Annotated in this window: 98 protein-coding genes and 1 tRNA gene (1 of these 99 running past the window's edge); 41 read left to right on the plus strand and 58 right to left on the minus strand. The window is 69.7% G+C overall.

Annotated features, from left to right (window positions below; all coding sequences use genetic code 11):
* The 3 genes from D451_RS28415 to D451_RS0120450 form a co-directional block, all read right to left on the minus strand.
* The coding region (locus D451_RS28415; protein WP_017535802.1) for a trbL/VirB6 plasmid conjugal transfer family protein at nucleotides 1-1,647 on the minus strand (1,647 nt) is incomplete at its 3' end.
* Between the two features lie 564 nt (nucleotides 1,648-2,211).
* The gene (locus D451_RS0120445) at nucleotides 2,212-2,895 is read right to left on the minus strand and encodes an NAD(P)H-dependent oxidoreductase (RefSeq protein WP_017535803.1); all 684 of its coding nucleotides are present in this window, start codon (nucleotides 2,893-2,895) and stop codon (nucleotides 2,212-2,214) included.
* A 34-nt stretch (nucleotides 2,896-2,929) separates the two neighbouring features.
* Nucleotides 2,930-3,262: an ArsR/SmtB family transcription factor gene (locus D451_RS0120450; protein WP_017535804.1), complete on the minus strand. Its 333-nt coding sequence runs from the start codon at nucleotides 3,260-3,262 to the stop codon at nucleotides 2,930-2,932.
* Nucleotides 3,263-3,820: 558 nt separating this feature from the next.
* Between D451_RS0120450 and D451_RS0120455 the strand changes: the two genes are divergently transcribed.
* The 3 genes from D451_RS0120455 (at nucleotide 3,821) to D451_RS27065 (ending at nucleotide 7,670) form a co-directional block, all read left to right on the plus strand.
* Entirely contained in the window at nucleotides 3,821-4,396 is a 576-nt protein-coding gene (locus tag D451_RS0120455; protein WP_237449972.1) for a TetR/AcrR family transcriptional regulator, read from the plus strand.
* 100 nt (nucleotides 4,397-4,496) lie between these two features.
* The gene (locus D451_RS0120460; protein ID WP_017535806.1) at nucleotides 4,497-5,642 is read left to right on the plus strand and encodes a hypothetical protein; all 1,146 of its coding nucleotides are present in this window, start codon (nucleotides 4,497-4,499) and stop codon (nucleotides 5,640-5,642) included.
* A 297-nt stretch (nucleotides 5,643-5,939) separates the two neighbouring features.
* Nucleotides 5,940-7,670, plus strand: coding sequence for a serine/threonine-protein kinase (locus tag D451_RS27065; protein ID WP_051067479.1), 1,731 nt, complete (start codon nucleotides 5,940-5,942; stop codon nucleotides 7,668-7,670).
* A gap of 82 nt (nucleotides 7,671-7,752) precedes the next feature.
* On the opposite strand, the gene D451_RS0120475 is transcribed toward D451_RS27065, so the two are convergent.
* The 3 genes from D451_RS0120475 to D451_RS0120485 all read right to left on the minus strand — a co-directional run bounded on the left by D451_RS0120475 (nucleotide 7,753) and on the right by D451_RS0120485 (nucleotide 12,227).
* A complete protein-coding gene (locus tag D451_RS0120475) occupies nucleotides 7,753-8,829 on the minus strand; it encodes a hypothetical protein (protein WP_017535808.1) in 1,077 nt (358 codons plus the stop codon).
* Between the two features lie 108 nt (nucleotides 8,830-8,937).
* On the minus strand, nucleotides 8,938-11,394 hold the full coding sequence (locus tag D451_RS0120480; RefSeq protein WP_014909395.1) for an ATP-binding protein: 2,457 nt from the start codon (nucleotides 11,392-11,394) through the stop codon (nucleotides 8,938-8,940).
* A 173-nt stretch (nucleotides 11,395-11,567) separates the two neighbouring features.
* Complete coding sequence (locus tag D451_RS0120485) at nucleotides 11,568-12,227, minus strand: HNH endonuclease family protein (protein ID WP_014912833.1); 660 nt, start codon at nucleotides 12,225-12,227, stop codon at nucleotides 11,568-11,570.
* Between the two features lie 523 nt (nucleotides 12,228-12,750).
* Between D451_RS0120485 and thpD the strand changes: the two genes are divergently transcribed.
* Nucleotides 12,751-13,656, plus strand: coding sequence for an ectoine hydroxylase (thpD, locus tag D451_RS0120490; RefSeq protein ID WP_237449971.1), 906 nt, complete (start codon nucleotides 12,751-12,753; stop codon nucleotides 13,654-13,656).
* A 227-nt stretch (nucleotides 13,657-13,883) separates the two neighbouring features.
* On the opposite strand, the gene D451_RS27070 is transcribed toward thpD, so the two are convergent.
* From D451_RS27070 to D451_RS0120505, 3 genes are all read right to left on the minus strand, one after another.
* Nucleotides 13,884-17,870 carry a conjugal transfer protein gene (locus D451_RS27070; RefSeq protein ID WP_026125229.1) on the minus strand — a complete coding sequence of 1,329 codons (3,987 nt, stop codon included), beginning with the start codon at nucleotides 17,868-17,870 and terminating at the stop codon, nucleotides 13,884-13,886.
* A gap of 19 nt (nucleotides 17,871-17,889) precedes the next feature.
* The gene (locus D451_RS0120500; protein ID WP_014910103.1) at nucleotides 17,890-18,219 is read right to left on the minus strand and encodes a hypothetical protein; all 330 of its coding nucleotides are present in this window, start codon (nucleotides 18,217-18,219) and stop codon (nucleotides 17,890-17,892) included.
* A gap of 72 nt (nucleotides 18,220-18,291) precedes the next feature.
* Nucleotides 18,292-19,257 carry a conjugal transfer protein gene (locus D451_RS0120505; protein ID WP_020379967.1) on the minus strand — a complete coding sequence of 322 codons (966 nt, stop codon included), beginning with the start codon at nucleotides 19,255-19,257 and terminating at the stop codon, nucleotides 18,292-18,294.
* 480 nt (nucleotides 19,258-19,737) lie between these two features.
* Between D451_RS0120505 and D451_RS0120510 the strand changes: the two genes are divergently transcribed.
* Nucleotides 19,738-20,427 (plus strand): lysoplasmalogenase, encoded by a 690-nt coding sequence (locus tag D451_RS0120510; protein ID WP_017535811.1) that lies wholly within the window; start codon nucleotides 19,738-19,740, stop codon nucleotides 20,425-20,427.
* 50 nt (nucleotides 20,428-20,477) lie between these two features.
* Here D451_RS0120510 and D451_RS0120515 read toward each other — a convergent pair whose 3' ends face one another.
* Nucleotides 20,478-20,873, minus strand: a complete 396-nt coding sequence (locus D451_RS0120515; protein ID WP_017535812.1) for a RidA family protein — start codon at nucleotides 20,871-20,873, stop codon at nucleotides 20,478-20,480.
* 81 nt (nucleotides 20,874-20,954) lie between these two features.
* On the opposite strand from D451_RS0120515, the gene D451_RS0120520 reads away from it, so the two are divergent.
* The 4 genes from D451_RS0120520 (at nucleotide 20,955) to D451_RS26735 (ending at nucleotide 24,376) form a co-directional block, all read left to right on the plus strand.
* Nucleotides 20,955-21,329: a winged helix-turn-helix transcriptional regulator gene (locus D451_RS0120520; protein ID WP_017535813.1), complete on the plus strand. Its 375-nt coding sequence runs from the start codon at nucleotides 20,955-20,957 to the stop codon at nucleotides 21,327-21,329.
* A 277-nt stretch (nucleotides 21,330-21,606) separates the two neighbouring features.
* Nucleotides 21,607-22,455, plus strand: coding sequence for a hypothetical protein (locus tag D451_RS0120525; protein WP_017535814.1), 849 nt, complete (start codon nucleotides 21,607-21,609; stop codon nucleotides 22,453-22,455).
* Nucleotides 22,456-22,487: 32 nt separating this feature from the next.
* Nucleotides 22,488-23,018 carry a carboxymuconolactone decarboxylase family protein gene (locus D451_RS0120530; RefSeq protein ID WP_017535815.1) on the plus strand — a complete coding sequence of 177 codons (531 nt, stop codon included), beginning with the start codon at nucleotides 22,488-22,490 and terminating at the stop codon, nucleotides 23,016-23,018.
* A gap of 80 nt (nucleotides 23,019-23,098) precedes the next feature.
* Entirely contained in the window at nucleotides 23,099-24,376 is a 1,278-nt protein-coding gene (locus tag D451_RS26735; protein ID WP_017535816.1) for an MFS transporter, read from the plus strand.
* 80 nt (nucleotides 24,377-24,456) lie between these two features.
* Here the strand turns inward: D451_RS26735 and D451_RS0120540 are convergent, their stop codons facing one another.
* Nucleotides 24,457-24,963 carry a DUF6506 family protein gene (locus D451_RS0120540; protein ID WP_017535817.1) on the minus strand — a complete coding sequence of 169 codons (507 nt, stop codon included), beginning with the start codon at nucleotides 24,961-24,963 and terminating at the stop codon, nucleotides 24,457-24,459.
* Nucleotides 24,964-25,323: 360 nt separating this feature from the next.
* Here D451_RS0120540 and D451_RS0120545 point away from each other — a divergent pair, with 360 nt between their 5' ends.
* Complete coding sequence (locus tag D451_RS0120545; RefSeq protein ID WP_017535818.1) at nucleotides 25,324-26,397, plus strand: hypothetical protein; 1,074 nt, start codon at nucleotides 25,324-25,326, stop codon at nucleotides 26,395-26,397.
* 99 nt (nucleotides 26,398-26,496) lie between these two features.
* On the opposite strand, the gene D451_RS0120550 is transcribed toward D451_RS0120545, so the two are convergent.
* The 4 genes from D451_RS0120550 to ychF form a co-directional block, all read right to left on the minus strand.
* The gene (locus tag D451_RS0120550; protein WP_026125230.1) at nucleotides 26,497-27,885 is read right to left on the minus strand and encodes an NAD(P)-binding domain-containing protein; all 1,389 of its coding nucleotides are present in this window, start codon (nucleotides 27,883-27,885) and stop codon (nucleotides 26,497-26,499) included.
* Nucleotides 27,886-28,291: 406 nt separating this feature from the next.
* The gene (locus D451_RS26740; RefSeq protein WP_017535820.1) at nucleotides 28,292-28,735 is read right to left on the minus strand and encodes a hypothetical protein; all 444 of its coding nucleotides are present in this window, start codon (nucleotides 28,733-28,735) and stop codon (nucleotides 28,292-28,294) included.
* Between the two features lie 169 nt (nucleotides 28,736-28,904).
* Nucleotides 28,905-29,738: a serine hydrolase domain-containing protein gene (locus tag D451_RS26745; protein ID WP_161628227.1), complete on the minus strand. Its 834-nt coding sequence runs from the start codon at nucleotides 29,736-29,738 to the stop codon at nucleotides 28,905-28,907.
* Between the two features lie 11 nt (nucleotides 29,739-29,749).
* A complete protein-coding gene (gene ychF, locus D451_RS0120570; protein ID WP_017535822.1) occupies nucleotides 29,750-30,853 on the minus strand; it encodes a redox-regulated ATPase YchF in 1,104 nt (367 codons plus the stop codon).
* A 264-nt stretch (nucleotides 30,854-31,117) separates the two neighbouring features.
* On the opposite strand from ychF, the gene D451_RS0120575 reads away from it, so the two are divergent.
* The 3 genes from D451_RS0120575 (at nucleotide 31,118) to D451_RS0120585 (ending at nucleotide 34,346) form a co-directional block, all read left to right on the plus strand.
* Entirely contained in the window at nucleotides 31,118-32,089 is a 972-nt protein-coding gene (locus tag D451_RS0120575; protein ID WP_017535823.1) for an FkbM family methyltransferase, read from the plus strand.
* A gap of 160 nt (nucleotides 32,090-32,249) precedes the next feature.
* Entirely contained in the window at nucleotides 32,250-33,485 is a 1,236-nt protein-coding gene (locus D451_RS0120580; RefSeq protein WP_017535824.1) for a DNA recombination protein RmuC, read from the plus strand.
* Between the two features lie 300 nt (nucleotides 33,486-33,785).
* Nucleotides 33,786-34,346, plus strand: coding sequence for a DUF6542 domain-containing protein (locus tag D451_RS0120585; RefSeq protein ID WP_017535825.1), 561 nt, complete (start codon nucleotides 33,786-33,788; stop codon nucleotides 34,344-34,346).
* 19 nt (nucleotides 34,347-34,365) lie between these two features.
* On the opposite strand, the gene D451_RS0120590 is transcribed toward D451_RS0120585, so the two are convergent.
* The 3 genes from D451_RS0120590 to D451_RS0120600 form a co-directional block, all read right to left on the minus strand.
* Nucleotides 34,366-34,614, minus strand: coding sequence for an exodeoxyribonuclease VII small subunit (locus tag D451_RS0120590; RefSeq protein ID WP_014909480.1), 249 nt, complete (start codon nucleotides 34,612-34,614; stop codon nucleotides 34,366-34,368).
* 2 nt (nucleotides 34,615-34,616) lie between these two features.
* A complete protein-coding gene (xseA, locus tag D451_RS0120595; protein WP_081616106.1) occupies nucleotides 34,617-36,044 on the minus strand; it encodes an exodeoxyribonuclease VII large subunit in 1,428 nt (475 codons plus the stop codon).
* 260 nt (nucleotides 36,045-36,304) lie between these two features.
* Complete coding sequence (locus D451_RS0120600; RefSeq protein WP_020379968.1) at nucleotides 36,305-36,961, minus strand: hypothetical protein; 657 nt, start codon at nucleotides 36,959-36,961, stop codon at nucleotides 36,305-36,307.
* A gap of 295 nt (nucleotides 36,962-37,256) precedes the next feature.
* Here D451_RS0120600 and D451_RS0120605 point away from each other — a divergent pair, with 295 nt between their 5' ends.
* Nucleotides 37,257-38,228 carry a 4-hydroxy-3-methylbut-2-enyl diphosphate reductase gene (locus tag D451_RS0120605; RefSeq protein ID WP_187294454.1) on the plus strand — a complete coding sequence of 324 codons (972 nt, stop codon included), beginning with the start codon at nucleotides 37,257-37,259 and terminating at the stop codon, nucleotides 38,226-38,228.
* A 72-nt stretch (nucleotides 38,229-38,300) separates the two neighbouring features.
* On the opposite strand, the gene D451_RS0120610 is transcribed toward D451_RS0120605, so the two are convergent.
* Together D451_RS0120610 and D451_RS0120615 are read right to left on the minus strand one after the other, a co-directional pair.
* Entirely contained in the window at nucleotides 38,301-38,870 is a 570-nt protein-coding gene (locus D451_RS0120610) for a DUF4245 domain-containing protein (RefSeq protein WP_036568433.1), read from the minus strand.
* Nucleotides 38,871-39,091: 221 nt separating this feature from the next.
* Complete coding sequence (locus tag D451_RS0120615; protein WP_014911597.1) at nucleotides 39,092-39,706, minus strand: TetR/AcrR family transcriptional regulator; 615 nt, start codon at nucleotides 39,704-39,706, stop codon at nucleotides 39,092-39,094.
* Between the two features lie 171 nt (nucleotides 39,707-39,877).
* Here D451_RS0120615 and glpX point away from each other — a divergent pair, with 171 nt between their 5' ends.
* The 7 genes from glpX to D451_RS0120655 all read left to right on the plus strand — a co-directional run bounded on the left by glpX (nucleotide 39,878) and on the right by D451_RS0120655 (nucleotide 49,001).
* Complete coding sequence (glpX, locus tag D451_RS0120620) at nucleotides 39,878-40,903, plus strand: class II fructose-bisphosphatase (protein ID WP_014912764.1); 1,026 nt, start codon at nucleotides 39,878-39,880, stop codon at nucleotides 40,901-40,903.
* Between the two features lie 470 nt (nucleotides 40,904-41,373).
* The gene (locus D451_RS28845) at nucleotides 41,374-42,888 is read left to right on the plus strand and encodes a hypothetical protein (RefSeq protein WP_017535828.1); all 1,515 of its coding nucleotides are present in this window, start codon (nucleotides 41,374-41,376) and stop codon (nucleotides 42,886-42,888) included.
* Between the two features lie 539 nt (nucleotides 42,889-43,427).
* Nucleotides 43,428-44,351, plus strand: a complete 924-nt coding sequence (locus tag D451_RS0120635; RefSeq protein ID WP_017535829.1) for a lytic polysaccharide monooxygenase auxiliary activity family 9 protein — start codon at nucleotides 43,428-43,430, stop codon at nucleotides 44,349-44,351.
* 320 nt (nucleotides 44,352-44,671) lie between these two features.
* Nucleotides 44,672-45,037, plus strand: coding sequence for an RNHCP domain-containing protein (locus tag D451_RS0120640; protein WP_014912565.1), 366 nt, complete (start codon nucleotides 44,672-44,674; stop codon nucleotides 45,035-45,037).
* Between the two features lie 2 nt (nucleotides 45,038-45,039).
* Nucleotides 45,040-45,471, plus strand: a complete 432-nt coding sequence (locus tag D451_RS0120645; protein WP_017535830.1) for an RNHCP domain-containing protein — start codon at nucleotides 45,040-45,042, stop codon at nucleotides 45,469-45,471.
* 222 nt (nucleotides 45,472-45,693) lie between these two features.
* Entirely contained in the window at nucleotides 45,694-47,082 is a 1,389-nt protein-coding gene (locus D451_RS0120650; protein WP_014913620.1) for a class II fumarate hydratase, read from the plus strand.
* A 164-nt stretch (nucleotides 47,083-47,246) separates the two neighbouring features.
* Entirely contained in the window at nucleotides 47,247-49,001 is a 1,755-nt protein-coding gene (locus D451_RS0120655) for a serine/threonine-protein kinase (protein ID WP_026125234.1), read from the plus strand.
* A 332-nt stretch (nucleotides 49,002-49,333) separates the two neighbouring features.
* Here the strand turns inward: D451_RS0120655 and D451_RS0120660 are convergent, their stop codons facing one another.
* Entirely contained in the window at nucleotides 49,334-50,020 is a 687-nt protein-coding gene (locus D451_RS0120660; protein ID WP_017535831.1) for an aggregation-promoting factor C-terminal-like domain-containing protein, read from the minus strand.
* 43 nt (nucleotides 50,021-50,063) lie between these two features.
* Complete coding sequence (locus tag D451_RS0120665; protein WP_017535832.1) at nucleotides 50,064-50,789, minus strand: aggregation-promoting factor C-terminal-like domain-containing protein; 726 nt, start codon at nucleotides 50,787-50,789, stop codon at nucleotides 50,064-50,066.
* A 414-nt stretch (nucleotides 50,790-51,203) separates the two neighbouring features.
* Here D451_RS0120665 and D451_RS0120670 point away from each other — a divergent pair, with 414 nt between their 5' ends.
* Complete coding sequence (locus D451_RS0120670; RefSeq protein ID WP_017535833.1) at nucleotides 51,204-54,437, plus strand: SCO7613 C-terminal domain-containing membrane protein; 3,234 nt, start codon at nucleotides 51,204-51,206, stop codon at nucleotides 54,435-54,437.
* Between the two features lie 93 nt (nucleotides 54,438-54,530).
* On the opposite strand, the gene D451_RS0120675 is transcribed toward D451_RS0120670, so the two are convergent.
* From D451_RS0120675 to D451_RS0120685, 3 genes are all read right to left on the minus strand, one after another.
* Complete coding sequence (locus tag D451_RS0120675; protein ID WP_014910017.1) at nucleotides 54,531-55,883, minus strand: PhoH family protein; 1,353 nt, start codon at nucleotides 55,881-55,883, stop codon at nucleotides 54,531-54,533.
* A 306-nt stretch (nucleotides 55,884-56,189) separates the two neighbouring features.
* Entirely contained in the window at nucleotides 56,190-56,951 is a 762-nt protein-coding gene (locus D451_RS0120680) for an isoprenyl transferase (RefSeq protein WP_014910910.1), read from the minus strand.
* A gap of 93 nt (nucleotides 56,952-57,044) precedes the next feature.
* Complete coding sequence (locus tag D451_RS0120685) at nucleotides 57,045-57,659, minus strand: RNA polymerase sigma factor (RefSeq protein WP_014908249.1); 615 nt, start codon at nucleotides 57,657-57,659, stop codon at nucleotides 57,045-57,047.
* 311 nt (nucleotides 57,660-57,970) lie between these two features.
* On the opposite strand from D451_RS0120685, the gene D451_RS0120690 reads away from it, so the two are divergent.
* Nucleotides 57,971-59,335, plus strand: a complete 1,365-nt coding sequence (locus D451_RS0120690) for a serine/threonine-protein kinase (RefSeq protein ID WP_017535834.1) — start codon at nucleotides 57,971-57,973, stop codon at nucleotides 59,333-59,335.
* A 16-nt stretch (nucleotides 59,336-59,351) separates the two neighbouring features.
* On the opposite strand, the gene aztD is transcribed toward D451_RS0120690, so the two are convergent.
* The 4 genes from aztD to aztB form a co-directional block, all read right to left on the minus strand.
* Nucleotides 59,352-60,527 (minus strand): zinc metallochaperone AztD, encoded by a 1,176-nt coding sequence (gene aztD, locus D451_RS0120695; protein WP_017535835.1) that lies wholly within the window; start codon nucleotides 60,525-60,527, stop codon nucleotides 59,352-59,354.
* Between the two features lie 73 nt (nucleotides 60,528-60,600).
* Nucleotides 60,601-61,545 carry a zinc ABC transporter substrate-binding protein AztC gene (aztC, locus tag D451_RS0120700; RefSeq protein WP_017535836.1) on the minus strand — a complete coding sequence of 315 codons (945 nt, stop codon included), beginning with the start codon at nucleotides 61,543-61,545 and terminating at the stop codon, nucleotides 60,601-60,603.
* Nucleotides 61,539-62,723 (minus strand): hypothetical protein, encoded by a 1,185-nt coding sequence (locus D451_RS0120705; RefSeq protein ID WP_017535837.1) that lies wholly within the window; start codon nucleotides 62,721-62,723, stop codon nucleotides 61,539-61,541. Before D451_RS0120705 ends, aztC begins: the two co-directional genes overlap by 7 nt.
* Nucleotides 62,720-63,604: a zinc ABC transporter permease AztB gene (gene aztB / locus D451_RS0120710; RefSeq protein ID WP_014908196.1), complete on the minus strand. Its 885-nt coding sequence runs from the start codon at nucleotides 63,602-63,604 to the stop codon at nucleotides 62,720-62,722. The genes D451_RS0120705 and aztB overlap by 4 nt, the downstream gene beginning before the upstream one ends.
* Nucleotides 63,605-63,677: 73 nt before the next feature.
* On the opposite strand from aztB, the gene aztA reads away from it, so the two are divergent.
* Entirely contained in the window at nucleotides 63,678-64,355 is a 678-nt protein-coding gene (aztA, locus tag D451_RS26750) for a zinc ABC transporter ATP-binding protein AztA (protein ID WP_051067481.1), read from the plus strand.
* A 52-nt stretch (nucleotides 64,356-64,407) separates the two neighbouring features.
* Here aztA and D451_RS0120720 read toward each other — a convergent pair whose 3' ends face one another.
* Genes D451_RS0120720 through D451_RS26760 form a run of 3 tightly spaced genes read right to left on the minus strand, consistent with a single transcriptional unit; the run spans nucleotide 64,408 to nucleotide 67,528 of the window.
* Complete coding sequence (locus D451_RS0120720) at nucleotides 64,408-66,441, minus strand: thioredoxin domain-containing protein (RefSeq protein ID WP_017535839.1); 2,034 nt, start codon at nucleotides 66,439-66,441, stop codon at nucleotides 64,408-64,410.
* Nucleotides 66,442-66,501: 60 nt separating this feature from the next.
* On the minus strand, nucleotides 66,502-66,795 hold the full coding sequence (locus D451_RS28685; RefSeq protein ID WP_017535840.1) for a zinc-binding dehydrogenase: 294 nt from the start codon (nucleotides 66,793-66,795) through the stop codon (nucleotides 66,502-66,504).
* Nucleotides 66,779-67,528, minus strand: a complete 750-nt coding sequence (locus D451_RS26760) for an NAD(P)-dependent alcohol dehydrogenase (RefSeq protein WP_017535841.1) — start codon at nucleotides 67,526-67,528, stop codon at nucleotides 66,779-66,781. The genes D451_RS28685 and D451_RS26760 overlap by 17 nt, the downstream gene beginning before the upstream one ends.
* Before the next feature lie 53 nt (nucleotides 67,529-67,581).
* On the opposite strand from D451_RS26760, the gene D451_RS0120730 reads away from it, so the two are divergent.
* A complete protein-coding gene (locus tag D451_RS0120730) occupies nucleotides 67,582-68,274 on the plus strand; it encodes a TetR/AcrR family transcriptional regulator (RefSeq protein WP_241463360.1) in 693 nt (230 codons plus the stop codon).
* A 186-nt stretch (nucleotides 68,275-68,460) separates the two neighbouring features.
* Here D451_RS0120730 and D451_RS0120735 read toward each other — a convergent pair whose 3' ends face one another.
* Nucleotides 68,461-68,727, minus strand: coding sequence for a hypothetical protein (locus tag D451_RS0120735; RefSeq protein WP_036568452.1), 267 nt, complete (start codon nucleotides 68,725-68,727; stop codon nucleotides 68,461-68,463).
* A 5-nt stretch (nucleotides 68,728-68,732) separates the two neighbouring features.
* The gene (mca, locus tag D451_RS0120740) at nucleotides 68,733-69,611 is read right to left on the minus strand and encodes a mycothiol conjugate amidase Mca (RefSeq protein ID WP_017535844.1); all 879 of its coding nucleotides are present in this window, start codon (nucleotides 69,609-69,611) and stop codon (nucleotides 68,733-68,735) included.
* A gap of 158 nt (nucleotides 69,612-69,769) precedes the next feature.
* Here mca and D451_RS0120745 point away from each other — a divergent pair, with 158 nt between their 5' ends.
* The 3 genes from D451_RS0120745 to D451_RS0120755 all read left to right on the plus strand — a co-directional run bounded on the left by D451_RS0120745 (nucleotide 69,770) and on the right by D451_RS0120755 (nucleotide 71,586).
* Nucleotides 69,770-70,186 carry a DUF4307 domain-containing protein gene (locus tag D451_RS0120745; RefSeq protein ID WP_026125238.1) on the plus strand — a complete coding sequence of 139 codons (417 nt, stop codon included), beginning with the start codon at nucleotides 69,770-69,772 and terminating at the stop codon, nucleotides 70,184-70,186.
* A 154-nt stretch (nucleotides 70,187-70,340) separates the two neighbouring features.
* Nucleotides 70,341-70,841: a transcription elongation factor GreA gene (gene greA / locus D451_RS0120750; RefSeq protein ID WP_014913051.1), complete on the plus strand. Its 501-nt coding sequence runs from the start codon at nucleotides 70,341-70,343 to the stop codon at nucleotides 70,839-70,841.
* 208 nt (nucleotides 70,842-71,049) lie between these two features.
* Nucleotides 71,050-71,586, plus strand: a complete 537-nt coding sequence (locus D451_RS0120755) for an RDD family protein (RefSeq protein WP_017535845.1) — start codon at nucleotides 71,050-71,052, stop codon at nucleotides 71,584-71,586.
* Nucleotides 71,587-72,009: 423 nt separating this feature from the next.
* On the opposite strand, the gene D451_RS0120760 is transcribed toward D451_RS0120755, so the two are convergent.
* Nucleotides 72,010-73,356, minus strand: a complete 1,347-nt coding sequence (locus D451_RS0120760; protein WP_017535846.1) for a hypothetical protein — start codon at nucleotides 73,354-73,356, stop codon at nucleotides 72,010-72,012.
* A 142-nt stretch (nucleotides 73,357-73,498) separates the two neighbouring features.
* Entirely contained in the window at nucleotides 73,499-74,653 is a 1,155-nt protein-coding gene (locus D451_RS0120765; protein ID WP_017535847.1) for an FIST signal transduction protein, read from the minus strand.
* A gap of 133 nt (nucleotides 74,654-74,786) precedes the next feature.
* Here D451_RS0120765 and D451_RS0120770 point away from each other — a divergent pair, with 133 nt between their 5' ends.
* On the plus strand, nucleotides 74,787-76,208 hold the full coding sequence (locus D451_RS0120770) for a sigma 54-interacting transcriptional regulator (RefSeq protein ID WP_014912276.1): 1,422 nt from the start codon (nucleotides 74,787-74,789) through the stop codon (nucleotides 76,206-76,208).
* An 88-nt stretch (nucleotides 76,209-76,296) separates the two neighbouring features.
* Nucleotides 76,297-77,298, plus strand: a complete 1,002-nt coding sequence (locus D451_RS26765; RefSeq protein WP_017535848.1) for a VWA domain-containing protein — start codon at nucleotides 76,297-76,299, stop codon at nucleotides 77,296-77,298.
* 1 nt (nucleotide 77,299) lies between these two features.
* On the opposite strand, the gene D451_RS0120780 is transcribed toward D451_RS26765, so the two are convergent.
* Together D451_RS0120780 and D451_RS0120785 are read right to left on the minus strand one after the other, a co-directional pair.
* A complete protein-coding gene (locus D451_RS0120780) occupies nucleotides 77,300-78,094 on the minus strand; it encodes a GntR family transcriptional regulator (protein WP_017535849.1) in 795 nt (264 codons plus the stop codon).
* Nucleotides 78,095-78,102: 8 nt separating this feature from the next.
* On the minus strand, nucleotides 78,103-78,834 hold the full coding sequence (locus tag D451_RS0120785; protein ID WP_017535850.1) for a GntR family transcriptional regulator: 732 nt from the start codon (nucleotides 78,832-78,834) through the stop codon (nucleotides 78,103-78,105).
* Between the two features lie 301 nt (nucleotides 78,835-79,135).
* On the opposite strand from D451_RS0120785, the gene D451_RS0120790 reads away from it, so the two are divergent.
* The gene (locus D451_RS0120790) at nucleotides 79,136-79,393 is read left to right on the plus strand and encodes a hypothetical protein (RefSeq protein WP_017535851.1); all 258 of its coding nucleotides are present in this window, start codon (nucleotides 79,136-79,138) and stop codon (nucleotides 79,391-79,393) included.
* Between the two features lie 132 nt (nucleotides 79,394-79,525).
* Here the strand turns inward: D451_RS0120790 and D451_RS0120795 are convergent, their stop codons facing one another.
* The 3 genes from D451_RS0120795 to D451_RS0120805 all read right to left on the minus strand — a co-directional run bounded on the left by D451_RS0120795 (nucleotide 79,526) and on the right by D451_RS0120805 (nucleotide 83,094).
* The gene (locus tag D451_RS0120795) at nucleotides 79,526-80,671 is read right to left on the minus strand and encodes a cystathionine gamma-synthase (protein ID WP_017535852.1); all 1,146 of its coding nucleotides are present in this window, start codon (nucleotides 80,669-80,671) and stop codon (nucleotides 79,526-79,528) included.
* A gap of 144 nt (nucleotides 80,672-80,815) precedes the next feature.
* The gene (locus tag D451_RS0120800) at nucleotides 80,816-81,544 is read right to left on the minus strand and encodes an acyltransferase (RefSeq protein ID WP_017535853.1); all 729 of its coding nucleotides are present in this window, start codon (nucleotides 81,542-81,544) and stop codon (nucleotides 80,816-80,818) included.
* 182 nt (nucleotides 81,545-81,726) lie between these two features.
* The gene (locus D451_RS0120805) at nucleotides 81,727-83,094 is read right to left on the minus strand and encodes a cystathionine beta-synthase (RefSeq protein ID WP_017535854.1); all 1,368 of its coding nucleotides are present in this window, start codon (nucleotides 83,092-83,094) and stop codon (nucleotides 81,727-81,729) included.
* Nucleotides 83,095-83,399: 305 nt separating this feature from the next.
* Here D451_RS0120805 and D451_RS0120810 point away from each other — a divergent pair, with 305 nt between their 5' ends.
* The 3 genes from D451_RS0120810 (at nucleotide 83,400) to D451_RS0120820 (ending at nucleotide 86,229) form a co-directional block, all read left to right on the plus strand.
* A complete protein-coding gene (locus D451_RS0120810) occupies nucleotides 83,400-84,461 on the plus strand; it encodes an SGNH/GDSL hydrolase family protein (protein ID WP_187294452.1) in 1,062 nt (353 codons plus the stop codon).
* A gap of 46 nt (nucleotides 84,462-84,507) precedes the next feature.
* Nucleotides 84,508-85,728, plus strand: coding sequence for an acetyl-CoA C-acetyltransferase (locus D451_RS0120815; RefSeq protein ID WP_017535855.1), 1,221 nt, complete (start codon nucleotides 84,508-84,510; stop codon nucleotides 85,726-85,728).
* A gap of 249 nt (nucleotides 85,729-85,977) precedes the next feature.
* Nucleotides 85,978-86,229, plus strand: coding sequence for a DUF4287 domain-containing protein (locus D451_RS0120820; protein WP_014911938.1), 252 nt, complete (start codon nucleotides 85,978-85,980; stop codon nucleotides 86,227-86,229).
* 72 nt (nucleotides 86,230-86,301) lie between these two features.
* On the opposite strand, the gene D451_RS0120825 is transcribed toward D451_RS0120820, so the two are convergent.
* From D451_RS0120825 to pruA, 3 genes are all read right to left on the minus strand, one after another.
* The gene (locus D451_RS0120825) at nucleotides 86,302-87,222 is read right to left on the minus strand and encodes a Bax inhibitor-1/YccA family protein (protein ID WP_017535856.1); all 921 of its coding nucleotides are present in this window, start codon (nucleotides 87,220-87,222) and stop codon (nucleotides 86,302-86,304) included.
* A 156-nt stretch (nucleotides 87,223-87,378) separates the two neighbouring features.
* A complete protein-coding gene (locus D451_RS0120830) occupies nucleotides 87,379-88,305 on the minus strand; it encodes a proline dehydrogenase family protein (RefSeq protein WP_017535857.1) in 927 nt (308 codons plus the stop codon).
* Between the two features lie 192 nt (nucleotides 88,306-88,497).
* Nucleotides 88,498-90,123, minus strand: coding sequence for an L-glutamate gamma-semialdehyde dehydrogenase (pruA, locus tag D451_RS0120835; RefSeq protein WP_017535858.1), 1,626 nt, complete (start codon nucleotides 90,121-90,123; stop codon nucleotides 88,498-88,500).
* Nucleotides 90,124-90,344: 221 nt separating this feature from the next.
* On the opposite strand from pruA, the gene D451_RS0120840 reads away from it, so the two are divergent.
* Nucleotides 90,345-92,126 carry a PucR family transcriptional regulator gene (locus D451_RS0120840; RefSeq protein ID WP_014912592.1) on the plus strand — a complete coding sequence of 594 codons (1,782 nt, stop codon included), beginning with the start codon at nucleotides 90,345-90,347 and terminating at the stop codon, nucleotides 92,124-92,126.
* A gap of 217 nt (nucleotides 92,127-92,343) precedes the next feature.
* On the opposite strand, the gene D451_RS0120845 is transcribed toward D451_RS0120840, so the two are convergent.
* The 7 genes from D451_RS0120845 to D451_RS0120880 all read right to left on the minus strand — a co-directional run bounded on the left by D451_RS0120845 (nucleotide 92,344) and on the right by D451_RS0120880 (nucleotide 98,482).
* A tRNA-Leu gene (locus D451_RS0120845) sits at nucleotides 92,344-92,417 on the minus strand.
* A 179-nt stretch (nucleotides 92,418-92,596) separates the two neighbouring features.
* Entirely contained in the window at nucleotides 92,597-93,973 is a 1,377-nt protein-coding gene (locus tag D451_RS0120850) for an NAD(P)/FAD-dependent oxidoreductase (RefSeq protein ID WP_014909010.1), read from the minus strand.
* Nucleotides 93,974-94,345: 372 nt separating this feature from the next.
* Nucleotides 94,346-95,350, minus strand: coding sequence for a Ppx/GppA phosphatase family protein (locus D451_RS0120855; RefSeq protein WP_014911637.1), 1,005 nt, complete (start codon nucleotides 95,348-95,350; stop codon nucleotides 94,346-94,348).
* Nucleotides 95,347-95,931, minus strand: a complete 585-nt coding sequence (locus tag D451_RS0120860) for a DUF501 domain-containing protein (protein ID WP_017535860.1) — start codon at nucleotides 95,929-95,931, stop codon at nucleotides 95,347-95,349. Before D451_RS0120860 ends, D451_RS0120855 begins: the two co-directional genes overlap by 4 nt.
* Before the next feature lie 85 nt (nucleotides 95,932-96,016).
* Nucleotides 96,017-96,391 carry an FtsB family cell division protein gene (locus D451_RS0120865; protein WP_014909423.1) on the minus strand — a complete coding sequence of 125 codons (375 nt, stop codon included), beginning with the start codon at nucleotides 96,389-96,391 and terminating at the stop codon, nucleotides 96,017-96,019.
* 153 nt (nucleotides 96,392-96,544) lie between these two features.
* On the minus strand, nucleotides 96,545-97,828 hold the full coding sequence (gene eno, locus D451_RS0120875; RefSeq protein ID WP_014909559.1) for a phosphopyruvate hydratase: 1,284 nt from the start codon (nucleotides 97,826-97,828) through the stop codon (nucleotides 96,545-96,547).
* A 102-nt stretch (nucleotides 97,829-97,930) separates the two neighbouring features.
* Entirely contained in the window at nucleotides 97,931-98,482 is a 552-nt protein-coding gene (locus D451_RS0120880; protein ID WP_026125240.1) for a TetR/AcrR family transcriptional regulator, read from the minus strand.
* 131 nt (nucleotides 98,483-98,613) lie between these two features.
* Here D451_RS0120880 and D451_RS0120885 point away from each other — a divergent pair, with 131 nt between their 5' ends.
* Complete coding sequence (locus D451_RS0120885; RefSeq protein ID WP_017535863.1) at nucleotides 98,614-99,840, plus strand: FAD-dependent monooxygenase; 1,227 nt, start codon at nucleotides 98,614-98,616, stop codon at nucleotides 99,838-99,840.
* Between the two features lie 185 nt (nucleotides 99,841-100,025).
* The gene (locus tag D451_RS0120890; RefSeq protein WP_234305817.1) at nucleotides 100,026-101,432 is read left to right on the plus strand and encodes an FtsW/RodA/SpoVE family cell cycle protein; all 1,407 of its coding nucleotides are present in this window, start codon (nucleotides 100,026-100,028) and stop codon (nucleotides 101,430-101,432) included.
* A gap of 24 nt (nucleotides 101,433-101,456) precedes the next feature.
* Here the strand turns inward: D451_RS0120890 and D451_RS0120895 are convergent, their stop codons facing one another.
* The 3 genes from D451_RS0120895 to cysC form a co-directional block, all read right to left on the minus strand.
* Nucleotides 101,457-102,827 carry a short-chain fatty acid transporter gene (locus D451_RS0120895; protein WP_026125242.1) on the minus strand — a complete coding sequence of 457 codons (1,371 nt, stop codon included), beginning with the start codon at nucleotides 102,825-102,827 and terminating at the stop codon, nucleotides 101,457-101,459.
* A 140-nt stretch (nucleotides 102,828-102,967) separates the two neighbouring features.
* Entirely contained in the window at nucleotides 102,968-103,717 is a 750-nt protein-coding gene (locus D451_RS0120900) for a MazG family protein (protein ID WP_014910474.1), read from the minus strand.
* A 10-nt stretch (nucleotides 103,718-103,727) separates the two neighbouring features.
* A complete protein-coding gene (gene cysC, locus D451_RS26770) occupies nucleotides 103,728-105,326 on the minus strand; it encodes an adenylyl-sulfate kinase (protein ID WP_017535866.1) in 1,599 nt (532 codons plus the stop codon).
* Nucleotides 105,327-105,730: 404 nt separating this feature from the next.
* Here cysC and mfd point away from each other — a divergent pair, with 404 nt between their 5' ends.
* The gene (mfd, locus tag D451_RS0120910) at nucleotides 105,731-109,339 is read left to right on the plus strand and encodes a transcription-repair coupling factor (protein WP_017535867.1); all 3,609 of its coding nucleotides are present in this window, start codon (nucleotides 105,731-105,733) and stop codon (nucleotides 109,337-109,339) included.
* A 69-nt stretch (nucleotides 109,340-109,408) separates the two neighbouring features.
* Here the strand turns inward: mfd and D451_RS0120915 are convergent, their stop codons facing one another.
* A complete protein-coding gene (locus tag D451_RS0120915; protein ID WP_017535868.1) occupies nucleotides 109,409-111,016 on the minus strand; it encodes a cell division protein PerM in 1,608 nt (535 codons plus the stop codon).
* Between the two features lie 173 nt (nucleotides 111,017-111,189).
* Here D451_RS0120915 and D451_RS0120920 point away from each other — a divergent pair, with 173 nt between their 5' ends.
* Nucleotides 111,190-111,708, plus strand: a complete 519-nt coding sequence (locus tag D451_RS0120920; protein ID WP_014911177.1) for a DUF1707 SHOCT-like domain-containing protein — start codon at nucleotides 111,190-111,192, stop codon at nucleotides 111,706-111,708.
* Between the two features lie 82 nt (nucleotides 111,709-111,790).
* On the opposite strand, the gene sucD is transcribed toward D451_RS0120920, so the two are convergent.
* The 3 genes from sucD to D451_RS0120935 form a co-directional block, all read right to left on the minus strand.
* Nucleotides 111,791-112,669, minus strand: coding sequence for a succinate--CoA ligase subunit alpha (gene sucD / locus D451_RS0120925; protein ID WP_014910114.1), 879 nt, complete (start codon nucleotides 112,667-112,669; stop codon nucleotides 111,791-111,793).
* 13 nt (nucleotides 112,670-112,682) lie between these two features.
* Nucleotides 112,683-113,864, minus strand: a complete 1,182-nt coding sequence (sucC, locus tag D451_RS0120930; protein ID WP_014910146.1) for an ADP-forming succinate--CoA ligase subunit beta — start codon at nucleotides 113,862-113,864, stop codon at nucleotides 112,683-112,685.
* A gap of 366 nt (nucleotides 113,865-114,230) precedes the next feature.
* Nucleotides 114,231-114,641 carry a cobalamin B12-binding domain-containing protein gene (locus tag D451_RS0120935; protein WP_017535869.1) on the minus strand — a complete coding sequence of 137 codons (411 nt, stop codon included), beginning with the start codon at nucleotides 114,639-114,641 and terminating at the stop codon, nucleotides 114,231-114,233.
* A 145-nt stretch (nucleotides 114,642-114,786) separates the two neighbouring features.
* Between D451_RS0120935 and D451_RS0120940 the strand changes: the two genes are divergently transcribed.
* Together D451_RS0120940 and D451_RS0120945 are read left to right on the plus strand one after the other, a co-directional pair.
* Nucleotides 114,787-115,104 (plus strand): hypothetical protein, encoded by a 318-nt coding sequence (locus D451_RS0120940; RefSeq protein WP_026125243.1) that lies wholly within the window; start codon nucleotides 114,787-114,789, stop codon nucleotides 115,102-115,104.
* Between the two features lie 65 nt (nucleotides 115,105-115,169).
* Nucleotides 115,170-115,343, plus strand: the beginning of a protein-coding gene (locus D451_RS0120945) for a DNA-3-methyladenine glycosylase 2 (RefSeq protein WP_148281695.1). It continues 1,320 nt past the right edge of the window; only the first 174 of its 1,494 coding nucleotides appear in the window; it begins with the start codon at nucleotides 115,170-115,172; its stop codon lies off the right edge, out of view.

Genomic DNA, 115,343 nt, shown 5'->3' on the forward strand with positions numbered 1-115,343 from the left:
CTCGCCCTGGGACTCCTCGGGCGTGGTCGCCCCTCCGGTCGGGGTGGTTCCGTTCGCCGGCACACCGGCGGCCGCTCCGGCGATCATCCCGCCGCGACGACGGCCCCAGTTCTGCGCCTTGAGGTAGGCGACGGGCGGGAGGACCGCCGCGCTCTTGCCCAAGGCCTGGCTCTGGGCGGCGTCGTTGACGATCCGCGAGGTGAAGCTGTTCGCGTTGACCGAGGAGAAGAGGTAGGCGAAGGTCTTGCGGTAGATGAAGAGCGCCAGGGTGAACAGGGCCAGCAGGATCATCTGTAGCCCCCACCCGATGGGTGTCGACATGACGATGCCGTAGCTCATGACCAGCAGGGCGATCAGCAGCACCACGAAGATCTGTTTGAGCAGGAAGCCCACCATCAGCTCCACCCAACGCAGCAGGACCATACGCCCATAGCCCGGGTGGATCCCGATGAGCAGGAAGATCGGGGAGAGCATGAAGAGCAGCATGAAGCCGATCTTCAAGACGATGAGGGCGACCGAACCCGCCAGGATCAGACCTCCTGCGAAGATGGACGCGAAGAGAGCGAGAGTGGCGACTCCGATCCGACTTCCTGAATCCTCACCAGAGAAAAGAGGATAGACACTCGGGTAGTTTTCCTGAATGTCAGAAGCAATACCCTCGTAAGCTTCTTGTTTTTCTGTGACCAAGGCTGCAGCATCAATGTCACCGTCTTCGATCTGCTGCTGCTCTATCCTGCTGATGGCTTGGGCCGCCATGAGATCTTCCGCATGCATCTCAGCAGCATTGATAGCCATATTATCGTTGCCGAATTGACCCGACATCCACGGTTGGCAGACCAGGCTCGACCACATCATGTCCGCGTTACGACGTACCTGGAAGTCGGCCTCCGACTCCCAGTCCGCGCGTTCGGGTGGCTCGGCCCCGGCCGGGCAGACCCCCGACCCTCCTCCGTAGGGGACCTGTCCGACCGCGCTGGTCACCAGCTGGGTCCCCGAGTTCACGAGGGTGCTGCCCAGCCCCATGACCTGGGCGGGGTTGATGAGGATCCACATGCCCAGCGCGGTGGCCGCGACCATCCACACGCTGGACTCGATGGTGAGCGTCATCCGCTTGCGGATGAGCCCGTACCAGCCGAGCCAGATGGCACCCAGGATGACGATGGTGGGGATCAGTGGCCGCCAGACGCCTTCTCGGAGGGCGACCACGACGTTCTCGACCGTCTCGGTGAAGCTGGCGAGCAGCCCGTCGGAGGTGGCGGCCTGGTAGACGGTGATGGTGGACTGGTTGATGGTCTTGGACAGGTCCCAGGCGGAGTTGGCGATCGTCGCCTGGGCACCGTTGGCCATCCCGTCCACACAGGATTCGGTGATCATGTGCCATTGGGTGCCGGCCGTGCCGTACTGGCCGTACATGCTGGCGTCGGGGGGAAGCCCGTCGGGTGAGCCCTCGATGGCGGACTGGGACTGGGGAGGCACCAGGAGCCCGTCGGAGCCGCTTCCCGCGGATTCGGGGAGGGGCGCCGGCTGCCCCGGGCACAGGGGGTTGGCGGTGGCCCCGCTCAGCGGCAGCAGGATGAAGCCGCTCAGCATCAGGAACGTCATCAGGAGGCGTCGCCATCCCCGCCGGTGGACGTGCTGATGCGTCATCTGCTGAGCTCCTGCGTCGTGTGTTCGTCCGGGGTGATGGCAGACCACGAGGCCTCACGCCGCACACGCCGGCACGCCTCCAGGCGCACGACCGCACGGCCACAAGGCCCCCGCATGTCTTTACCCCATCCTCTATGGTGCTCCATCACCGGGCTCGTGGATGGGTTCAACTCGATGAGATTTCCGATTCGTACCCTCACGGGGGCCAGACGCACAGGTACGAATGCGACCTTTCATGATGTTTCCCCAGGTAGAGACCTTGAAAGGACATCCGGAACTCCCAAAAACCGCGAGGCCACAATTTGCTGACCAGACGGGGACTATGAGGGGCGTCACACCACCTTTCGTAGTGAAAAGTGGACACAAGGCCACCAATCGGACTGGAACCCGGTTCCTTTCACGGCTTCCGAGACGGCCGCAGCCCTGATTGCCGCCGGCCCGAAACACGCCGCCCCGTAGGCGAAGGAGGCTTTCGCACCAGGGGGAGCCATGACCCCTCGAGCCCCGAGGGGCCGCTCCGCTCACGCCCCCGCGCAGAACGCCCCGGGGAGGCTCCCCATCGAGTCAGGGGCGGATCGGGGCCGTAGCGGCCCCGGCGACATCGGCGATCGCCCTTTCGACCCTCCTCAGCGCGACACCGCGCTCCTCGTCGGTCATCCGGACCGGCTTGTGGGTGACCACGGGGTCGAGGACCTCGTAGCCGACGAACTCGAGCATGCCTCGACGGATATGGAACAGGAAGTCGTCCATCGGGCCGAAGGCGCCGTCCGGCTCGAAGGCCTCGGCGGAGCCTCCGGTCGTGAGCAGCAGCATCGCGCGTCTTCCGGCGAGGGCGGCGTCTTCGAAGAACCCGTGTTCGCCGCCGAACACCCCGCCCATCACGAAGACCCGGTCCACCCAGCCCTTGAGGACGGCGGGCATCGAGAACCACCACATCGGGAACGACAGGACGAGCAGGTCGGCGGCGAGCAGGCGTTGGAGGTGGGCTTCGACCTCGCGGTCGAGGGTGCCCTCCCGGACCGCGCGCACCTGTTCGGCCTGCGGTTTGAAACGGTCCTCGGTGGACGCGAACTGTTCACGCCGGAGGACCGGCGCCCATCCTTCGGCGTAGAGGTCGAGCACGTCGACGTGGTATCCCGCGCCGTTCAGAGTTCGCGCCGCGGTGGCCATCTGAGCGGCACTGAAGGAGTGCGGCTCGGGGTGGGCGTGGACGATGAGGGCCGTGGGGACGCCACCGAAGGTCGACATGATCGAATCATATCGACATATTTCGATGCGTCAATCAGATATCGGTTCCGATCGCCCGCGCCACCTGGGCCAGCCGTTCGTCATCACGCCGGTAGTGCGTCCACTTGCCCACCCGGGTGGGATGCACGAGACCGGCGCGCTCCAAGGTGCTCATGTAGCTGGAGACGGTCGACTGGGCGAGCCCCGACTTCTCCTGGATGTGCGTGACGCACACGCCCACCGACAGACGATCCGCGATCGGCTCGTACTCGCCGAAGTGCTCCTCCGGGTCCTTCAGCCATCGCATGATCCGCAGACGCGCCGGGTTGCCGAGGGCCTTGAACACCTCGATCAGGTCGTTCGACTCCGGATCCACCGCCACGGACATACGCCACCTTTCCCACCGGCCGACTCGACGCACCACGATATCCGGACGCTCGAACCCGGCGGTGGGGTCGGGAGCCCGTCGTCGCGTGTGGTGTCGGGAGAAGGCCCGGGAGGCCGATGGGGAGGGATGCGAGGCGAGGGGAACACGGTCGGGCCCGCTCATGCGAAGGCGAGGGCGCGAAGGCCCCCGTGCGGTTCCTCGCGCCCTCGTCCCGAGGTCCGCCGACGTCTCCATGCGCCCCGGGACGGCCACCCGGCCCGGCCGTCCTGGAGGAACCGGACGACGCGCGTCCGTTCACGTTCCCCCTCCGAACCGGTGGACCGTCCCTGAGTACACATGAGAACGCCCGTTCTCACACCGCGAGACTATGCCGCGGGCACGGAGCTTTTCAAGTGGAGTACGCGAGACCCGCCACGGTCTCCGCCGCCCACTTCGGCTCCCTCTGCACCTCTCGGACAGTCGAAGGGCGGACCGCGAACCCGGCCACCCGGCCGCCCGGTCACCGAGGACTACGATGAAGAACGGACATTCTCCTGGATGGGCGAGAAGATGCCGGATATGGACACCGTCACGGACGACCGCGCGCAGGTGCTGGACGCCGCCGACTCCCTGTTCTACGACCATGGGATCCAGGCGGTGGGCATGGACCGCATACGGGATACCGCCCGGGTTCCGCTCAAACGGCTCTACAGGGTCTTCCCGTCCAAGGCCGAACTGGTCGAGGCCTACCTGCGCAGACGGGACGTCCGGGCCCGCGAGGCCTTACGCGCCCACACCGACCGGTACGCCGTCCCCGAGGAACGTGTCCTGGCGGTCTTCGACTGGCTGCACGGTTGGTACTCCCTGCCCGAGTTCCGCGGTTGCCCCTTCAGCAACGCCTTCGGGGAGCTGGGCCGTGACTCCGAGCCGGTCGCCCGGGCCGTACGCGACCACATGACCGCCGTTCGAGACCACCTGTACACGCTGGCGGCGGAGACGACGGCCCCCGACCCGGGTTCGCTGGCCCGTCAACTGCACAACCTGGTCGCCGGGGCGACGATGCTGGCGGCGATCCACGACACGCCCGAGTCCGCCCTCCACGCCCGGGAGAGCGCCCGGATCCTCCTGGACGCGCTGCCCACGCGTTCCGGCTGATCCCCCCGATCACCGCGGCCCGAGAGAACCGGAGCCTCCCGTGCCGTCATCGGACGGAGAGCACCGATCCCCCGTCTCTCCCTCGGAGGTGTCCGCGAGCATGTCCCCTTCGTCTCCCCGATCCCCCGGCCCCGCCACGAAGAGCCGCTCCCTCTCGTTCCTCGATACCTCGCCGTTCGCGGCGACGGCGATCCTGGCGTTCCTTCTCCCACCGATCGTCGTGGTCGGCGCGATCCCCCTGTTCCTCGTCTCCCTCTTCGTCGGGGTGTTCGTCTTCCAGGTCGACTCCTACGCCTCGACCGCGGTCTTCACCGTTCTGGCCGGCGTCGGCCTGGTGGGTCTCGCCTTCCCGCTCCACCGGTTCCTGCGACGGGTGGGCCTGCCACGGCCCCGGGCCCTCGTCTGCCTGCTGTACCTGGCGATGGCGCTGCCCGCGATCCAACTCCCCTTGTCGATGTTCCTCTCCGATACCGGAGCGGGGGCGTTCCTCGGCGCCATCGGCCCGGAGGCGGAGGGGGTCCCGTGGATCATCGGCGCCTACCTGCACCTGGCCGTGCTGTGCGCGGTCCTGTTCCTGTGCGAGCGCCGTCGACGTTCCCGTGACTGGCTCCCCTCCGACGCCGGGTCCGTCCCCGACGAGGACGTACGGCGTACCGACCGCCGGGTGATCCTTCGAACCTCGGCGGCGCTGGCGGCGACCTTCCTGATCACCGGGGCCGTCACCGCCGGGATCGCCGAGCGGAGCACCCTCGACCGAGTGGCCGAGGACGCGGCCGGGCTCGGTGATCACACCCGGCCACTCGTCGTCCTGGACGGCCCCGGCTGGAGGCCGTGGCATGTGCGTTCCCACGGCGACCGGGAGGAGCTCCGGATCGCCTACATGAACGACGATCGGGAGGTCGTGGAGGTCCACACCATGCCCTTCGAGACGGTCGAGGAGGGGTTCGTCGAGGAGCGATCGATCGAGGCTCCGGGGCTCTCCGAGCGGGAGGCCCGGGTCGCCTTCGACGTTCTCCCCGGCTTCGTTCCGGAAGGCGACTCCCTGTTCGTCGAACTCCCCGGGACCGACCGCGTCGTGGCCCTGTATCCGGGTATCGACGGCCGGCACGGCCTTCTTCAGGGGACGGCCCGTTTCGACGTGACCGGAGAGGAGCTGCTGGAGCTGGTCGGGCACCTGCGTCTCCTCGACCCGGGGGACACCGAGGCGGTGCGCGAGCTCGCCCTCCAGGCACGTACGGCGCGGTGACCCCGGACGGTTCCGACCCGCTCGGCGACCTCTCCGGCACCCTGAGGGCACCGGCGTTCCACGAGCTCGTGAACGCCGTCTCCGAGCGCCCGAAACACCGGTACGGAGGTCTGACCACTATCGGTCACCTGCGGTAAAGCCCCGAGGCAGGGCGACCTCCCCCGGTTTACAGTGGTGTTCCGGTTCCGACCGATCCACGAAACGGCGGTCCCCTCTCCCGCGCGTGGTGGTGCGCGTTCACTCCCGCGAAGGCAGTCCCGCGCGCCGGCCCGCACCGCCAGAAGGGAGGCCGTTCGGATGCCCCCGCCCGAACACACGACGGTCGGCCGCTACGAGCTTCGTGAACGGCTGGGCGTAGGCGGAATGGGCACGGTGTGGCGTGCCTGGGACCCCGCCCTCCAACGGGACGTCGCGGTCAAGGAGGTCCTGCTCCCCGACGGCATGAGCGAGGAGGACCGGATCGAGGCGCACGCCCGCACCATGCGCGAGGCCCGGGCGACCGCCCGGATCAGCCATACCGCGGTGGTCACCGTCCACGACGTGCTCGAGCACGAGTCGAGCCCGTGGATCGTGATGGAGCTGCTCAGCGGTTCCTCCTCGCAACAGCACATCGACGCCCACGGGACGATGCGGGTGGAACGGGTCGAGAAGGCTGCGCGGGCGTTGTTGGGCGGTCTGCACGCCGCCCACGCCGCGGGCGTGACGCACCGTGACGTCAAACCCGCCAACATCATGTTCACCGAGGACGAGCGGACGGTGCTGACCGACTTCGGCATCGCCAACGTCGACGGGAGCGCCGCGCTCACGCAGACCGGGGTGTACATCGGTTCGCCCGAGTACATGGCCCCGGAACGGTTCGAGGGGGAACGGGCCCTGCCGGCCTCGGACCTGTGGAGCCTGGGCGTGACGCTGTACTCGCTGTTGGAGGGGCGTTCCCCCTTCAAACGGGACAGCATCACGGGCATGATCAGCGCGGTGTTGACGTCGCCGGTGCCACCTCGTCTGTCCCGGAACGAGGCGGCGGGGTCCCCTCGGAGCGCGGCCCTGCGGGCGCTGATCGAGGCTCTGTTGACCCGGGATGCGGCGGCCCGGCCCACCCCGTCGGCCGCTCTGGAGCTGTTGGATCGCGTACGTCCGGAGACCCTGGAGAACGTGCCGATCCGTAGGGGCGCGCCGCCGGGTGGTGCGCCCTACGGTGGCGTGACGGCCCGGGGCACGGGGCCGCGCGGGGTTCCGGTGCCGCGTCCCCCGGCGGGCGGGGTTCCGACACGGCACGTCCCGCTTCCTGGCACGCCGCCTAGAGGCGTCCCGGTGGAGGGGGTCCCCGAGCCGCGCCGCCCCGTCTCCGGCACTCCCCCGGGCGGGGTCCCCGCGGGAGGGAGACCGATGTCCCCGCCACGTCCCGCCCCTCCGCCCGCCGGGGCGGTGACACCCGGCCGAGGTACGCCCGTTCCCGGTGGAAGCGGTCGGCCTTCCGGAGCCCCCGGCCCCGCACCCCGTCGTCCCACTCCCCCGGCGGGGACCCCCGTACCGCGCCCCTCCCCTCCGGGGGCCTCTCCCGGTGGTGTTCCTGTCGAAGGGCCCGCGTCGAAGGTCGTGAGTATGCCGACGGAGGCCGCCCGGGGGTTCCTCGACGGTGTCGGTTACAGCGTCTCCCCTTCCGAGGGTCGGTCGAAGGGGGAGAGATCGGCCTCCTCGCTCGCCGTCACGGTGATGTGGGGGATCAACGCCGTGGCGTTCTCGGTCCTCGCCGTCCTGGGTCCCTCGCTCGGTGCCGGAACCGGATGGGCCGGTGCCGTGCTCGCGGCCTCGGCCGGACTGTCGTCGGCCGGTGCCGCGATCGGGCCGGCCGTTCGCCACCGGGCCGCGTTCCCGGTGGGGCTGCTCGCTCTGCTCCTGAGCGGCGCGGCTCTGGGATGGGGCGTGTTCACCGGGGAGGGCGCCGGTCCCCTGGTGGCGCACGCGCTCTTGACGGCGCACGCCCTGGCCGCCTGCGGGCTCCTGTTCGTCTCGCGGGGGCCGCGCTAGGACCGGGCCCTCGACCGCCGGCCCGCACCCTCCGGCCCCGTCCCCGGAAGCCCGTCGACGTCGCCCGCGCCCGGGTGGAAGGTCACACCGCGGCGGGCTCGACCCGGTCGAGCCCCGTGGCGGCGGCGTGGACCCGGGCCACGCTCTCGTCACGGATCCGTCGGGCCGCTTCGGCCGTGTCCGCCAGCTCGACGACCTCCGGCGGTTCGGCGCGGAGCAGCGACGCCTCCGCCCGCAGCTCCGCGTATTCGGTGAGCGCCCCCACGGCCTCCTCGCACTGTTCCCACTCCAGATGGGCGGCGACCGCCTCCTCCACCAGCCGTCCATAGGCGACGATCCGCGCGACCCGTGACCGGATATGGCCCTCGATGGCGTCCAGATGCTCGCGTTGAGGGCGCAACGCCTCTCTGACCCGCTCCGAGGTGGCCCGTTGCCATCGCAGAAGGTGGTCGCGGCGCAGCTCTCTCCGACGGGCGAGGAGGGAGGCGATCCGCCATTCCTGGTCGCGCAGGACCACCAGGCCGCGGGCGGTGTCCAGGGGGTCCTCTCCGCCGAACTCCGCCCGGGCGTCGGCCACGAGGTCGAGGGTCCGCTGGACCTCGACCAGCGCGTCGTGGTCGACCGGGTCGATGTCCTCGGGGAACAGGACCCGGCCTCGAAGGTCGATCGTGCCCCGTCTCCCCTCCTCGCCGACGAGGACGTCCACGGAGACCGTCCCGACCAGGAGCGCGAGGAGCGCCGCGGGGGCCGCGACCAGGAGCTCCGGGTCCACCGACCCGAACAGCCACAGGGGCGTGATCGCCAAGGCCCCGAGACCGGCCAGGCCACAGATCCATCGGGCCCCGCGTGTCAGATCGGGGTGAAGGATCGGGGTGAGGGCGTACGCGGCCAGAAGGAGCACGATCCCCGGGCGGCCTCCGGCCACGACCAGGACGGTGGTCAGGATGCCCACCAGCCAGGACATGCGCTCCCATGCCTCGCGCAGACGTCGAAGCCGGTCGTGGACCTTCGCCGTTCGGGCGGGATCGTCGTCCTCGGTGGTGGTCCCGCGGTGGAAGCGGTGCGGTGCGATCGCCGCCGCCCGGAGCAGGTCCTCGCGGACGTCCTCAGGCAGGGCGGGGTCGACGACGGTACGCGGCCGGATGACGTCCTCACTCATGGGGGTCCCTTGTGAGTGGTGGGGGTCTGTCGGACGGTGTCCCGAACGCCGAGGCGCGTTCGGGACACGAAGGTCGATACCCCTCTAGATCCCCATCAGCGGCGCGCGCTACTCCCCACGGCCGTTAGTGGACACCATCTCGGCGGGCCGCTCCCGGGTGGGGTTGGTGTCCAGCCAGCGCAGCAGAGATTCGGAGACCAGGTCGACGCCGATCCTGCCGGTGCGGCCGTCCAGGTCCCGGAAGAGGCATTCGCCGTTGCCGAGGTTGCGCAGGACCGCCATGTGGTCCTCGTTCGGTTCCACGCCGAGCAGGTCCATCACGCTGCCCACCTCGTGCGCCTCGCTGGAGCGGAAGGCGAACACCGAGGACAGACAGTTGGTGACCTGCTCGTTGAGCATGTCACCCGCGTTCTGGGAGACGAGGATGAGCGCGGTGTTGCGGGAACGGCCCATGCGGGAGACCTCGGGGACGAGCTTGGCCCCCTCGGGCGTGGAGGTGACCGCCCAGGCCTCATCGAGGAAGATCGCCTTGGGCAGGCGACGGTCCAGACCGTTCATGAGGCGGCGGGCGAACTGGGAGACCAGGTAGAGCAGGGCCACGGACAGGCGCTGTTCGTAGGAGTAGTCGTCGCGGTCGACCCCGGAATCGGGCAGGGTGAGCCCGCCGAGGGTGAAGACGGTGGTCCATCCCTCGGTATCGATGCGTGCCTCGCCCTGGGGGTCGAAGCACAGGGAGGCCAGACGCATCTCCGCCATCGACCCGAGCACCGCGCCGAGGTTGCGCGAGGCGGCGTCGTCGGAGGCGGTGAGGTGGTCGACGACCTTGGCCAGGGAGGGCCGGGGCTGGTTGGCGACGGTGGCCACGGCCTGGATCATCGCGGACTCGCGCTCCTCGCTCATGCGGGGCAGGAGCAGACGCAGGGTCTCGGTGGCCATGGTCTTCTTGGCCGCCAGGTCGTCGCCGAACGCGAAGGGGTCGAGCAGGCCTGGCTGGGCCGAACCCAGCGACATGACGCGCGCCTTGCGTCCCCGGTGCTTGAGCAGTTCGACGAGGGACTCGGCGTCGCCCTTGGGGTCGATGGCGGCGACGGTGACCCCGCGCAGGGCGAGCTGATAGATCATCAGCAGCGCCAGGGTCGTCTTGCCGCCACCGGGCTCACCGGTGATGGCGATGGCGGTGGGACGGTTGCGCGCGGCGGCCACCATGGGGTCGAAGTGGACGATGGAGCGCGCCCGTCCGACGGTCTCACCGACGTAGGGGCCCACCCAGCCGCCGCCCTGCCGGTCGGTGCGGTCTCCGACCTCGACGGTGGCGGTGGGCATGCCGCCCGCGATGGTGCGCAGCGGCTGACGTTGCGCGTAGGCGTTGAGTCGGATCTTGTCTCCGGGCAGCGACTCGTTGAACAGGGAGAGCTGGTCGCCGGTGGAGTTGATGACGTCGATGCCGATGTCGCGGTAGTGCTCCATGACCGCCTCGACCTGCTGGACGAGGAGGCGTTCGGTGGGCGCGGAGACCATGAGCCGGTGCCAGCCGTAGACGAACGGCAGGCGTTCCTTGGTGATGCCGTGTTCCAGCATGCGGGCGGCGTCGATCTGCTCGGCCAGGGCGATGGGCGCCTCCACTCCGGCCTCGCGGATGTGGGCGTCCATGTCCCGCGCGTGCGCGAGTTTGCGCCCCACGTCCTTGGAGGCCTTCGCGGGCGGGATGAGCTTCATGCGCAGGGAGAGCTCGACCGGGAAGGGCAGCGCGTCGGCGTGGTGCAGCCACGGTTCCCCGTCGGGGAAGGGCATCAGGTCGGGGAATCGGGCGAAGGAGAGGAAGGAGACGTGGGTGGAGCCGGAGGGTTGTTCGAGTCTGAGCATGGAACGCCCGTTGTGGACCACCCCGTCGACGAGCGCCTCGATCTCTCCCCGCCCCCAGGTGCGGCGGCCGGCGGCCGAGGGGCGGATCTCCTCGGAGGTGCCGGTGACGGAGTGTCGGACGAGCCAGGCGATCTCATCGGAGGTGGCGTGGCGGGCGTGCAGGGAGCTGGCGGCCAGGGCCCGGCCCAGACGTTCGGACTGGTCGGTCCAGCGGGCGAGCTCCTTGTCGTCGACCGCGTCGTCGTTGATGCCGAGGACCTGTTCGGTGCGCTGGTAGGCGCCGAAGATCTGGGAGAACAGACCGAGGCCGCCACCGGCGTTGCGCATGCCCAGCCGCACCCCGAGGTAGACCTCCTTGGTCCAGAAGTCCTTGGCCCATACGTGCCGGTACATCTCGTCGAGGTAGTCGTACCAGCCGGGTCCGGAGTCGGCGGTGGCGTCCAGTTCGGTGGCCCACTGGGCGGCCGGATAGGTGCGGTGGGCGACCCTCAGGTGCACCTCGGCGTCGTTCATCCGGATGGCGGCGAGGGCGATCGTGATGTTGGTGGCGAGCGCCTGCCGTTCCTCGGGCGTGGTGAACTCGTAGGAGACGGTGGGCAGTCGGAAGTAGGCCCAGGCCTCGGTGTCGCTGAAGAGCACACGGTCGTCGAAGTAGCGGACCGCGAGGCGGGTCGCCCCACGGGTCCCCCTGGTGCCGGTCATCTCGTGTCGCCTTGCCCTTCTGGTCGCGTCGCGGCTGAGCGTGCCAGTCCATAGTGGAGCATGCGGCCCGAGGCGCAGAAGCAAACGGGGTTACGGCACGCCGGAAACCCGATCGTGGTGGGTCCGGGTGGGCACGCGACATCCGGACGCGCGCCCACCCGGACCCTCCCTCGTCAGCAGGCGGTGTCGAGGGTGCCGTTCAGGGAGGACTTCTCCGTGGAGGTGATGGTGAGGTCGTAGCGGTGCTTCACGTCGATCCAGGACTTCACGTAGTCACAGTGGACGGAGGTGTTGGTCGGCATCCACTCCGAGGGGTCCTTGTCCCCCTTGGCGCCGTTGCTGGACGGGGTGGCCAGCCACAGCTGGGAGGACTCCACGTCGTTGGCGAAGTCGGCGCGCTCGGAGGTGGACCAGTCGGCGGCCCCGGTCTTCCAGGCCTCGCTCAGCGGCACCAGGTGGTCGACGCTGATGTCGCCGGGGACGTCCTCGACCCACTCGTCGTCGAAGGCGCTCCACCAGCTTCCGGAGGTGGGCTGGCACCTGGAGTCGGTGACCACGTCGTGGCCGTCACGCTGGAGCACCACCTGTCGAGCGGTGCAGGGGCTCTCCACCACGTTCCAGTGGGGGAAGAGGCTTCGGTCGTAACCGTCCTGGGGGCCCTTGGGGGCGACGGTGAGGGAGTCCAGCTGGGTCCTGGCCTCGGACTCCGAGGGGATGTTCGGGGGCAGGGTGTGGTCGGCGGCGGCGGGGGCGGACCATCCGATGACCACGGCCATCGCGGCGGCCGAGACCGCGGCGATGCCGCGCGAGAGCGCACGGGGGAGGGTGGACACGTTATCTCTCCTCTTGAGCGGGTCGAGGAAAAGTGGACGCACCTACTGTGCGGTAATCGAGCCCTCGACACCAGACCCCGTCAGGAGAATTCCGCGTGAAATACACGGAGCGGGTGGGACTGGAGCGCAAAACGGGAGCTCGTCGGTTTGAACCATGCAGCACACCAGATTCGTGTGAAACAGGTCACATGGAAACCGGGGACTCGGGCATCTCGGGGAGAGGGTCGACGGCGACAACCGGACGACCTGGGACGATGACCCCGGGTCAGCGGATTCGTCACCCTGGGCGATTCGACGCAGGTAAGCCCTGGGACGGCCTCACCAACCTCACGCAAACCCGAGAACAACGGTCCTTTGATTTACGTTTTCCGCCCATATAGTATGTCAGTAATACCCCGAGGACCTTCCGGTAAACAAACGGACGTTCGAGCCTCGAATATGCCCTCCCGTCGGATTTGTTAGGTTCACCTGTCGTAGGAGAGAACCCGATTCGAGAGGAGCGACCCTCACCGAGGGGAACGGCATGACTCTGCAAATGGATCTTCCGACCGCGGACGAGTACCCGACCCGTAAGGCCCCGGAGCCCGCGCTGCTCTACCGTCAGGACCCCACGGTCTGGAGCGGTGACGCGACGGGCCCCTTCACCGCCGAGGAACTGAGCGACTATGGTCGCCGCGGCTACACACAGGTCGCGTCGATGGTCGACGCTCAGGAGGTCGAGCGGTACCGGGCCGAACTCAAACGCCTCAGTGACGACCGCGCGCTCCGCAAGGACGAGCGGATCGTCGTGGAACCCACCTCCGACGAGGTCCGTTCCGTCTTCGAGGTGCACAAGATCAGCGAGGTCTTCTCCGACCTCGTCAACGATCCCCGACTGGTCGACCGTGCCCGTCAGATCCTCGGATCCGACGTGTACGTGCACCAGAGCCGGGTGAACTACAAGCCCGGTTTCGGCGGAGGCTCGTTCTACTGGCACTCCGACTTCGAGACCTGGCACGCCGAGGACGGCATGCCGCGTATGCGCGCGGTCAGCTTCTCGGTGGCCCTGACCGACAACTACACCCACAACGGCGCTCTGATGATCATGCCGGGCTCGCACAAGACGTTCGTCTCGTGCGTCGGCGAGACTCCGGAGGACCACTACCGGTCCTCGCTCAAGAGCCAGCACGTGGGCACCCCGGACCAGGCGTCGCTGGCCCTGCTGGCCGAACGGCACGGCATCGACGTCCTCACCGGTTCGGCCGGCGACGTGACCGTCTTCGACTCCAACTGCATGCACGGATCCGGGGGCAACATCACGCCCTTCCCGCGATCCAACGTGTTCATCGTGTACAACAGCGTGGAGAACGCCTGCGACAAACCCTTCAGCGCGAGCTCGGCTCGCCCGGGTTTCCTCGCGTCCTCCGACACCACTCCGGCCGGTCGTTAGCATCCGGCCACAGGCACTCGTAGGGCCCCGGACGCGCGAACGTGGGAGAGACGTCCCGCGCGTACCGAAGCGGCCGACCGACCCCGGCACGGACACCACGGGTTCGACGCCTCGAGCGGGCCGGAAACGAACGCCTCGGGGCGTGTGAGAGCTCCACACGCCCCGCGACCGAGAACCACCGAGGGCCCGCCCCGATCCGGGGCGGGCCCTCGGGCCGTGTACCGACCTCAGTGCCGGGGCGTCGAGATCAACGAGTTGACCAGGACCCCGCCCAGGGCCCCGTGGGCCCTCTTGGTCGCGGGGCGCAACGCGCCCACGTCGATCTTCGTGTACGAGGAGCCCAGGTGGTCGTCCCACGGAATGCGCACGATCGCGCGGCAGCGGCCTCGGGCCACCCGCTCGGCGGCGTCGACGTCCCGCAGGCTGCGCTTGCTCACCCCGTTGACCACGAGCACCGAGTTGGCGCGAAGCGCGGAGTATCCGTTGCCGTCCAACCACTCGAAGGTCATGGACACGGCGCGCTCGGCGTCGGCGCTGGCCGGCGCGACCAGCACCAGGCCGTCCGCGACCGGCAGGGCCCGCGCCACACCGGTGGCGGCCGGGTCCAGCAACGTCAGACCGTAGAAACCGCCGAGCAGTTCGGCGAGCTGACCGTAGTCGCGGTCGTCCAGGGTCTGGACGTAGGGATCGTCGAGGGTCTGGACGACCTCCAGCCCGGTCACGGCGCGCCCCGCGTAGGAACGCATCCGCTCGTACTCGTCGATCCCGTCGGCGTTGGCCAGCAGGGCCGTGAGCGTCTCCGGCGCCTGGGCCCCGACCCGTCGGGACAGTCCGTTGGGGCCCGGGTTGACGTCGACCGCGACCACCCTGTCGTCGCGGTGCGCCGCGAGGGTGTGGCCGAGCATCAGCGCGGTCACCGACTGTCCGGCGCCACCGGTGCATCCGAGGACCACCAGGGCCCGGGGTCGGTCGAGGGGTGCGCGGAGCCGTTCGATGTCGCCCTCGGGCAGGTCCGAGCGCATCGGCGCCGCGCCGCCGGTGACGACCCTCGCCAACCGGCGCCATCCCCGGGTGGCCCCGGAGTCGCCCGCGGCCTCGGCGGCGGGTTCGGCCGGTTCGGGGTCGACCCGGCGCGCGGTGCCGCCTCCGGGGGTGTCCCCCAGGCCATCGTGTTCTCCGGTGCCGTGGTCGAGCTCCAGCTCCTGGGAGGGGGACTCCTCCCGATCGGCCGTCTCCTCGCGCGCCTCCCTCGTCTCCTGTGCGGTGCGGGGCGCGGGCGGCTCGGGCTCCTCTCCGGGCACGGTCTGTCCGAAGAGTCGGCCGATCCTGCGGGCGTTCTGGGCGACCTTGTGGAAGACCCCGTCGTGGGGATCGTGCGGGCCGAAGGACTCCCGGTCCTCCGAGGTGTCCGAGGGGTCGGGCTCCGTGCGCCGGCCGTCCTCCTCGACGGTCTCCTTCGTGATCCCCGGTTCGGAGGCGATGGCCGGCTCGGCGGCTCCGTCGGCCCGACGGCGGGCGCGCAGGGCGGCCTCCTCGGCCTCGGCCAGTTCGTCCTCGGTCGGGCGGAGGGCGGCGGCCGCGTTCTCCTTCGAACGGAGACCTTCGACCTTTCGGGGCCTCTCGGGGGCGGGTCGTTCGACGCGCTCCCGGTTCGTTCCCTCGACCGCGGCGCTGCGCTCCGTGGAGTCGGCCGCGTCCACGGTCCCGGTCGCGCCGGCCCGGACCCGGGGTTCCGGTTCCCGTCGCACCTCCACGAAGCTGACCAGCTCACCCGTACCGTGATCCAGCTGGGTCGCGGGCTTGGCCGTCTCCTCGCCCCCCTTCGTCGGTGTCCCGGTGGAAGGGGCGGTCCGCGGTTCCACGTCCGTCCGGGGTTCGGGGTCCTTCTCCAGGACCGTCTCCGGCTCCGGGGCGGGTTCGGGCGCCTCGGTGGCGACGGCCTCGACGGCCTCGGGGGCCGGTTCGGGCTTCGGGGCGGGGACGGGGGCGTCCGTCCTCTCCGGTCGACCGTTCTCCCCTTCGGTCCCCCGCTCTCTCGTCTCCGGTTCCGGAGCGGGCTCGGGTTTCGGCTCGGGCTCCCGTCGCACCTCCACGAAGCTGACCAGCTCACCCGTACCGTGATCCAGCTGGGTCGCGGGCTTGGTCTCCTCCTCGGGGTCCTCCGTCCGAGGCTCGTCGGCGGACGCCTCCCGCTCGCCGCTCTCCTCCCGCAGTTCCTCCGCCGGGATGACGGGGTTGTCGCGGTCTCCGACCTTCGGCTGGTCGGGGTGACGGCGCTTGCCGTCGTCGAACCACTCCGCGTCGTCGGTCGGTTCGTTCTCCCGCTCGTGCGCGGGAACGACGTCGGCGAACTTGGGGCGGGGCGGCGCCGGGGTGTCGGCCTGGATCAGGTGGCGATCGAGCACGGACATGTGCTCGTCCCACTCGGAGTCGTGTCCGGTCCGCCCCTCACCCTCCGGTTCCCGTCCCGTTCCGCTCCTGTCGGCGGTCTCGGTCCGGGCCTCGCCGAGGCCGTCGGTGGCGTGCGAGGCCTGCGGTCCGGCCGCGGTCCGGCCGATCCGTCCGGCTTCCGCGGGGGTAGGCTCCTCCCGCTCCGGGGTGGTGGACGCCGGTGGAAGCCATGGAGCCGGGGAGACGTCGCGGGCCGCTGAGGGCCTGCCCGTGGCCTCGGCGTAGCGCGCGGCGTAGTCGGACAGGTCGGGGTAGCCGCCCGCTTCGGAAGAGGGGTCGCTCGACGCGCCCTCCCGATCGGCGCCGTCCGGGTCGAGGGACCAGGGGGCGGCGTGCGGCCGCCCCTTCGGCCCGGCGGGCCCGTCCACGGGGTCGGTGTCCTCGGTGGCGGGCAGGGCCGTACCCCGCGCGCGTATCGGGGGTTCGGCGGGACGGACCCGTTCGCGGACCGGTTCCCGTTCGACCGTGTCGGCCACCCGTGTGTCGTCGGTGACGTCGACCGGACCGGTCTCGCGCTCCCGGCGGTCGGCCAGGTCCTTGGCGACCCGGATGCCCTGGGCGCGTCCGCGCAGACGACGGGCGGCGGTCGACTCCGAACGACTCTCGGTCGGCTCGGGCGCGGCCATGATCTCTTCGGCGCGACGCCGATCCTCGGAACGCTCGGCGGCCGATCGGACCGCCGAGGCGAGTTCATCGGTGCTCATGGCGCCGGTGTCGGATTCGGCGTAGGCGCTCTTGGAGGACAGACCGATCGGTGTCTCACCGGAGGAGGCGCGCAGTCGGGCGAGCCACTCGTCGCGGTCGCGTCGTTCGTCCTCCTCGGTGGCGTGGACGGGCTCGTCGAAGACATCTCCCTCGATGTTCGAGCCCTCCCCACCGACACGATCCCGAGCGTCGTCCTCGGGTTTCTCCCGGGCCTCGCCGTCACCACCGCCACCGGTGTTCAGGGCGAAGCCGAAGTAGTTGAGTACGCGGCGGCCGACCCCGGGACGGGCGCCGTCGTCGCTTTCGCGGGCCTCTACGGCGGCCATCGCGACGTGGGTGTCCCCGAGGCCCTCCGTGGTCTCCCGCGTACCCTCAGTGTCCTCCTTGGCCGGCGCTCCGGCGGTGACCGGAACCCGCGTGTCGGGGGCCTCGACCGTCTTCTCCGGTTCGGTGAGCCGGTCGCCGGGGTCGGGGAGCGGCTCGACCTCCCTCGCGGCGGGCTCGGGGGCGGCCACCCCGCGCAGCGGCGGCGCCGCCTCCCCGACGGCGCGCGGATCGCGTTCGACCTCGCTCGGGGCGGTGGATTCGATGGAGGCCTCTTCGGAGACCTCGATCTCCTCCGTCTCGGCGGCCTCTTGGTCGCGGCGTGCGCCCCGGGGCAGGGGAAGCGGCCCGGCGGCGGGGTCGCGGTGCCACACACGCACCGCCACACGCACCTCCGAGGGCTCGTACTCCGGGGCGAGCCTGGTGTACACGCGCGCCTCGGTGAGGAAACGCGCCTGTGAGATGAGCAGCTCCGTGAGGCGCTTGCCCTCGATCACCGGCCGGGTCGCCAGCACGGTGATCACCCCCGGTGGCACGACCCACAGCACCAGGTGCCAGCCGTTGCCGAACTCGAAGGGGGCGTTGACGATGCTCAGCAGCACCACCCAGAGCGCGAAGACCCCCAGCGCGACACCGAAGGTGCCGACCGGGAGCGGCATGGGCAGCCGGAAATCGTAGAGCTTGTAGAGCCTCTTCTCGATACGCCAGATGTTGGTGTACGTGGGCAGATCCACGGTCTCCGGCCTCCCTCGCCTATTCCGTCGGTACGCCCATCGCTCGGGCGAGCGCCACCGCGATGACCTCGATGATGCCGGGGACGTAGAAGACGATCCCGATGAAGATCGCCAGGATCAGGAACTGCGCGAACCGTGTGATCTCCCTGGTGAACAGGAAGAAGATCGCGACGATGGACACGATGACGAGGAAGAGCGGCCCGAAGAAGCCTCGCAGGAAGTCCGCGAGTCCACCGGTGTCGGGGGCGTTCTCCGTCGTTCCCGGGGTGGCGTCGGCCGCCAGGTGGAGGAGGTCCGTGCCACCGATGGCCGTCATGGCGTCGGCGGTCGAGGACAACAGGGGGAGCATGTCAGGCGCCTCCCTCCGGTGTCGTTTCTGGTGTGCGCATGGTTCTTCTCGTCTCCTTGCCTACAGGCCCCGTCACCCGCCGAACGAGTGCGGGGCTCCCTGGATGTCACGCACGTACCACTCACTGCCCGAGTCGACGACCGTGACCAGGTAGTTCTGCACCATCTGTCCCGTGTTCCCGCCGTCTCCGGCCGTGTCGCCGGAGGGGAGGGACCAGACCACGGTGGCGGCCACCTGTCGTACGTCATCATCCCCGGTCGAGGACTGGGATGGCACCGCGATATCGGACAGTTCGTGAAATTCCAGGGTGTCCGCCGGAAGTGGGGTGATCGAGACCCCCGGTTCCACGTAGCGGTCCAGGTGTCCGGCCTCCTCCGCGTAGACCTCGAAGAAGCCCGAGAGGGTGTCCCTCAACTGTTCGGCGGCCTGGGAGTCGGTGTCGTAGGAGACGCCCTCCGGCAGGCTCGCCTGCGCCGGGGCGGCGAGCAGCGCGGGAGGACCGGAGAGCACCAGGGCGTCGCCATCGCTGTAGACGGGCACCTGGAGGCTCATGGGTTCGCCGTTGACGTCGGCTCGGACCACGACGAGGGCGTTGTGGTCGTCGAGGACGTCGACGGCGACGACGGTGAGGTTCTCCCCGGTGAGACCGTCGGCCGGCACGTTGAGGGAGCCGACCTCGCCCTCGGGCACGAAGGAGACCAGCGCCGACTGCCGGGCCTCGAGGTCGGAGGTGTCGAGGTAGGTGTCGGCGAAACGCAGCGCGAACGCGGCCGCGGGGGCTTCGGGGAACGCGGGGGCCTCGGTCGTCTCGGTGTCGGCGGACGAGGAGGAGGGGAGGGAGAAACCGTTGCGGATGGGGAACCAGATGCCGTTGAAGATGACGACGATGATGAACGCCCAGAGGAGGACGCGCCCCACGCCGACCCACCAGCGTCCGCCCGCGCCCGCCTTGGGCCTGCGGGGACGCGGAGCGTCGAGATCGTGGTCGTCGTCGGCCCGGTCACGCACCGCGGTGTCGCGCCGCGACGTCTTGACCATCCCCGCCTCCTGCACATAGTGACGCGCCGGCGCTTTCGCCGGCGCCCGTACATCATCGCGCCGTCACCGACGCTTCCGCCATGCCTTGTCTACCCCATCCCTATAGTGAGGCATTGTGAGGGTTGGGAGTGGCCAGGGCGAGTCGGTGTTTCACCACCAAGGCCACATTGCACCACCGAAGGAAGCACACAAAAAGGTCAGAGCATGGCAATACACCACCGAACCTGCTCTAGTGATGTGCGCTTCAGTGCATTTCCGACCAGACCGTAAAGGGATTAGTCACCTTCTGGAGAGCCAGATCTGTCCCCACCGGCCGGAAAACCACCGTCCGGATGTCACCAAGAGCCCTTCCGGAACACCGACCTCCCTCGACACGACCGGGCGGGATACGGAGAACCCGGGCGACCCCACGTCTCCATGACGCGTCCGATCGGACGAACGCCCAGGCCAGAACGGGGGACCGCTGTCTATGATGTCCGGATGATCCCTGATCGGCCCCTTCCCCGGGCACTGCTCGCGCTGTTCGCCCTCATCTGCCTCGTCCACCTGTGGATCCAGGTGTTCGGCCCCGAGAGCTGGTCACGTCCCACTCAGGTCGCCCTCATGCCCGCCCTGGCCCTCGTCCTGGTCGCCGCCGCCGGTCGCCCGCTCGGCCGCCTGCTCGGACTCACGGTGGTCGCCCTGGTCTTCTCCTGGCTCGGGGACACCGCCCCGGGCCTCGCCTCCGGCGACACCGCGTTCCTGTTGATGGTGGGTTTCTTCCTCATCGCGCAGGTCGTGTACGTGGTGGCCTTCTGGAGGTACCGGGCCGAGAGCGTCCTGTACCGACGGCGTCTCCTCCTCGTCCCCTACGTGGGTTACGTGGCGGCGCTCGTCTGGATCTGCGCGCCGAACACCGGCCCCCTGCTCGTCCCTGTGCTGCTCTACGGACTGCTCTTGGGCCTGATGGCGATCCTGTCCACCGGGCTGGGACCGTGGGTGGCCGCCGGCGGGGCCCTCTTCCTGATCTCGGACTCGCTGATCGCTCTGAACGCCTTCGCCCCCGGCCTCGACCTGCCCCAGCGCGACCTCCTGGTGATGAGCACCTACATCGCCGCCCAGACGCTCATCGTCCTGGGACTGCTCCGGCTCGAACGCGCCCCGGAGCCCCGGATCACCTCGAACGTCTGAGCGTGCTCGTCCCCTCCGGCCGTTCCGGGCCCGGAGGGGAGGCCGACGGGTCACTCCAGGACGGCGGTGGCCTCCACTTCGACGAGGATCTCGGGGCGGTACAGGCCCTCGACCCCGATGAGCGAGGCGGGCGGCAGCGGGCGGGGCAGCCCGATCTCCTCGGCGACGCGTTCGATGCCCGCCATGAGCTCCTCGACCCTCTCGTCGTTCCGGTTCGTGACGTAGAACGTGAGGCGCACGACGTCGGCGAAGCCGGCGCCCGCGCCCGCCAGTCCGGTCGCGGTCTCCCGCAGGGCCGAGGCGACCTGCCCGGCGAAGTCCTCGCGCTCTCCCTCGCGCGCGACCTGACCGGCCACGTGCACGTGACGGGTGCCGGTCGCGACGGCGACGTGGTGGTAGAGGGTCTCCCCCATCATGCCCTCGGGGGTGAACAGCGCCACGGCCATGTGCTTCTCCTTCTCGCTTCGGTGCTCAGGTATACGATTGATACCTGCTATCCGAAGGACACTTCAACGAGACCAGGTACCGTGCGCGAAACCTCCTCCACCCCTCCCGAACACGTCGAGATCGCCAGACCCCATCGCGAGCTGCTCGACCAGGTCCTCGACAAATGGTCGCTCCAGGTACTGAACGAGCTCTGCGAACGCCCCTCGCGCTTCAACGAACTGCGCCGTGCGATCCCCGCGGTGACCCAGAAGTCCCTGACCGCGACCCTCCGCCGCCTGGAGCGCAACGGGATCGTCGAGCGCACCGTGACGAGCACGCGGCCGGTGGCGGTCGAGTACGACATCACCCCGCTCGGCAAGACGATCCGAGAGCCGATCGACGCGCTCCTCGGCTGGGCCCACGAGAACATGGCGGACATCGAACGGGCGCGCGCCCGGTTCGACGAGGAGGGGTGAACCCGCCCTCCGTCCCGCCCGGGTGACCGGGGGATCCGCGGGAACGGGTACCCCCCACCCCTATCCGACGGAAACCCCGACGAGGCACCCGCTCCCCACACGCCGCCCCTCGAAGAGCGACCCTCACCCGCACGTTCCCGGCCACTCCCCCACCACCACTCCGACTCCCCGATCATGGGGATCACCTCTTGCAAATATACCCCCCAGGGGTATATGTTCATGGTCATCGCCCCGAGAACGGGACGGCACCGACAGGACCAGAGCATCGGGAGTCACCATGCGGAACCACACCGGCCACGACACGACCGCCCACACGCACCACGCCGACCACGGCGACCACTCGACCCACGCCGCCCCCGGCGGCCTCTCCGTCTCGGAGAACGGCCACACCCTCGAGTTCGACTCCACGATTTTCGACGCCGGCACCCGGACGGTCACCTTCCGGGTGATCGGCCCCGACGGGCGGCCGGTGACCGAGTACGTCCCCGAGCACGAGAAGGAACTGCACCTCATCGCCGTCCGCCGCGACACCTCCGGGTTCCAGCATGTGCACCCGGTGATGGACGAGAAGGGCACCTGGAGCGTCGAGGTCGCCCTGGAACCCGGCGACTGGAGATTCTTCGCCGACGTCCACCCCGCCGGTCACGACGGGACCATGACCCTGGGGATCGACGTCTCCGTCGCCGGACACTACGAGCCTCGTCCGCTCCCCGCGATCGATCGGGTCGCCCGGATCGGCGACCACACCGTCACCCTCGACGGCGAACTCGTCGCAGGGCAGGCCCGCGAGCTGACGCTCACCGTCGCCCGCGACGGTGAACCCGTCACCGACCTCCAGCCCTACCTCGCCGCCTATGGACACCTGGTGGCGCTGCGCGTCGGCGACCTGGGCTACCTCCACGTCCACCCCGAAGGCGCCCCCGGCGACGGCGTCACCGCGCCGGGCCCGGAGATCACCTTCATGGCGGTCGCCCCGTCCGACGGCGTCTACCGCCTCTACCTGGACTTCCTGCACGACGGGGTCGTCCGCACCACCGAGTTCACGGTCCGGACCACCGCGACCGTTCCCGGGCCGGACGCCGCGCACTCCCACGAGGGGCACCACGACGCCCACGCCCACCACTGAGCCGACGTCCCGACATCCGAAGGGCCACGATCATGACCCGCCTGAACCGACTCACACCCGAGACGGCGGTCGGCGCCTCACGCGACCTCCTGACCGACCTGGTCTCCCGTCATGGCCGCGTCGGAGACATGGTCTCCACCATGGCGCACTCGCCGGCCGTTCTCGGCGGCTACCTCCAGCTCGGCCGCGCCATGCGACGGGCCCGGCTCGACCGCCGGATCTCCGAACGGATCTCGATCGCCGTCCAGACCCACCAGGGCTGCGCCCTCTGCCTCGACGCCCACATCGACGCCGCCCGCTCCCTGGGGCTGGACGAGGAAGAGATCGAGCGCGCCCGGGCCGGCACCTCGGCCGACCCCGCGATCGCCGCGATCATCGCCCTCGCCCTCCAGGTCCACCGCGAACCGTCCTCCATCACCGACGAACGGATCGTCGAGTTGAGGGAGCACGGCTACAGCGACCGGGAGATCGCCGACGTCGTCGGTGTCGTCTCCCTGAACGTCCTCACCGGCGCCTTCAACCTGCTCGCCGGCCTCTCACCGGCCACCACCGACGGTGTGTAGCCGTACTCCGGCCCCGTGTCGAGGGGCGCGGCCCCGCCCGCGAGACCGCGCCCCTCCACGTCGGCCTGGAAGGAAACGTCATGCGTCTGTTCACCATTCGCGACTATCGCTACCTGTTCAGCGCCCAGGTGATCGCCCTGTTCGGCACCGGGCTGACGACGGTCGCCCTCGGACTGCTCGCCTACGAGCTCGCCGGCCCGCGCGCCGGTGCCGTCCTCGGCACCGCACTGACCATCAAGATGGTCATGTACGTGGTCATCGCGCCCTTCGCGGCCGCGTACGCCGACCGGCTCCCCAGAAGAGGGTTCCTGGTCCTCCTCGATCTCCTGCGCGCCGGGGTGGTCCTGGCGTTGCCGTTCGTCACCGAGATCTGGCACATCTACGTTCTGATCGCCCTGCTGCAGGCCTCGTCGGCGGCGTTCACCCCGACGTTCCAGGCGGTCATCCCCGACATCGTCACCGACAAGGCCGCCTACACGCGGGCCCTGTCCGCCTCGCAGGTCGCCTACACCATGGAGAGTCTGCTCAGCCCGGTCCTGGCCGCGGTCGCCCTGCTCTTCATGGGCTTCGACCTGCTGTTCGTCGGCACCTCCGTCGGGTTCGCCGTCTCCGCTCTGCTCGTCCTGGCGACCCGCATCCCGAACGCCCGCCCCAGCGCCCACAGCGGGGTCCGGGAGAAGCTGGTCGCGGGGATCGGGACCTTCGTCCGAACCCCGAGGCTGCGCGGCGTCATGGCGCTCAACATGGTGGTCGCGGCGGCCGGTTCGATCGTCGTCGTCAACACCGTCAACCACGTACGTGACCGGCTCGGCGGTTCCCAGTCGGACGTCGCCTGGATGTTGGCCGTCTCCGGTCTCGGAACGCTGCTGGCCGCCCTCGTCCTGCCCCGCCTCCTCGACCGGATCGCCGAACGCACCGTCATGGTGACCGGCGCCGGGGTCCTCGTGGCCGGAACACTCGGCGCCCTGGTCCTCGTCGCCGTACCCGCGGCCGGATGGGCCGGCACCGCGATCGTCTGGGGCGTGATCGGCGTCGGAACGGCCCTGGTCGTCACCCCGACCGGCAAGGTCCTGCGGGCGTCCGTCCCGCCGAACCGGATACCCGAGGTCTTCGCCGCCCAGTTCTCTCTGTCGCACCTGGCCTGGCTGGTCACCTACCCCGTCGCCGGCCGGCTCGGAACCGCGGCCGGGCTCGCCCCCGCCTGGACCGTCCTCGCCGTCCTGGCCGCCGCCGGAGCCGTCGGAGCCCTCCTACTGTGGCCGCGCCGCGACGTGGACGGACCCGCGGACGAGATGGAGTCCGCCGAGTCCGTGTCCCCTTCGGAGACCACCGGCCGGAGGTACGGGCCCGCGGCCTGACGGTACGGAGGGCCCCTGCGATGAGAGGGGCGGACCGCGATGAGCGGACCGCCCCTCGAAACCGCTTCGGGGCGGGCGGGTCAGTCGATGAAGCCGACCGGCAGGGCGCCGTCCACGGCGTCGCGAACGTCGGCGGCCGCCGAGGCGCCGAGGCCCCCGTAGAGCTCCACGATCCCCACTCCGTGCTCCCGGGCCTCCCTGACCCGTTCGATCAGTGCCTCCCGGTCGGCGACCCCGGCGACCACGACCCCCTCGTGCCGGGCCAGGGGTGTGGAGACCGTCGACCCGTACAGGAACAGCGCTCCCCCGGCCTCCCCGGCCTCGAAGGAGGCCTTGTAGGCGGCCACCTGTTCGAGTGATTCGAATCCGTACCGGTTCACCCTCACCTCCACACCGCCACCGATCACCTCGATGACCCGCGCGGCGTCGTCGACGCCGACACCGCCGCAGAGCTCGACACGATCGGCGTCGCGTGCGGCGTTCGCCGCCCTCTTCACCAGGTCGGCGAGTTCGACCCCCTCGATGATCACGTCACCGTCGTCGACGATGACACCCGGCTCTCCTTCGAACAGAACATGTGTCGTCATGTCCGACCGAACATCCCCGGTGCCGGCGGGATTCCTCGGAGATCCGGTGCGGGAATAACCTTCGGCCCCTCACCGGACCGTCCCACGGGATCGATGGCCACAATCGGCCGCCACCGCGCGGACTCGTTCCGGCTCGGACGCTTATCCGCACGCTATGATCGCGACGACGGGTGAGGATGAACCCCTGATTCCCCATGCCTTCGGCCTCGAATACGCACGATGAGCCGACCGCCTCCCCTCTCATGAATCAGCGGAACCGGACACCCCATGTCGACAGGGTGAAACACACACGCCGTGCCACCTGTCGAGACATACCCCCGTTTCAGCACGGAAAGGAAGCGCGCCCGAGCGCGCCCCCGCATGAAGACCAGTAAGAGGATTCTCGCCCCCATAAGCCTGATCTCCGTCGCGGGGATCGTTCTGACCGGATGTTCCTCCGGCCCGGACGGTGTATACGATTTCACCCGGTCCGAATATCTCGAACCCGCCCCCTCGGTCGGAATCGACATCCCCGACGGGCTTCGTGAGGCCGCCGGGGCCGACGCCGAGGGACTGCTGGTCTCCTCCGCCATCGCCGGCTCCCGCGAACTGGAGGGATCGCAGTACTGCGCCATCGACATCGGGATCTCCTACACCGACGACAAGGCCTTCGAAACGCTCACGGCGCCCGTTTACGGCGAGGACGAGGCGGCCGCGGAGGTTCGAGAGGACATTCGATATCTGTCGAGTGCCGTAGCGCCGGAGGCGACCGAGGACCTCGACACGATCAAGGAGGACTTCCTCGAGAACACCCGGGAAGGGCTGCAGTACGAGATCGACTCCTCGCGCGATGAGGACGTCCGTGAGATGAGCATCGAGGAATACCTCGAGAGCGAGGAATACGACAGCCGAGTGGAGGAGTACTCCCTCGACGGGGTGGACTTCCCCCGTTCCGTCGAAGAGTTGGCGGCCACGGCCGTCTGGGCCCATTACCACTCGTGGATGGAATACGCCGGTCTCGATCTGCCGGACCCCGTCCCGGAGGCCCCGGCCACCACCGAAGCGGCCCTCCAAGAGGCCGTCGCGGGATTCGAGGAGTATCGAGCCGAAAAGGTGGAGGAATCCGCCCAGGTGCCCGAATGGGAGAACCTCGCCGGACCGCTCGGCTTCGATTCGCCGTATTCGATGGAGGACTTCGACGAGGCCGACCTCGAGGAGGGTTCCTACTTCTCCGATGACCTGGAGACCGTGACCGTGGTGAGCGACTGCGCCAAGTCCTCCACCGACGAGGACTCCCTCATCCCCTTCCACTTCCCCATCGAGACCGAGGACGGGATCGATACCTTCGCCTCCGTCGATCTCACCGTGATGAGGAACGGCGACGTCTCCGTCGCCGACAGTGAGGTGGACGGCTACGTGGTCGACGCCAACGGCGACTGGATCACGGCGGGTTGAGGCCACGCGGTCCGCGGGTGAACCCGTCGAGGGGACCGTGGAGAGGGCGGGCCGGGGCGACCCCGGCCCGCCCTCTCCATGCTCACGGGCTCCGGTGGGCTAGACGGCCGCGCTCGGAGCGTTCCGCGGGCTCTCTCCGGGCTTCTCGGCAAGGTAGCGCTCGAGCGAGTCGTCGAGCTCCTGGATCCACGGGGTGTGGTGCTCGGCCGAGAGGGTCCCCGTCATCACCGAGCGGTACACGCGGTCGCGATAGCCCATGATGTCGGCCTTCTTGTCCCGCTTCCAGGCGAGGAAGATCTCCACGACCCGGTCGAGGTCGAATTCGGGGTAGTCGGTCTGCTCCAGCAGGTCGCGCACGTAGTCGGCCTGGAAACGGATCTCGTCGGCGTCCGAGGCGATCTTCTCGAAGCGGGCCCGCCATTCGGCGATGGACGCCGCGCGCTCCCGCTCGTCGGGCAGATCGGCGCGGCCCATGATGAGGTCGCGCACGTACCAGGCCTGCGTGTCGAACATGTTGAAGGTGAACCACTGGTCCTGCGCGCCCAGGTAGGCCAAGCGCGGATTGCGCTGCCACACGACGCCGCGGTACAGGCCCTCGGGGTAGACGTTGTTCGGCGAGGACAGCGCGAGATCACCGGGGAGGAACGGGTACTTGTGGAGGTATCCGGTGCACAGGATGACGGCGTCGACGCGTTTCGAGCTGCCGTCGACGAAGTGGACCGTGTCGCGCTCGAAGCGTTCGACGAGAGGGCGTTCCTCGAAGCCCTCGGGCCAGTCATAGCCCATCGGCGCGGAGCGATAGCTCGCCGTCACCGAGCGCGCGCCCATCTTGTACGCCTGGCTGCCGATGTCCTCGGCCGAGTAGCTCGAACCGATGACGAGCACGTCGCGGTCCTTGAGCGCCTCCGCGCCGCGGAAGTCGTGCGCGTGCGTCACCTGCCCCTCGAAGGTCTCGATACCGGGAAGGTCGGGGACGTTGGGGAAGGAGAAGTGGCCGGTGGCCACGACCACCCGACCGAACTCCTCGGTCGTCGTCTCTCCGGTGGGTAGGTCTTCGACCGTGAGCGTGAAGATCTCTCGCGCGGCGTCGTACTCGACCCAGCGCACGATGGTCCGGAACCTGATGAACTCGCGCACGTCGGCCTTCTTCAGGCGGCCCGCGATGTAGTCCCACAGCACCGGGCGCGGCGGGTAGGAGGAGATCGGTCGGGCGAAGTGCTCGTCGAAGGAGTAGTCCGCGAACTCCAGCGCCTCCTTCGGGCCGTTCGACCACAGGTTGCGGTACATGCTGGAGTGCACGGGCTCTCCGAACTCGTCGAGCCCGGTGCGCCAGGTGTAGTTCCACTGGCCGCCCCAGTCCGCCTGCTTCTCGAAGCAGACGATCTCGGGGATCTCCGCCCCCGCGCGGGCCGCGGCCTCGAAGGCCCGCAACTGTGCCATGCCCGAGGGGCCGGCACCGATGATCGCTACTCGTTCTCCGTTCGCCACTTACGGGTCCTCCATATTCGTCATGTATCGAATGCGTCCACCATCGAGACGGCACAGGGCCCGTACGGTCACCGCGAGCGGAACGGCTCGATCGGTCCGGAGAGGCGAACGTCCTTCGACGGTGGGCGGGGGAGACGGCCGAGGCGCACCTCGGCGACGACGGAGCGTCGGCCCTACCGTTGTTCTGGGGCGGTCCGGGGCGAGTCGGGGGTCGACGCCTCCGGGGACCGCACGGTCTCTTCACGGACCTGTGGTCGAGACAGTGGTGACTTTAGAGTACAAAAGCCCAAAAAACGCCACGAAGCCGGGCATGGGTTCATCGGATGTATCCCGATGCGGCAGGAGGGGACGCGAAGCGTGACCATGGGCGGCCTTCTCACGGATCACGGAAGGCGCGCGCCACCGCTCACTCCTCGAACCGCCACTTGAGCAGCAGGTTCCCGGGACGTGGAGGGTGGACCGGCCCGGACTCGCCCCCCAGGCGGACACCGTCGAGGTTGTAGCCTCGGCGCACCACGTCATCGTGGACCTCGGCCAGGAAGACCCGCGGGCCCGGCTCCCGAAAGGCGTACACCTGCCACCGGCTTCCGGGGACGAACCTGTCGATCCAGGAATCGTGGACGAGATCCGCGAGCCCCGCCGTGTGCCGCTCCCCCGCCGGGTCGACGTACTCCACCATGACGATCTCGGTCTCGTCGGAGGTGTGGATCGACGTCACCGTCCCCGTCCTCGGACTCCGGTCCAGAGCGGGCAGAGGGGCGAAGGTGACCCGGGTCAGGCCGATGAGGGTGGTCGCCGTCGCCACGAGGACGACTCCGAGCAGGACGCAGAGAACGACCTCCCAGCCCATCGCCCCGCCTCTCTTCGAACACCCCGGTTCGGGTGGGCGACAGCCTCCCACGCCCCCGATCCCCGTTCAAGCCCCGGACGCGCCCCATAGGCACGACCCCTGACACGACGACGGGAGGGTGGGGAACGCGCCCACGCGCGCTCCCCACCCTCCCGTGGCGAAGAAGAGGTCAGACGTTGAAGCGGAACTCCACCGCGTCCCCGTCCCGGCTCTCGACATCATCGACACATGACTGGATCAGATCCAGATCCTCCCCTTGTCCCTCCGCGACCCGTCCGCGCCACCGGAGTCCGTCCGCACTCACGGCGGCAAAGAGGTTGAAGCCGGGTCCCTGCCCGCCGTGCCCAACGAGCGTCACCGGCTCGCCTTTGCTCATGACCCCGAGGCCGTATCCGGCATGAGGTGACAGTGGGTGCGTGGCTGGCACATTGACCGGGACCGGCTGCATCATCAAGCGGGGAATATCGTCGCCAAGCTCGCCGCGCATGACCGCCGCGATCCCCCGGGCCGCTTCATCAGGCTCAGCAGCGAACGTGCCCGTGAACACCCATCCCGGATCGTAGGCGCGAAGCTCTTCCCCGATCGACTCGTGCGTACATGCGAGCCAGTCGCTACGGGACGCGAAGGGAAAGGCCTCAACACCGAGCGGCTGTAGAACCTGACGGGAGATTGCGGTGAAGAAGTTTGCGGATTCGTTGTACTCGAGAGCGAGTCGCAGCACGGCGAAACCGATGTTGGAGTACCGGAACCGGCCGGCAGGTCCAACGACTGCTCCCGCGAGAACACGGTCGATCTCCCACGCATCTTCGCGCGCTTCTACTGCTGCGCGGTAATCCGCCCACCCGAAGTAATCGTTGAGGCCCGAGGTGTGGTTCAGCAAGGCCCGCACCGTAACCGAACGAAGGGACTCCGGCAGAGCGGGAACCAACTCGCCGAGCTGAACACCGACGTCGAAGGAGCGAAGCACCGCGACGGCTGTGTAAGCCTTGGCGATGCTGTACACAGGGACGACGCTCACTTCTTCCCTCCAGAGGTTAGACCGCTACGGAACTCCACCACGTCGCCGTCGGCCATCACGTACTCCTTGCCCTCCATGCGGACCTTGCCCGCGGCACGGGCGGCCTGCATGTCACCGGCCTCGACGAGGTCGTCGAAGGAGACGACCTCGGCCTTGATGAAGCCGCGCTCGAAGTCGGTGTGGATGACACCGGCCGCCTCCGGGGCGGTGGCGCCCTGCTTGATCGTCCAGGCCCGGGCCTCCTTGGGGCCCGCGGTCAGGTAGGTCTGCAAGCCGAGGGTGGCGAAGCCGACCCGCGCCAGCTGGGCCAGACCGGACTCGCTCTGACCGAGCGACTCCAGCAGCTCCTGGGCCTCGTCGTCCTCCAGCTCGGCCAGCTCCGCCTCGATCTTGGCGTCGAGGAAGATCGCCTCGGCCGGGGCGACCAGGTCCTGGAGCTTGGTGCGCAGGGCCTCGTCGGCGAGCTCGTCGCTGTCGAGGTTGAAGACGTAGATGAACGGCTTGACGGTGAGCAGGCTCAGCTCGCGCAGCCGGGCCACGTCCACGCCCTCGGCCTGGGAGAGCGAGGTGCCCTCGTTGAGAACCTCCTGCGCGGCCCTGGCCGCGGCGAGGAGCTCCTGGGCGTCCTTGTCCTTGGCGTTGCGCTTGGCGTCCTTCTCCAGGCGCGGAACGGCCTTCTCCAGGGTCTGGAGGTCGGCGAGGATCAGCTCGGTGTTGATCGTCTCAATGTCCCGGGAGGGCTCGACGTCGCCGTCGACGTGGGTGACGTCGGCGTCCTCGAAGGCCCGGATCACCTGGCAGATGGCGTCGCTCTCGCGGATGTTGGCGAGGAACTTGTTCCCCAGCCCCTCACCCGTGGAGGCGCCGCGCACGATGCCCGCGATGTCGACGAAGTCGACCGTCGCCGGAAGGATCTTCGCGGAGCCGAAGATCTCGGCCAGCTTCCCGAGCCGGGCATCGGGCACACCCACGACTCCGACATTGGGCTCGATGGTCGCGAACGGGTAGTTCGCGGCCAGAGCGTCGTTCTTGGTCAGCGCGTTGAAGAGGGTGGACTTGCCAACGTTGGGCAGGCCGACGATCCCGATAGACAGACTCACAAGCCCAGAGTCTATGCGGCCCGAGAGGGTGGGCGAGTCCTCGGCGACCGAAAGGCGGATCCTGCCATCGGGCCCGTTTCCCCAGGTCGATCCCTGAAACACGGTGCGTGAACACCATTACACAGAGTAGGTTCGACCAGTGACGCCGGTCACCCCGGGCGGGAGCGCGCGAAAGACCCGCACCAGGGGTGCACATCGGATGACCTGGCTCTTTTCCGGTCGCCGCCACCACGGCACCGTTCCTTTCCGTGGGGAGAAGACACTATGGTCCACAACCAGTTGCGCGCCCTTGTGCGCCGGTACCCGATCGTCCGTTTCGCCACCCGACGGATCCGTGTCCATCTGCCCAGAAGGCTCGGCGGCCTGGACCCCGCCCGGGTCCCTCCCCGATACCGCCGCTTCACGCTCTCCCTGCCCCGCCCGGAGGAAGAGCGACGGCGCCCTGGCCCGGACCGCCTCGCTCTGCACATGCCCGGTGACCTGACGGTGCCCCGGAGTCTCTCCGAGACCGGACTGGCCGGTCACGAACCCGACAGCGTCGCGAGCTTCATGGCCCTGCTCGACCACACCCGCCCCGGGGCGGTCCTCGACGTCGGCTCCGGCATCGGTGTGTACTCGATCCTCGCGGCCGCCCGTTCCCGCCGCCCCGTCTTCGCCTTCGAACCGACCCCCGAACTCGCCTCCGCCGCGAGGTCGGTCTCCGCCTCGGGGAACCTCGGCTTCACCGTGGTCGACCTGGCCCTGAGCAACCACAACGGGACCGCGCGACTGTCCCGGGCCCCGCACAACGACACGTGCAACCGGATAGTGCACAGCTCGCGTCCGGCTCTGTCCCGTCCGACCGTGCGGACCGCCACCCTGTCGCGGTGGAACGAGACGGCGGCGGTCTTCCCCACGGTGATCAAGATCGACACCGCCGGGAGCGAGCCGGACGTGGTGGCCGGGGGCCTGGAGGTGCTGCGCCGGTACCGTCCCTGGCTGCTGGTGAAGGTCCGGCCCGGCCGAGGGATCGAGGAGAGGTTGATGGCGCTCCTGGATCCCCTGGAGTATCTGTGGTTCCCGGTGACGGGGGATCCCCCCTTCCAGGCACGCGGGGAGATCTCCGGGCGGGCCTCCCCCGCCTCGGGGAGGATGTGGATGTTCACCCCGGAGGAGCCGCCCGAGGAACTGTGGTCCTCGGTGAAATCCTGGCGTGAGGCCCTGCGGTCCTGCGACGCGACCCCTACCGCCCCCTGAGCCGCTCTCCACCCTCTCTTCCTCCGCCTCCGCTCCGCGCGTGACCGACCGGATCCCACCGGCCCCGCAATCGCGACGTCGACGGGGTTCGGGACGCGGACGCGCCCTCGATCCCGCGAGAGGCCCCGCGGGGACCCGAACTGAGAGAACATGGGTCACCATGGACGGCCTCGTACTCGTACTCATGCTTCTCATCGGTCTGGCGATCGGTATCGCGGTGGGGTGGACCCTGGCCCGCGGGCGCGACGCCCAGGCCCGTGCCGACGCCCGGGCCGCGGAGGAACGCGCCGCCTACATGGAGGAACAGCTCGCCGACCGGTTCCGCGCCCTGTCCTCCCAGGTACTGGACCAGACCAACCGGAGCTTCCTCGACCTGGCCGAGGGGCGTCTGCGCGCGGTGGGCGCCGAGGCCGGGGGCGATCTGGACGAACGGCGTCGTGCCGTGGAGCGCATGGTCGAACCGTTGACGGAGACCCTGAACCGGGTCGAGCTCCGTCTGCGGGAGGCCGACGCCGGGCGCGCCGCCGCGCACGCCGAACTGGCCAAACAGGTGGAGCTCGTCCGTGAGGGCTCGGACCGATTGCGCGACCAGACCAGCTCCCTCGTGACGGCGCTGCGGCGTCCCGAGGCTCGGGGGCGATGGGGCGAGCTCCAGTTGCGTCGGGTCGCGGAGCTGGCGGGGATGGACGCGCACTGCGACTTCCAGGAGCAGGCGGTGGCCGGGGCGCACCGGCCGGACATGGTGGTGCGGTTGGCCGGTGGCAAGAACATCGTCGTCGACTCCAAGGTCCCGCTGGCCGCCTACCTCGACGCGGTGGAGGCCGGAGAGGGGCCGGCGGCCGAGGAGCGGCTGCGGGCCCACGCCAAGCATCTGCGCACCCACGTGGACCAGCTCGCCGCCAAGTCCTACTGGGCCTCCTTCACCCCGGCCCCGGAGTTCGTGGTGCTTTTCATCCCCGGTGAGGCCTTCCTCGCTCCGGCCTTGGAGCGCGACGCGGACCTCCTGGAATACGCGATGGGTCGTCGGGTGCACATCGCGACGCCGACGACGTTGATCTCCCTGTTGCGGACGGCCCAGTACGCCTGGCAGCAGGAGGCCCTGAGCGAGAACGCGCGCGAGGTCTTCGACCTGGGCAAACAGCTGCACTCCCGCCTGTCGACGCTGGGCGGTCACGTCGAAGGTCTGGGTCGGGCGCTGACCAGGACGGTGACCGCCTACAACCAGACGGTGGGTTCCCTGGAGAGTCGGGTCCTGGTGACCGCCCGCAGGTTCGGCGAGTTGGGGCTCGTCGACGCGGATCTGGATCGCCTGTCGGGTCTGGAGGACCGTCCCCGCACGGTGGCCGCCCCGGAACTCAGCGAGTCCACACCGAAATTCGCGGAGTCGGACATGTAGGGAGTGGATATATCGAATATGACCAAGTCAGACGGTATTCGGCGTGGAAGTAACGTCCCCGACGACCCGACCTGAAATGAAGTCGGCGGACTTCTCCGGGGAGAGTGACGAAACGCCCAAGGCCGCGAAACCGACCCGAACCAGGTGGGACGATCTCGGCGTCCAAGGGAGGGAAGGCGCGTTGACCCCGGAAGGGGCAAGTGGCCGAAATGGCGACACGTTCCCAGGAAAGACACCCGGAACTTCACAAGAAGTGACACACTAAACACTGTGAGTAACAAACTTGGGAGGCGCACGACCATGCCCCCACGCAGGACGGACGGCCCGGATCCCGGGCAGGCCCCGTACTTCGTGCGGCCCGAGGGTCGCGGCCGGAACGTGTCGAACCCGGCCGCCCCCCGAGGCCGGACCACCACGGCCCGGGCCGGCTCACCCTCGGCCCCTCGACCCCGCCGTACCCGACCGCCCCGCCTGACCGTACGCGGCGGGGTGCTGCTGATCGTCCTGTTCAGTTTCGCGGGCACGATGATCGCCAACCTGACGTCGACCCCGGCCGCGCCCGGTATCGCCTTCACGGTCGCCTGCCTGGCCACCGCCGCCATGGTCCGCCCCGGCGACCTGTTGTCCCTGTCGGTCAGCCCGCCGATCGCCTACTTCGTCGCCGTGGTCGCCGCCGAGAGCGTCCTGGCCGCGGGCAACGACGGCTTCGGACGCATGCTCGTCCTCGGTCTGGCCACCCGGCTCGCCGAGGTCGCCCCCTGGCTGTTCCTGGGAACCGCCCTGGTCCTGGTCATCGCGGTGTTCCGCGGGCTGCCCGGCAATCTCCGCACCCTCGGCGACGAACTCAACGGCCGCAAGTGAGCCGAACGGTCTCGGCCGTTCAGAAGGGCGCGTCGGCCTCCGAAGCCCCTTCCCCGTCACCCCGACGCTCGTCCACGGCCGCCGCCAGTCTGGCCCGGGCCCCCTCCAGCCAGCGCTCGCAGGTGCGCGCCAGCTCCTCGCCGCGCTCCCACAGCGCCAGCGACTCCTGGAGCGTGAGGCCTCCCGACTCCAGCTTGCGGACGACGTTGTTCAGCTCCTCCCGGCTCTCCTCGTAACTCGGTTCCGGGGCCACCTTCTCCTCGGCCATCTCTACTCCCCCTCGGTGATGTTCTCGGTCGTCGTATCGTCGTCGGCCCCGGTCCCGCCGGCCTCAGGCTCCGCCGCCTTCTTGGACGCGGCGGTCTTCTTCGACGCCGCCGCCCTCTTGGACGGGGAGGCCTTCTTCGAGGCCGTCCTCCCCGATCCGCTCTTCGTCGCCCGCCCGGAGGTCCGGGGCTCGCGGGTCTCCGGTTCCTCCTCGGTGGGGCCGTCGAGCGCGTCCACCGAGTCGACGGTGGCGGTCAGGCCGTCCTCGGCGAAGCGCAGGCGCAGGCTCTCCCCCACCGCGGGTTCGGTCGCCGAACGGACCACCGACCCGTCCTCCCTCTGCACGATCGCGTAACCGCGCGCCAAGGTGGTGGCCGGGGACAGGGCGTGCAGGCGGGCCTCGGTGTGCCTCAGCTCGTCGGAGGCCCGGTCCAACGAGATCGTCAGGGAGCGCCGGGCCCGGTCACGTGCCTCAAGGACCTGGTCCATGAGCCGCTCGGTCTCCCGGACCGGATCGGCGAGCACGGGGCGCGAGCGGATTCCGGACAGCCACGTGAACTCCCGGTCCAGGCCGCCCTTGATCACCCGCCGGCCTCGATCGCGCAGTTGGCGGATGATCTCCAGCTGTTCGCCGACGTCGGGCACGACCTTCTTCGCGGCGTCGGTCGGGGTGGAGGCCCGAACGTCGGCGACGTGGTCGAGCAACGGGGTGTCCTGTTCGTGCCCGATGGCGCTCACCACGGGGGTGGCGGCCTCGGCCACGGCCCGCACGAGCGCCTCGTCGGAGAAGGGCAGCAGGTCCTCCATCGAGCCGCCGCCCCGGGCGATGACGATGACGTCGACCTCGGGGTGGGCGTCCAGTTCGCGCAGGGCGTCGATGACCTCTCGGGTGGCCCGGTCCCCCTGGACCGCGACGGGCCGTACCTCGAAACGCACGGCGGGCCAGCGGCGACGACCGTTCTCCAGCACGTCGCGTTCGGCGGCGGAGTCACGACCGCAGACCAGGCCGACGGTGTTGGGCAGGAAGGGCACGGGGCGTTTGCGCTCGGGCGCGAACAGTCCCTCGGCGGTGAGGGTACGGCGCAACTGCTCCAGACGTGCCAGCAGCTCACCGATCCCGACGTGTCGGATCTCCCGGGCACGCAGTGAGAAGGTGCCCTTGAGCTGGTAGAAGTCGGGTTTGGCGTGGACGACGACCCGGTCTCCGGGGCCCGGGGGCGTCCCTTGTCGTCGAAGGACCGAGGTCTCGCAGAGGACCCGGACCGAGGCGTTGGCGATCGGATCGCGCAGGGTCAGGTAGCTCATCCGCCCGCGCGAGTTGAGCTCGGCGATCTGCCCTTCGACCCAGATGGCCCCCAGCCGGTCGATCCAACCACCGACCGCTTGGAGCACGGCCCTCACCGGCTGCGGCGCCTCAGCGGAACTCTCCATACCCATGGCCCAGAGCCTAGGCCAGAGTGAGGACGGTTCAGCGGAGCGCCGTACTCCGACCGGTCGACCTTCCGGGGCCGTCGGCCGTTCCGACCTCCGTCACCGACCCGTTCGGGCTCGCCGTTCCCCCACCGGGCGTCGTGCGGTGGGCTTCGGCCTCCACCGCACGACGCCCTCTCCGGCCACGCGCGGTCGGCGCGCTCCCCGCCCATGGGCGCGCTCGAGCGGGGCGAACATGAGGAAGGGCATGGACCGGAACGCTACTTCTCCTCGTTCTGGAGCTTGGTGATCCGGTTGTCGTACATCTTGATGAACTCGGGGCGGCCCTGGTGGGCGACCTCATAGGCGCGCAGATCGCGGACCTGCTCGATGGTGAGCTTGCGCAGGCGGGCCCTGATCGAGGGGAGCGTGAGCTCGTCGTAGGTGGGGACGGCCAGGTCCTCGGCGGCCGGGGCGGCCTCCTTGCGGACCTTCTCCAGGACCTCGTCGTCGGCGACGGTGGTGTGCGCCTCGGCGGCGGCGAGCTCCTCGGCGAGCTCACGTCCGTCTTCGGGGAGATCGGCGGTGGCCGGGGCGGCGGGCTCGTCCTTGGGCTCCTCCACCAGCGTGGCGGTCTCGGCCTCGGCGGTCTCCTCGGACGTGACCGGGGCGACGGGCTCCTCGACCGGCTTCTCCGCGACGGGGGCGGGGGTCTTCTCGACCGACTCCTCGGCGGGGGCCTTCTCCTCGGCCTTCTTCTCGGCGAGGGCCGGGGGCTTCTCCTCGGACACGGAGGGGGTGTCGACGACCTCCGGAGCCGTCTCCGTGACGGGGGTCTCGTCCTTCTTCTCCGGTTCGGCCTCGACGACCGTCTCCTTACGCCCGAAGATCCCCTTGACCAGGGACATCAGCTTCGTGGTGATAGTCGGATTCGACATAGGGCGGGGGCTCCTGAAGATCTCGGCGGGTGGGCGGGCGGCGCGGCCGGCAAACCGGGCGAGGCCGAGCCGAGGGCGAACCGCCTCATAACAGATGCGATGGTGAACCAGGATAGATGAGGGGGGAACGGCACGAGCGGCGGGCATGTGAACGATTTCGCCACTTCGCGGGCCGACCGGGTACGTTCCGTTGTGACGACGTCACCTTCCCGTGCCCTCCCCGAGAGGCGGGCCCGGATCGATGCCCTACGCCACACCCGGGTCCACGACCCATGATCGCACCTAGGATGTGTTCATGACTGCGATGACGACTGCCACGAACCAACGCCGTGTGCTACTCGCCAACCCCAGGGGTTACTGCGCCGGTGTCGACCGAGCGGTCATCACCGTCGAGAAGGCCCTGGAACAGTACGGCGCCCCCATCTACGTGCGCAAGCAGATCGTGCACAACACGCACGTCGTGCGCACGCTGGAGGAGCGCGGCGCGATCTTCGTCGAGGAGACCGAGGAGGTGCCCGAGGGCGCCATCGTGGTCTTCTCCGCTCACGGCGTCTCCCCCGCCGTCCACGAGCAGGCGGAGAAGCGCAGGTTGAAGACCATCGACGCCACCTGTCCGCTGGTCACCAAGGTCCACAAGGAGGCGAAGCGCTTCGCCTCCGAGGACCGCGACATCATCCTCATCGGCCACATCGGCCACGAGGAGGTCGAGGGCACCAGCGGTGAGGCCCCCGAGCACATCCAGATCGTGGAGAGCCCGGAGGAGGTCGACAAGGTCGAGGTCCGCGACCCGAACAACGTCTCCTGGCTGTCCCAGACCACCTTGTCGGTGGACGAGACCAACCAGACCGTGGACGCGCTCCGTGAGCGTTTCCCGAACCTGCTCGACCCGCCCAGCGACGACATCTGCTACGCCACCTCCAACCGCCAGGACGCCGTCAAGGCCATGGCCCCGGAGTGCGAGCTGGTGATCGTGGTGGGGTCCGACAACTCGTCGAACTCCGTCCGTCTGGTGGAGGTGGCCCTGGACGCCGGCGCCGACGCGTCCTACCTGATCGACAACGCCGGCCTCATGGACGAGGCCTGGCTCGAAGGCGTCACCACCGTCGGTGTCACCAGCGGCGCCTCGGTCCCCGACATCCTGGTCCGCGAGCTGCTCGACAAGCTCGCCGGTCACGGGTACGGCACCGTCACCCCGGTGACGACCGCCGACGAGACCCTGACCTTCTCGCTGCCCAAGGAGCTGCGTCGCGACCTGCGCGCCGAGTGATCCGCACACGTGAAAGGGGCCCCGCCGACCGGGAACGGTCGGCGGGGCCCCTTTCACGTGTGCGGAGGCGGTTCAGGCGTCGTCCTCGGACTCGTCGGCCCCGGAGTCCTCGTCCTCGGGAACGGGGAAGCTCTCCAGGTGTTCGGCGAGGATCGCGAACTCGTCCACGGAGGTGCTGCCGGAGATCACCAGGGTCCGCTCGTCGTCGCTCAGGACGAGGGCGCCCCAGTCGTCGGAGTCCAGGTGCTCCCATTCCTGATCACCGACCATGACGGTGCCCACCGGCTCGGCGTCCTTGGCCCGGCTCTCGACCACCGTGTCGCGGTCGGCGTCGCTCTGGGTCAGCATCGCGTGGCTGTCCCGGGGGGTGGCGAACCCGATGCTCCACTCGACGGGGCCCGTCGTGTCCAGCGTGGAACTGGTGGGGATCCACCCTTCCGGAAGCTCGTCGGAGGGCGCCGTCACCGGATAGTCGGCCGCCTGTCGCAGCACTTCGATGTCCGGGCGGTAGTCCACGGTGGGGATGTTCTCACCCGAGCGCGCGGAGACCACGAACGACATGACCAGCAGGATGCCGACCACGACCCCGAGGGAGATGGCGTAGTTCTTGAAAGTGGCGTTGGCCCGGCTGTACTCACTCATGACATGACCAGCTTGCCGCAGGTCCGGGGCCACTTCGACCCGGGGTCGGGTTAGTCGGCGTTCGCCGAGGCCCCGATCGTGTCCCGATCCGTGTCCGTTCGCCCGGTGAACGGGCGGTGGCGGGGCGGGGACGACCTCGTGAGCTCTTCGGTGTGACACCTCTCCCACCGGCCGCGCCCGCCGGGCGGAGGATCCCGGCGGGTCGGGGGAGCCGTCGTCGCTCAGTCGCCGTCGGGGCGCCGTCGCGATTCCAGAAGGCTCAGCAGTCCGGTGATGTCGTCGGCGAGCTCGTGGGCGTCCTGGTCGTCGCGGCGCACCACCTCGGCGACGGCCAGCAGCATCGAACCGCTGACCACGATCAGGAGCGCCTCGTCGACCGGTTCGTCCGCCTTGCGGAAGAGCGCCACGTTGCGGTCGGTCCACTGGGTGAGCCGGTCCCGCAACTGGTGGTCGAACCCGGGAGGCCCGTCTCCACTAAAGAAGAGGCGGGCGGTGTCCCGTTCCTCGATGCATCCGAGCAGATAGGCGTGGGCCGCGATGTTCATCAGCCGTGTGGGATCGCTCTCACCCCGGGCCCTGGCGTCCTTGACCGCCTGGTGGGTGCGTTCCTGCTGGCGTTGCTGGAACTCCTCGTACAGGGCGAGGTAGAGATCCGCCTTACCCGTGAAGTGGTGGTAGAGACTGCCCACGCTGGCCCCGGCGAGCGAGACGACCTCGCTCACCCCGGCCTTCGCGAACCCCACCGTACGGAACACTTGGGCCGCCGCCCGCAGCAGGGCACTGCGGGTGGCCGCACCACGCGGGGACACCCGCGCGGGCTTGTCCGTCTTGTCCACTGTCACGCCCTCACTCCTGTCCGAGTTCCCGCCAGCGTAGACCGTCCCGCCCCGTCCGGAGCCGATCGTCCTCGTTCCGACGCGGCCCACCCGTGACGACCGCAGGTCACTTGGGGTGACTACCCTAAGACGTGAACCCCACCCTGTTCCCTGACGGAAGGTGTCACGTCCATGTCGCAGTCCAGTAGCCCGTCCGCGCAGCAGTCGGCGCCCGACCGTAACCTCGCGCTGGAACTGGTCCGCGTCACCGAGACCGCCGCGCTCGCCGCGGCCCGCTGGGTCGGCAAGGGCGACAAGATCGGCGCGGACGGCGCCGCGGTGCGCGGTATGCGCCACATGATCAGCACCGTGTCGATGAACGGCACCGTGGTGATCGGCGAGGGCGAGAAGGACAACGCCCCCATGCTCTACAACGGCGAGCTCGTCGGTGACGGCGGCGGCCACGACTGGGACGTCGCGGTCGACCCGATCGACGGCACCACCCTGACCGCCATGGGCATGCCCAACGCCATCGCCGTCATCGCGATGAGCCCGCGCAACACCATGTTCGACCCGTCCGCGGTGTTCTACATGGAGAAGCTGGCCACCGGCCCCGAGGCCGCCGACGTGGTGGACATCGCCGCTCCGGTCGCCGACAACATCCAGGCCGTGGCCCGCGCCAAGGGCAAGTCGCCCCAGGACGTCACGGTCGTCATCCTGGACCGGCCCCGCCACAAGCAGCTCGTGCAGGACGTGCGGGACGCGGGCGCCCGGATCAAGTTCATCAGCGACGGCGACGTGGCCGGAGCGATCATGGCGGCCCGGCCCAACACCGGTGTGGACCTGATGCTGGGCATCGGCGGCACGCCCGAGGGCATCATCACGGCCTGTGCGATGAAGTGTCTGGGCGGCGTCATCCAGGGTCGCCTGTGGCCCAAGGACGACGAGGAGCGCCGCAAGGCCATCGAGGCCGGTCACGACCTGGACCGTGTGCTCTACACCGACGACCTGGTCTCCTCGGACGACGTGTTCTTCGCGGCGACGGGCATCACGGAGGGCGAGCTGGTGGGCGGTGTCCGCTACGAGTCCACCGGGGTCATCACCGACTCCCTGGTCATGCGGGGCCGCAGCGGCACCGTGCGCCAGGTCCGCAGCGAGCACCGTCTGAGCAAGCTGTCCGCCTACAGCGGGGTCGACCTCACCTCCGCTCCGGAGTAGGACCCGCCTCTCCCGCGCGTCCGGCCACCGGTGTCCGTAGCCCCTCGACCAGGGGCCACGGACGTACCGGTGGCCTCTTCGTTCTCAGGCCTCCTACGGCTCACATGTCGGATTCGGAACCTCTCGTGCCCCGCCGGCGTCACACAGGTCACCGGCCGAGCCGCCGGCCGTCTGTCTCGAACACCCGCGTCGGAGGTCCGATGTCCTACCCTGATCCCCCGCAGCAGCCCCAGTGGCAGCCGCCGCAGCAACCCGGGCAGGCGTACCCTCCGCCTCAGGGCCCCGCCGGAGGGGCCCCGCAGCACCCCGGGTTCGCCGCTCCCCAGGGGCCCGGTCCCTACGCCGGTGGCCCGGGTACGCCCATGGGGCCGGGCGGTCCCGGCGCCCCCATGGGTCCCGGTGGCCCGGGTGCCCCCATGGGTCCCGGTGGCCCGGGTGCCCCCATGGGTCCCGGTGGTCCCGGGGCTCCGATGGGTCCCGGTCAGCCTCCCTACGGCGGTCACTTCCAGGGAGCACCGGTTCCGCCCCCCGAAGGCGGTGGTCGTCGTCGCAAGTGGCTGATCCCCACGGCGGCGGGCGTGGCCGTGGTCCTGATGGGCGGCACCGTCTGGGCCGCCATGTCCCTGGCCGACTTCAAGGGCCCCCAGCCCGAGTCGGTCCTTCCGGGGAACTCGGCCGCGTTCGCCAAGGTCGACCTCGACATCAACGGCTCCCAGGCCGTCGACCTGCTGCGCTTCGTCGACAAGCTCCCGGACGAGATCTCCGACGAGATCGGTGAGTTCGACGAGGACGACACCGAGAGCCCCTTCGCCGAGCTGTTCTCCGACACCTACGACCTGGATCAGGCCTCGGTCGAGGAGTGGATCGGTCGGAAGGCGGGTGTGGCGGCCTGGAACACCGATGACACGAACGCCGGGGACTCCGACGGGATGGCCTTCGCCATCGCTCTGGGGGTGGAGGACACCGGCGCGGCCGACGCGCAGTTCAACGAGCTTCGGGAGAGCCACGACGTCCATCACCGCCTGGTCGACGACTTCGTGGTCTTCACCGACTCCGAGGCCGCGCTCGCCGACTACGACGAGCAGATGTCGATCAACGGCGACCTGGAGAGCGACGAGACCTTCAAGGGTGACGTGGACACCACCCCCAAGGGCAGCATCGCCCTGGCCTGGGCCGACCTGGGCGCCATGCCGGACAGCGCGGACCTCGGCAACGAGCTGGCCCCCGAGCTCGGCTCCGACGCCTCGGTGAGCGGCCGGATGACGGCCTCCTTCCGTGTCGACAACGACTACCTCGAAGCCCGGATGGACGTGCTCGGGCTGGAGGTCGAGGGCGCCGACACCGATTGGCTGGCCGTCGGCTCCGGTGGAAGCCTGGAGGCGATGAGCGGTCTGCCCGGCGGCTCCGTCATGGCCTTCGGTGGCAGCGGGCTGGACGAGATGTTGAGCCTGGCCTGGGAGAACGACGAGTTCCCCGGTCTGGACGGGGACGAGCTCCGGGAGATGGAGTCGGACATGGCCTCCGTCGGGGCTCCGCTGCCGGACGGGTTCACCAGCCTGCTCGGCACCTCCTCGGCCTTCGGCGTGGCCGACCTCGACATGAACTCCCTGATCGGTTCGTACGGTTCCTCGGAGCCCTCGTTCATCTTCCGGGCCGTGGGCGCCGACGAGGACGTCTGGAACGAGCTCCTCGGCGACGTCTCCAGCCCGTACTCGACCGCCCCGACCGTGGGGTCCGACGGTGACGCGGTGACGCTCAGCAACGGGAGCATCGGCGGGGGCACCCTGGCCGAGGACCAGGTCTTCCAGCAGACGATGGCCGGTATGGACGACGCCGTGATCGCGGGCTTCGTGGACCTGCGACAGCTCACGAGCGGCCAGGTCTCGGCCCCCGATCAGTGGGGGGCCGTGGGCATGGGGATGACCGTCGCCGACGGTGGCGAGCACATCATGGTCGAACTGCGGTGGGCGCCCAGCGGGGGCTGACCGGCGTAAGGGTTCGCACGGCGGCGCGGAAGGGGGCCCCCTTCCGCGCCGCCGTCGTCGTGGGGGCCGTCCGGTGGGCGGCCCCTCGTCCTTTTCGAAGCGCGCGGGACCGCTCCGCCCTCGTTCGTCCTTTTCCATGAAAATCGCCCTCGCGCATGACAAAGGAACGAGGCTTCACGACAAAAGGCGATAACGCTTTCCGGGAGCCTCGGAGCATAAAGCGGACACGGAGGGTGAAGACGTTTTCTCATGGATCGGTCCTGTTCGGCAGGGTGATCCACCATCAACCGAAAACAAACCTTACTGTTGCCTGGATCACTCGTCAACCCCGCAGGCCACGGCCTTTTATTCCAGGAAACCTTCCCTTTCACCAACATCTCTGTAATAGTCACCACCCATACCTTTCGGGCGGGCTGGAACCCCCGTGGGCCCCGTGCCACCGGGCTGCCCGAAAGGTCGTCCCTCCAGCCCGGACGACCGCGCGGGTTCGCGACCCGCGCGGTGCCCCCGCTTGTCCATGACTTGAGGAGAACCCCCTGATGAGGTTCGGACGACTCGCACGCTCCGCCGCCGTCCTGGCCGCCGTTCCGGTGGCCGTCACCGGTCTGGCCGTCACCCCGGCCGCCGCCCACGGCACCCTCGGCGACCCGATCAGCCGGATCGCCGCCTGCTACGCCGAAGGCCCCGAGACCCCGCAGTCCGAGATGTGCGTCCGGCTCGTCGAGGAGAACGGCACCCAGCCTCTCTACGACTGGCACGAGGTCAACCTCGCCAACGCCGACGGACGCCACCGGGAGATCATCCCCGACGGCCAGCTGTGCAGCGCGGGCCGGGACAAGTACTCGGCCCTGGACAACCCCGGCGACTGGGCGAGCACCGCCGTCACCCCGTTGCCCTCCGGAGCCGACTACACCTTCGAGTACACCGCCGCCGTCCCCCACGCCGGCTACATCGAGTACTACGTGACCACCGACGACTGGGACCCGAGCACCCCGCTCACCTGGGACGAGCTGGAGCCGGAGCCCTTCGCGATCGACGACCAGCCGGTCGCCGAGAACGGCACCTACACGATGACCGCCCGCCTGCCCGAGAAGAGCGGTGAGCACCTGATCTACACGATCTGGCAGCGCACCGACAGCCCCGAGGCGTTCTACACCTGCTCCGACGTCACCTTCGGAGGCACGAACGCCACCGTGATGCCGGCGGCGCAGACCGAGGCCTTCGACGTGGACCTCACGGCCTACGAGGACCTCGACCACGACCACGCCGCGACCACCGCCGACTCCGAGGACGCGGGGACCGCCGACACGGCCTCCGACGGACACGGCGCCCACGCCGCCGGTGAGGAGGCCCTCGCCTCCACCGGTACCGCCGTCACCGCCCTGTTCGCCACCGCCATCGCGCTGATGGCCGCGGGGGCCGGCGCGCTGCACCTGTCCCGTAGGCGTCGAGGCCTCGTCTGATCCGAGGCGCTCCCTCGGTGTCGGTCGATCCCGACACCCTCGCGGCCCCGTTCACGGACTCGTTCCGGAACGGGGCCGCGCTCCGTCCCCCGGAAAACCCGTTGCCCCGGTCTCCGCTCCCCGGCTACCGTCGAACGGTCGGACCACGAACATCAGGACAGGTGGGTATGCCCCGGAACGCGCCGAGCGCGCCTCATGACAACACGGTCCTCCGCCCGTCCCGGACCCTCCGGATCGGCTGAACGGAGCACCGTCCTCCGTCGAGTCCCGCTCGGCGCTCTTGCTGATGAACCTCTCATCCTTCGGCAAGGAGTCTCCGGGTGTCCAACACCGACCCCACCTTCGGCATCGCCGACACGTCCACCTTCACCTGTCTACGCTGTGGCACCTCCGTCTCCGTCCTCTCCCCGGACGGGGCGGAACGCGACCACTGCCCGAGCTGTCTGACCGGCCGCCACGTCCACGAACGGCGCTCGGGCGGACGCTCCGACTGCGGTGGCCCCATGGGGCCGATCGCCGTCGTCTCCGATCACGATCGTTGGCGGCTCGTCCATCGTTGTGCCCACTGTGACGGGCTCTCCGAAGGGGACGTCGCCTCCGACGACAACCGTCTCGTACTCATGCGCATCGCCGTACGGCCACTGGCGGAACCGCCGTTCCCGCTCGAACTCCTCGGGGAGGTGTGAGCGTGGGCCGACGTTCCGACCGGGGAGGAAGGCGCCCTCAGCGTCCCAAGACCTCCCTGCGTTCTCACGGGGATCGGGGCCGTCGTCACGGACCGACCGCGGAGTCCTTCCGCTGTCTGGAGTGCCGACTCGACGTGTCCACACGCGCGCCGGGGACCGCGCATCGCAACCACTGTCCGAACTGTCTGACCAGCCGTCATGTGGACGGCCGGCTCCCCGGGGATCGGTCGGCCGGTTGCGGTGGCCGTATGACGGCCGTGGGGATGACGGCGCGCTCGGACGGCGAGTGGATGCTGGTCCATCGCTGCGTCTCGTGCGGTGGGCTCGGCACCAACCGGGTCGCCGGGGACGACAACGTCCGGGCCCTGGTCCGGTTGGCGGTGCGACCGCTGTCCGATCCGGCTCTGACCCGGTCTCTTCTGACGCGTCTGTGAGATCTCGCGGGCCCGCTCCTCGGGGCGGGCCCGCCCGTCCGCCGAGAGCGCGCGAGCGGGCGGGGATCGCGGCCGTTCGTCGAGGTCCCACGTCCGGGGGGAGGGACGCGCTCACACGCCGACATGACGTGCGCAACACCGTGAAGGCCGGGTGAGGTGCGATGTGCTCTCGTGCGTCTGGCAGGCTTTAGTCACAGGTTTTCCCAGGAGAGTTGGGTTGCAATGAGTGAGTTCCGTATCGAGCACGATTCGATGGGTGAGGTCAAGGTCCCGGCGTCGGCCAAGTGGCGGGCCCAGACCCAGCGTGCCGTCGAGAACTTCCCGATCTCGGGCCAGGGGCTGGAGAACGCCCACATCGCCGCCCTCGGCCAGATCAAGGCCGCCGCGGCCAAGGTCAACGCCGAACTCGGCGTGATCTCCGACGAGCTCGGCGAGGCCGTGCGCGAGGCCGCCCTCGAGGTGGCCGAAGGCAAGTGGAACGACGAGTTCCCGATCGACGTCTTCCAGACCGGTTCGGGCACCTCCAGCAACATGAACACCAACGAGGTCGTGGCCACGGTCGCCAAGGAGCGCACCGGCCTGGACGTTCACCCGAACGACCACGTCAACGCCTCCCAGTCGTCCAACGACGTGTTCCCGTCCTCCATCCACATCGCCGCCACCTCGGCCGTGCAGAACGAGCTGATCCCGGCGCTGCGGCACCTGGAGGGGGAACTCACCCGCAAGTCGGTCGAGTTCGCCTCCATCGTCAAGAGCGGCCGCACGCACCTGATGGACGCCACCCCGGTCACCCTGGGTCAGGAGTTCGCCGGGTTCGCCGCCCAGGTCCGCTACGGTGTCGAGCGTCTCGAGGCCGTCCTGCCGCGCGTGGCCGAGCTGCCCCTCGGCGGTACCGCCGTCGGCACCGGCATCAACACCCCTGAGGGCTTCTCCGCCCGGGTCATCGCCGAGATCGCCGCCAACACCGGCCTGCCGCTGACCGAGGCCCGCGACCACTTCGAGGCGCAGGGCGCCCGCGACGGTCTGGTCGAGCTCTCCGGTCAGCTCCGGACCATCGCCGTCGGCTTCTGCAAGATCGCCAACGACATCCGCTGGATGGGCTCGGGCCCGACCACCGGCCTGTCCGAGATCTTCCTGCCCGACCTACAGCCGGGCTCCTCGATCATGCCGGGCAAGGTCAACCCGGTGCTGTGCGAGGCCATGCTCCAGGTCTCCTCCCAGGTCGTCGGCAACGACGCCGCGGTGGCCTTCGGCGGTGCCTCGGGCAACTTCGAGCTCAACGTCCAGCTGCCGATGATCGCCCGCAACGTGCTGGAGTCGATCCGTCTGCTGGCCAACGTCTCGACGGTCTTCGCCGACCGCTGTGTGTCGGGGATCGTGGCCAACGAGGAGCAGTGCCGCGTCTACGCGGAGTCCTCCCCGTCCATCGTCACCCCGCTCAACCGCTACATCGGCTACGAGGAGGCGGCCAAGGTCGCCAAGCAGTCGCTGGCCGAGAAGAAGACCATCCGCGAGGTGGTCGTCGAGCGTGGTTACATCGAGGACGGCAAGCTCACCGAGGAGCAGCTCGACGCCGCCCTCGACGTCCTGAAGATGACCAACTCCCGGTAGGCCGTCCACGGACTCCTCTTGGGGCGCCCCGCGCACGCGGGGTGCCCCCTGCTGTGTACCGGTTCGGTTCCGTCCTCTTGTCCGCGGGAACCTTTCGCCGGTCGGGCACATCGGACATCCTTGCCAGAACACCCAGCACAGAGCCCGCTTCGAGAGGGCGACAGATGTCGAGTTACAGCGAACGCCCCATCGCCGACCGTTACGTGCTCCGCCGAGAGCTCGGACGCGGTGGCATGGGCATTGTCTGGGAGGCGCACGACACCGCCCTTGACCGCGTCGTGGCGATCAAACAGGTGCTCCTCCCCGGCCACTTCACCGACGCCGAGCGCGACGACGCGCACGCTCGTGTGCGTCGAGAGGCCCGCTCCGCGGCGCGGGTCTCCCACCCCACGGTCATCACCATCCACGACGTCTTCGACTACGAGAACAACCCCTGGGTCGTGATGGAGCTCGTGGAGGGCGGTTCCCTCCAGGACCTGTTGGCCCGAGAGGGCACGCTCCCCCCGGAACGGGTCGCCGACATCGCCGAGTCCCTGTTGAAGGCGGTGCGAGCGGCGAACAACGCGGGCGTCCTGCACCGTGACATCAAGCCCGGCAACATCATGATGTCCTCCGATGGCAGGGTCATCCTCACCGACTTCGGCATCGCCACGATCGAGGGCGGGCCGAGCATCACGCGGACCGGCGCCCTGATCGGTTCCCCCGAGTACATGCCCCCCGAGCGCCTGGAGGGCGGACCGGCCGAACACCGGGGCGACCTGTGGAGCATCGGTGTGACCCTGTACTCGGCGGTGGAGGGATCGTCCCCCTTCCACCGGGACTCCATCACGGCGGCGATCGCCGCGGTGATCTCCGCCCCGCTGCCCCCGATGACGAGGGCCGGATGGCTGGAGCCGGTGATCTCGGGTCTGCTGGAACGCGACCCCGACCGCAGACTCACCGTGGAGCGGGCGCTGGAGCTGCTCGAGCGGTGCCGTGCCGGTGGCGGGTCCAGTGGGCCGACCGGCGCCATGGCGGCCGGGGGTTTCGGTCATGTCGAATCCCCCACGCCCCATCCCTCTCTCCATGCCCCCAGCGGCGGCCACCCCGGTGGCGCCGGATACTACGCCCAGGGCCCCTACCCCGGAGCCGGCGGCGCGGGTCACATGGGCGGCCCTCCCCCGGTCGGCCACCGTTCCGCGGGCCACCCCTCCGGTCCGGTCCCGAGGCGTCGCTCCTCCAAGGGTCCGTTGATCGCCCTGCTCTCCATCGCCGCCGCGGCCCTGCTGATGGTGATGGGTCTCGGTGTCATCGGAGTGCTCGTCGGGGGCGAAGAGGCCGGTGGCGACCTCTCCGCGGAGGACACCATCGCTCCCCGGGAGCGTGACGGCGGTGGTGAGCAGGACGCGCCCATCGAGATCGAGGGGACCCCGCCCCAGTACGACGACGACGATCTCCAGCCCTACACCTCCGACTGGTTCTCGATCTCCTACCCCGGCGGGTGGACGGTCACCAACGAGGCGATCGACGAGCCCTTCGCGACCTTCGTCGCCCCGGGCATGGAGCACCAGATCACGGTGGAGGGCTGGGAGGAGACGGAGTTCACCGGGACCGGCGCCGAATTCCTGGACCAGAGCCGCGCCGGCACCGACATCGACGGTGAACAGACCCGGGACTACGAGGTCCTCGACACCGAGGACTTCGACCGGGAGGACTTCTCCGACGGCCTGGCCGGGCTGGACGTGGCCTACGTCGAGGCCGACCTGGTGAACGACACCTGGAACGATCCCGAACGCCGTTTCTGGGCCTACGCGGCCGTCGAGGAGCGTGGAGACCACCGGATGTTCTACCTCGTCACGGTCAATGTGCCGCGTTCCGAGGAGGGGGACTTCGACAACATCCCCGAGGACATCATCGAGACCTTCTCCCCGGTCCGCTGACCTTCCCTCGAACGGGGAACGGCCCCGTGCGGAGTGATTCCGCACGGGGCCGTTCGTGTTCGGTCCTCCTACGAGGATCCGGGGGTCGTGACCGGTACTAGGGAGTGTTTTCTGGGTGCTTTCGTTCGGCATCGGCGGAGCCGATCCGTGGCGAGCGGCAGCCGGGCGATCTCTCGCCAGACGACGAGCGAAGGTGCCCCTACTGTGCCCTGCTACGCAGGCTCCGCAGGATCGCACAGCGGGGGCCCGCCCGGGTTCGGCTGTCCGAGCGACGTCGGCGCCGCGAGAGGAAGCCCGGCCACGCGAGCGCGGAATGATCCAAAAAACACGACCTAGTACCAGCCGACGGACTGGGAGTGGGCCCAGGCGTCACAGGGGGTGCCGTAGCGCCCCTTGATGTAGTCGATGCCCCAGGCGATCTGCGTGGCGGGGTTGGTCTGCCAGTCGGAGCCGTGCGTGGCCATCTTGCTGCCGGGAAGCGACTGCGGGATGCCGTAGGCACCGGAGCTCGGGTTCTGGGCCGAGGGGTTCCAGTTGCTCTCCTTCTCCCACAGCGGCTCGAGGCAGCCGGAGAACTGGTCCTCGCCCCAACCCTGATCGAGCACCATCTGCAACGCGATGCCCTTGGGGTCGCCGCTGGGCGGGGGCGTGGTGGACCCTCCGTCCTCGTCGGACTCCTCCTCTTCCTCCTCCTCTTCCTCCTGGATCGAGCTTCCGGTGGCGGAGGTGCTGAGCACCCCTCCACCTCGAGCCGAGTCACGCTGATCCTGGGCCTGGGCGCGCAGGTCCGCGAGCTCGTCCTCGCTCAACTCCTCGGAGGCGAAGAAATCTTCGTCACCGTCTCGGATCTCCGTGTCGGTGGCGGGTTCCTCGGACGTGGGGACGGTGGCCGCGTTGGTGGCGGCGTCCGGGTCCAGACCGTCGTCCGCGAAGGCGGAGACGGCGAACGTCGCGCCGGCGACCAGGGTCGCCGCACCGACCACTGCGGTACTGCGCAGCGACATACGGTTGAGTAGCACGTTTGCCTTTCCCAAAAGGGGGTTTAGGGCAGGGAAAAACCTATTAATACCAGCCGACGGACTGCGAGTGTGACCAAGCACCGCAAGGGGTCCCATAACGCCCCTTGATGTAGTCGATGCCCCAGGCGATCTGCGTGGCCGGATTGGTCTGCCAATCAGAGCCGTGGGAGGCCATCTTGCTGCCGGGAAGCGACTGCGGGATGCCGTAGGCACCGGAGCTCGGGTTCTGGGCCGAGGCGTTCCAGTTGCTCTCCTTCTCCCACAGCGGTTCCAGGCATCCGTAGAACTGGTCGGAGTCCCACCCCTGGTCGAGCACCATCTGCAACGCGATCTCCTTCGCGGAGCCGGAGGGGGCCGAACCGCCCGAGGAGGAACCGGAGGGAGCCGACGAGGCGGTGGAGGTGCTCTCGGCGGGCTCGGGATCCGGTTCCGGGTCGGGCTCGGGTTCCGGCTCGGCGATCCCGCTCCCCGTTCCGCTTCCCGACGACGCCGCGGCCGCGACCGCCGCGCCGGAGCGCTCCCTGGCCTCCTCACGCCGGTCCTCGCGGTCCCGCTCGTCCTGTGGAGAGGGGCTCGCGAAGAAGTCGTCCGAGAGGTCCACCGCCTCGGGGCTTTGGAGATCCGGGAGGGCCGCCGTGGAGGCCGCCCTCTCCGGGTCGAGACCGTCGTCGGTCTGCGCGAAGGCGGAGACCGTGAACATGCCGCCCGCGACCAGCGCGGCGGCACCGACGGCGCTCATCTGGCGCCAGGAGATGCGGTTGAGTAGCAAGATCGCCCTTTCACGTTGACACACGCGTGTCCCGCTCGGGGAATGCGCGTGGTGTGGGTCGCCGCGTCGGACCGCGTGGCCCTCGACGACCTGCCGTGGAGGGGACGGTTTCGACCGTTCGACCGACCACGGGGTGGGGCACCCACACGGGAGGGGGTTGCTCGGTGCAGCGCATTCAGCCTGCACCATCGTCACGGTAAAGTAACGCCGTTTTTACCGTGTCCTGAATCACATCACGGAATGTACGGTTATTTCACCGCTCTGACCTGCGAAGAGACACGAAGGGTCAAGGGGTGATCATGTCCGGACAGGTCTGTGTCACGTCTCTCCCCCCGGAGTGACCCCGGGCCGCGTCCGCCGTCTGAGTACCCGTACGGATGTGCCCGCACGGGCGGGACGCCCAGGATGAACCGTATGAACGCCGAAGGAACCCCGTGGCCGCCCGGGGCGGGTCCCCAGTGTCCCGACTGCCGTATCGCCCTCGCGCCCTCGGCCCACGCCTGCCCGCACTGCGCGCTCTCCCTCGTAGGGCCCACGGCGCAGCGTCTGTGGTGGATCGACGCGGAACTGGTCTCGCTGGACCGACGCCGAGACACCCTCCTCGCCGAACGCCCCCGTGTCCTGGAGCGACTGCGCCGGGAATCGTCCGTCGGAGCCGGGGCGGCACGCTCCTCGGAGCGGCCCCTTCCGTCCGAGGCCCCCGCCATGGGGCTCTCCCCCGTCCCGCAGGGGCCACCGCCGATGCCCGGAGGCGCCCCGTCCGGCGGTCGCGTCCGCGACTCGGCCCAGAACGTCATCCTCGGGCTCGGAGCCCTCCTCATCGGTGTCGCGGCGCTCGTCTTCGTCGTCTGGAACTGGAGCACGATGGGGACCGGGGCCCGGGCCACCGTGCTCGGAGCCATCACCCTGGCCTTCGCCCTCCCCGCCCCGCCGCTGTACCGGCGCGGCCTGCGCTCCACCGCCGAGACCTTCGGCATCGTGGCCGCCGGCCTGCTCTGCCTGGACGCGTTGGCCCTGTGGTTCCACACCGACGGCCTCACCAACACCGCCGGTTACACGGCCGCCGCCCTCGCGGTGATCGGCTCGCTCCTGGCGCTCTACCGACGGCTCGTCCCCCTTCGCTCCCCGTCGGTGCTGATCGCCCTGTTCGCCCAGCCGATCCCGCTCCTCCTGGTGCTGGCCCTGCCCGTCGACACCTCCTCGTCCCCGGCCTGGATCCTCGCCTCGATCTCCGCCACCGCGCTCGCCGACGCCGTCGTCCTGCGCCTCCTCGGTCCCGCACACCCGGGGGCACCGCTCCGCACTCTGCGCGCGGCCGCCATCGCGATGTGGACGCTCACCCTTCTCCTGGTCGTCCCGACTCTGGCCCTGCTCACCTTCGAACGGTTCGACCCCTGGCACGGGTGGGGCCTCGTGGCGGCCCTGCTCCCGGCCGGGGCGGCCGTCCTTCTCCTGGCCCGACCGAGAACGGAGCCCGTCTCCCCCCTCTCCTGGCACCTACCTGCGGGCCTGGCCACCCTGACCCTGGTCCCCCTCGCCGCGGGACCGCCGATCCTTCCGGCCCTGCCCCGAACGATCTCCTCCCCCGGAGGCCTGTCCCTCTCCGACATGGCCGAGCCCGCCGTCGCACTCTCCTTCGGAGACCGGGCGGTCGACCTCCTGCCCCCGGCGAGCCTGCCCCACCTGATCGCGATCCCGGTGGCCGCGCTCCTGGCCCTGGGCGTGCTGTGGAGCACGCACCGACGGGCCCTGCCCGTCCTCGCCGTGCTCCTGGCCCCGGTGACCCTCCTGCCCCTCCCCCTGTTGGCGGGGGCCTCCCAGTCCGTGGTCGCGGTGGGGGCGGCGGTGCTCGGCGGTGGACTGGTGCTGCTGTCCGCCGTACTGCCCGGCCGGTCCGGCCTCGTCGCGCCGATCACCGGCGCCCTGACCCTGGTGGCGGGCCTCGTCTGGGCCCTGCCCGAGCGGTACACGACCCTCACCGTCCTGGTGATCGTCGCCCTCACCGCGATGATCTGCGCCCTCGGAGCGCGTCGATACGCCGGACGCCGCCCCCACTCGGTGCCCTCTCTGCTTCTGGGAACCGCCCTGACCTGGGGTACGGCCCTGGTCATGGGCCTCGTCCACCTGGTCGGGATCCGGATCGAGGCCGGCCGGGCTCCGGACCAGTGGTGGCTTCTGGGGGCCGTACTCGTCCTTCTGGCCGTGACCGTCCTCGTCCTCGCCGGAGCCCCGCTCCGCGCCGCCCCCTCCTCGAAGGCCGAGGGGTCCGGGCGACGCGACGTGTTCGAAGTCGTCGGGCTGGCCCTGCTGACGTCGCTCCCCCTGGTGGTCGGGCCGCCCGGCGCCCCCGTCGTGGCCTTCCTCTCCCGCTCCTTCCCGCTCTACGGGGCACCGGTCGAGGCCCTGACCCACCCGGCCCACGAGTTCGTGGGGCTCCCCGACTCCACGGCGGCGGGCCCGGCCGTGGCTCTCGGAGCGTTGATCTCCGGCACGGTGGCCCTGCTCGTGGTCGCGCTGGTGTACCGGAGGCCGCTGCTCCGGGCCGCCGCACTGCTCGCCCCGGGTGTCCTCGTCCCGTTGCCCTTCGCTCTGGGGCTGCCCTTCGTGGTCGCCCTGGTGTGGACCCTGCTGGTCGGATCGGTGTCGATGATCTGCGCCGGGCCGATCCGCCGGGTCGGGGTAGCCCTGGTGCCGTGGACCGCCGGCGCCTTCACCCTGCTGCTCGCGACGAGTTGGGCCCTGTCGGAGCGTTACTCCACCGTGGGGGTCCTGTTGGTGGTCGCGGTCGCCGCCTCCGTGTCCGCCGCCCTCGCCCGTACCCGGGCGATCGCCGTCGCCTCCACCGCCACGGCGACCTTCGCCACCGGGGCCTTCGCCCTCGGCCTACTCCTGACCTTGGACGTATCGGTCGAATACGCGGCCTTCGGTCCGCTCCTGGTGGTCGCCGCCTTCGTCGCCGCGGCCCCGCGCCTGGCCTCCCCTCTCTTGGAGGCGACCGAGATCCCCGCCGCCGTGTGGGCGGCGCTCGCCCTCGGCACGGCCCTCGTCTTCGGCACCCGCCCCGAGGTGATGGCGACCTCCCTGGCGGTGGTCGGCGTGCTGGCCCTGGCCCGCGCCCTCCACCCCGACCGCCGATGGACGGCCGCGGTCGGCGGGATCCTGATGCTCTGCGCGCTGTGGACCGTGCTGTACGCCTGGGACGTCTCCGTTCCCGAGGCGTACACGGTCCCTCCGGCGCTCGCCTTCGTGGCCATCGGCCACGAATGGTCGCGCCGCGCCGAGAGGCCCGTGTCGAGCCTCCTGACCCACGGCGGCGGGCTCGTCCTGCTCCTTTTGCCCACGGTGCTGTCGGCTCTCGACGGCGATGGGATGGAATGGCGGGTGCCCGCTGCCCTGGCCGTCGGCCTGGCCATGGCCCTGTGGGGCATGCGCGCCCGGCTGCTCGCTCCCCTGCTGATCGGAGCGACCGGGGTGTTCCTCGTCTCGCTGCGCGCCTTCGGCCCTCCGCTGTGGGATCTGACCCGGGCGATGCCCAACTGGGTGCCGATCGCCGTGATCGGTCTACTGCTGCTCTTCGTCGGAGCACGTTACGAGGCCGGGCTGAACCGGCTGCGCCGGGCCGGGCACTACCTCGGACGCCTCCGCTGACAAGGGGCGTGGCCCCTCCACCGGCGGGGTGGAGGGGCCACGTACGTCGTCGGGGTCGGGGACCGGTCGTTCAGGGGACCTCGGGGACGAGGGTCAGTTCTCCAGCATCTCGGTGACCAGGGCGGCGATCGGAGAACGCTCGGACCTGGTCAGGGTGACGTGCGCGAACAGAGGGTGGCCCTTGAGCTTCTCGATGACCGCGACCACACCGTCGTGCCTGCCCACACGCAGGTTGTCGCGCTGGGCGATGTCGTGGGTGAGCACCACCCGGGAGTTCTCGCCCAGCCGGGAGAGCACCGTCAACAGGACCCCGCGCTCCAGCGACTGGGCCTCGTCCACGATCACGAACGCGTCGTGCAGCGAACGACCTCGGATGTGCGTGAGCGGAAGGACCTCCAACATCCCCCGGTCCACGATCTCCTCGATGACGTCCTCACTGGTCACGGCCGACAGGGTGTCGTGCACCGCCTGACCCCAGGGCGTCATCTTGTCGTTCTCGCTCCCGGGCAGGTAGCCCAGTTCCTGACCGCCCACGGCGTACAGCGGGCGGAACACCATCACCTTGCGGTGGCGGCCACGCTCCAGCACGGCGTCCAGGCCGGCGCACAGGGCCAGGGCGGACTTGCCCGTACCGGCGCGACCGCCCAGGGAGACGATGCCGACGTCGGGGTCGGCGAGCAGATCCAGGGCGATCCGCTGCTCGGCGCTGCGTCCCTTGAGACCGAAGACGTCCCGGTCGCCCCGCACCACCTTCACCGACTTGTCCGCCTGGACCCGACCCAGGGCGCGCCCCTGGTCGGAGACGAGCACCAGCCCGGTGTGGCAGGGCAGCTCCTTGGCCTCCTCGATCTCGCTCTCACCGTCGGAGAACAACTCCTGGATGTCGGCGGCGGGCACGTCCAGCTCGGCCATACCGGTCCAGCCGTGCTCGATGGCGAGCTCGGCCCGATACTCGTCGGCCACCAGACCGATCGACGAGGCCTTGATCCGCATCGGCAGATCCTTGCTGACCAGGACGACGGAGTCCTCCTCCGTCCGCTCCTCCCGAAGGTTGCGGGCCACCGTCAGGATCCGGGTGTCGTTGTCGCCGAGCCGGAAGCCCGCCGGAAGGATCGCCGGATCGCTGTGGTTGAGCTCCACCCGGAGCGTGCCGCCCTGGTCGTTCACCGGTACGGCGACGTCCAGACGGCCGTGGACCACCCGGAGATCGTCCAGGAGTCGCAGCGCGCCGCGGGCGAAATACCCGAGTTCCGGGTGGTGACGCTTGCTCTCCAGTTCGGTGATCACCACCACGGGGATGACGACCTCATGCTCGGCGAAGCGGGTCATGGCCAACGGGTCGGCGAGCAGGACACTGGTGTCGAGCACATAGACGCGCGTCCCCTCGGTCGTCTCGGGGACGGCCGGGGGCTGGGTGTCACGGCGATCGGTCGAGGAACTAGCCACTCGTTCTCCCCTTGGGCACCACGAGGGTGCCCTGCTGTCACGGGATCATGGAGGACCGGGACCCGCCCCATGAGGGCCGGGTCCGGCCCTCCTCGTCGATGTTCCGCAGTACAGCCGGAGATCAATGAGATGGGGCCTCCCGAACGGGTGGACGAACACCACCCGCTTTCATCGACGCTACGCGCCCGAGAGCCCGTTTTCCAGATCCCGAACCGGCCCCCCGGTGAACTTCGTGTGACGGGCCCGTCGTCGACGGACACGACGATCCCCACGAGCGAGGGTCGGAGAGAGAAAGGGAGCCGGAGCTCAGGAGCCGAAGCGCCGATTGCGCGCGCCGTAGGAGCGCAGTGCACGCAGGAAGTCCACCCTGCGGAACGCGGGCCAGAAGACCTCGCAGAAGTAGAACTCCGAGTGCACGCTCTGCCACAGCATGAAACCCGAGAGACGCTGTTCACCCGAGGTGCGGATGAGCAGGTCCGGATCGGGCTGTCCGCGCGTGTAGAGATGCCGAGCGATGTCCTCGATGTCCAGGCGCTCCGCCAGCTCCTGGATATCGGTGCCCTTGGCCGCCTCCTCTTGGAGGAGAGACCGAACCGCGTCAGCGATCTCACGTCTACCCCCATACCCGACGGCGACGTTGACAACCAGGCCGGGGTTGCCGGATGTGGCCTCTTCCGCCTCTTTCAAGGCGCGGGCGGTCGAATCGGGCAGGACGTCCAGAGCGCCGACGGGTCGCGTGTTCCACCCCTCGTCTCGCAACCGGGCGATGGTCTGCTCGATGATGCGGACGAGCGGGCCGAGTTCGGCCTCGTCACGGGTCAGGTTGTCCGTGGACAGCATCCACAGAGTGACCACCTGCACACCGACCTCGTCGCACCACCGCAGCAGTTCGAAGATCTTGTTCGCACCGGCCTGATGCCCCTGCTCGGCGCCCGGAAGACCACTGCTCTTGGCCCAGCGCCGATTGCCGTCCATGGCGACACCGACGTGCCTGGGAATCTCCTGGCTGGTCAGACTGCGTTCCAGACGCCGTTCGTACAGCCAGTACAGGGGGTCACGGAGCCCCATTGGCGAAACCTCTCAGAGCTGGATCAAAGGACGGCGCACTCCAGTGACGGATGTGCCGACGGGGATGGGTCCAGAGTAGTTCGCCTGGAAGGTCTACGTCACGGCCAGCGATTTACGCACGTGCTTGCGCCCCTGATGGATCCGGGACTTGACCGTGCCCAAGGCCAGATCCAGTTCGGAGGCGATCTCGTTGTAGTCCATCTGGCACAGGTCGCGCAGGACCAGGGGGGCCACCAGGTTGGGGCGGTCCTTCTCCAACTGTTCCAGGGCCTCCAGCAGGTCGATCCGGGAGCCCGCGATGACACTGGTGGTCCGAGGGTCGCGCTGGTGCGGCATGCGCTCGGCCTCGGTCGGGAACTCGGCGGAGCGACGCTTCATGGAGCGGTAGGTCTGCCGCGCGGAGTTGGACACCACCGTGTACAGCCACGTGGTGAACAGCGAGTCGCCCTTGAAGCTGTCGATCTTGCGGGCCACCCGCAGCAACGCGTCCTGGCAGGCCTCCTCGGCGTCCTGACGGTAGGGAAGGAACCGGGCGCAGCGACGCAGCACCTCGGGCTGGATGCGACGCAGCAGGTCGTCCAGGGCGGCGGCGTCGCCGTCCCTGGCCCGTCGCGCGAGCTCTTCCAGCTCCTCGTCGACGTTGCTCGCCACCCTGCGTCGGGGTGCGGCGGGGGTCTCCTCGTGGTCCGAATGATCACTACTGCGCATGGTTCGTCTCTTCCTGGCTTACGACAGACGTCCGGCCGTCCACGCGGGCGCGTCTCGCTCCCACGTTCGAGAGGGTCACACGTCGGTTGGACGTCTACGAACCCCGCTCGGATCCGTCACTACGCATGACACCGCCCACTCCGTTGCCACGGAACGGCCGTATCCGAAAGGGGGGTCTTCCAGTCTCCATGCCCCGAAGGCGTCGGCGCTACCCGGGAAGGGGATCATATCCGCGGAAGCCAACGCCAAGGCCCAGATGGTGTATTAGTGGGCAACGAACGCGTATCAACCCCCAACAGACCGAGGCGGAAATGAGCCAACCCGAGGCTTTCGGACGCTACCGCGTCATGCGACGCCTGGGTTCCGGTTCGTTCGCCACCGTCTGGCTCGCCCAGGACGACCTGCTGAACTATCCGGTGGCCATCAAGGTACTCGCCGAGAACTGGGCGCACCAGATGGACATCCAGCACCGGTTCCTGGAGGAGGCGCGCATCCTCCGACAGACCGATTCCACCTGGCTGGTGGCGGTCCACGACGTCGATGTGCTGCCCGACGGCCGCCCCTACATGGTGATGACCTACGCCGACCAAGGCAGTGTCGCCGACCTCATCCACCGCGGTCAACTACCCCTGGACGAGGCACTGCGCCTTCTGACCGAGATCGGCCAGGGGATCACCGTCCTGCACAACCACGGCACCATCCACCGGGACATCAAACCCTCCAACGTCCTCCTACAGTCCTCTCCCGTGGGCCAACGCGTGCTCGTCGCCGACCTGGGCTTCGCCAAGTCCATCGACGAGGCCTCCGGGTTCACCGCCGCCGCGGGCACACCCGGCTACATGTCCCCCGAGCAGAGCATGCCCGGTGGTGACCTGGACGTTCGCTCCGATGTGTACTCGCTGGGCGCCGTCGCCTACGAACTCATCACGGGGAGACCTCCCTCACGCCCCCCTGTGCGGATCGCACCTGGCCGCATCCGGCCAGGTCTTCCTCCGGCGCTCGACGAACTGATCCTCTCCGCCCTGTCCGTGGACCGGGAGAGCCGCCCCGCCGACGCCAAGACCTTCACCGACCGGGTCAGGGCGATCCGTATGTCCAGCGATCTACCGCAGGACATCCCCTGGTGGCAGCGCTACCGCATGCCCTGGCCGAGGGCCGGGGCCCTCACCGCCGTCTGCGGCCTGCTCGCGCTCGGGCTCACCACCTCGCTCGGCGTGCCCGGGGTCTCCCTGTCCACGGTCCGCTACGCCGACCAGGAACTCCGTGTGGACGTGCCCACGGCATGGGCGCGCGAGTTCCACACCGACCAGGAGGCCCGCCCCGCGGCCGCCGAGGCCGGAGCGGGCCCCGGGCTCCTCGTGGCCACCGGTGCCGACGAATGGCACAACACCGACGTCCCCTCCTACGGGGTGTACGCCACCGTGGTCCCCGGCGCCCCCGACCTGCGCAACGTCGCCGACACCGACCCCTGTCCGAAGCCGCCCGAGGAACGCATGGTCGACACCCCCCATTGGGAGGGCGGCCTCTGGGAGTGGCCCGACTGCAACGGCGGCGCCTTCACCGCCGCCGCCGTCCACCCGCCGGGCACCCCCAGGACCGTGTACCTGGAGATCCGCCAACCCGACTATCGGCCCGACCTCGTCGACGAGATCATCGCCGGCGTACGGCTCCGGTAGGAGGGCTCGCTCTGGATCAAGGTGCGACCCCGCTCAGTTCGTTGGGCTCCTCGTCCAGGGTGACCGAGGCGGTGACCTCGCCGGTGGGCAGGTCCACGGCGTGGATCGCACGGGTGGCGGGATCGCTCACGTAGGCGGTGTCACCGCGGACGAACAGGGCCGGTCGGGGCTCCTGCCATTCCAGGGGCTCCTCCCAGGGGTCGATCAGTTCGACGCTCTCGGTGATCTCGCCCTTCTCCGGGTCGATGACGTGCAGCGCGCCGTCGGTGCCCAGGACCAGCGCCTCCCCCTCCGGGCCCCGCCCAAGGGAGCGGAACGTGTAGCTGGAGGGCAGGTCGACCAGGCTCAGCTCGGCGCTCTCGGTGTCGATCAGGGCGACCCGCTCGGGGCGTTCGAGTTCGGCGTCGGGGTCGGTCTTGTAGTCGCCCAGGATGACGGTGGAGTGATCGGATCCGGCCTGGTTGCCGATACGCCCGTAGTCGTCGGGGGCCTCGACCTTGGTGAAGGCGCCGTCCCGATAGATCAGGGCCCCGTCCTCACAGCCGATGGCGACGACCCCACCGCGCGCCGCGCTCTCCCCGTGCACCCCGGGGCAGTCCTCGCTGCGGGCGATCTCCTCGCGGTCGGCGTCCAGGACGATCGCGCCGACCCGCTCCTCCTCGTTCCCGAGGGTCACCAGAAGCCCTCCGTCCTCCAATTCGACGGCCACCCCGTGGTGCGCCTCCTCCGTCGTGTACACCTCGACGTCCTCGGGGTGTCCCGCCCCGAGCGCGTCGGTGTCGAAGGCGGTGACCTCACCGGTTCCGTCGGCGAACAGCACCGTCCGGCCCGCGTGACGGACGACGTGTCCGGGGGCGTCCGCCTCGAAGAGGACGTCGGTCGTCTCGGCCACCGCGGCGTCCAAGAGCCGGAACCCCTCGGAGGTGGAGACGAACACGTGCCGGTCGTCCCCGGCCGGGTTGATCCGGTTGAAGCCCTCCAGTTCGATGTCCTCGACCACGTCGAGGGTCCTGCCGTCCAGGACGTACAGACCACCGTCGTAGGTGGTGACGAGGGGGTCGGTGACGGTGGCCTCGGCGGCCGCCTCCGGGTCCGCGTCGCCGCCCTCGCCGGTACCGCAGGCGGTCAGGAGGAGTCCTGCGGCCAGGAGGGTGGGCAGGGCCGCTTCGCGGCCGTATCTTCTCGCTCGCATGGTGATCGGCTCTCTTCTCGTTTCGTGTTCCGTACAGGGGGGTGCGTGACGTGGTTCAAGCCCGGGACCGGGCTCACCCGCCACGGAGTCCGTCGGTGATGGCCTCGGTGTTGGCGCGCATCATCTCCAGGTAGGTGGCGGCCCCCTCTCCCTCGGCGCTGAGGGACTCGGAGTGGAGGGGGATCACCTCGATGTCCACACCGGCCTCCTCCGCCATGACGGTGACCAGGCGGTCGGGCTGGGAGGAATCGGAGAAGACCGCCGAGACGCCCGCCTCGGCGACGGCGTCGGACAGGTCCTTGAGGTCGGCGGAGCTGGGCGAGGCCAGCGTGGTGCCGCCGGGGACGACCGCCCCGATGACCTCGAAGTCGTAGCGGTCGGCGAGGTAGCCGAAGACGTGATGGTCGGTGACGAGTCGGCGGCTCTCGGCAGGCAGGGATCCGAACTCGTCGGACATCCACCCGTCGAGCTCCTCGATCTCCGCCGCGTAGGACTCGGCCCCGGCGCGCACCGCCTCGGCGTCGACACCGTCGACCTCCGCGACCACGTGTTCGGTGATCAGATCGACCGCCGTGAGCATTCGGACCGGGTCGGTCCAGAAGTGCGGGTCGGGCGACCCCTCGTCCGCATCGGAGGTGTAGGGGAGCGGATCGACCTCCGCCGCGACCTCCAGGGTCGGCACCCCGGCCTCCTCCGCCGCGGCGACGTTGCGCGCGATCCCCTCCTCCAGGCCGAGCCCGTTGTGGACGACCAGGTCGGCGTTCTCCAGGATCGCCGCCTCCCGGGCGGAGATCCCGAAGGAGTGCGGGTCGGCGCCGGGCTTCATCAGCACGGTGATCTCGGCCTCGTCGTCGACGATCTCCCGGGTGACGTCGCCGAGGATGTTGGTGGTCACCACGATCCCCGTACCGTCGTCGTCTCCGGTGCACGAGGTGAGGGCGAGGACCAGTCCCAGGGCGGCCGCGGCCGAGAACGCGCGCCCACGTGGCGCGAAGGACGTGTTCACGGGGCTCACCATCCCGTCTCGACCATGAGGTCCGGGGTGACGCCCGGATCGAGGGAGCGGGCCACGCGCAGGTCGTCGCCGTGGTCGATCTCGTGGACGAGGCCGGCGTGCGCGTCGTTGACGTAGGCGCGACCGGCGTCGACCTGGAGGGCGGGCGGGTGGGCCGTGTCCACCTCGTCCAAGAGGTGGACGGAGGCGTCCTCCTCCCCCGTCTCCGGGTCCACTGAGCGCAGGGTCCCGTCCCCTTCCAGGACCAGGACGGGGGCGCCCTCCCCGATCGCCACCGCGTCCACCACGTCGTGGGCCTCGAACGCCCGCCATTCGGCCGCGGCCAGGTCGAGGACCCAGAGGTCCCCTTCGGTGGAGACGGTCGCCAGGACCGCGGAGCCGGGACGGTGGCGCAGCGCTTCGGACCGGCCCTCCTCCGGGTGGGCGAGCGTCTCGGCGATCGGGGCCCCGTCCTCCTCGGTGATGTGGAGGGTGCCCTCCTCACAACCGACCACGAGGCCCCTGCGGGTGACGGCCGCGCCGTTCGGATCGACGCAGGTCGACTCCGATTCCTCCAAGGGGGAGCCGTCACGCTCGTGGACGCGCACGGAGCCGTCCTCGATCACGATCAGCCGTCCGGCGTAGGGCAGGACCACGGCGTTCCCGGTCAGGTCGGGGACGATCTCCTCGACCGTGCCCTCCTCCAGCCCGGAGCGGTCCAACAGCGAGGAGGCGCCGTCCGGGCCGGCCAGCGAGGTCAGCGCGGTGTCGGTGATCACCAGAGGGGAGGCGGGGGCGTCCACCGAGCCGACGGGGCCGCTCTCGGTCCGGTAGTAGTGCTTGTGGTCGCCGTGGTCCACGGTCCACACACCACTGTCGAGGATGTCGAGGGTCTCCCGTCCGGAGGCGTGGAGGTAGGCGAAGCGGCCGTCCCCCGATATCCCGTCGACCCCCGACGTCCCTTCGAAAGCGGTCGTCTCCTCGGTGATCAGGTCCAGAAGGCCGACCTCTCCGGTCTCCGTGTCGGCGACGACGAGGCGGTAGTGGGGTTCGGAGAGCTCTTCGGCCCCTTCGATGTGGCCATGGGGTGTCTCCTCGGTCTCGTCGACGTCCGTTCCGGGGTCCGGGCCGGAGCATCCGGCCAGGAGCAGGGCGCACAGCCCGACGGCCCCCGCGATCGTGGTGGTCCTGTCCTGTCTCAAGGGGTCACCGACCTCTCTTCACTTCGGTGGGCGGGTTCGGGGGGTCGAAAGGTTCTCCGGGGTACGGCCCGTCGCCGGAGCGCCGCGGTGGAGGCCGAGGCGAAGAAGAGGAGCACCGCCGTCGCGGTGATGGTCGCCCCGGCCGCGGTCTCCCAATGCCAGGAGACGAGCAGGCCGAGGACGGTGGCGGTGGCGCCGAAGGCCGTGGCGCCGAGCATGATCGTCGGCACGCTCCGCGCCCAGTACAGGGCCGCCGCGGGCGGGGCGATGAGGAGTCCGAACACCAGCAGGGTGCCGACGACGTGGAAGGAGGCGACCACGGCGAGGGTGACCAGACCGAGCAGGACGGCGTGCGCGACCCGTGGGGCCAGGCCCAGGGTGTGCGCCTTACGCGGGTCGAAGGCCAGAGCCAGGAAGGCCCGGTGGCCGAGTGTCGCGACCACGAGTGCCACGGCCAGTGAGAGTCCCAGGTGGAGCAGGTCCCGTTCCCGGACGGCCAGGACGTCTCCGAAGAGGAAGGCGGTGAGGTCGACGGCGAAGGACGCCGAGTGGGAGACCAGGATCACCCCCACGGAGAGCATCCCCACGAACAGCAGACCGATGCTCGTGTCCTGGGAGAGACGGCGGGAACGCCCCAGTGCCGTGATCCCCGCGGCCATGGCGCCCGCCGCCAGCGCGGCCCCCAGGAACAGGCTCTGTCCGAGGAGGGAGGCCAGGGCCACTCCGGGCAGCATGCCGTGGGACATCGCGTCCCCGAGGAACGCCATGCCCCGCAGGACCACCCAGGTGCCCGCGATGGCGCAGATCGCCGAGACCAGGACCCCGGCCCACAGCGCGCGCTGGACGAAGACGACCCCGAAGGGCTCGATCAGTGCTTCCATGATGCGACACACTACAACGAAAACCATTATCGTTTCCAAGTAGGGTCGAAAAAGGACGAAAGGGGTGGTCGATGTGATGCTGAACGATCTGCGCGCGGGATACGGGGAGGGGGACGTCCTCAGAGGGATCGACGCCGAGATCCCGGAGGGGGCCGTCACCGCGCTGGTGGGGTCCAACGGCTCCGGAAAGTCCACCCTGCTCGGCGTCCTTGCCGGAACGCTCTCCCCCAGGACGGGCACCGTGACCCCGCGCCGGAGGGTCCGTCCCGCCTTCGTGGTGCAGCGCGGAGCCGCCCCCGACTCCCTGCCCCTGACCGTGCGCGCCACAGTGGCCATGGGTCGCTGGGCGCATCGTGGGTTCTGGCGTCCCCTGAACCGTCACGACCGCGCCGTGATCGACCGCTGCCTGGAACGGACCGGCATCGCCGACCTCGCCGGACGCAGACTGGGAGAACTGTCCGGCGGTCAACGCCGAAGGGCCCTGCTCGCCCAAGGGCTGGCCCAGGAGACGGACCTGCTGCTACTCGACGAGCCCTCGACGGGGCTGGACCACGAGGCGGGAGAACGGATGCGCGCGACCATCGCCGAGGTCGCCGCCGAGGGCGTGACCGTCGTCCACGCCACACACGACCCCGAGGAGATCCGGGCCGCGGACCATCGTCTGGTCCTGGACCGGGGCAGGGTCGCGAGCCCCTCGGCCGCGGAGGAGCTCCTCGATCGGTTCACCCTCGCCCCCACCGACCGAGGGTGAGAAGGCCGCTGCCGGCCGCCCCTTCCTGGAGCGACCGGCAGCGGAACGGGGATCAACCGATGAGCTGTCGGACCAGCTCCTCGGAGGTGGTGACCGGGAGCTTGCAGGTGAAGCCCTCGCACACGTAGGCGGTGGCCCGGCCGTCGATCGGCACCCGGTGCTCCAACAGTGGCACGCCACCGCTGTCCCTGCCGTCACCCTGGGACAGGACCGTGCCCAGCGGGGCCCAGCGCAGAACGGTGCGCACCAGCTCCTCGGTCTCCCGAGAGCCCGGTTCGCCGACCACCGCGACGGCGCGCGGACCGGTGAGCAACGCCTCACCCGTGGCCAGCCCCCATCCCGCGAAACGAGGCGCCTTCTCGGCCAGCAGGGGGACCACCGACAGCGCCCCCTCGGCCGCGGCCCGATGCCGTTCGCTTCCCGTGAGCGCGGCGTAGGACAGCAACGCGGACGCGGCGGCGAAGCGACCGGAGGGGGTGGCGTTGTCCGTCGGATCCTGAGGTCGGCTGAAGAGCCTCTCGGCGTCGTCGGCCGTGTCGTAGAACCCGCCCTCGCCGTCGCCGAAGCGCTCCAGCACCGTGTCCAGCAGACCACCGGCCTCGCGCACGTAACGGGCCTCGCCGGTGACACCGTGGAGTGCGATCAGCCCCTCGGCCAGATCCGCGTAGTCCTCCAGGACGCCGGCGCTCGGCCCAGGACGGCCGTCACGCGAGGTCCGCACCAGACGCCCGTAACGCAGATGCACGTCGAGGACCAGATCCGCGGCGTCACGGGCCGCGTTGATCCACCCCGGGCGGCCCAGCAGGGCACCCGCCTCGGCCAGGGCCGCGATCGCCAGCCCGTTCCAGGCGGCGACCACCTTGTCGTCCCGGGCGGGCGGCACCCGCTCGGCCCGCGCGGCCGACAGGGCGGCCCGCACCCGGTCGTAGCGCTCGACGTCGTCGGGGTCGACCCGCAGCTGGAGCACCGAGGCTCCCCGTTCGAAGGTCCCCTCCTCGGTCACCCCGAACAGCGCGGCCGCCCAGGCCCCGTCCTCGTCCCCCAGGACCTCGCGCAGTTCGGCCGGCGTCCACACGTAGTAGACGCCCTCCTCCCCCTCACTGTCGGCGTCCAGGGCCGAGGCGAACCCGCCCTCGGGGGTGCGCAGGTCGCGCAGCATCCAGTCGGCCGTCTCCTGGGCCGCCCGCAACAGCAGGGCGCGTTCCGTGTCGGCGGCCGGATCCGTCCCCGAAGGTCGTCGGCTCAACCGTACGTAGGCGCGCAGGAGAAGGGCGTTGTCGTAGAGCATCTTCTCGAAGTGGGGGACCACCCAACCCCGGTCCACCGAGTAGCGCGCGAACCCCCCGCCGATCTGGTCGTAGATCCCTCCCCGCGCCATGGCCACCGCCGTCCCGCCCGCCATGAGCGCCGCCGGCGTGGGCTCGTCGGCGGTCTGGAAGGGGAAGGTCCGCTCGTGCTGCGCGGTGAGGAACGACAGCAGCATCGACGGCGGGAACTTCGGTTCGTCGCCGAACCCGCTGTTGGCGGTGTCGTAGTCGCGGATCAGCCCCTGGACCGCCAGGTCCAGGTCGGCCGCGGTCGGCGGCGGAGAGGCGGCCAGTCGGCGGGGGGCGCCGAGCGCCTCCACCACCCGCCTGCCCTGGTCGAGGAGGTCCGCGCGCTTGTCACGCCACGCGGCGGCCACGCCTTCGAGCAGGCGCCGGAAGTGATCCCTGGGAAAGTAGGTACCGCAGTAGAAGGGCGCGCCGTCGGGCGAGGCGAACACGGTCATGGGCCAGCCGCCCTGACCGGTCATCGCCTGGGTCGCCTCCATGTAGACGGCGTCGACGTCGGGGCGTTCCTCACGGTCGACCTTCACGTTGACGAACAGGGAGTTCATCAGGCTCGCGGTGGCCGGATCCTCGAAGGATTCGTGGGCCATGACGTGGCACCAGTGGCAGGCCGCGTAGCCGACCGAGATCAGGACGGGCACGTCGCGGCGGCGGGCCTCGGCGAAGGCCTCCTCACCCCAGGGCCACCACTCCACCGGATTGTCGGCGTGCTGCAACAGGTACGGGCTGGTCGCGTCGCTCAGACGATTGGGCATACACCCACTCTGCCAGGCCGCTCCGGTACGGAGCCGTCCCGCGCCTCCCGGACTCGGGCCTCAGCGCCGGAGCACGATCTTCCCGACGGTCCGTCCCGTTCCGCTCTCCTCCAGCGCGTTCTTCACGCCTTCCAGTGTCAGCGGGAGGGTACGAGAGACGTGGACGTGGACCCGGCCGCTCTCGACCGACTCGTTCACCCGCCGCAGAAGATCTCCGGAGGCCTTGAGGAAGACGGGGACGTAGTTCCTTCCTCGTGGCCCCGCGCCCCGCAGTCTACGAGCGGTGATCGTCGAGAGGAGACGGGCGGCGGAGGCCACCGTGACCACCCCGTCCTCGTCACGCGCGATCGTCACGAACCGTCCCCCCCGGCCTCAGGACGTACCGCGCGTGCACCCACTGCTCCCGACCGCCGACACAGTCGATCACCACGTCGAACGAGCCCGGCCCGAGAGCGGACGACACGTCGATCTCATTCCTGTCGATGACCTCGTCCGCCCCCATGGACCGCACGAACTCCCGATTCCGCGCGCTGGACACCCCCACCACGAAAGCCCCGGCCGCACGTGCCATCTGCACGGCGAGGTGACCGACGCCTCCGGACGCCCCGATCACCACGACGCGGGTTCCGAACGTGACACGGCCACGATCCAGGCAGGTCATCGCCGTCTGCGCCGCGAGTGGGAGGCCTGCTGATTCCACGAAGCCGAGGCCCGCCGGAACGGAGGCGAGCAGCCCGGCGCGTACGTTGACGTACTCCGAGGCGCCGCCTCCATCGACTTCGTTGTCGGCGTGCACTCGGTCGCCCACTCGGAACGAGGTGACCCCGTCTCCGACCTCGGTGACGACACCGGCCAGGTCGAACAGCGGACTGAAGGGGAAACGACGACGGGTGATGAGACGTCGGTTCCCCTCGATCAGGTGGCGATCGATGGGGTTGACCGCCGCCGCCCGCACGTGGACCTGCACTTCCCCGGGGCCGGGGGCCCGAACGGGGAACGTCTCGGACAACGCGAGGACATCGCGTACGGCTCCATAACGGGTCTGCACGATCGCCCGCTGCGTCCTGGGCGCCGGGTGGGAGGGCATCGAGGGGACTCCTTGAGCGAGAACCGGTCCGTCACACGACACGAGAGGGGTGCGTGGAGGAGGAGACCGGAGGAGAGATCGCCGGGGAAGATAACCGACTCATGGTCCATTATTGTACAGGAAGTTCAATAGTGGGCCCTGGGATCGGGAGAGGCTATTCTCAAGGCATGACGAAGTCGTCCGGCGAGCCCGAGGATCCGCGTGTGACACGCACGCGACGCGACGTGATCAGAGCGAGCGCCGCGTCGCTTCTGGAGAGGGGATGGACGGCGACGACGCACGCCGAGGTCGCGCGGCGGGCCGGGTACTCGAAGGCGACCATCTACGCCCACTGGCCCACACCCGTCGACCTCATGCGGGACACGATCGCCCGAATCTGCGAGGACACCACGCCACCGCCGATGGGTGGAGATCTCCGTGAGGACCTTCACACCTCTTTGAGCGCACTCGCGTGGACACTGTCGGAAGGTCGGTACGACCGTTTGATGGCGAGTGTCATCGAACACGCCGGCGATGACGAAGACGCGCGAGAGCTACAAGAGCGTCTGTACGAGACCGCCACGGCCGGGATCCGCGACGTCCTCACCTCGCACCTCCGGCGCGACGACGTCGAGCCCTGCCTGGCCATGCTCGTCGGCGCGGTCCTCGTTCGAGCGACCTACGAGGGGAGGTCGGTGCCTCCCGGGTTCATCACCGACATCATCGACCGCGCTCTCACCGACGTCGAGCACGGGGACGGCCACTGAACCCACCGCACGACGCCGTCTCACGGCGTGCGGTGGAGCGCGGACCGGTCGCGTCGCTCAGACGATCGGGCGTACACCCACTCCGCCAGGCCGCCCCTGAACGGAGCCCGGACGATCCGTGCCCGAAAGCGGGTCACACCGTGGAGAGGGAAACGCCCCCGCGGGTGCGCGGCGGGGGCGTCCACCTCACTTCTCGGTGTCCTTCTGCTTCTCCACGGCCGCCGCCCGCGAGGCCGACGCGGAGGCGGACTCGGAGGAGGTGCGGATCGCTTCGTCGCTGCTCTGCTCACCGCGCACGACCAGCAGCTTGCCGGTCATGCTGCGCATCAGGAAGTAGAGGGCGACGCCGATCGCGAAGACGGCGAGGAAACCGAGGACACCGGGCGTGACGGTGTCCTTGTCCAGCGCGAAGCTATTGGCGAGCACCGGAGCGGACACGAGAAGGGTGTTCATGGAACTCATACTCTCACTGCCTCGCGGACACCTGCGAAGAGGTCCTTCTCAGGGACCTCCGTGTCCACGAGGGAACGGACGAGGTGGTAGTCCTCGGTCGGCCAGGCCTCGGCGACGATCTCGTTGGGAACCGCGAACCAGAAGCCGTTCGGGTCGATCTGGGTGGCGTGCGCCCGAAGCGCGTCGTTGGCGACCTCGAAGTACTCGCTGCAATGGACACGGGTGGTGATCTCCCACCGGCGACGCTCCATGTCCTTCACCCGGGCGGCCCACTCCTCGAACGGGTTCTCCATCCCGTGCGCGGCCAGGGTCCGGGCGAGGGCGTCGAAGCGTTCGGGCGGGAAGCCCACGAAGTAGTACAGCTTGAGCGGCTGCCAGGGCTCCCCCGCCTCGGGGTAGGCCTCGGGCTCGGGAGCGGCGTCGAAGGCGTGCATCGACGCCTTGTGGGTCATGATGTGGTCGGGGTGCGGATAGCCGCCGTTCTCGTCGTAGGTGAGGATCACGTGCGGACGGAAGCGACGGATCGCCGCGACCAGCGGGGCCGCGGCCTCCTCCACCGGAAGGGTCGCGAAGCACCCTTCGGGCAGGGGCGGCAGCGGGTCGCCCTCCGGCAGGCCGGAGTCGACGAACCCGGCGAACTCCTGCTCGATGCCGAGGATCTCGCGGGCACGGTCCATCTCCTGGCGACGCACCTCCGCGATGTTCTCTCGGATCTCGGGGCGCTCCATCGCGGGGTTGAGGATGTCACCGCGTTCACCACCGGTCATGGTGACGACCAGCACTTCGGCGCCCTCTTGGACGTAGCGCGCCATCGTGGCGGCACCCTTGCTGGACTCGTCATCGGGATGGGCATGAACGGCCATAAGCCGCAGGCGCTCGGACAACGAAGGCTTCTCCTTGGCTCTGTCGACGACCACTGGGCACAGGCGTCCGCCACCACCCCGGATGTCACGGCGTGGACGACTCACGTGCGGGCCGCGTAGGGGGGCTGTCAGGTCGGGGATATCTTAGACAACACCATTCCCTTGCTCGGAGATTCCCAATGGCAGCGACCCCGGAAGATGACGCCGTGAACAGTGCAGATCCAGCTCCGGCACTACGCAAACACCACGGCAACGGGCCTCTCTTCTTCATCGTCGGCACCATCTTCGCGGTCGCGGTCACCATCGGCTGGGGTATGTCCGTGATGAACTACAGCGGGCTGAGCGGAGACGTCTTCCACCAGGTGGTCACGGTGTCCGCGCCCTCCTCCTCCGAGGCACGGATCTCCTTCGAGGTGAACAGCCGCGGCGGCGCCGAATGCCTGCTCCGGGCCCTGGACGCCCAGATGGTCGAGGTCGGTACCGCGAGGGTCGAGGTCGAGGGCGGGAACCGGATGGTCCAGACGGACGTTGAAACGGTTCGACAGGCGGCCACGGTAGAAGTGGCCTCATGCAGGGAACAAGGTTCGCAAGACTGATCGACCGAACGGCCCCTCGCCTCTGATCGACGACCGGGGGTGGGGTCCGGACCCCCGAGAACACGACACCGAGCGCGATCGCGCTCGGTGATATTCTCGTAAGTTCAGCTCTGGCCGCCTGGTGGCCTTTGCTACGAGTACACAAGGAGTTCCCGTGACCCAGACCCGCGATGACAACGTCACCTGGCTCACCCAGGAGGCGTATGACCGGCTCAAGGGAGAGCTGGACCACCTGTCGGGGAGTGGGCGCATCGAGATCGCGGAAAAGATCGAGGCCGCCCGGGAAGAAGGCGACCTCAAGGAGAACGGCGGCTACCACGCCGCCAAGGAGGAACAGGGCAAGATGGAGGCCCGCATCCTCCAGCTCACCGAGATCCTGCGCACCGCGCGGGTCGGCGAAGCGCCCCACACCGAGGGCGTGGTCGGCCCCGGCATGACCATCACCGTCAAGTTCGACGGGGATGACGAGGAGGTCACCTTCCTGCTCGCCTCCCGTGAGGAGAGCGGCTCCCCCATCGACGTGTACTCCCCCAAGTCCCCCCTCGGCTCCGCCATCAACGGCAAGCGCGTGGGCGAGAGCGTCAGCTACACCCTGCCCAACGGCAAGAGCCTCGGCGTGGACATCATCGACGCGGTCCCTTACAGCGGCATGTGAGACCACGACCGAACGAGGTCCGATCATGCGCGGAGGGGCGGCACCGGCCGCCCCTCCGCGCATGTGTCGTGCTCGCTCCACCACGGCTCTGGGTACTCTGCGGAGGCGTCCCCCGATCGCTGAGACCCCTCCGAACCGAGAGAGCGGCAGCCGTATGTCTTCTCCCCACTGGCACCCGCACGGCCCCCACCAGGGTGGACCTCACCCTTTGAACGGGGGGCGGGCCCCCGAGGGCCCCTCGTACCCCGCGGTCCCTCGAGGGGAGCCCGGACGCCCTGGGAACGCCCCGACCCCCGCGGGTTTCGGACTACGTCTGACGGCCCGGCTGATCGACTACCTCTTGGCCGCCTTCACCGCGCTCCTCTTCTTCATGCTGATGGCCGGCCTCGTGGCGGTGCTGACCGGGAACCCGGACGGCACCGACGGCGAGGTCAACGTCTGGATCTTCCTCTTCTTCTTCGGCTGGGGCGTGCTGCTGTTCTTCTACGACTGGCTCTATCTGGTCACCTGGGGGCGCACGCTCGGCAAGATGATCGTGGGCATCAAGGTGATCGACGCCGGAGGCGGCGACCGCCTCGGGCAGAAGCAGGCGGTCGTCCGTTCCTCCCTGTTCTGTCTCCCCCAGACCCTCCCCTGCCTCGGCAACATCGTCTCCCTCGGCCTGGCCATGGGCATGCTCAGCGATGACCGTGCGCGGGCCGTGCACGACCGCGCCGCCGGCACCCTCGTCGTCAAGACCCGCTAGCGCGCCCCCGACCAGGGGGTGTGACCCGCACCCGCCCTCCCACACCCCCAGGGGTGTGACCGGTTCGCGGTCTCCTACCTCGCCACGGGGGGTTGCCCGTTCGGGCGCCGGCGGGGTTCTGGAGGTGCCGTAGGTGGGGTCGCGAGGTACGAGTGACCACACCGAAGGTGCCGAAGGTTCCCGCCTCCCCTGGCGCCCGAACACGCGCCGAAGCGCCGGCGGAGGCGCAAAGCAAACACTCTCGGCCCCCGACCCCCAGCAGGGTGTAACCCGCGCCCACCCTCCTACCTCGACCCCCTGTGGTGGCCGGTAGGCGGTCTCCTACCCCGACCCCCTGAAGTAACGTCCACCCGCCCTCCCACCCCACCATGGGATCGCCCGAACACGGCCCGAAGCGAAGCGGAGGGCCAAAGCGAACACAGATCAAGGCTTGCCGGGAAGGCAGTACGGGGCCTCGGACCCCCCTTGGGCGAAGGCCGCGGGGATGTAGTGGCCCTCACCGATCCGGTACCAGACGTCGCTGACGCCGTTGGGGCCGGTGGCGGGGTCGCCGATGACCTGGCAGGCCACGTCGACGTTGGCCTTGTGCGCGGCCAGGCCGATCGTGTCGTAGTGGGTTCCCGGTCCGGTGCGCACGATCACCGGGTCGCTCTGGGTGGCGGTGGTGACCTCCGCGCGGTCGCGGTATTCGGCGGTCCACAGGTAGTCGACCTCCACCCAGCCGTTGGTGGGCAGTTGGAGGCCTTCGTTGAAGGCTCCGTCGGCGAGGTCGATGCCGGCGGGGTTCTGTACGCGGCGGCCGAAGCCGTCCAGGCCGTCGTTGTGCCCCTCGGTGTAGGCGGCCTGGGCCTGGGGGCGACCGCGGTCGAGGTCGCGCCAGGACTCGCGATCGTCGTTCCAGTGGTCGTCGGTGATGTTCCAGGGGCCCACGTCCCAGACCGGCAGGTAGGCGCAGCGCGGGTCGTGGTTCTCGGTGTCCCCCTCGGCCTTGGGGCCCAGTGCTCCGGTGCTGCACACTCTGACCGTGTATTCGCCGCCGCCTCGGGTGGAGAGCCCTCGGCGCGAGGGCAGGGCGACGAAGTGGTCGTCGGGGCGCACCGTGTGGCCGTTGGCGGTGGTCTCGCCCACGAGTCCGATCCTGGTGGCGAAGAGTCGGGCGGAGAACGGTCGGGGCACGTCGTCGCCCTTGGCGGCCTCTCCCATGCCTCCGTCCGAGATCTCGGAGTCCGAGGAACCCTTCGGGGTCTCGTCGGTGGTCGCGACGGAGGACTCCACCGGGCGCACGCGCACCTCGTCGACGGAGGCGCCGCCCTTCTCGGCCTTCGAGGACACCTCGACGCGCACCTGGACCTCGTCGACGGCCTCGGGGAGGACGACACGGCCTCCCCCGCTCCGGGTCTGCTGCCATTCGGTCCACATGCCGTCGGCCCGGTGGCCCCTCGCCTCGGTGAGGACCTCCTCGGCCTCGCCCGTGGTGCGGACGGACACGTCGACGGTGTCGGTCGGTTCGGGCAGTTCCTGTTCGGGGAAGGTCGCGAGGCCGGTGCGTCTCTTGGTGGTGTCCAGGCGTGGTGAGGCCCCCAGGTCCTCGGCCGTGTCCAGGCGCAGCGCCCCCGACGCCAGGGTCATCCCGATCCGGTCCGCGGAGGAGAGGTCCTGTTCGAGCCAGGACGCCTCGGCGGCGGCCGTTCCCGGGGTGACCATAGGGGCCAACAGGGCGAACGCCCCGAGAGCCAACAGAGGTGTGGTGGTGCGCCGGTTCTGCGCCATCGTTCCTTCTCTCGCCAAACACTCAAAGTGATGAAAACAGTCACTCTTAGTAATCACCTGAAGGTGGGCACACTCAAGGAACCCACGGCGGGGTGTTGGTGATACGGCGGTAAAAGTCCGACTCGGAAGGGTCCGTACCCGGTCAGGGGGCGAAGGCCAGGAGGCAGGCGGTGAAGCCCTGAACGTGGTTCGCGCCCGAGACGGGACCGATCTCACCCGCCGCGAAGAAGCCCGCGACCGGGGCGGCCCCGAGGGTGCGCCGGACGGACAGGACGTCGTGGTCGGCCCGGGGGAACAGGGAGGCGCCCCGCCCGTCGCCGGAGAAGAGCAGTCCGGCGCCGACCGCGTGCTCGGCCCCGAACTCCGCGAGCCGACGCGCGAGATCCTCGTCCGCGGTGTCCGCGTCGTGGACCTGGAAGCGGACCGTCTGTCCGACCTCCACCATGTCGCCGATGGTGAGCGCGCCCAGTTCCTCGTCGGCGCTCACCAGGCTGCGGATGAGGAAATCGCCCTGTTCGTGGTGGTCGGCGTACTCGTCGACCGCGATGCCCAGGTGCAGCCCCTGCTCGGCCAGTTCACGGTCCTCGTCGGAGAGCCGCTCGACCAGGCTCTCCAGCCTCTCGTAGGCGTTGACCCCGGCCAGTTCCATCACGAGGTTGCCCTCGGCCTTGGTGACGGTCATGTTGGGCCCGATCGGACGGCAGCCCTGGCTGACCACGGTGCCCAGCACACCGTCCCCGCCGACCAGGACCCCCACGGCACCGTTGAGGGCCACCTCTCCCTCGCAGAAGAGCCGGACCGAACCCTCGCCCCGCAGGCCGTCGGCCATACCGCCGACCAGCGGCAGCCCTCCCAGGGCCGCGGTGGTCTCGCGGACGAACGCCTGGGTGGGGAACTCGTAGGGGTTGGTGAGCAGGATGCCCACCCGATCGTTCGGGCTCGGTTCGCGCATGCCGACCACGGCGAGGTGGTCCCCCTCGACCATGGTGTCCAGCCAGAACGGGGTGAGCTCCACCCCGGGGAGACGGGCGCACCATACGCTGACGGCGCCCTGACCCTCGACCCCTCGGCCCCCACCGATCACACCGGTGGCGCTGCACCCCAGGGTGACCGCTCCCCCGGACAGTTCCATGACCCGGGTGCCCGCGAGCGTGACCTCCTCCGGGTCCTCACCGCTGACGAAGAAGCACACGAGGTCGGCGGGCCCGTCCACCTGCTCCAGGGCCTGGAGTACGGCGCGCTCGGCCGCGTTCACGAGGTCGGCCCCCGTCGTCAGAGCATCGCCGAACCTTGCCACACCGCCACCCCGCCTTCACCGACCGCGCGGCCGGCTCTGGAGACCTTGTCGTCCCATTCTTCCATCCCTGCTTCAGACAGGGACTTTCCTTCAGCCGCCCCCTCAAACCCCCGACGGGCCTACACTGCTTGCCGTGACCCACCCCCCGTCCCCTCCGAGCGGGCTCCCGAGCACACGTGGCGCCCTGCGAGAGTCCGGCCATGTCCATCGTTCCACCTCGGCCGAGATCCGGGAGAACCTCTTGGCCCGGATGGGCGCGGGCCTGCCCCGCTTTCCGGGGATCCACGGGTTCGACCGCACCGTCCTGCCCGCGTTGGAGCGCGCGTTGCTCGCCGAGCACGACGTGGTGCTGCTGGGCGAACGCGGCCAGGGCAAGAGCCGCCTGATCCGTACCCTGGCGGGGTTGTTGGACGAGTGGTCGCCCTCGGTGGCCGGATGCCCGATCAACGACCACCCCTACGCCCCTGTCTGTCCGGTGTGCGTACGTCGGCTATCGGAGGAGGGGGACCGGCTCCCCGTCCGCTGGCGGGGTCGGGACGAACGGTACGGAGAGAAACTCGCCACGCCCGACACCGGCACCGCCGAGCTGGTCGGCGACGTGGATCCGGGTCGATTGGCCGAGGGGCGTTCACTGGGCGATCCGGAGACGATCCACTACGGCCTGCTGCCGCGCGCCAACCGGGGCGTCCTCTGCGTCAACGAACTCCCCGACCTGCCGCCCCGGGCCCAGGTGGCGCTGTTCGACGTGTTGGAGGAGCGCGACCTCCAGATCCGCGGATACAGTCTGCGGCTGCCGCTGGACCTGGTGCTGGTGGCCAGCGCCAACCCCGAGGACTACACCGGTCGGGGCCGGATCCTCACCCCGCTCAAGGACCGTTTCGGTTCTCAGGTGCGTACCCATTACCCGCCCGACCTGGAGCACGAACTGACCCTGCTCGGGCAGGAGGCGCGGCTGCCGGAGGGCACGGTGGTGCCCTCGCATCTGTTGGAGACGGTGGCCCGTTTCGCCCGGCTGGTCCGGGACTCCGCTCGGGTGGATCGACGATCGGGGGTCTCGGTGCGTCTGACCGTGGCCGCCGCCGAGACCATGGCCGCGTCGGCCCTGCGCAGGGCGGCTCTGACCGGCGAGGACGCTCCGGTGGCCCGGGTCTGTGATCTGGCCGGCGTGGTGGAACCTCTGTTGGGCAAGGTCGAGTTCGAGATCGGCTCCCAGGGGCGCGAGTTCGACGTCCTGGAGACCCTTCTGCGCAGGGCCGTGGCCGAGACCTTCCGGTCGCGCCTGGGCGAGGCCGACCTGGACCCCCTCGGCGACCGTTTCTCCGGCGGGGGCACGGTGGAGAGCGGGGACCTGGTGGGCGCGGCCGAACTGCTGCGCAGGGTGGGGACGGTACCCGGACTGTCCGGGTTGATCGAGCGGGCGGCGCCCGAGGAGGAGGACGGCCCGCCCACACCGGGGCTGGCCGCCTCCGTTCTGGAGTTCGCGTTGGAGGGCCTGTACCTGGAGCGCCGGTTGTCCAAGGACACCTCGGCCGACGGGGGTGTCTACCGTCTCTGAGCGGTACGGGCCGACACGGCGGGGCGGGGCTCCCGGGGCCGGAGGGACATGGTCCCGTTACCGGTCCTACTCGGGCGGGCCCGACCCCTTGGCCGACGAGGACCGCTCCGACGCCGGGGGTTCGACACGAGAGGAGGCGTCGACCGATCGCGGCCCCTCGGTCCCGTCCGAGGGGTACGCGGCCGTTCCACCGGGCCGCGGGGCGAGCGGCCCCGCCGTCCCCCTGTGGCCCGGGGCCCGGTCCGGACGCGAACCGACCTCGGCCGAACTGCGCCGACTCGGTGAGGAGGCTCTTCGGGAGATCGAGGCGGCCGCCGGGCCGGCCCCCGGTTCCCGTCCCGGCGTCTTCGGGGCTGGGGGTGAGCCGACCGGGGCGAGCCTGCCCCGCGACGAACTCGACCGTCCTCTGGACCCGGTCGCGAGCGTGCGCGAGGCGGTCCTGCGCCGTGCCGCGGGCGGCGTGGCCGAGGGCCGGGCCGCGCTGCTCTCCGAGGATCTGCGGTACGCCGAGACCGGACCGGAGCGTTCGGCGTCGGTGTTCCTGCTGGTCGACCTGTCCCCCTCCATGGCGATCCGGGGATTGCACGAGGCCGCCGCGCGGACCGCCTTGGCCCTGCACGCCCTGGTCCGGACCCGGCACCCCGAGGACCGGGTGACGGTGATCGGCTTCGGGGAGCGCGCGCGGGAGATGGGCCCGGTCGACCTGGTCGCGCACGAGGGACCTCGCACACCCGGCACCAATCTGCACCACGCCCTGCGGCTGGCCCGTACCGGGTCGCGGTCGCGTCGGGGCGCCCGCCGGGCGGTCATGGTGATCACCGACGGAGAGCCCACGGCCCACCTGGACGAGGAGGGCCGGCCCCGATTCTCCTGGCCGCCCTCTCCTCGTACGGCGGAGGTCACCGGCGCCGAACTGGACGCGACGCTGGCCGAGGGCGCCGAGGTGACGTTCTTCCTCATGGCCGACGACGAGCGTCCGCGCGCCTTCCGCCGCTCGCTGTCCGAGCGGCCGGGCGTACGGGTCGTGGACACGACCTCGGAGACACTGGGCCCCGCGGTGATCGGCCGTTATCCGCGCGGGTCCTTCTGAATCAGCGTTCGAAGACGTTGACGTCCGGGTCCGGCAGCCACGAGCTTTCGGGGACCTCGCCGCCCGCGTAGAGGAGCTGATGGCGATCGGCCGGCATGAGCGTCACGGTGAAGCGCAGGGGGCGCTCCCCTTGGTAGACCACCCGTTCCTGGAGAAGCAGAGGGATACCCGGCCCCATGCGGAAGGTCTCGGCCTCGCTCGTGGAGGGCATCCGGGCTCCCACGATGTCGCGGTTCCACTCCTCGTGGAAGCCGAGTTCGCGCAGGGCCGCCCCGACCCCCTCGTTCAGGTGCTCCGGGGACATCAGCACGGTGCCTCCGGCGATCCCGAAGGGCAGGTAGGTGATCTGGGACTGCCACAGGGCCCCGTCGACGTAGCGGTTCGAGGAGCGGATCACGACCAGTCCGCTCCCGGGCTTCTCGCCCAGACGTCGGGCCACCTTGGCCCGCATGGTGTCCAGGCTGACCTTGACCCTCTCGTCGACGTCGAGGTGACCGGCCTTCCGGAGGTGGGCGCGGTAACCGCTCTCGAAACGTTCGGAGTCCTCCCCCGAGAGGGGGGTGGCCAGGTGGATGATCGGCCGGGGGTCGGCGGCGAAGGCACCGCGGCCGGCGACGATGGAGATACGTCCCTCGTCCTGGAGGAGGCGCATCCCCAGACGGGCGGTGGCCCGGGAGACGCCCAGCTCCTCGGCGAGCTCCTCCTCCCCCGGCAGTCGTTGGCCCGGTTCGAAGTCGCCCCTGGCGAGGGCCTCGCGGAGATGATCGGCGACAAGGGTCTTCTTCGACATGCTCATACGCTGTGTCAATCCCGGTGGTAGGCCTTGAGATCGCCGTGCTCGAACTGGTAGCGGATGCTGTGCCCGGCGTACACAGTGTGCACCAGGCGGATGGGCCGCTCCGTCGAATAGTCGGTCCGGTGGACGGTCAGGACGGGGACGCCGGGCGGCAACTCCAGTTCGTCGACCTCCTGGGGAGTGGGCATCCTGGTGGCCAGCTCGTCCACGTAGCCCACCTGCCGGTGTCCGTGCTCCATGAGGACCTCCAGGGCGCTCTCCACGTCCTCAGGCAGCATGAGCGGGGTGTTCTCGACCAGGTCCATCGGATAGAACGCGGAGCTGATCGATCCGGAACGGCCGCCGGAGAACCGGTGCATGCGTCGCACGACGGTCATGGTGCCCTCGGGGACGCGCAGGCGGGAGGCGACGGCGGTGTCGGCGCTGAGGAGTTGGAGCTCCTCCAGGGTCAGGCCGCTCATGTTCGACTCGTTGAGCCCACCGGGCCCGCCCTTGCCCCGGGTGGCGTAGAAGGTCTCCGGTACGACGTCCTGGACGTAGTGTCCACGCCCCGGCCTGCTCACGATGAGCCCCTGGTTGCGGAGCATTCCCAGGGCCAGGCGGACGGTGTTGCGCGAGGCCTCGAAGCGCTCCTCCAGCTGCTTCTCCGAGGGGAGTTGGCCGCCGGGGGGAAGGCTTCCGCCCTGGATCTCCCTGCGCAGGGTTCGAGCGATCTGTCGATATCGGCTTTCGGCCCGCATAAGTCCGCCCCCTCGAGGGTATAAGACCAACACCTCAGCTTGTACCAACAAGCTGAGCGGTATTACCAACAGAACAGGTCCATCGGGTTCGATCGAGCCCATCCTATAGAGGAACGCCACTCTCGGTACACGCCGAGTTCACCCCCGACGACCCGGTTCCGACCCCACCGGGCACCGCCACCACAGAGGCCTCTCACACCCCACTGGAACAGGGAAAAGATGAGAACCGCTGCCACGTCTCCCTCACGCACGAGGGGGCCGTACAGGAGCTGACCCCACCCCTTCCCCAAAGGAGAACACCGTGGAGACCACGTTCATCGTTCTGATCCTCGTCGGCATCGTCCTGCTCGGCCTGTCGGCCGGCTTCCTCCTGGCCATCTCCATCGGGATCCGCCGCCAGGACCGTCGAGGCGGTTACCGCTCCCTGCGCGACGAGGAGCTCGACAGCACCCTGGGCAACACCGGGCGCTACATCTGTGGCCTGCGCTTCCGCGAGCGACGCCCCGCCGCGGCCCCCTTCACGGCCCCCTCGGAGGACCGCGCTCCGACCGCGGCCTGAGCACCGGACCACCCCGCCCGAGACCACGCCCACCCCGCCGGGACCACGCGGGGGACGAACCCCGAGGACGCCGCGCCGGGCCCGGCCGAAAAGCCGGGGCACCCGCGCGGCAGCGCCGCGCGGGCCCACGACTCAGCCCTCCAGGGCCTGCTCCAGGTCGGCGACCAGGTCGTCACCGGATTCGATGCCCACCGAGATCCGCACCAGGTCCGCCGGGACCTCCAGCGCCGAACCCGCCGTCGAGGCGTGTGTCATCCGGCCCGGGTGCTCGATGAGCGACTCGACCCCGCCCAGGGACTCGCCCAGGGTGAAGACCTTCGTCCGCTCGCACAGCTCCAGCGCAGCCTTCTCACCGTCGCGCAGCTCGAAGGAGACCATCCCGCCGAAGGCGCGCATCTGCCGCTCGGCGATCTTGTGGCCCGGGTGGGAGTCCAGCCCCGGGTAGTACACGCGCCGTACCGCCGGGTGCCCTTCGAGCGCGGCCACGACCCGCTCGGCGTTCTCGCTGTGCCGGTCCATCCGCACGCCCAGGGTCTTGACCCCGCGCAACGTCAGCCAGGCGTCGAAGGGGCCCGCGACCGCGCCCATGGTGTTCTGGTGGAAGGCCAGCCGCTCCCCCAGTTCGGCGTCGGCGACGATCAGCGCCCCGCCGACCACGTCGGAGTGGCCGCCGACGTACTTGGTGGTGGAGTGCACGACCACGTCGGCGCCCAGGGTGAGGGGCTGCTGTAGGTAGGGCGAGGCGAACGTGTTGTCAACGACGTGGAGGGCGCCGCCGTCGTGCGCGATCCGCGCGACCGTCTCGATGTCGGTGATGCCCAGGAGCGGGTTGGTGGGCGTCTCGGTCCACACGACCTTGGTCTCGGGACGCATCGCCGCGCGCACCGCCTCGACGTCGGTCTGGTCGACCGCGTCCCAGGAGACGCCCCAGCGCTCGACCACCTTGGAGATGAGGCGGAAGGTACCCCCGTAGGCGTCACCGGGGATGATGATGTGGTCGCCCGGGGAGAGCACCGTGCGCAGCAGGGTGTCCTCGGCCGCCATGCCGGAGGCGAAGGCCAGCCCGCGCGCGCCGGACTCAAGCGCGGCCAGGCACTCCTCCAGGGCGGTGCGCGTGGGGTTGGCGGTGCGGGAGTACTCGTACCCCTGGCGCAGTCCGCCCACGCCGTCCTGGGCGTAGGTACTCGTCTGGTAGATCGGCACGACCACGGCTCCGGTACCGGCGTCCGGTTCCTGGCCCGCGTGGATGGCCCGTGTTTCAAACCCGTCGAACTTCATGGGGCCACCCTAGTACCCGGATACCCCTCCAGACCCCCTGTCAACAGGGAGATCTCACGCCTCACACGCCCCATCGCGACCATACGACTCCGACGGTCGGACATTCCGGACGGAACCTTCTTCGCCCGGCCCGCGAGCGGCTTCTCAGGTCGGCGGGAAACGGGTGGCCGATCCCGGTTCCGGGGGCTCGACCGGAGCCTCGGGAGGCAGACCGGTGACCGGGGTGGGGACCCGGGTGGGGGTCCCCGACTCGCGCAGCGGCGGATCCCAGCCGAGCTCGGGGTCGTGGCGGCGCACGACCCGACCGGGGATCCCGGCGATGACGGCGTGATCGGGGTAGGTGCCGGGCCGCACCACGGTTCCGGCGGCCACCACCGAGTTCCTCCCGAGGTGGACACCGGGCAGGATCACGGAGTTGGCGCCGAGCCAGCTTCCCGCGCCGATGCTCACCGGAGCGTCCACCGGCCACTGGAGGCCGACGGGGATCTCGGTGTTGGAGTAGGAGTGGTTCTGGTCGGTGATGTAGACGTAGGGGCCGGTGTAGACGTGGTCGCCGATGTCGATCGACTTGTGTGCGACGACGTGCGAACCGCGGCCGATCGCGCATCCGGAGCCGATCCGGACCACGGTCCCCTCACCGAGGTCGTAGTCGGGGCCCATCCCGGCGGCCAGGGTGATGTCACCGCCCAGGACGGTGTGCACCCCGATCTCGATCCAGGGTTCGCCGTACAGCGTGGCCACGGGGAAGGCGATCGCCGAACCGGTACCGAAGCGGGCGAACCGCCGGGCCGCCTTCGACTCGGCCCGGATCGCGCCGTGGTTCCGTGCGTACGACCAGACGGAGCGGATGATCCAGGACAAGAGCCGAGACACGCGCGCACCTACTTATTACCGATCGGTAATTCCGACTCGAACATTAGCAGTGTCCGAGTATGCGGCACTATGTCGGGCAGGCGAACACCGGGTCCCGAACGACGCTCGGTATGACGCGCGAACGTTCGAGAGACCGTCGCACGCGCCGGGGCGGACGCTCGCGCGACCGCCCCGGCGACCGGTCAACCGGACAGGTGGGCCAGCAGGTCCTGACGGGTGAGAATGCCCACGGGCTTACCGTCGCGCAGCACCACAAGGGCCCCCGAGGTGCGCAGCAGGCGGACACAGTCGCTCACCGGCGTACCGGTGCCGACGGTCGCCAGCGGCCGACCCATGTGCGTCTCCACCAGGTCGTCCAGCTCGGCCCGACCGTCGAAGAGGGCGTCCAGCAGGTCGCGCTCGGCGATGGAGCCCACGACCTCGGCCGCCATGACCGGCGGCTCCTCCTTCATGACCGGCAGCTGGGAGACGCCGTACTCGCGCATGATCGCCACGGCGGTCCCGACCGTCTCGTCCGGGTGGCTGTGCACGAAGTCGGGCATCTCGCCCTCCTTGCCGCCCAGCACCTGGCCCGCCGTGGCCTCCTCGGTCTCGGCGGACAGGAAGCCGTAGTCGGCCATCCACTCGTCGTTGAAGATCTTGCCCAGGTAGCCGCGGCCACCGTCCGGCAGCAGCACCACGATGACGTCGTCGGGGCCGGCCGTCTCGGCCACACGCAGGGCCGCCTCGACCGCCAGACCGCAGGAGCCGCCGACCAGCAGCCCCTCCTCCTTGGCCAGACGACGGGTCATCAGGAACGAGTCCTTGTCGCTGACCGCCACGATCTCGTCGCAGATCGCCGTGTCGTAGGTGCCCGGCCAGATGTCCTCGCCCACACCCTCGACCAGGTACGGACGGCCTGTGCCACCCGAGTAGACCGAACCCTCCGGGTCCGCGCCCACGATCTGCACCCGGCCCTCGGAGGCCTCCTTGAGGTAGCGACCGGTACCGCTGATGGTGCCGCCGGTACCGATACCCGCGACGAAGTGCGTGATGCGCCCCTCGGTCTGGTCCCAGATCTCCGGACCGGTGGAGTGGTAGTGCGATTCCGGGTTGTTCTCGTTCTCGTACTGGTTGGGCTTCCAGGCGCCGGGGATCTCCCGGGCGAGCCGGTCGGAGACCGAGTAGTAGGACTCGGGGTGCTCGGGGGCGACCGTGGTCGGGCAGACCACGACCTCGGCGCCGTAGGCGCGCAGCACCGACAGCTTGTCCGGCCCGACCTTGTCGGGGCAGACGAAGACGCAGCGGTAGCCCTTCTCCTGGGCCACCAGCGCAAGGCCGATACCGGTGTTCCCGGAGGTGGGCTCGACGATGGTCCCGCCCGGCTGGAGCTCACCGCTCTTCTCGGCGGCCTCGACCATCCGCAACGCGATACGGTCCTTCACCGAACCGCCCGGGTTGAAGTACTCGACCTTCGCCAGGATCGTCGGGGCCAGCCCCTCGGTGACCTTTCGCAGGCGGACCAACGGGGTGTCCCCGACCAGGTCGATGAGTGAGTCGTGTACCCGCAACTTCGCTCCTTAGCGTCATGGCGACCGGGTCTTCGGCCCGCCGGTCTCGTGTGTCCCCGGTGACGTCCGAGGCGGGTGGGCCGGATTCCGGTTCCCACATCCTGAACTCTAAGCCGTGTGGGCCGCGGACGCTCCGCCCGTTCGACCCGGTACGGAGTACCTCGCCGAGCCGCGTAGGTCCGCTGACCCCGAGGATCGGATTGTGTACCGCCGAGGTACGTGACCACCGGGTTCCCCACCGGTAACGTCGAATCGTAACCGGCCCGCACGCGGCCGGAGACGGGTCCGACGCTTCAGGGGTGCCGATGCTCAGAGCCGCACGAGCGCGACGCATCGCCGCCGCCACCGCGTTCGGCGGTGGCGGACTCACCCTCGTGGGCGGTGGAACCGTCGCCCTGCTCTACCTCCAGGCCCGGCTGGCCGCGAACGCCATCGGCACCACCCAATGGAACCGGCCCCGGGCCGACGGCCTGTACGGGACCGGTGAGGGGCCGCCGCTGCGGCTGCTCATGATCGGCGACTCCACCGCCGCCGGGTTCGCCGTGACCAGGTCCCGGGAGACGCCCGGCGCCCTGCTCGCCGCGGGGATCTCCGCCGCCTCCGACCGTCCGGTCCTGCTGCGCTGCCCCGCCACCCCGGGCGCCACCTCGGCCGACCTGGCCGGACAGGTGGAACGGGCCGGGCCCCACCACCACGACGTGGCCGTGGTGTTCATCGGCGCCAACGACGTGATCAGGCGTGTACGCCCCAACGACGCCGTCGCCTCGCTGCGCGAGGTCACCCGTGATCTGGTCGCCGCGGGCACCCCGGTGGTGGTGGCGACCTGTCCGGACCTGGGCACGGTACGGCCCATCGGCTGGCCATTGCGCTCGGTGGCCCGACGGGCCTCCCGCCAACTGGCCGCCGCCCAGACCATCGCGGTCACCGAGGCGGGCGGCCGTACGGTCTCCCTGAGCGACCTGCTCGCCGACGACTTCCGTTCCGATCCGCTCGCCATGTTCGGCCCCGACCGCTTCCACCCCTCGGCCCGCGGATACGCGCAGGCCTCGTTCGCCGTCCTGCCGTCCGCCTGCGCCGCTCTGGGCCTGCTCCCCGAACTCGACGAGGAGGAGACCACCCGCGGTGTCCTGCCCGTCGACCGGGCCGCCGTGATGGCCGCCGAGACACCGGGCACGGAGGTCACCCGGGCCGGCGATCGGACCGTGGACCGACGTCACGGAAAGCGCCCCGCGTTCGTCCGCGGCCCCTTCCGGCTCATGCCGTCGTCACGCGCCGTGCCCGCCGAACCCCGCGAGGAGACGGACGACGAGAACGTCGGCGCGCCCAGAGCGACCCCGGGTGGCGCGGAGGAGCCCCGTCCGGGTTAACTGGTCGGTAACAAGTTGTGCCGTGACCCGAACAAGGACGAGGAACATGCCCGAAGCAGTCATCGTCGCCACCGCGCGTTCCCCCATCGGCCGAGCCTTCAAGGGCTCCCTGAAGGACATCCGCCCGGACGACCTGACCACCCAGATCGTCGGCGCGGCCCTGGCCAAGGTGCCCGAACTGAACCCCGAGAGCATCGACGACCTCATGCTCGGCTGCGGCCTGCCCGGCGGCGACCAGGGCTTCAACATGGCCCGCGTCGTGGCCGTCCAGCTCGGCCTGGACACCGTCCCGGGCACCACCATCACCCGGTACTGCTCCTCCTCGCTCCAGACCACCCGCATGGCCTACCACGCCATCAAGGCCGGTGAGGGCGACGTGTTCATCTCCGCCGGCGTGGAGACCGTCAGCCGCTTCGTCAACGGCAGCAGCGACAACCCGCAGAACGAGAACCCGCTCTTCGCCGACGCCAAGGCGCGTACCGAGAGGCGCAAGGAGGGCGGCCAGGGCACCTGGACCGACCCCCGCGAGAACGGCGACCTGCCCGACGCCTACATCGAGATGGGCCAGACCGCGGAGAACGTCGCCGAGCTCACCGGTGTCTCCCGCGAGCGCCAGGACGAGTTCGCCGTCCGCTCGCAGAACCTCGCCGAGAAGTCGCTCGACAACGGCTTCTGGGAGCGCGAGATCACCCCGGTGACCCTCCCCGACGGCACCGTGGTCTCCACCGACGACGGCATCCGTCGCGGCACCACCTACGAGAAGGTCTCCCAGCTCAAGCCGGTGTTCCGTCCCGACGGCACCGTCACGGCCGGCAACGCCTGCCCGCTCAACGACGGCGCCTCCGCGCTGGTCATCATGAGCGACACCAAGGCCAAGCAGCTCGGCATCACCCCGCTGGCCCGCGTCGTCTCCACCGGTGTGACCGGCCTGAGCCCCGAGATCATGGGCCTGGGCCCGGTCGAGGCCTCCAAGCAGGCCCTGGCCCGCGCCAACATGGCCATCGGCGACATCGACCTCGTCGAGATCAACGAGGCCTTCGCCGCCCAGGTACTGCCCTCCGCCGACCGACTGGGCATCGACATCGACGCGCAACTGAACGTCAACGGCGGCGCCATCGCCATCGGCCACCCGTTCGGCAGCACCGGCGCCCGCATCACCGGCACCCTGCTCAACGGCCTGCGCACCCACGACAAGACCTTCGGTCTGGAGACCATGTGCGTCGGCGGCGGCCAGGGCATGGCCGCCGTCTTCGAGCGCCTCTCCTGAGTCCTCGTAGCGCCTTGGAGGGCCCCGGACCCCGTGTCCGGGGCCCTTCGTGTTCCCGTCGTCCGTCGTGAGGGTGCCGGAACACGTGCCGGACCGCTCCCCCTCCCTCCGGTTCGGACGAAGGACCGACGAAGGTGAACGTTCCCGCTCGGGAAGGGTAAAAGCCGGCCTCCGGGACTTGTCCACTCGGTGTCCGTGGGGCATGGTCGCAGGTGAGTGCCACACGCCCAACGCACAGCGGAGGTGCCTATGTCGGTAGCCCACTCGCCGGAGATCCACGCAAAGCTCATCGAACGCATCCCGGTCGTGACCGGCCGGGGACTCCACGAGTGGTTCGACTCACTCGACCAGGGGCCGGGACTCCTGCGCAAGGCGGACCGGACCTACTGGCTCGCCGACGAGTACGGCCTCACCCACGGATACGCACGCGCGATCGTCACCGAGTACGACCGTCGCCGCCGCGACCGGTCGATCCCGGCCCCGCGCCGCTCCGCGACCTGACCCGACACACGTGAAGGGGCCGCCCCCGGATACTCCGGAGGCGGCCCCTTCACACGTGCGAGGACGCTCGCGTCAGTCCGCGAACATCGTCTTGATGATCCAGAGCAGACGCAGGATCTCGATGTAGAGCCAGACCAGGGAGACGGTCAGACCGAAGGCGAACTGCCAGGCGAACTTGCCCGGAACGCCGGCGTTGACGCCCTCCTCGATACCGCGGAACTCCACGGCCAGGGTCAGGGCGGCCAGGACGACGAACACGACGCCGATGCCCAGACCCAGCCAGGTGGGCTCGCGCAGACCGAGGCCGCCCGCCATGAAGAAGCTGAGCACGAAGTTGATCAGCATCAGGGCCGCGGCGCCGATGACCGCGTAGGTGACGGCCTTCATGAAGCCGTCGGTGACCTTGATGATGCGGAACTTGTACAGGGCCAGCATCACGGCGAAGACCGCGACCGTACCGATGACGGCCTGGGTGACCAGTGTCGCGCCCTCACCGGGGGTACCGGTGGCCATCTCCAGCTGAGTGGCGAGCAGGGCCGAGAGGCCACCGACGAACAGACCCTCCAGAGCCGCGTAGATCAGGATCGCGACCGGGTTGGTGATCTGCTTGAACGAGATGACCAGGCCCAGGACGAGCCCGCCGAGCGCGCCCAGGACCATCAGGCCGAGGCTGAGCCCCGGGCTGAACGGGTCGAAGAGGAAGTAGTTGAGAACGCCGAAGAGAGCGACCACGCCCAGGGTCATACCGGTGCGCACGACGACGTCGTCGATCGTCATCGGCTGGTCGCCGGCCGCCTGCTGCGGGTAGGTCTGCTGGGGATAGCCCTGCTCGGGGTATCCGGGCTGGCCGTAACCCTGCTGCGGGTACGGCTGTCCGTACCCCGGCTGCCCATAGCCCTGCGGACCGTAACCGGGCTGACCGTAGCCCTGTTGGGCCCCGGACTGTTGTTGGAGCGCTCGCTTGAGGACGGGGTTGGAACTCCGCATCCGCATGTCTAGTAATGGCCTTTCACGCGTGGATTGCTGCCCACAAGTTAACGTACGGGTCGGACAGCGGGTTCCGACGTCGAGGTCACCGTTGAGACACGGGAACGAGAGCGCCCGCCGCACCATCGAGGGTACGGCGGGCGCTCGGGGTCTCGGCCCCCGCTAACTACGGGTGACCAGGGAACGGGCCAGGAACAGCACGTTCGCCGGACGCTCGGCCAGACGACGCATGTAGTAGCCGTACCACTCGTCGCCGTAGGGGACGTAGACGCGCATGCGCTTGCCCTCGGCGGCCAGACGCACCTGCTCGTTGTCCCGGATGCCGTAGAGCATCTGGTACTCGTAGTCGTCCGCGCCCCGACCGTTGGCGGCGGCCAGCTCACCGGCGATGGCGACCATGCGCGGGTCGTGCGAGGCCACCATCGGGTAGCCCTCGCCCTCCATGAGGACACGCAGCGCGCGCACGTAGGCCTTGTCCACCTCGTGCTTGTCCCGGAAGGCCACGGACTCGGGCTCGTCGTAGGCGCCCTTGCACAGTCGGACCCGGGAGCCGGCGCCGCTCAGGTCGCGGCAGTCGGCCTCCGTGCGGCGCAGGTAGGCCTGGAGCACCGCGCCCACGAACGGGAAGTCCTCGCGCAGCTCGCGCAGGATGCCCAGCGTGGAATCGGTGGTGGTGTGGTCCTCCATGTCGAGGGTGACCGTGGTGCCGATCGCCTTGGCGGCCTCGGCGATGGCGCGCGCGTTCTCCAGGGCGATCTTCTCGCCGTCGCGGTTCAGGAACTGACCGACCGCGGAGAGCTTGACGGAGACCTCGGCACGGTCGCCCAGACCGGCCTCGCCCAGAGCGGCGAGCAGGTCCTGGTAGGCGGTCACCGTGGCGGTGGCCTGGGACATGTCCGTGGTGTCCTCGCCCAGGAAGTCCAGGGTGACGTACCGGTCACGGGCCAGGTCGCGGACGGCCGGCAGGGCCTCCTCCTGGGTGGCACCGGCGACGAACCTGGTGACCATGGCCCGGGTCATGGGAGTGCGCTCGACGACCTTGCGGCAGGTCGTGGACCTGGCCGCGAGCAGCAGGGGCTTGCGAAGCATGGAGACCTCGAAGAAGACGTGCGCGAGCCGGTGGCTGGCGCGGGCGAAGCACGACCGGTCGGTGTGCCGACGGCGGCGTTGGGTTCCTCGGGGGGTGGAGGGGCCGGGACACGACTCCGAACGTGGGGGTCGTGTCCCGGCCCGAGGGGACGCGCCCCTTCCGGGGAAGGGGAAGAGGGCGCGTCCCGTGTGTCACCCCTGGTGGGGGTAGGAGGAGACCGTCGGCGCGACGAACGTCTCCTTGATGGCGCGCGGGCTGGACCAGCGGGACAGGTTCTGGGCCGAACCCGCCTTGTCGTTGGTACCGGAGGCGCGACCGCCGCCGAAGGGCTGCTGACCGACGATGGAGCCGGTCGGGCGGTCGTTGATGTAGAAGTTGCCGGCGGTGAAGCGCAGGGCCTCGGTCGCCTTGGCCACGGCGGCGCGGTCGGTGGCCAGGACGGCACCGGTCAGGGCGTAGGCCGAACCCTCGTCGACGACCTTGAGGATCTCGTCGTAGCGGTCGTCCTCGTAGACGTGGACGGCGACGATCGGACCGAAGTACTCGGTGCGGAAGACGTCGTTGCCCGGGTCGGTGCCCTCGATGATGGTCGGGCGCACGAAGTAGCCGACGGAGTCGTCGGCGGTGCCACCGGCGATGATCTCCAGGGTCGGGTCGGACTTGGCGTCCTCCAGGACCTTGGCGAGCTTGTCGAAGGAGCGGCGGTCGATGACGGCGCCGACGAAGTTCGACAGGTCGGTGACGTCGCCCATGGTGAGGGCCTCGGTCTCGGCGACCAGGGCGTCACGGGTCTTCTCCCACACGGAGCGGGCGACGAAGACGCGGGAGGCGGCCGAGCACTTCTGACCCTGGTACTCGAAGGCGCCGCGGACGATGGCGGTGCGCAGGACCTCGGGGTCGGCGGAGGAGTGGGCGACGATGAAGTCCTTGCCACCGGTCTCGCCCACGATGCGCGGGTAGGAGCGGTAGTTGGAGATGTTCTCGCCGACGCTCTTCCACAGGTGCTGGAAGGTCTTGGTGGAACCGGTGAAGTGGACACCGGCCAGGTCCGGGTCGTTGAGGGCGACGTCGGAGACCGCGAGGCCGTCACCGGTGACCATGTTGATGACGCCCGGGGGCATGCCGGCCTCCTCCAGGAGGCGCATGGTCAGCTCGGCGGCGAACTGCTGCGTGGGGGACGGCTTCCACACGACCACGTTGCCCATCAGGGCCGGGGCGGTGGGCAGGTTGCCCGCGATGGCGGTGAAGTTGAAGGGGGTGATCGCGTAGACGAACCCCTCCAGCGGACGCTGCTCCATGCGGTTCCAGACGCCCTTGACGCTCAGCGGCTGCTGCTGGATCAGCTCGCGGGCGTAGGAGACGTTGAAGCGCCAGAAGTCGATCAGCTCACAGGCCGCGTCGATCTCCGCCTGCTGCACGGTCTTGGACTGGCCGAGCATGGTGGCGGCGTTGATGGTGGCGCGCCAGGGGCCGGAGAGCAGCTCGGCGGCGCGCAGGATGATCGCGGCGCGGTCGTCGAAGGACATGGCGCGCCAGGCGGGGGCGGCGGCCTTCGCGGCGGCGATGGCGTCGCGGGCGTCCTCGTGGGTGGCGTTGCGCATCGTGCCCAGGACGGCCGCGTGGTTGTGCGGCTGAACGGCGTCGATCGGCTCACCGCCGCCCATACGGCTCTCGCCGTTGATGCGCATCGGCAGGTCGATGCTCTCGCGGCCGAGCTCCTCGAGCTTGGCGACGAGCTCGGCGCGCTCGGCGCTCCCGGGCGCGTAAGAGAGAACGGGTTCGTTCACCGGCAGCGGGACGTTGGTCACGGCGTCCATGGGCACCTCCCTGGAAAGAATGTCCCTGAACGAGCAGGGTTGGGCTGTTTCAACGGTCTCAGAATGTGAAAGCCCCCACGTTGTGGACCGGGCCACTCTTTGCCGGCCTTATTTGTTCACCAGGACAAACCGAGGCACTCACGTGGCCTGCGCATCCTCCACCCCACCCTCACCACTCCAGTAGTGTCATCCCTCGGAGGCGACTGTTGAGGAACGACATCATGCCTGGTCATCCAGGAGAGGATGAGGAGACGGACACGGGGCTGCCGCTACGACGGCTGCTCCTGTCCCTGGGCGACCCCATCGTGGACGTGGCCGCGGCCCCCGCCGGCCTGGATGTTCAGGTGGACAACGTCGTCATCCTCGACCCCGAGGACCGCGTCGAGGCCCGGGAGGGCGACCTGGTCCTGTTGATCGGGGTCCGCGGCGGTCAGGCCCGACGCATCGTCCGCACCCTGGCCGAGCAGGGCGCGACGGCGGTCGCGGTCAAGACCAGCGCCCACCCCCAGCCGGAGGAGGTCCTGCCCCCGCCGAGCGACCATCGGAGCGGCCGTTCCCAGCGCGCCACCGACGAACTGCGCGCTCTGCGCACCGAGGCGCAGGAGAGCGGGATCGCCCTGCTGGCGGTCCGCCCCGAGGTGCGATGGGAGCAGCTCCAGTCGGTGTGCCGGAGCATCGTGGACGACGCCCGACCGACCTCGTCCGAGGATCTGGGCGAGGCCAGCGGCGATCTGTTCTCCATGGCGCAGACGATCGCCCGGCTCACCGGCGGTCTGGTGAGCATCGAGGACTCCGCCAGCCGGGTGCTGGCCTACTCCAGCGGCGCCGAGGTGGACGAGCTCCGCCGCCTGTCGGTCCTGGGCCGGCAGGGCCCCGAGTCCTATCTGGCGCTGCTCCGCGAGTGGGGGGTGTTCGCGAAGCTGCGCGCGGGCGAGGAGGTCGTACGGATCGACGAACACCCCGAGCTGGGCATCCGTCGCCGACTGGCCGTGGGCATCCACGCGGGACGCCGCCCCTTGGGCTCGATCTGGGTGCAGGAGGGCGAACGCCCCCTGTCCGAGCACGCGGAGGAGGCCCTGCTGGGCGCCGCCCGCACCACGGCGTTGCAGATGATCCGGCAGCGCAACCAGACCAACGCGGGCCTGAGACTGCGCGAGGATCTGCTGTCCAGCCTGTTGGAGGGCCGGATCGACGCCGCCGCTCTGGCCGACACCGTGGAGGTGCACACCGACCGGGCCGCACTGGTGGTGGCCTTCTCCCTCCGGCACGGTTCGGGCGGGGGCGAGGACCCCGAGGGAGGACCGATCGAGGAGCGTCCGGACCGTCCCGAACGGGAGCTGCGCCGTCGCCAGCTGATCGACCTGGTGTCGGTGCACACCGCCGCCTACCGGCGTAGTTCCCTGGTCACCGAGTTGAGCGGTCGGGTGTACGTTCTGCTTCCCGACCTGCCCCGGGGGCCGAGCAGGGAGGCTCCGCGTTCCGTAGAACACTCGGTGCTGGCCCTGACCCGCAAGACGGTGACGGCGGCCAGATCCGCGCTGGGGTTGCACGTACGGGCGGCGGTGGGTTCTCCGGTGGAACGGCTGGGCGACGTGCCCGAGTCCCGGGCCGAGGCCGACCGGGTGTTGGACGCGATGGGCCGCGACCTGGACCGGGGCACCGACTGGGAGGTGGCGACCATCTCGGATGTGCGCTCCCGTGTCCTGATCAGCGAGACCCTCGCCCATCTGCGCACCGATCCGTCGCTACGGGATCCGAGGGTGAGCCGGCTGATCGAGCACGACCGGGGCGGCGGCGCCGACCTGGTGCACTCTCTGTTGGCCTATCTGGAGGCCTTCGGGGACGCTCGCGCGGCGGCGGAGCGGCTGCACATCCACCCCAACACGCTGCGCTACCGGGTGCGCCGGGCGATCGCGGTCAGCGGGATCGACCTGTCCGATCCGGGGGAGCGCCTGTTCACCCAGCTCCAACTCCTGATGGAGCAGCAGTCCCATGGGGTGTGACCGGCACGCGGTCTCCTACCTCGCCACGGGGGGTCGGTGCACGCGGTCTCCTACCCCGGCCACGGGGGTTGCCCGTTCGGGCGCCGGGAGTGTTCTGCAAGACGAGTCGAGCCGCCCGCGAGGAACGAGCCAGGCGTGGACGAGCATGAAGAACGCTCCCTCCCCTGGCGCCCGAACACGCGCCGAAGCGCCAGCGGAAACGCAGAGCAACACAAAGTACCCCCGGTCGGACTCGAACCGACACTTGTGACCCTTTTAGGGGGCCTGCCTCTACCATTGGGCTACGAGGGCGTGCCCATCATACCGGGCGGGCCGATTGCCCACTTTGGTTCGGCTTGGCCGGATGGGGACACGAAACGACCGGCTTCCCGAAGGAAACCGGTCGTTTCGCGTTCGATCGCGTCCGTCGATGGTGCGGTGAGTGGGCGTCACCGCGTTCTCTCACCGTGCGGGGCGACGCTTTTCCCCGGTCAGCTCACGCGACGCAGGTGTCCGTCCTCGACCTGCGGGCGGCTGGCCTCTTCGAAGGCCTGGCGGGGCTCGGACATCTCCGGGAGCGCGGCGAAGTCGCGGCGCAGGAAGAGGGCGAGCGTCCAGTCCGAGAGGACCCGCAGCTTGCGGTTGAAGGTCGGGACCGCGAGCAGGTGGTAGGAGCGGTGCGCGTACCAGGCGAGACGGCCGTTGAGCTTGATCTTGCCGAAGAGCTGAGCGGCGCCCTTGTGCAGGCCGAGGCCGGCGACGGCGCCCAGGTTCTTGTGCTTGTAGGCGGTCAGGTCGTTGCCGCGCAGGGTGGCGATGATGTTGTCGGCCAGGACCGGGGCCTGGCGGACGGCGTTCTGCGCGTTGGGCGGGTAGTAGCCGCCGTTGCCGTCGGGCACCTGGGCGTTGTCGCCGCCGGCGAAGACGTTGTCGGTGCCGTTGACCGTGAGGTATTCGCTGGTGTCGACGTGACCCTTGGGGCCGAGCGGCAGGTCGCTGGCGGAGACGACCGGGCTGGGCTTGACGCCCGCGGTCCAGACCAGGGTGCCGGCGTCGAACTCGGTGCCGTCGCTGAGCTTGATGTGCTGGTCGACGGCGGACTCGAGGAAGGTCTTGAGGCGCACGTCGATGTCACGGCGGCGGAGCTGGTTGAGGGCCTTGCCGCCGACCTCCGGGCCGACCTCGGGAAGGATCTTGTCGGCCGCCTCGATGAGGTAGAACTTGACCTCGCTCTGGTCGATCGAGGGGTAGAGGCGGACGGCGTCGCGGACCAGGTCCTCGAGTTCGGCGATGGCCTCGGCTCCGGCGAACCCGCCGCCGACGAAGACGAAGTTCAGCGCCTTGGCGCGGATGTCCTTGTCGTCGGTGGAGTCGGCGATGGTGAGCTGGTTGAGGACGTGGTTGCGCAGGTAGGCCGCCTCTTCGACGGTCTTGATCCCGATGCCCCACTCGGCCAGGCCGGGGATGGGCAGGGTACGCGAGACCGCGCCGGCGGCCATCACGAGGTAGTCGTAGTGGAGGGTCTGCGGCTCGCCGACGTTGGGCTCGTAGCGGACCGTGTTGTCGGCGTGGTCGATACGGACGACACGTCCGCCGAGCACGCGCACCCGGTCGAAGACCTTGCGCAGCGGGACGACCACGTTGCGCGGGGAGATGTTGCCTCCGGCGGTCTCCGGCAGGAAGGGCTGGTAGGTCATGTAGGAGTTGGGGTCGATGACGGTGATGCGGGCTTCACCGGCCCCGAGCTTCTTCTCCAGCCGCCTCGCGGTGTACATCCCGAGGTAACCGCCGCCGACGATGAGGATGTGCGGGATCTCCGCCTCGTCCCCGCCGCCGTGTACCAGCCGGTAGTTCCTGCTCTCGGTCATCGCATATCCGCCCTAACGGTTCATTCTGTGGCGCCTTGTCCCAAGGGCCGAGAAGAGTGTCACGGTCTTCGTTCGGCCCGTCGTACGTCGCCGGGTCCGCCTTCAGGCCGTGTTTCCTGACCTGTTGGAAGCTGCTTGTGCATTCTTTCACAAGCACCTCCCCACAGAGAAGGTTCACATCCCTCTGCCTTCGCACCATCTCTCAACTCGGACGATGGATATCATTGCAGGTCAGATGGGTTGTGAACGCATTCACAAGTGCCCTTCGGGTGACCCTTCTCACCCGTGGGCCCAGGTGCGAGCTCCCCGAAAGTCCCTACCGGAACGTCCGGAATGCCCTTTCGAGGAGGTTACGCGGTCGTGGATTCGGTTTTACTCCCGACCCTCCCCCACCGCGATGAGGCTCCAGGCGACACCGTCCAGGATGTCGTGCTCACTCGCGGTGAAGTGGTCGGCGCCCGTGCGCTCCAGCACACGGGACAGCACCAGGGCGCCCGCCCCGATGACGTCGACCCGGCCGGGGTGCATCACTCCGATCTCCGCGCGCTCGGCGTGCGTGGAGCGCAGCAGCCCATCGGTGATGCGGTTCAGGTCGGAGACGGAGACCCGCGTGTGGTGGATCCGCTCCGAGTCGTACTCGGGCAGGTCGAGAGCGATCCCGGCGACCGTGGTCGCGGTACCGGCCACGCACACGACCGAACCGGCCTCGCGCAGCGGAACGACCTTCTCGACCTCGTCCAGCGCGGCGTCGATGTCGGCGGTGGCGGCGGCGATCTGCTCGGCGCTCGGCGGATCCGAGCGCAGGTGCCGCTCGCTCATGCGCACACAGCCCACGTCGACCGACAGGGAGGCCTCGACCAGGTCGTCGTCCTCGGACGCACCGCCCAGCACGAACTCCGTGGAGCCGCCGCCGATGTCGACCACCAGGAAGGGCGGGGAGAAGTCCTGGTCGGCCTCTCCCTCCGCCGCCGCGGCGTCCAGCTCCGCCGTGGCGCCCACGAAGGACAGTTCGGCCTCGTCCAGGCCGGTGACGACCTCGGGCTCCACACCGATGATCTCGCGGACCCCGTCCACGAACACCTGACGGTTGCGGGCGTCCCGGGTGGCGCTGGTGGCGACCATGCGCACGGTGTCCGGCCCCAACGGGATCCCGTAGGCCTCGATGGCCTCCGCGTAGCCGCGCAGCGCCTCGAAGGTGCGCTCCAGCGCCTCGGCGGAGAACTCGCCGGTCTCGTCCACGCCCTCGCCCAGACGCACGATCTCCATGCGCCGGTCGGCGTCGACCACCTGGACCTCGTCACCGTCCAAGGCCACGACGTCGGCGATCAGCAACCTGATCGAGTTGGTTCCGCAGTCGATCGCCGCGACACCGCTCATGACCGGTCCGTCCCTTCATCGCCCTCGGAGGCGTTCTCGTCCACGCACACGCACGGACCCTTGTCCCACCAGTCGGGAAGCTCCCTCAACGCCTCCGCGCCGAAGGGGTTGGTCCCCGGAGCGGCCAGTTCGTGGCCGACCAGCGCGTGCAGACACTTGACCCGGGTGGGCATCCCCCCGGTGCTCTGCATGCCCTCGGGGAGCGGCTCCACGCCGTCACGTCGGGCCTGCTCGGCCCGCTCGGCCAGGTAGGACTCGTGCGCCTCGGTGTAGGCCGCCCGAAGTTCGGGCTCCTCGGCCAGACGCTCCTGCATCAGGCGCATCCGGCCGTCGTTCTCCAGCCGCCCGATCGCCGAGGCGGCGCGCGGGCAGGTCAAGTAGTACAACGTCGGGAAGGGGGTGCCGTCTTCCAGGCGGGGGGCGGTCTTCACCACATCGGGGAGACCGCAGGGGCAGCGGTGCGCGACGGCACGGACCCCGCGCGGGGTTCGGCCCAACTGGAGTTCGATCGCGGCGAGGTCCTCTGCGGAAGCGGGACCGCCGTCGGTGTGCCCCGGAACGGGCTGATCTGCGGAAGTCATGACCCCACCAGCATAGGTGTAATCGGCGGCGGGAGTCGCCCCGTACGTCACACCCGGAGGGCCGTGAAGGGCGTCTCCGGGCCGCTCAGAGCCCCTCGTCGGGGTCGGGACGGTCGGCCTCCTCCACCGAGCGCCACAGCTCGGTGAACCAGGGGTCCTTGGGCTCGGAGGGGTCGATCTCCTCCTCGTCCTCGGCACCGGGACGGATGACGATGTAGGCGGTCTCGTCCGGGTATTGGAAGTGGAGGCGGGCGCGGGCCTCGCGTTCGACGTAGGCCTCGTCCTTGAGCGCCTCCTCGCGCTCGCGCAACTCGGCGACGTTGTCCTCCATACGCGTGCGCTCCTCCCTCAACTGGGAGATCTGCGCGCGCTGCATGATGTACTCGCGCAGCGGATAGGCCAGGCTCAACGCGATCACGCAGATCACGAGGGCGAGGATCGCCGCCCGGCTGGTGAGCATGGGCCGCACCCGAGGGGTGCGGCCCGCGCTCGTGTCCTTCTTGGTCGCCTTGGACCCCGCTTTCGAGGCAGCGCCCTGCCGGGACTTGTCGGCTTTGGTCGACTTCCGGGACTTTGTGGGCGGCTGCTTGGTTTCGCGGGACACTGGGGCAGACTAGCCGCGCTTGGCGAACCTCGGGAAGGCCGACACGCCCGCGTACACGGCGGCGTCGTCGAGTTCCTCCTCGATGCGCAGCAACTGGTTGTACTTGGCGACCCGCTCACTGCGCGCCGGGGCACCGGTCTTGATCTGGCCGGCGTTGGTGGCGACCGCGATGTCGGCGATGGTGGTGTCCTCGGTCTCGCCGGAACGGTGGCTGATCATCGCCGTGTAGCCGCTGCGCTGGGCGAGGGAGACCGCGTCCAGCGTCTCGGTCAGGGTGCCGATCTGGTTGACCTTCACCAGGAGCGAGTTGGCGGTGCCGGAGAGGATGCCGCGCTGGAGACGCTCGGGGTTGGTGACGAACAGGTCGTCCCCGACCAGCTGGACCTTGTCGCCGATCTGGTCGGTGAGGGTCTTCCAGCCGTCCCAGTCCTCCTCGTCGAGGGGGTCCTCGATGGAGACCAGCGGGTAGGCGTCGACGAGCTCCGCGTAGTAGGCGCTCATCTCCTCGGCGGTGCGGGTCTTGCCCTCGAAGGTGTACACGCCGTCGGAGTACAGCTCCGTGGCGGCCACGTCCAGGGCCAGGGCGATGTCCTCACCGACCTTGTAGCCGGCCTTCTCGATCGCCTCGACGATCAGGTCCAGGGCGGCGCGGTTGCTCTCCAGGTCGGGGGCGAACCCGCCCTCGTCACCGACGCCGGTGCCCAGGCCGTGGGCCTTCAGGACCGACTTCAGGGAGTGGTAGACCTCGGTGCCCCAGCGCAGGGCCTCGGAGAAGGTCGGGGCCCCGATCGGCGCGACCATGAACTCCTGGATGTCGACGTTGCTGTCGGCGTGCGCGCCACCGTTGAGGATGTTCATCATCGGCACGGGCAGCACGTGCGCGTTGGGGCCGCCGATGTAGCGGAACAGGGGCAGGCCGGCCTCCTCGGCGGCGGCCTTGGCCACGGCCAGGGAGGCGCCGAGGATGGCGTTGGCGCCGATCCGGGACTTGTCCGGGGTACCGTCCAGGTCGATGAGCGCCCGGTCGATGATGCGCTGCTCGTCCGGGGTGTGGCCGAGCAGCTCGTCGGCGATCTCGTCGTTGACGGCGGTGACGGCCTTGGTCACTCCCTTGCCGCCGTAACGGTCGCCGCCGTCGCGCAGCTCGACCGCCTCGAACTTGCCCGTGGAGGCGCCGCTGGGGACACCGGCCCGGGTGATGGTCCCGTCGTCGAGCAGGACCTCGACCTCGACTGTCGGGTTGCCCCGGGAGTCAAGGATCTCCCGCGCCTGTACTGACTCGATGGACGCCACGATCTCTCCGTCTCTTCGGTGTCTGGGTCCACTCTCTCCGGACCCGGACACGAGACTAGCGACCCGCGCTCCGATCGGTGGAGCCCACCCACCCGGATTGGTCTAGTCCATATCGGACATGCCGACTCTCAGAGCGGCCAGGGCGATCTCCACGGCCCGCCCGCGATGGAGTGTCGCCTCCTCCGCCGGCATCAGGACGGCGATGTCCTGGATGCCTCCCAAGGCGGCCACGGCCCCCATGCGCGCGGGGATCGGCGCGTCCTCCCCGACCAGGGCGACGTCGAGCCGTCGTCGCCAGGCGACCACCTCCTCCACCAGTCCGCTCTCGCTCAACCCCGCGAGGTCGTGGAGGAGCGTGACCATGAGAGTGCTGTGGCGCACACAGAGGTCGAAGTAGGCGCCCAGGACCTCGCGCGGTTCGTCGGCCCGCCCGTCGAAGCGTTCGGCCAACCCCATGGCGTCCTGTCGCAGCGGCTCGGACAGGGCCCGCAGCAGATCCCGTTTGGACGGGTAGTGGTAGTACAGCGCGGCCTTGGTGATGTCCAGGCGTTCGGCGATCTCCCGCAGGCTCGTCCGCTCATAGCCCTGCCTGCCGAACAGTTCCAGGGCCACCTCTCCGATCCGGGCCCTCGTATCGTTCTGCGCCCTGGCCACCCTGATCACTCCCGTCGCTCGCCTTCGGGCCCCGAGTCTATCCGCAACCTGCCGACCGGTAAGTTACTTGACGCCCGGTAAGTAACGACCTAGTTTGAGGGCCCCACGACCCAAGGAGCTCTGACGGCACCATGACCGCCGTTCGAACCGTCCTCGTCTCCGGAGCGAGCATCGCGGGCCCCGCCCTCGCCCACTGGCTCCATCGATACGACATCCGCGCCACGGTGGTGGAGAAGGCGCCCGCCCCGCGTATGGGCGGACACGCGATCGACGTCCGAGGCGCCGCCGTCGACGTCGCCGAACGCATGGGGGTCCTGGACTCCCTGCGCGCCTCCGTCACCGAGACCGGCAGGGTCGTCTTCGTCGACACCCGGGGACGCCCCTACGCCGATATCGCCTCGACCATGGGCTCCGGCGACGACCGATCCCTGGAGGTCGTGCGCGGCGACCTGACCCGTATCCTGCACGAGCCCACCGTCGAACACACCGAATACCTCTACGACGACTCCATCACCGCGCTGGAGGAGACCCCCGAGGGCGTCCGGGTATCCTTCCGACGCTCCGAGCCCCGCCTGTTCGACCTGGTCGTGGGCGCCGACGGGCTGCACTCCGAGACCCGGAGACTGACCATGGGTCCCGAGGACGACCACGCCCGGTACATGGGCGCGCTCATCTGCATCGGCGGTGTTCCCGACCGGCTCGGCCTGGACCGGGAGGCCCGGCTGTACAACGAACCGGGGCGGGCCGCGGGGATGATCCGCTCACCGCGCTTCGACGGGGCCAAGGGCATCGCGCTCCTGCACGCCCCCGACCTGAACGGCATCGACCGCGCCCCCGAGGCCGACCAGAAGGCGTTCCTGCTCGAACGCTTCGCCGGGGCCGGTTGGGAGTGCGATCGGCTCCTGGAGGACCTGACCCACAGCCCCGACTTCTATTTCGATTCCATCAAGCAGATCCACCTGGACCGCTGGCACCGGGGGCGGGTCGTCCTGCTGGGGGACGCCGCTCACTGCCCCTCCCCCATGTCCGGCCAGGGCACCACCCTGGCCATGGTCGGTGCCTACGTCCTGGCCCTGGAGCTGTCCCGACACGAACGGCTCGTGTCCGCTCTGCACGCCTACGAGACGCGCATGCGCCCCTATGTGAAGGCAAACCAGGAGATCGCGGACACGGGGATCGGCTTCCTCGCGCCGCGCACCCGGCTCGGCCTCACCGCGCGCAACACCCTCCTCCGTTTCGGCGGGCTCCTGACCCGCCTGTCCGGCCTGGATCGTCGGGTGGTCGAGACGGCCGAGGCGATCGACCTGGACGCGCGCCCGCCCGCGGACATGGCCGAAGGGAGCGATGAGGGGCACTGACCGCCCTCTCCGCCCGGTTCCGGAATGCGAACCGCCCGGAACCGGCCACTTACCTCGATCCGACGTATCGCCCGTTTATAGTGCGAATCTCGGGCCCCGATCCTCCCGCGGAGCCGTCAGGGAACCTCGCGCGAACGGTGGGGACGAAAGTGGCCGATCCTCGAAGCGAAGCCGTGGACGGGGCGATGCGCCCGGTCCCCCAACGCGGGGCCGAACTGGCCCTGCTCCTCGCCTCGCTCGGCGCCACCGCCGCGGCCCTGGGGTCCGCCTCCCTGGCGATCACCGGCGGTATCGACCCGGCGGTGGTCACCTACCTGGTGGTCATCGGTGTGGGATCCCTGGTCCTGCACGTGCTGTTGCGCTTCACCGCGCCCTACGCCGACCCGATCCTGCTCCCTGTCGCCACCGCGTTGAGCGGGCTCGGCATCACGATCATCTGGGCGTTGCAGATGTCACGGGGCTCGGAACCGGCGCACACCGAGGCCGACCGACAGCTCATGTGGACCCTGGCGGGGATGACGCTGTGCGCGCTCACGATCCTGTTCGTACGCCGGCCCCGCCGGTTGACCCTGTACACCTACCTGATCGCCCTGGCCGCGCTGATCCTGCTCCTGCTCCCGCTCTCGCCCCTGGGACACGAGGTGCTCGGCGCGCGGCGGTGGATCGCTCTGGGCCCGTTCACGGTGCAGCCCTCGGAGTTCGCCAAGGTGCTGCTCGTCATCTTCCTCGCCTCCTACCTGGGGCGGCGGCGTGAGGTCCTGGCCCTGGTCACCCGCACGTTCCGGATCGGCGGGGTGAAGGTGTTCAGCGCCCCGCGCGCCCGGGACCTGGCCCCGATGGGGGTGGGCTGGGGTCTGGCGATCCTGCTGCTGGTGGGCACCAAGGACCTGGGCACCTCGCTGCTGCTGTTCGGCACGTTCCTGGCGGTCCTGTACGCGGCCACGGCCCGCAAGTCCTGGGTGCTGATCGGGTTGGTGGCCTTCTCCGCCGGCGCCTACGTGGCCTATCTGCTGTTCGGGCACGTGCGCAACCGGGTGGAGATCTGGATGCACGCCTTCGAGCCGGAGGTCTACGACGCGCCCGGCGGCAGTTTCCAGGTGGTGGAGGGGATGATCGCCCTGGCCTACGGCGGACTGCTGGGCACCGGCTTCCACGCCGGACACGCCCAGGAGATCTTCGCCTCCGATAGCGACCTGATCCTGGTCTCGGTGGGCGAGAAACTCGGGGCGACGGGGCTGATCGCGGTGTTGGCGCTGCTGTTCCTGTTCGCCCAGCGGGCGTTCCGGATCGCTCTGGGGAGCCGGGACGTCTTCCTCAAGTTGACGGCGTTGGGCTATGGGTTCATCACCGCGTTCGACGTGTTCATCGTGTTGGGCGGCGCCACCCTGATCATCCCGCTGACGGGCATGACCACACCGTTCATGTCGGCGGGCGGGTCCGCGCTGATGGCCAACTGGCTCATCGTCGGCCTGTTGTTGACCATCAGCGAGACCGCCCGCCGTCCGCAGGAGTCGTTCAGCGCGGGCCTGGCCCCGGGCGACCCGGCGACCGAGGTGATCGACGTGCGCGACGTTCCCGGCGGGGCGCGGTAGGTCGCGCCTCCCGCCACGAGTGCGTCAGGTGAGGAAGGTGATGCACAGGGAGGCCACGACGATGGCGAAGATCATCACCACGGCCGTGTATCCGAGCACCTGGCCCGCCCTGAGCCTGGCCAGGGCCAGCAGCGGCAGCGCCCAGAAGGGCTGGATGCCGTTGGTGAGCTGGTCGCCCATGCCCACCGCCATCACACCCACGCCGGGTGCGATCCCCAGGGACTCGGTGGCCCCGATGACGACGGGTCCCTGGACCGCCCACTGGCCGCCGCCGGAGGGGACCGCGAAGTTGACCAGGGCGGCGCTCATCAGGGCCCAGAAGGGATAGGTGAACGGGGTGGAGAAGGAGATGAACCACTGGGTGATGATCTCCAGCAGCCCGGAGCTGTCCATGATGCCCATGATCCCGGCGTAGAACGGGAACTGGACGATCACCGCCGCGGCGGTCTTGGCGCCCTCGGCGGCGGCCGTCGAGTAGCTCGCCAGGGTGCCGTGCAGCCCCAGACCGGCCATGAGGAACGTGAAGTTGAGCAGGTTGATGTCCATGCCCACGACACCGTCGGTGACCAGGGCGGGGACGAGGTGGACCAGGCCGACCGCGACCACCGCGTAGACCAGGATCCGGCTGTGCATGAGGCGCTGGGCCGGGGAGAGGGCACGGATCTCGGTCCGGGTGGGGCTCGGGCCCAAGACACCGGAGCCCCGGTCGCCCTCGGCGTCGGGCTCGTCGCGGGCGTCGTCGATCTCCTCGACCTCTCCCGCCTTGGGGTGCATGCTCATCAGCAGCAGCGGCGCCCCGACGATGACGACCACGAGGAAGACCAGGTTGAACGGTTGGAAGATGGTCTCGCTGAGCGGGACCAGACCGATCTGGCCCTCCAGGAAGTGTCCTGGGGTGTTCACCAGCAGTGGCGCCGACCCGGACAGGCCGCTGTGCCAGACCATCAGTCCGAGGTAGCCGCCGGCCACCAGCAGCGGGAAGTGTACCTTGATCCCGCGGTCCTTGCAGGAGCGGGCCACCTCCACGGCCAGCAGGGCGCCGGCGATGAGGCCCAGACCCCAGTGGACGATGCCGAGCAGGGCGGCCCCCAGGGCGGTGACGCCCACGGCGGACATCGGCCCCCTGGCCAGCCCCGCCACCCGGACGATGGCCCTTCGGGCCGGTGGCGAGGAGGCCAGGGCGTAGCCGGTGACCAGCACGAGGGTCATCTGCATGCCGAACTCGAGCAGGTTCCAGAACCCGCCGTACCAGTCCCCGACCAGTTCGACCGGGGTCCGGTCGGTCAGGAACAGCGCTATCCCGAAGACCAGGCCGGACAGGATGACCGCGAAGACGAAGGCGTCCGGCACCCAACGGGTGCTGAACGCCGCGAGGGCGTTACCGAAACGACGCATGGTGCTCCACTCTGCGTGGACCTCGGGGCCGGCACGAGGACGGAGGGCGCCGGAACGGAGGAACCCGAGGTCGGGAGCACTGTGTTCCACGTCATACTTCAGCGTCAATACTGATCAGCGCGATTTGAGGGTTTTTGAGGTTACCTGTCGGTTTTCGACCAGTAGGTTCGCCACTCCTCGGCGCTCAGCTCACGGGGCTCTCGACCATCGGCGCGCGCGGCCTCCTCCGCCGCCCTGACCCGACCGTCGAACCTGCGCGCCGCCGCGCGCAGATCGGTCTCGGCGTCCCGCCCCCGGCCCCGCTCGGTCGCCACCGCGGCGAACAGCTCGCCACCCTCGGCGCCGTCGTCGCCCACCAGATCGGCGGGGAACCCGTTGCGCACCGCGCGTTTTTGGAGCTCGTAGGCCAACAGCACCGCGGGCTGGGCGAAGGGCACCCCGTCCAGCACCGAGGACTCCCCCGAACCACCGGCGGCACGGGCCTTCTCCGCCCGCTCGGCCGCCTTGATGGCCTCCCAGTTCGACCGCACCTCGTCACTGCCCGACACCTCCGCCCCGCCGAACACGTGCGGGTGACGTCGGGTCATCTTGTCGATGATGGCGTCGGCGACATCGTCCACGGTGAACCGCGCCGGATCCCCCTCGGGCCGCTCCGCACCGATCGCCGCGTGGAAGACCACCTGGAGCAGGACGTCGCCCAACTCCTCGCGCAGCAGGGCGTGATCGCCCTCCTCGATGGTCTCCAGGGTCTCGTAGGACTCCTGGATCAGATACTTCGCCAAGGACTCGTGGGTCTGGGAGGAGTCCCACGGGCACTCCCGCCGCAGCGTCTCCATCACCTCCACCAGGCGCAGCACCCGATGGCCCGCGGGCCGGACGTCGTCCGTCATCGATCCTCACTCACGTACTGGTCGGGTCCGGGAGCCAACCGCCCTCGCGCAGCGCCGCCATCACCGCGGCCACCGACTCGGCCGGATCGGCGTCCACCGTGTCGACCACCAGGTCGGCGTCGACCGGTTCCTCGTAGGGGCCGGAGATCCCGGTGAAGTCGGGGATCCTACCGGCCCGGGCCTCGGCGTACAGGCCCTTGCGGTCACGAGCCTCGCACACCTCCAACGGCGTGGCCACGTGCACCAGGAAGAAGTCCCCGAACTCCTCCACCATGGCACGCACCTCGGCCCGCCCCGCCTCGTACGGGGCGATCGGCGCGCACACCGCCACCCCACCGTGCCGGTTGATCTCCGAGGCCACGTAGCCGATCCGTCGGATGTTGAGCTCACGGTCCTCACGGGAGAAGGTCAGCCCCTTGGACAGCATGCGACGCACCACGTCACCGTCCAGGAGGGTGACCGGACGTCCCGCCCGCCGGATCCCGTCGCACACGCCGCGGGCGATGGTCGACTTGCCCGAGCCGGACAGCCCGGTGAACAGCAGGGTGAGACCGCGCTCGGTCCGGGCCGGCCGCAGACGGGCCAGCTCCGCCCCGACCCGGGCCGGGGTGAACCAGGAGGGAAGCTCCCGGCCGTGCGCCAACTCGTTCTCCACCTCGTCGTCGGAGGGCTCACGTCGTGCCCGCCCCGGATCGACGCTGGTGAACGGCTTCCACAGTTCCTCACCCGAGTCGTACCGCCACGGTTCGGGGTCCAGGACCGTCAAAGGCGGACGCAGCGCCATCACCCGCTCGACCTCGGGTCCGCGCCCACCGGCCTCCAGCAGCATGTGGGTGGCGCCGTAGGCGGCGGCCACATGAGCGGCCAGAGCGGCGTCGCGCTCGGTCCACTCACCACCGAAGGGACCCGACCCGCGCCTGCTCGACCGGGGCAGGGTGGCCACCACGAACACGCTCCGAGGAGGCAACAGGGGTTCTGCCGCCAGCACCGCCGACGCCGCGCCCTCGTCCTCCAAGGGGGCGTCGATGATCACGAGCACCTCGGCCCGACCGCCGTCACGCCCCAGCGCGTCGGCCTCGGCCCGGATCTGGTGCAGGGCCCGATGGTGCAGCGGACGATCGGTCACCACCGCCAACAACGGCTGGTGGGCGGTCGGATCGAGCTCACGCTGAGCCCGCACCTCGGCCGGGGTGACGCGCAGTTCCCGCAGCGCCCCGTACATCGCCGGACGCGACATGGTGACGTCACCGGCCAACCGGTGGACCACCGGGGCGGCCTCGTCTCCCTCCGAACCCTTCCAGTGCTCGCCCACCGCCAGTTCCGCCAGCGGAGCGCCCTCCGGGTCGGTGAGGATCAACCGATCCTCTCCCGCGAGCCCCTCCGGCACCTCCAACGTGACCGGAACCGGCCAGGGACGACCGTCGAGAAGACGGCCCCGGACCTCGATCGATTCGGCGTCCTCGCGCCCCATGAAACCGGGGAACGGATAGGCCCCGTTGAGAACGAGTTCCAGGTGGGCGAGACCGTCGGGCCCCGGAGCGAACACCGGGGCGGTCCGACGACCGGGCTCCCGGTCCGATCCGCCCGCCTGCCTGTGCACACTCACCACGTACGCCCTCCCTCTGGATGGTCCCGGATCGCCCCCAGAGTAATCCCGTCCGAACCTCCGCCCAGGAGCCGAGTCACCGAAATCGGAAATAGTGGCAGCTCATAGTGGGTTCTGGTCATCGTGCCCCGTCGTCGTCCCCACCGAAACCGGTGCGGGAGGAACGACCCGAAACGGTCGACGACGACCCCGCGCACCCGTCCCCCACGCCGCCTCCGGACTGGATAAGCTGAAAGGAGACCGGGTGGTACACACCCATCCGACGCGCGGCCGCCCAGCTCACGTGCGGCCCACCCGTGCCTGGACGGGTCACCGAGGGGACCCGCGGCCGTGATCGTCTCCACCACCGCCACCGCACGTACCGCAGGACGCGACGCCTGAACCGGACCACTTCACTCTCTGGTGCTATGAGCCTTACTGGACTTCTCGCCGACGTCTCCCGGGACCCGGCCCTGCACAGCGCGATCGAGACCGCCCGGGGCGGCCGCGATCCCCATCTCGACCTCGTCGCCCCGGCGGCACTGCGCCCCTTCATGGTGGGCGCGCTGGCGGCCGACGCGCCCGTGGGCGCCGCTCGACCGGTCCTCGCCGTCACCGCCACCGAACGTGAGGCCGCCGACCTGACCGACGCGCTGGGCTCGCTGCTGCCCGCCGACTCGGTCGCGCTCTTCCCCGCCTGGGAGACCCTGCCGCACGAGCGCCTCTCCCCTCGGTCGGACACCGTCGGGCGCCGGCTGGCGGTCCTGCGCCGCCTGGCCCACCCCGACCCCTCGGACCCGCTCACCACACCGCTGCGCGTGGTCGTCGCCCCGGTCCGCAGCGTCCTCCAACCGCTGGTGGCCGGGCTCGGCGACCTCGAACCCGTACGGATCCGCCCCGGGGACGAGGTGTCGCTCGAAGAGGTCGTCGACTCCCTCACCGGCACCGGATACGCCCGCGTGGACCTGGTCGAGAAGCGCGGCGACATGGCCGTCCGCGGCGGCATCCTGGACGTCTTCCCGCCCACCGAGGAACACCCGCTGCGGCTGGAGTTCTGGGGCGACACCGTCGAGGACATCCGCTACTTCCAGGTCGCCGACCAGCGCTCCATCAGCCCCGAGGGAGAGAACCACGACCCGCGCGGCGGCGCCGCCTCCGGACTGTTCGCTCCGCCCTGCCGTGAGCTGCTGCTCACCGACACCGTCCGCGACCGCGCCCGCGCCCTGGCCGAGGAGCACCCCTCCCTGGCCGAGGTCCTCCTCAAGATCGCCGACGGCGTGACCGTCGAGGGCATGGAGGCGTTCGCCCCCGTCCTCGCCGACCGCATGGAACCGTTCCTCACCTACCTGGCGAAGAACGCGATGGTGGTGGGCTGCGACCCCGAACGCATCCGCACCCGCGCCCTGGAACTGGAGGCCACCAGCGCCGAGTTCCTGGACGCCTCCTGGATCAACGCCGCCTCGGGCGGCGAGGCCCCCATCGACCTCGGCGAATCGGCGTACATGTCCATCGCCGAACTGCGCTCGATCGCCTCCGACCTCGACCTGCCCTGGTGGGGTCTGACCCCGTTCAGCGCGGGCGACGAGGACACCGGGACCGCCGAGGAGGACGACGCGGTGGTCGTGGGCGCCGTGCCCGCCGACTCCTACCGCGGCGACACCGAACGCGCCCTCGCCGACATCAAGGGCTGGCTGCACGACAACTGGAGCGTCGTGCTGGTCACCCAGGGCCACGGCCCGGCCGAACGTCTCGTCTCGATGCTGCGCGACGCCGGCCTGGGCGCGAGCCGGACCGACGACCTGGACCGGCCCCCGAAGGAGGCCGTCGCCACCGTCACCACCGGCCTGGTCGACCACGGCTTCCTCCTGCGCTCGGTACACACGGTGGTGCTCACCGAGACCGACCTGGTGGGGCAGCGCTCCTCCACCCGGGACATGCGCCGCATGCCCAGCCGCCGCAGGGGCACCGTCGACCCGCTCCAGCTCAAGCCCGGCGACTACGTCGTACACGAACAGCACGGTGTGGGCCGCTACCTGGAGATGGTCAGCCGCCAGATCCAGGGCGCCACCCGCGAGTACCTGCTCATCGAGTACGCGCCCTCCAAGCGGGGCCAGCCCGGAGACCGCCTCTTCGTCCCCACCGAACAGCTCGGCGAGGTCACCCGGTACGTGGGCGGCGAGGCGCCCACCCTGTCCAAGATGGGCGGCGCCGAGTGGAGCAAGGCCAAGAGCAGGGCCCGCAAGGTCGTCCGCGAGATCGCCGGCGACCTCATCCGCCTGTACTCGGCCCGCCAGGCCTCCCCGGGACACGCCTTCGGCCCGGACACGCCCTGGCAGCGCGAGCTGGAGGACGCCTTCCCCTACGTGGAGACGCCCGACCAGCTGGCCGCCATCGACGAGGTCAAGAAGGACATGGGCAGGTCCGTTCCGATGGACCGGCTGATCTGCGGCGACGTCGGCTACGGCAAGACCGAGGTGGCCGTTCGCGCCGCCTTCAAGGCGGTCCAGGACGGCAAACAGGTCGCCGTGCTGGTGCCCACCACCCTGCTGGTCCAACAGCACCTGTCGACGTTCACCGAGCGGTACGCCTCCTTCCCCGTCACCATCAAGCCGATGTCGCGGTTCCAGACCGACGGCGAGGTCGAGGTCACCCGCGAGGGGCTGCGCACCGGTGAGGTCGACGTGGTCATCGGCACCCACCGTCTGCTCTCCCAGGAGACCCGCTTCAAGGACCTGGGCCTGGTCATCATCGACGAGGAGCAGCGCTTCGGCGTGGAGCACAAGGAGGCGCTGAAGCGGCTGCGCACCCAGGTGGACGTGCTCGCCATGTCGGCCACCCCCATCCCCCGCACCCTGGAGATGGGCCTGACCGGCATCCGCGAGATGACCACCATCCTCACGCCGCCGGAGGAACGTCACCCGGTGCTGACCTTCGTGGGCCCCTACGAGGACAAGCAGATCACCGCGGCGATCCGACGCGAACTGATGCGCGAGGGCCAGGTTTTCTTCGTGCACAACCGGGTGGCCTCCATCGACAAGGTGGCCGCCTCCATCAAACGCCTGGTCCCCGAGGCCCGCGTGGCCTACGCGCACGGCCAGATGAACGAGCAACAGCTCGAAAAGGTGATGGTGGACTTCTGGGAGAAGAACTTCGACGTCCTGGTCTCCACGACCATCGTCGAGTCCGGCCTGGACGTGCCCAACGCCAACACCCTCATCATCGACCGCGCCGACACCTACGGCCTCTCCCAGCTGCACCAGCTCCGGGGCCGGGTCGGACGCGGCCGCGAACGCGCCTACGCCTACTTCCTCTACCCGCCGGAGAAACCGCTCACCGAGACCGCCTACGAGCGGCTCGCCACGGTGGCCCAGCACACCGAGACCGGCGCCGGCATGTACGTGGCCATGAAGGACCTGGAGATCCGCGGCGCCGGCAACATCCTGGGCGCCGAGCAGTCCGGGACCATCGCCGGGGTCGGCTTCGACCTGTACGTGCGCATGGTCGGTGAGGCCGTGGCCGAGCTCAAGGGCGACCCGGAGGCCGCCGAGGAGATCGAGACCAAGGTCGAACTGCCCATCAACGCGCACATCCCGCACGACTACGTACCGGGTGAACGGCTCCGTCTCCAGTCGTACAAGCGCATCGCGAGCGTGACCGGAGAGGAGGACATCCTCTCCGCCTACGAGGAGCTCACCGACCGCTACGGCGCCCCGCCCCAGCCGGTGAACAACCTGATGGCGGTGGCCCGATTCCGGGTCCTGGCCCGCTCGGCGGGCCTGGCCGACGTGGTCATGCAGGGCAACCAGATCCGCTTCTCCCCCGTGGAGCTGCGTGAATCCCAGGAACTGCGTCTGCGCCGGATGTATCCCAAGTCGATCTACAAGGAGAGCACCAGGACCCTCCTGGTCCCGGTCCCCAAGGCCGGCGGGATCGGCGGCAGGCCGCTGCGCGACCTGGAACTGCTCAAGTGGTGCACCGACCTGGTGAACGCCATCTTCGAGCCCGAGAAGCGCCGTCCCCGGCCGCCGGCCGAGTAGGCGGACCGACGGAACACGAAGGGCACGGCCACCGGGCCGTGCCCTTCGTCGTACCTGCGCAGGCCCCTCTCAGGACCGAGGGGCGGGGTCCACGTCCTCCGGAGCGGCCTCGTAGGTGATGCCGTACATCTCCTCCTCGGAGGGCTCGTCCGAAGCGCCACGACGCCACCGACCGCCCTTGTCCTCCCGACGCCGAGAGCGCAGCTCCCTGCGGGCCTCCTTACGGGCACGCCGCTCCAGGGAACGATCGTGCCTGCGCGCCTTCCGACGGCGCCGCAGTTCGGCACGGCGCTCGGCGATACCGGCCTCCTCCGGTTCCGCCCCCTCCCCGGGCTCATCGTCCTCACGGGCCCGGAGCGGGGTGACCGTGGCCAGGCCCTTGCCCACCGGAACGTCCGGCGGCAGCTCCACCGCCACGGGAGCCCCGTCGGAGACCTTCTCCGGAACGGAGACCTCGTTCCGGGGGGCGGCCTCGCCCCCACGGCGCGGTTCCCGCGTGTACCACCAGTTGGCGACCCACGCCGCGACGGCCGCGGCCACGCCCACCTCCAGGGCGGCCACCAGCCCCACCTGCCAGGCGGACGGGCCCACATCGGTCATCCTCTGGGCGCCGAGGGAACCCCCCGCCACCCCCGCCAGGGCCGCGTACAGGATGCCCGTGGTCACCCCGCACACGAACCCCCACAACGGGGCCGCCTCGCTCACCACGTCCGGAGCGCTGCGCTGGGTCAGCACGCCACCGATGGTCCCGGCCAGGAACGGCACCGCCAACGCCGCCAACGACAACATCGGCGCCGCCCCGTTGGCGGGCACCGCCGCCAGCAACGGCAGGGCCGGCAGGGCGCCCACCGACACCCCGGTCGGCGCCACCACCGTCTCCGCGCCCAGCGCGAACCCCGGACCGAGCGAGTAGCAGACCGCGAAGATCACCGCGTTCGGCAGGTAGGCCAACTGGACGATCAACAGCAGCGCGCCGCCGACCACACCGGGGGCCAACGAGCGGGTGATGGCGATCGCGTCCGGCAGGGAGAACGCCAACGCCGCCAGGAACAGCACCACCCCGCCGGCCAGCAGCGTGCCCGCCGACATCAGCATCCCCACCATGAGCGAACGCGTACGGTCCGGCATCAGGGCGAGCAGATCACCCGCCGCGACCCCCTTGTCCCGCATGAGTTGACGGAGCACCCCCGCTCCCCCGGAGATGAACGCGATCACGAAACCCATCAGCAGAGCGCGCGGCATGCTCGGCTCGACCACATCGGTGCGCGCGAGCAGGGCGAGCGTGCCCGCGATGGCCGCGTAGGGGCCGGCGATGGCCAGCGCGGCCCGGTACACGTGCCGCAGCCGCCCGATCTCGCAGTTACGGGCCAGCCAACGCCCGAACCGGTACAACAGCAGCCCGGGCAACAACACCAGCCCCATGGGCAGCAGACTGATCTGCCCTTCGGGGATGGCGAAGGAGACATGGTGGCCCACCAGCCAGGCCAGGACGGCCCCGCGCAGCAGATCGGCGATGTCCTCACCGAAGGTGTCATGGGGCGCGGCCACCCAACCGACCATGGTGAACGTGACGATCACCGCCACGCCGATACCGGCGGCGGAGGCGGCGGCTATCCCACCCGTGGAATAGATCGGGCGGGGCTCGGCCGTGTCGGCGGCGGTGCCCGTCTTCGACACTCGGCCTCGGTCAGGGGGAGTTCCTGGCGTACTCACCCGACTTATGCTGCCAGGGACCGGAATGCTCCGTGGTATCCCCGCCGCGCGTGTCGTACCCGCGTCGGAGCCGCGGAACCGGGAACGAAGAAGATACGTCCCAGGACGTACGACCCCTGCCCCCGCGAAGGAACCCCATGACAGAGCCGACACCCGGCCGCGGTTACCGCCTCTCCGACGCCGAACGCGACGAGGCCCTGCTTCATCTGCGCACGGCTCTTCAAGAGGGACGGCTGGATCTGGACGAGCACGAACGCCGCTCCGAGACCGCCCTGCACGCGATCACCGACACCGACCTGCGTCCGCTCTTCGACGACCTGCCTCGAGCCCTGTGGCCCGCCTCCATGGTCGACGGCCCCACCGCGGAGAACGCCCCCGTGCCTTCGAAGAGCCCCGCGCCCCCGGCCGAACGGGACGACGACCACGACGAGGTCGACCGCAAGAACCCCGGAAGGAACGTCGGCGCGCTCATGGGGTGGGGAGGGTTCCTGCTCCTGGTGTGGGGCGTCCCCACCTTCATCGGCGGGGACATCACCTCCATCGCGGTCTTCCTGGGTGTCTTCTGCCTGATCGTGATCGGCCCCCTCGTCGGCCAGATCGCCTACAACCGCCGTCACGGGAAACGGGGCGGCCCCCGGGAGATCGACGAAGGCTGACCCCGGTACACGAACGGCTCCGCCCCACCACCGGAGAACGGTGACGGGGCGGAGCCGTGTTCGACCCGAGGGTCGAGGAACCCTAGAAGAGCTCGCGCGCCAGACGGGCGGTCTCGCTCGGGGTCTTGCCGACCTTGACGCCGACGGCCTCGAGGGCCTCCTTCTTGGCGGCGGCCGTACCGGAGGAACCGGAGACGATGGCGCCGGCGTGGCCCATGGTCTTGCCCTCCGGGGCGGTGAAGCCCGCGACGTAGCCGACGACCGGCTTGGTCACGTTGTCCTTGATGAAGTCGGCGGCACGCTCCTCGGCGTCGCCACCGATCTCACCGATCATCACGATCACGTCGGTGTCCGGGTCCGCCTCGAAGGCGGCCAGGGCGTCGATGTGGGTGGTGCCGATGATCGGGTCGCCACCGATGCCGACGGCGGACGAGAAGCCGATGTCGCGCAGCTCGTACATCATCTGGTAGGTGAGCGTGCCCGACTTCGAGACCAGGCCGATACGGCCCGGCTTCGTGATGTCGGCCGGGATGATGCCGGCGTTGGACTGACCCGGGGTGATGAGACCGGGGCAGTTCGGGCCGATGATACGGGTCTTGTTGCCCTTGGAGCCGGCGTAGGCCCAGAAGGCGGCGGTGTCGTGGACCGGGATGCCCTCGGTGATCACGACGGCCAGACCGATCTCGGCGTCGATGGCCTCGATGACGGCGTCCTTGGTGAACTTCGGCGGAACGAAGATCACGGTGACGTCGGCGCCGGTGGCCTCCATGCCCTCGGCGACGGAGCCGAAGACCGGCACCTCGGTGCCGTCGAAGTCGACCTTCTGACCGGCCTTGCGCGGGTTCACGCCACCGACGATGTCGGTGCCCGAAGCCAGCATCCGGCGGGTGTGCTTGGTGCCCTCAGAGCCGGTCATGCCCTGGACCAGCACCTTGCTGTCCTTGTTCAGGAAGATAGCCATGGTGTCCTGTCCCCTACTTCGCCGCGAGCTCGGCGGCCTGAGCGGCGGCGCCGTCCATAGTGTCGACCCGTCGAACGGCCGGGTGGGCGCGATCGTCGAGGATCTTGCGGCCCAGCTCGGCGTTGTTGCCGTCCAGACGGACGACCAGCGGCTTGCTGACGTCGTCGCCGCGCTCCTCCAGAAGCTCCAGCGCCTGGACGATGCCGTTCGCGACGGCGTCGCAGGCGGTGATGCCACCGAAGACGTTGACGAACACGCTCTTGACGGCGGGGTCGCCCAGGATGATCTCCAGGCCGTTGGCCATGACCTCGGCCGAGGCGCCGCCACCGATGTCGAGGAAGTTGGCGGGCTTGACCCCACCGTGCTCCTCACCGGCGTAGGCGACCACGTCCAGGGTCGACATGACCAGACCGGCACCGTTACCGATGATGCCGACCTCGCCGTCGAGCTTGACGTAGTTGAGGCCCTTGGCCTTGGCGGCGACCTCCAGGGGGTCGCCCTCCTCGGCGAAGGTCAGGCTCTCCAGGTCCTGGCGGAACTCGGCGTTCTCGTCCAGGGTCACCTTGCCGTCGAGGGCGACGACCCGGCCGTCCTTGGTCAGGATGAGCGGGTTCACCTCGACCAGGGTGGCGTCCTTGCCGACGAAGGCGTCCCACAGCTTGGTGATGACCTCGGCCGCACCGGCGGCGGCGGCCTCGGGCAGCTTGCCCGCCTTGACGATCTCGGCGGCGATGTCCGCCGGAGCGCCCTGCAACGCGTTGATCGAGATCTTCGCGACGGCGTCGGGGTTGGTCTCGGCGACCTCCTCGATCTCCATGCCGCCCTCGGCGGAGCAGATGGAGAGGAAGTCACGGTTGGCGCGGTCCAGGAGGAAGGAGAAGTAGTACTCCTCGGCGATGTCACTCGCCTCCTCGACCAGGACACGGTGGACCGTGTGGCCCTTGATGTCCATTCCGAGGATCTGCTCGGCCTTGGCCTGAGCGTCCTCGGGGCCCTCTGCGACCTTGACGCCGCCGGCCTTACCACGGCCACCGGTCTTGACCTGGGCCTTCACGACGACGCGGGGCTTGCCCGCGGCGGCGAACTCATCAGCGATGGCACGCGCCTCAGCGGCCGTGCTCGCCACCTTCCCCTGGGGTACGGGAACCCCGTACTCTGCGAAGAGTTCCTTCGCCTGGTATTCGAACAGGTCCACGAGGGTCCGTCCTTGTAACTCGCTGGCTCAAGTGTGTACCGGGGTGGCGTGTCCGGATCGGCGGTGACGCACGAAGGGCGTGTCACACGACACCGACCCCATGAGGGTCGAGCCGCCTACTCAAGATCGAGATCGCCGCGGCGTTGCCACCCGCGACATGCGCAAAGCTTAGTCGCCCGGGATCCCGCGATCTGACACCGGGGCGACGTTCTCCCGGTGCCCCTGCGCACAAAAGCCGCTCATGCGGCGCTCCATCCACGTTCACGTGGGAAAATCTGTGACCAGAGACACGGCGGATAACACACTTCGGGGACGTTTCACCCCTGGAGGGGCACCCGCCCGAGTGCGATCAACGTCACGGAGCCCTCAGACGGTGTGCGACGGACGGATGTTCTCCCGGACCCAGTCGGCGATCTCCTCGGTGGGCGCTCCCGGCGTGAAGATCCGGGCCACCCCCATCCCCTCCAGCTCGGCGATGTCGGCCTCGGGGATGATCCCCCCGCCGAACACCTTGATGTCGGTGGCGTCGTTCTCGCGCAGCAACTCCATGACCCGACCGAACATGGTCATGTGGGCGCCCGACAACACCGACAGTCCGATCGCGTCGGCGTCCTCCTGGAGCGCCGCGGACACGATCATCTCCGGGGTCTGCCGCAGGCCGGTGTAGATGACCTCGACACCCGCGTCGCGCAGGACCCGGGCCACGATCTTGACCCCTCGGTCGTGCCCGTCCAGTCCCGGCTTCGCGACGACGACACGTGCGGTGGCCTCGGCCATGACTAACCCCTCACTACGTTCCCCGTCCACACCCGGCACCCCTTGTGGGGGCTCCCCGGGCGCCGGGGAGGAGATGATGAACTCCTGAGCAGAGTAACGCAGGTCACCCATGGGTGGCGGGCACGGGTGCGGGTATCTTCCGTCCATGGACGACAACGTCAACGGTTTCGCGAACACCAGCACCGAGGACCTGCGCGAACGCGCCATCGAACTGGCGCGGCAACGGTGGGACGTACGGTTCTTCTGGAAACTGCTCGGTCTCATCCCCGCGGCCGAGGCGGTCGCGGGCAACACGGACGCCAGCGAGGCGAGCGTCGCCCAGGTCTCGGGACTCCTCTACGAGGCGCTCTCCTCGGAACAGGACCCGAAGGTGCAGGAGGCCCTGCGCCCGGTCTACATCCAGTACCTCGTGGAACACGACGCCGCCCCCGAGATCACCGGGGAGACCGACCGGGGCGCCTGACCCGACCTCCATGTCCGAAAACCGCCGGCGGAGCGTCACCCCGCTCGGCGAACATGGGTGGCGTGATGGACGACGAACAGCGCTACCGCGCGGTGCACAGTAGAGACGCCCGATTCGACGGGGTGTTCTACACGGCCGTGCTCACCACCGGCGTCTACTGCCGCCCGAGCTGCCCCGCGATCACCCCGCTGCGAAGGAACGTCCGCTTCTACCGATCCGCCGCCGCGGCCCAGGAATCG

This window comes from Nocardiopsis alba DSM 43377, from assembly GCF_000341225.1.
Classification (GTDB): Bacteria; Actinomycetota; Actinomycetes; order Streptosporangiales; family Streptosporangiaceae; genus Nocardiopsis; species Nocardiopsis alba.

Bases quoted from the DNA above. Each gene is read 5' to 3' on its own strand.
- D451_RS0120445 (WP_017535803.1), bottom strand. From the start codon at position 2,895: ATGTCGACCTTCGGTGGCGTCCCCACGGCCCTCATCGTCCACGCCCAC.
- D451_RS0120450 (WP_017535804.1), bottom strand. From the start codon at position 3,262: ATGTCCGTGGCGGTGGATCCGGAGTCGAACGACCTGATCGAGGTGTTC.
- D451_RS0120455 (WP_237449972.1), top strand. From the start codon at position 3,821: ATGGACACCGTCACGGACGACCGCGCGCAGGTGCTGGACGCCGCCGAC.
- D451_RS0120460 (WP_017535806.1), top strand. From the start codon at position 4,497: ATGTCCCCTTCGTCTCCCCGATCCCCCGGCCCCGCCACGAAGAGCCGC.
- D451_RS27065 (WP_051067479.1), top strand. From the start codon at position 5,940: ATGCCCCCGCCCGAACACACGACGGTCGGCCGCTACGAGCTTCGTGAA.
- D451_RS0120475 (WP_017535808.1), bottom strand. From the start codon at position 8,829: ATGAGTGAGGACGTCATCCGGCCGCGTACCGTCGTCGACCCCGCCCTG.
- D451_RS0120480 (WP_014909395.1), bottom strand. From the start codon at position 11,394: ATGACCGGCACCAGGGGGACCCGTGGGGCGACCCGCCTCGCGGTCCGC.
- thpD (WP_237449971.1), top strand. From the start codon at position 12,751: ATGACTCTGCAAATGGATCTTCCGACCGCGGACGAGTACCCGACCCGT.
- D451_RS0120500 (WP_014910103.1), bottom strand. From the start codon at position 18,219: ATGCTCCCCCTGTTGTCCTCGACCGCCGACGCCATGACGGCCATCGGT.
- D451_RS0120505 (WP_020379967.1), bottom strand. From the start codon at position 19,257: ATGGTCAAGACGTCGCGGCGCGACACCGCGGTGCGTGACCGGGCCGAC.
- D451_RS0120510 (WP_017535811.1), top strand. From the start codon at position 19,738: ATGATCCCTGATCGGCCCCTTCCCCGGGCACTGCTCGCGCTGTTCGCC.
- D451_RS0120515 (WP_017535812.1), bottom strand. From the start codon at position 20,873: ATGGCCGTGGCGCTGTTCACCCCCGAGGGCATGATGGGGGAGACCCTC.
- D451_RS0120525 (WP_017535814.1), top strand. From the start codon at position 21,607: ATGCGGAACCACACCGGCCACGACACGACCGCCCACACGCACCACGCC.
- D451_RS0120530 (WP_017535815.1), top strand. From the start codon at position 22,488: ATGACCCGCCTGAACCGACTCACACCCGAGACGGCGGTCGGCGCCTCA.
- D451_RS26735 (WP_017535816.1), top strand. From the start codon at position 23,099: ATGCGTCTGTTCACCATTCGCGACTATCGCTACCTGTTCAGCGCCCAG.
- D451_RS0120540 (WP_017535817.1), bottom strand. From the start codon at position 24,963: ATGACGACACATGTTCTGTTCGAAGGAGAGCCGGGTGTCATCGTCGAC.
- D451_RS0120545 (WP_017535818.1), top strand. From the start codon at position 25,324: ATGAAGACCAGTAAGAGGATTCTCGCCCCCATAAGCCTGATCTCCGTC.
- D451_RS26740 (WP_017535820.1), bottom strand. From the start codon at position 28,735: ATGGGCTGGGAGGTCGTTCTCTGCGTCCTGCTCGGAGTCGTCCTCGTG.
- D451_RS0120575 (WP_017535823.1), top strand. From the start codon at position 31,118: ATGGTCCACAACCAGTTGCGCGCCCTTGTGCGCCGGTACCCGATCGTC.
- D451_RS0120580 (WP_017535824.1), top strand. From the start codon at position 32,250: ATGGACGGCCTCGTACTCGTACTCATGCTTCTCATCGGTCTGGCGATC.
- D451_RS0120585 (WP_017535825.1), top strand. From the start codon at position 33,786: ATGCCCCCACGCAGGACGGACGGCCCGGATCCCGGGCAGGCCCCGTAC.
- D451_RS0120590 (WP_014909480.1), bottom strand. From the start codon at position 34,614: ATGGCCGAGGAGAAGGTGGCCCCGGAACCGAGTTACGAGGAGAGCCGG.
- xseA (WP_081616106.1), bottom strand. From the start codon at position 36,044: ATGGAGAGTTCCGCTGAGGCGCCGCAGCCGGTGAGGGCCGTGCTCCAA.
- D451_RS0120600 (WP_020379968.1), bottom strand. From the start codon at position 36,961: ATGTCGAATCCGACTATCACCACGAAGCTGATGTCCCTGGTCAAGGGG.
- D451_RS0120605 (WP_187294454.1), top strand. From the start codon at position 37,257: ATGACTGCGATGACGACTGCCACGAACCAACGCCGTGTGCTACTCGCC.
- D451_RS0120610 (WP_036568433.1), bottom strand. From the start codon at position 38,870: ATGAGTGAGTACAGCCGGGCCAACGCCACTTTCAAGAACTACGCCATC.
- glpX (WP_014912764.1), top strand. From the start codon at position 39,878: ATGTCGCAGTCCAGTAGCCCGTCCGCGCAGCAGTCGGCGCCCGACCGT.
- D451_RS28845 (WP_017535828.1), top strand. From the start codon at position 41,374: ATGGGTCCCGGTCAGCCTCCCTACGGCGGTCACTTCCAGGGAGCACCG.
- D451_RS0120635 (WP_017535829.1), top strand. From the start codon at position 43,428: ATGAGGTTCGGACGACTCGCACGCTCCGCCGCCGTCCTGGCCGCCGTT.
- D451_RS0120650 (WP_014913620.1), top strand. From the start codon at position 45,694: ATGAGTGAGTTCCGTATCGAGCACGATTCGATGGGTGAGGTCAAGGTC.
- D451_RS0120655 (WP_026125234.1), top strand. From the start codon at position 47,247: ATGTCGAGTTACAGCGAACGCCCCATCGCCGACCGTTACGTGCTCCGC.
- D451_RS0120670 (WP_017535833.1), top strand. From the start codon at position 51,204: ATGAACGCCGAAGGAACCCCGTGGCCGCCCGGGGCGGGTCCCCAGTGT.
- D451_RS0120680 (WP_014910910.1), bottom strand. From the start codon at position 56,951: ATGGGGCTCCGTGACCCCCTGTACTGGCTGTACGAACGGCGTCTGGAA.
- D451_RS0120685 (WP_014908249.1), bottom strand. From the start codon at position 57,659: ATGCGCAGTAGTGATCATTCGGACCACGAGGAGACCCCCGCCGCACCC.
- D451_RS0120690 (WP_017535834.1), top strand. From the start codon at position 57,971: ATGAGCCAACCCGAGGCTTTCGGACGCTACCGCGTCATGCGACGCCTG.
- aztD (WP_017535835.1), bottom strand. From the start codon at position 60,527: ATGCGAGCGAGAAGATACGGCCGCGAAGCGGCCCTGCCCACCCTCCTG.
- aztC (WP_017535836.1), bottom strand. From the start codon at position 61,545: ATGGTGAGCCCCGTGAACACGTCCTTCGCGCCACGTGGGCGCGCGTTC.
- aztB (WP_014908196.1), bottom strand. From the start codon at position 63,604: ATGGAAGCACTGATCGAGCCCTTCGGGGTCGTCTTCGTCCAGCGCGCG.
- D451_RS0120720 (WP_017535839.1), bottom strand. From the start codon at position 66,441: ATGCCCAATCGTCTGAGCGACGCGACCAGCCCGTACCTGTTGCAGCAC.
- D451_RS26760 (WP_017535841.1), bottom strand. From the start codon at position 67,528: ATGCCCTCCCACCCGGCGCCCAGGACGCAGCGGGCGATCGTGCAGACC.
- D451_RS0120735 (WP_036568452.1), bottom strand. From the start codon at position 68,727: ATGAACACCCTTCTCGTGTCCGCTCCGGTGCTCGCCAATAGCTTCGCG.
- D451_RS0120745 (WP_026125238.1), top strand. From the start codon at position 69,770: ATGGCAGCGACCCCGGAAGATGACGCCGTGAACAGTGCAGATCCAGCT.
- D451_RS0120760 (WP_017535846.1), bottom strand. From the start codon at position 73,356: ATGGCGCAGAACCGGCGCACCACCACACCTCTGTTGGCTCTCGGGGCG.
- D451_RS0120780 (WP_017535849.1), bottom strand. From the start codon at position 78,094: ATGAGCATGTCGAAGAAGACCCTTGTCGCCGATCATCTCCGCGAGGCC.
- D451_RS0120785 (WP_017535850.1), bottom strand. From the start codon at position 78,834: ATGCGGGCCGAAAGCCGATATCGACAGATCGCTCGAACCCTGCGCAGG.
- D451_RS0120795 (WP_017535852.1), bottom strand. From the start codon at position 80,671: ATGAAGTTCGACGGGTTTGAAACACGGGCCATCCACGCGGGCCAGGAA.
- D451_RS0120810 (WP_187294452.1), top strand. From the start codon at position 83,400: ATGCTCAGAGCCGCACGAGCGCGACGCATCGCCGCCGCCACCGCGTTC.
- D451_RS0120815 (WP_017535855.1), top strand. From the start codon at position 84,508: ATGCCCGAAGCAGTCATCGTCGCCACCGCGCGTTCCCCCATCGGCCGA.
- D451_RS0120820 (WP_014911938.1), top strand. From the start codon at position 85,978: ATGTCGGTAGCCCACTCGCCGGAGATCCACGCAAAGCTCATCGAACGC.
- D451_RS0120825 (WP_017535856.1), bottom strand. From the start codon at position 87,222: ATGCGGATGCGGAGTTCCAACCCCGTCCTCAAGCGAGCGCTCCAACAA.
- D451_RS0120830 (WP_017535857.1), bottom strand. From the start codon at position 88,305: ATGCTTCGCAAGCCCCTGCTGCTCGCGGCCAGGTCCACGACCTGCCGC.
- pruA (WP_017535858.1), bottom strand. From the start codon at position 90,123: ATGGACGCCGTGACCAACGTCCCGCTGCCGGTGAACGAACCCGTTCTC.
- D451_RS0120840 (WP_014912592.1), top strand. From the start codon at position 90,345: ATGCCTGGTCATCCAGGAGAGGATGAGGAGACGGACACGGGGCTGCCG.
- D451_RS0120850 (WP_014909010.1), bottom strand. From the start codon at position 93,973: ATGACCGAGAGCAGGAACTACCGGCTGGTACACGGCGGCGGGGACGAG.
- D451_RS0120855 (WP_014911637.1), bottom strand. From the start codon at position 95,350: ATGAGCGGTGTCGCGGCGATCGACTGCGGAACCAACTCGATCAGGTTG.
- D451_RS0120860 (WP_017535860.1), bottom strand. From the start codon at position 95,931: ATGACTTCCGCAGATCAGCCCGTTCCGGGGCACACCGACGGCGGTCCC.
- D451_RS0120865 (WP_014909423.1), bottom strand. From the start codon at position 96,391: ATGCTCACCAGCCGGGCGGCGATCCTCGCCCTCGTGATCTGCGTGATC.
- D451_RS0120885 (WP_017535863.1), top strand. From the start codon at position 98,614: ATGACCGCCGTTCGAACCGTCCTCGTCTCCGGAGCGAGCATCGCGGGC.
- D451_RS0120890 (WP_234305817.1), top strand. From the start codon at position 100,026: ATGCGCCCGGTCCCCCAACGCGGGGCCGAACTGGCCCTGCTCCTCGCC.
- D451_RS0120895 (WP_026125242.1), bottom strand. From the start codon at position 102,827: ATGCGTCGTTTCGGTAACGCCCTCGCGGCGTTCAGCACCCGTTGGGTG.
- D451_RS0120900 (WP_014910474.1), bottom strand. From the start codon at position 103,717: ATGACGGACGACGTCCGGCCCGCGGGCCATCGGGTGCTGCGCCTGGTG.
- mfd (WP_017535867.1), top strand. From the start codon at position 105,731: ATGAGCCTTACTGGACTTCTCGCCGACGTCTCCCGGGACCCGGCCCTG.
- D451_RS0120920 (WP_014911177.1), top strand. From the start codon at position 111,190: ATGACAGAGCCGACACCCGGCCGCGGTTACCGCCTCTCCGACGCCGAA.
- sucD (WP_014910114.1), bottom strand. From the start codon at position 112,669: ATGGCTATCTTCCTGAACAAGGACAGCAAGGTGCTGGTCCAGGGCATG.
- D451_RS0120935 (WP_017535869.1), bottom strand. From the start codon at position 114,641: ATGGCCGAGGCCACCGCACGTGTCGTCGTCGCGAAGCCGGGACTGGAC.
- D451_RS0120940 (WP_026125243.1), top strand. From the start codon at position 114,787: ATGGACGACAACGTCAACGGTTTCGCGAACACCAGCACCGAGGACCTG.